This window comes from Pseudomonas sp. LP_7_YM, from assembly GCF_004364435.1.
Classification (GTDB): domain Bacteria; phylum Pseudomonadota; class Gammaproteobacteria; order Pseudomonadales; family Pseudomonadaceae; genus Aquipseudomonas.
In genome coordinates, this window is sequence record NZ_SOCT01000002.1 from 168001 (window position 1) to 283343 (window position 115343).

The following is a 115343-nucleotide window of genomic DNA, read 5'->3' on the forward strand; positions in this document are numbered from 1 at the left end:
AGCATTACCGGCGGCGCGATCATGATCGGCGATCAAGACGTCAGCGGCATGAGCCCCAAGGATCGCGACATCGCCATGGTGTTCCAGTCCTACGCGCTGTACCCGACCATGAGCGTTCGCGAGAACATCGAATTCGGCCTGAAAATTCGCAAGATGAACCAGGCAGACATCGATGCGGAAGTGGCTCGCGTGGCCAAACTGCTGCAGATCGAACACTTGCTCAATCGCAAGCCGGGTCAGCTTTCCGGTGGTCAGCAACAGCGTGTGGCGATGGGGCGTGCATTGGCTCGGCGGCCAAAGATCTATCTGTTCGACGAACCGTTGTCCAACCTCGACGCCAAGCTGCGGGTCGAGATGCGCACCGAAATGAAACTGATGCACCAACGCTTGAAGACCACCACGGTTTATGTGACCCATGACCAGATCGAAGCCATGACTCTGGGTGACAAAGTGGCGGTCATGAAAGACGGCATCATCCAGCAGTTCGGCACCCCGAAGCAGATCTACAACGATCCGGCCAATCTGTTTGTCGCCAGTTTCATCGGTTCGCCGCCGATGAACTTCATCCCGCTGCGCCTGCAACGCAAGGAGGGGCGTCTGGTTGCGCTGCTCGACAGCGGTCAGGCGCGGTGCGAACTGCCGATGAGCATGAGCGATGCAGGGCTTGAAGACCGTGAGGTGATTCTGGGTCTTCGCCCCGAACAGATCGTGCTAGCGTCCGGAGAAATGTCGGCAATGCCGACCATTCGTGCCGAAGTACAGGTTACCGAACCCACCGGTCCTGATACGCTGGTTTTCGTCACGCTGAACGAAAGCAAGGTTTGCTGCCGTCTGGCGCCGGATGTAGCGCCGGCGGTGGGTGAAACCCTGAACCTGCAATTCGATCCGGCCAAGGTGTTGCTGTTCGATGCCAAGAGCGGCGAACGCTTGGGGCATTGGTGGAGTCGCAGCCGGTTGAGAGCATCGGCAATGTGACGCGACTCAACCGAAACTGATTCCGCGCGCAGGCGACTGCGTCATGGAGCACAGCTGTCGGGGCGTTTTTTTTCTGCCGTAAAAGCGCCCTGACAGGCACACGAAGCACGTTGGTGACCACGCTGTTTAAAGCTAATAACAATAAAACGAGGATTAAAGGGATGAAGAAGGTGAAAGGCAAATCGCTTAACCAGCGGCACCTGATCGGTGGGTTGTCGGTGTTGGGCGCGTTGACAATGTCAGGGTCGGTGTTCGCGCTGGAACCTTTCAACGCCAACGAACACATGACCGGTGACTGGGGCGGACTGCGCCAGGAGCTGCATGACAAGGGTTACGATTTCAGTCTTGAATACGTAGGTGAAATGGGCGCCAACGTCAAAGGCGGATACAACCACGATAAAACGGCACGCTACAGCGATCAGTTCGCCATTGGCACCAACATCGACCTGGAAAAGGTCTTTGGCCTCAAAGATGCCGAGTTCAAGCTGGCAATCACTGAGCGTAGTGGCAACAACATCTCCAACGACCGCCTGGGTGATCCTCGTATCGGCACCTTGAGCTCCTCGCAAGAAGTCTGGGGCCGCGGCCAGACCTGGCGCCTGACGCAAATGTGGGTCAAGCAGAAGTACTTCGATGGCGCGCTGGACATCAAGCTGGGTCGGATGGGCGAAGGTGAAGACTTCGGCAGCTTCCCGTGCGACTTCCAGAACCTGACGTTCTGTGGCACACAAGCAGCCAACTACGTGAACACCTGGTACAACTGGCCGGTGAGCCAATGGGCCGTTCGCGTGAAATACAACATCACGCCTGAAGTGTTCGCTCAGGTCGGTGTTTACGAGCAGAACCCTTCTTATCTCGAAACCGGCAATGGCTTCAAACTCAGTGGCAGCGGCGCCAAGGGCACGTTGGTTCCTGTAGAGGTGGTGTGGTCTCCTACGGTCAACGACTATGCAGGCGAGTACCGTCTGGGTTGGTACTACAGCAGCCCAAGCGCGAACGACCTGAAGGACGACGTCAATGGCCAGCCCCAAGCGCTGACCGGCAATGACTTCAAATCCCATGGAAGCAAGCACGGGTGGTGGGTCGTTGCTCAGCAGCAACTGACTTCAGTGGGTGGCGACAAGTCCCGCGGCATGAGCGTGTTCTTCAACGCAACCGTGCATGACAAGGCGACCAACTTTGTCGACAACTTCCAGAACGTGGGTCTTGTGTTCAAAGGACCGTTCGATGCACGTCCAAAAGACGACATCGGTGTAGGCGTCTCGCGTATCCATGTCAACGAAGCCGTGCGCGACCGTGCCCGTCTGGTTAACGAACTCAATGGTATCGAGGACTACGATAACCCTGGCTATCTGCCCATTCAGCACACCGAGTACAACTCGGAGATCTACTACGGGGTTCACGTGACAGATTGGCTGACTGTGCGTCCTAACGTGCAATACGTCATGCACCCGGGTGGTACCGATCACGTGGACAACGCACTGGTTGCCGGTATCAAGCTGCAAACGAAGTTCTGATACATAAGCGAACGCTCCTTCGCTCCACAAACGATCAAGGGTCGTGTGTGCTTTACGGGCAGCCTGGCTGCCCGTTTTTTTTGTGTGGCATGGGCTCCGGTTTCGGAGCGTTTTATTCTTAGGGCCGCAGGCGATGCCGTTGCGCGGCGGGTGTCGAATCCGTAAGCGTGAGTCTGGTCGACGCTGCGTGAGCAAGCTCACGCCCGCCCCCAGAACTTGAAGATAAGGATCGGACGGCAATGGCCATCAGGCAGCCGAGCTCGCTTGAGCATCCTCTACAGCGATTTTTCACCTCAGCCAGACCTCAGCCCACGTTTCAGTGGGAGCGTTATCAGCAACGGGACGTGTTGGTGATCAATCACCCACAATGTAAGGCTGTGTTCAGTCGGCAGGGCGCGCAATTGCTGCACTTTCAGCCAGTGGGCGAGAAGCCCTGGCTGTGGTGCGTCGGTGCAATTCGTGGCGGCGTGCCGGTGTGCTGGCCCTGGGTCGGGCGTCACCCGGGCGAAGGCGGCTGGCCTGCCAATGGCTGGGGGCGACTGCTTGACTGGAAGCTGATCGACAGCCAGCAACAGGAGACCGGCGTCTCGCTGCGTTGGCGCTTGAGCCTGTGGGACTGGCAGGTCGATCTTCATGCCGAGTTGGGGCCGGGCATGGTGCTGCGCCTGGAGACGCAGCATCAAGACAGCCAGTCTTGTCGGTTCGGCCACGCCTTGCACGCCTACTGGCGCATCAGTGACATCGCCGATGTCGCGCTGGAAGGACTGGACGGTGCTCAAGGCTATGACGAGCTCAGCCGCAGTGTCTGCGAACAGAAAGGCCAGCTACGGCTCATGGGCAGTTGTCAGCGGGTGTTCGAGCATATGGGTCCGCTGGAATTGCATGACGACGCCTGGCAGCGCCGGTTGAATATCGATGCCCGTGACAGCCTCAGCACCGCGATCTGGCATCCGGGCAGTAGACCGCTGCTGGGTGTGGGCTGCAGTGAAGCGGCGGGGTTTGTTCGGGTCGAAGCGGTGTCAGGCGCCGATGATGTCCTGAGCCTGGCGCCGGGACAGCGGGCGCGTTTGAGCTTGCAGGCAAGTCTGGTCGACCCTGTCTGCATCAACAGGCCTTAATTCAACTCGTCGTCCACCGGATACCGGCTGGCATTGAGGCTTTCCTTGATCTTGCGCAGATGCGGCTGGAAATCCACGCCTCGGCGCAGGGTCATGCCGGTTGCGAGAACGTCGAGAACGGTTAGCTGGATGATCCGCGAGGTCATCGGCATATAGATGTCGGTGTCCTCTGGTAACGGAATATTCAGACTTAACGTGCTGGCCTTGGCCAGAGGGGAGTCGGCTGCTGTCAGACCCAGCACCGACGCGCCGTTCTCCCGGGCCAGACGGGCGACTTCCACGAGTTCGCGGGTGCGCCCGGTGTAGGAAATGATCACGAACAGCTCGCCCGTATGCGCCACCGAAGCCAGCATGCGCTGCATCAGTACATCGGCATGAGCTGTCACCGCCAGATTGAAACGGAAGAACTTGTGCTGGGCATCCAGCGCTACAGGAGCCGATGCGCCGAGGCCGAAGAAGTGAATCTGCCGCGCCTGGATCAATAGATCCACCGCCTTGCTCACCAGCGTCGGGTCCAGCACTTGGCAGACGCTGTCCAGTGACGCGATGGCGCTGGCGAAAATCTTGCGTGTGTAGGCTTCCGGGTTGTCATCGGCCTCTACCGCGCGGCTCACGTAAGCGGCGCCGCTGGCCAGGCTCTGGGCCAATTGCAGCTTGAGTTCCGGATAACCGCTGACATCGAACGAGCGGCAGAAACGATTGACTGTCGGTTCGCTGACTTTTGCGGCCTGGGCCAGCGCGGCAATGCTGAAACGGGTCGCCTGCTGGGGATTGCTCAAAATCACCTCGGCGACTTTGCGCTCGGCCTTGTTCAGTTCGGCAAGACGACTCTGGATCTGCTCCAGAAGATTGCGTACGCGGTCCATTCAGAGTCCTTCTCATAAAGCTGTAACAGGTGGCAGGCATGCATTTATGCAAAAGATGCTCAACTGCCCTTTAGCCTGTAGCAAAGGTGGCCTATCGTACTGAGGGCCTATGGTGATCACCACTGTAATGTGCTTTTTGAGGGAATGTTGTGGTTATTACTACATATGGCCTTGAGTAACGCCTTTAAAAAAGGTATTTGTAGCCTAACTTGATAAAAGAACCAACATTATGCTTTCGATTACGGTTGAACCGTGCACTTTTGCCTTGTTCGGCGCGCTGGGCGACCTGGCCGTGCGCAAGCTGTTTCCTGCGTTGTACCAGCTGGACCGTGCTGGACTGCTGCACGCCGAGACCCGAATCCTAGCCTTGGCGCGCGAGTCGGGTGCTCCCCAGGAGCATCTGGCTTATATCGACAAGAGCCTGCGCCGCTTCGTCCCTGACGCCCAGCTTGAAAGCGAACACGTGGAGCGTTTTCAGGCGCGCCTGAGCTACCTGCACGTGGATTTCCTCAAGGGCGAAGATTACGTTGCCCTGGCTGAAGCGGTGGGCGACGCGCCAACCATGATCGCCTACTTCGCCACACCTGCATCGGTGTATGGTGCGATCTGTGAAAACCTTGCGCAGGTCGGCCTGACCGAGCGCACGCGCGTGGTACTGGAAAAGCCGATCGGCCACGACCTTGCCTCCTCACGCCGGGTCAACGACGCCGTTGCCCAGTTCCTTCCGGAAAACCGGGTTTATCGCATCGACCACTATCTGGGTAAAGACACCGTCCAGAACCTTATCGCGTTGCGCTTTGCCAACAGCCTGTTCGAGACCCAGTGGAATCAGAATTACATTTCCCACGTCGAGATTACCGTGGCGGAAAAAGTGGGGATCGAGGGTCGCTGGGGTTACTTCGATCAGGCCGGCCAACTGCGCGACATGATCCAGAATCACCTCTTGCAGCTGCTGTGTTTGATTGCGATGGACCCGCCGAGCGATCTGTCTGCCGACAGCATTCGCGATGAAAAGGTCAAAGTGCTCAAGGCACTGGCGCCGTTCACGCCGGAGCGTCTTGCGACCCAGGTAGTACGTGGGCAATACATTGCCGGTTACAGCGAAGGCAAACCGGTACCCGGTTATCTGGAAGAGGAAAACTCCAATACCCAGAGCGACACTGAAACCTTTGTCGCCATTCGTGCCGACATCCGTAACTGGCGATGGGCCGGGGTTCCTTTTTATCTGCGTACCGGCAAGCGCATGCCGCAGAAGCTGTCGCAGATCGTCATCCACTTCAAGGAACCGCCGCACTACATCTTCGCACCGGAGCAGCGGATGCAGATCAGCAACCGCCTGATTATCCGCCTGCAGCCTGACGAAGGTATCTCGCTGCAAGTGATGACCAAGGATCAGGGGCTGGATAAAGGCATGCAATTGCGCAGCAACCCCTTGCAACTGAGCTTCTCCGACGCTTACCGCAGTGCCCGCATTCCGGACGCCTACGAGCGGTTGCTGTTAGAGGTCATGCGTGGCAATCAAAACCTGTTTGTCCGTAAGGATGAGATCGAGTCCGCGTGGCAATGGTGTGACCAACTGATTGCCGGCTGGAAGAAGGCGGGCGATGCGCCCAAGCCTTATGCGGCTGGCTCCTGGGGGCCGATGAGCTCCATTGCCCTTATTACTCGTGACGGGAGGTCCTGGTATGGCGATATGTGAACTTGAATTTCCGGCTGGCTTGAAAACCGCCGAATTCGATAACCCCGAACGGTTGGCCAAGGCACTGGCTGATCACGTAGCCGAGCGTCTGAGTGCGGCCATCTCCCGTAATCCGCACGGCGTAGCCACCTTGGTGGTGTCCGGTGGCAAAAGCCCGGTGGCGTTCTTTGAGGCGCTGGCGCAAAAGCCGATCGAGTGGTCGAAAGTCGCGATCAGCCTGGCCGATGAGCGCTGGGTGCCCACCGAGCATGCCGATAGCAATGCAGGCCTGCTCAAGCGCTATCTGTTGCAAGGGCCAGCGGCCAAGGCGGGTTTCTTTAGCCTGTATCGTCCGACCACCACACTGGACGAAGCTGCTGCTGCGACTGATGAGGCGCTCAAGGAGCTGCCGAAGATCGATGTGCTGGTGCTGGGCATGGGCGACGACGGTCATACTGCGTCGCTGTTCCCGGGCAGTCCGAACCTGGCCCAAGCACTGGATCTGCACAGCGAGCGTCGCTGCCTGCCGATGTTGGCGCCGACCATACCTCATCAACGCCTGACCATGACGCGCGCCCTGCTGGCGTCGGCAACCACTCCTATCCTGTCCATTTCCGGGCAGGCCAAACTGCAAACCCTGCGCAAGGCCCTGGCGGGCGATGACCTCGCCGAAATGCCGGTACGTGCATTCCTCAACCCGTCTTTAGAGATCTACTGGTGCCCATAAGTAAAGGATCAGCCGCCATGGAAAATACCCAAGCGAAACAGCCGTTGAACAACATGGCGAGCAAGATTGCCCAGATCGACGCACTCTGCGCGAAGGCGAAGATTCTGCCGGTCATCACCATTGCCCGCGAACAGGATGTGCTGCCGCTGGCTGATGCGCTGGTAGCGGGTGGCCTGAACGCGCTGGAAATCACCCTGCGTTCCGAGTTCGGTCTCAAGGCCATTCGTATTCTGCGCGATGCGCGGCCTGAACTCTGTGTGGGCGCAGGCACCATTCTCGATCGGCACATGCTCAAAGAGGCTGAAGAGGCCGGTTCACAGTTCATCGTTACGCCTGGCAGCACTCAGGATCTGCTGGAAGCCGCGGTGCAAAGCGAGTTGCCACTGCTGCCGGGTATCAGCAGCGCGTCTGAAATCATGATCGGATATGCCTTGGGCTACCGCCGCTTCAAGTTGTTTCCGGCAGAAATCAGCGGCGGCGTGGGTGCGATCAAGGCGCTGGGCGGTCCATTCCCCGAGGTGCGTTTCTGCCCGACTGGTGGTGTAAGCGCCGCCAATCTGAAAAGCTACATGGCGTTGCCTAATGTGATGTGCGTCGGCGGTACCTGGATGATTGATAACGCCTGGGTCAAGAATGGTGACTGGGGCCGCATCACTGACGCGACTGCCGAAGCGATCGCTCTGTTCGACTAAGACGTGAGCCAAAACGCTTGTCCATTGACCATCGATTGATTTTCGACAGCTGCGGTTCATGAAGAGGCTGTTTTAATCATCTCAAGGTGACGGATTCAAGCGCCTCCGCGCTGCTACGAAAGTCGTTGTTGCACGGCTGTTTAACGGTGCTCCTTTGGTCAGGAGCACCGTTTTTTTTGCGTCCTTATTACGCGCAATGGCTCAAGCCAGCGCGCGTATTGCCTCGGTCAGTCGCGCGACATCATCTGCAGAGGTCACGAAGCCTGGGGTGATGCGAATGCACGGTCCACATGCCGATCCGTTTCTGGCGACGGTAAAAATCCCGTGCTCATCCAGCAGTCGCCGGGTCATGAGTGATTGGTCGGCATGACGCGTAAAGCGCAGAGAGGTGATCCCGCAATACAGGCGCGGGTCATCCGGAGTCAGCACTTCGACACCCTGCAGGTTACGAACTTCGCGCACCCACAGGTCTCGCAGGTAGGCCAGGCGCGCACCCTTTACGATAGAACCGCCAATGGCCCTGTGCTCGCTGAAGACCTTGGTCAGCGTCATCAGCGCGGGAATGTTGGGCGTGCCGTAAGGCGCTCGGCCCAGAATATCGTCAGGCGCATAGCGGGCATCGCCCATGTCGGGATCGATAGATGACAGCCGTTGCTGCTTCACGTAAATGAAGCCCAGACTCAACGGTGCTCCCATCCATTTCTGCAGGTTGAAACCGGCGAAAGCCACTCCCAATTCACCCAGGCTGAAATCCAGCTGCCCGAGGGCGTGAGCGCCATCGAGAATCACATCGATGCCGTGGGCCTTGGCCTGGGCCGCAATGGCCTGCACAGGCATGACAAGACCGGTGCGATGGGTGACGTGGGTAAGCGCCATCAGCTTGAGACGTGGGTGGGCGGCAAATGCATCGCGATAGGCATCAAGCAGAGACTCATAACTGGCCGGGTGCGCGTGGCTGATCTCGATCACTTCAACACCTCGATTTTTCGCCAGCCAGCGCATCGCGCTCTGTACGCTGCTGTAATCCAGATCGCTGATGAGCACCTGATCTCCAGGTTGCAGCTCATTGTAGTTACGGATAAGCGTTTGCAGTGACTCCGAGGCACAGCGAGTGAGGGCAACTTCCTGTCTCGGGATACCCAGCAATTCGGCTAGATCGGCGCGGATCACCTCGCTGTCTTCGGTATCGAAGCGCTGGCGTACGTACACTGAGTTGCTGCTATTTACATACGCCAGATGCTGCTCATAAGTGCGCAACACTTCCCGAGTCATGCGCCCGAAATAGCCGTGCTCGAAGTTGAGCGGGCCAGGCTCGACCTCGTACTGGCGCGCTACGCCTCGCCAAAATGCCTCATCCTGTGCGCGTTCAAGCGCTGAATCCTTTCCTGCAGGTTGAACGTGGGTCATCGGATCGCTCGTCTCATTGAATGGGTCAGGAAAAACGAATCGGGGTTTTTATCGAGTTTTCCAGTAACGGGGCTCGAGGCTTGGTCCGCAATGGATCGAGCAGATTGGACAAGCCGTTGTGATCAATCTCGTGCATCAATGCCAGCAGGCTTCCCAGCTCCCCGGTCGGGAAGCCTTTGCGGGCAAACCAGTTCAAATAATCGCCAGGCAAGTCTGCCAGCAGGCGATCTTTGTATTTACCGTACGGCATCTCGCGAGTAACCAAAAGCTTGAGTTTTTCAGGATTCATGGGCGACCTTTGGTGCTTTTTAATGAACTTCGACAATACGTGCATTCTGCATGTACGCAAATGCATAGATCATGCAGAAAACCAGCTGCATCTGTATGGGTCGAATCATAACTTAATGAAAAATAAGGATTATTTTTATGGAAGAGATTGGCACGCAGGCTGCAACGTTAAGGCTATCAAGCGTAGATACATCAATTATTCGATTAACCTGCCAGAAAGGAACTGCAAAATGACAGATATCAATAAAGAATCGATCTCGGTACTCAACGATCTGATCGAGACCAGCATCGACGGCGAAAAAGGTTTTCACACCGCTGGTGAAGATATCAAGAACCCAGAAATCAAAGCGTATTTCCTTTCTCGTTCTACCGAGTGCAAGACTGCCGTAGCCGAGCTGCAGGCCGAAGTGCGTAAACTGGGTGGGAACCCGGATGATTCGTCCAGCGTCCTTGGTGGTGCGCATCGCCTGTGGGTAGAGCTGAAAGCAGCCGTTACTGGCAAAAGTGACGAAGCTGTGCTCGACGAAGTTGAAAGGGGTGAAGATCATGCGCTTAAAGCTTACAAAGAAGCTTCCCAGAAGGCTGCTGAGAAGAACTTGCCAGTCGATGTAACTACCCTTATTCGTCGCCAACAGGCTGGCGTTCAAGCTAACCACGACAAAGTAAAAGCGCTGCGTAACGATGTCAAAGCAGCCAACCACGCAAAATAAGTGGCTTAGCGGGTCTTATTTGATCCGCTTTAACCCATTCAAAAACGCCAAGTCCTGCTTGGCGTTTTTGTGCGTTGTAATTGGGGCCTGCACCAGGGAAGGAGAGCGAGGACAGTGCAGCGACATTAGCTCCTACTCTCCCTCATCAAACCTGTCGTTGATCAGCTTGATCAAACCCTCCAGCGCGGCCTGTTCGTTTTCGCCTTCGGTCATCAGGTAGATATCGGTGCCCTTACCGGCTGCCAGCATCATCACGGCCATAATGCTTTTGCCATCGACCATGGTGTCTGGCGTGCGACCAACTCGAATTTGACAAGGGTACTGGCCAGCGACGCCGACGAACTTTGCAGCGGCGCGGGCGTGCAGGCCCAGCTTGTTGATGATGGTGATCTGGTGAGCGGGCATCGCGGTGGGGATCCTTTCAGCTTAGGTCTCTGTGGCGGACCTGAACATTCTTGAGCGATTGTTGCAGGACCTGACCCAGGCGTTCGGTCAGGTAGACGGAGCGGTGATGGCCGCCCGTGCAGCCAATGGCAATGGTGACGTAGGCGCGGTTGCTGGCTGCAAAGCGTGGCAGCCACTTGGTCAGGTAGGAAGAAATATCCTGGAACATCTCCTCGACATCGGACTGGGCAGCCAGATAGTCCGCCACAGGTTTGTCGAGTCCGGATTGCTCCCGAAGTTCGGGCTTCCAATAGGGGTTAGGCAGGCAGCGCACGTCAAAGACAAGGTCTGCATCTACAGGCATGCCGCGTTTGAAGCCGAATGACTCGACTAGAAAGGCGGTACCGGGTTCCGGCTTGTTCAGCAGGCGCAACTTGATCGTGTCGCGCAACTGATAGAGGTTTAAATGGGTAGTATCGATGGTCAGGTCTGCCAGATCGATAATTGGCCCAAGCAACGCTTTCTCGTCACGTATGGCTTCTGCAAGAGAACGCGTGGCGTTGCTCAGCGGATGGCGCCGGCGGGTTTCGGAAAATCGCTTGAGCAGCGTGGCCTCGTCGGCGTCCAGGAACAGGACATCGCATCGGATATGCCGGGTGCGCACCTCTTCGAGCATCCGCGGAAAGCGAGTCAGGTGGCTGGGCACGTTACGCGCATCAATGGAAACTGCCAGCAGGGGCTCAGCCAGCTCGGTGTTTATGAGTGCGCGCTCGGCTAGCTCGGGAAGCAGGCCTGCGGGGAGATTGTCGACGCAGTAGAAACCGCTGTCTTCCAGCACATCCAGGGCTGTGCTCTTGCCGGAGCCCGAGCGGCCGCTGACGATGACCATGCGCATGATCAGTGACCGTTCTGAGCTTTAAGCACGACATGGTACAGCTCGTCGTTGCTGGTGGCTGCGCGCAGTTGCTCACGCACGTCAGCCCGGTCGAGCATGCTCGCGATCTGGCGCAGCAACTCAAGATGGGCATCGGTAGCCGCCTCGGGCACGAGCAGAACGAACAACAGGTCCACAGGAGCGCCATCGATGGCATCAAAGTCGACCGGGCGTTCCAGATGCAGAACGGCACTGACCGGCGAACTGCAGCCCGTGAGTCGGCAGTGGGGGATAGCGATGCCATTACCGAACCCGGTAGAACCGAGTTTTTCGCGGGCGATAAGGCTTTCGTAAACGGATTGCCAGTCGAATTCGGGCACTTGTCGCCCGATCAGCCTGGCAATCTCTTCGAGTACGGCTTTTTTACTGCCGCCTGGCACGTTCACCAGGGAACGGCCAGGGGTCAGGATATTTTCAAGTCGGATCATGAATGGGGAGTGTCAGCGAGCTACCGCACCTTAGAGGATGCGTTGCTGCTTTTCCTTATGCTTGAGCAATTGTCTGTCTAACTTGTCAGTGAGCAGGTCGATCGCCGCGTACATATCGTCATGTTCGGCATTGGCAACCACCTCTCCACCATGGATATGCAGGGTGGCCTCGATCTTCTGTTTGAGCTTCTCGACGGCCATCGTCACCTGCACGTTCGTAATTTTGTCAAAATGCCCTTCGAGCTTTTTCAGCTTCAGCTCGATGTACTCGCGCAGGGGCTTGGTCACTTCCAGCTGGTGTCCACTGATGTTGACTTGCATACAGCTTCTCCTTCGTTGCCAGTGCATTAAGAGGCAGGCTTGGGTGCCTGCCACTGGAACGCTGTGGCCGGTGACCTTTACATCAGTCGCTTGCGTTCGCTGGACGGCGCTATCCCCAAGGATTCGCGGTATTTGGCGACTGTGCGACGGGCCACTTGAATGCCTTGTGCCTCCAGTAAACCAGCGATCTTGCTGTCACTCAACGGCTTTTTCTGATTTTCCGCGGCAACCAGTTTTTTGATGATCGCACGGATGGCAGTAGACGAGCATTCACCCCCCTCGGAGGTGCTGACATGGCTGGAAAAGAAATATTTCAGTTCGTAAATGCCGCGTGGAGTGTGCATGAATTTCTGCGTGGTCACCCGCGAAATCGTCGACTCGTGCATGCCCACCGCCTCGGCGATGTCGTGCAACACCAGCGGCTTCATGGCTTCATCGCCGTACTCGAGAAAACCTCGCTGATGCTCCACGATCTGGGTCGCGACCTTCATCAGTGTTTCGTTGCGGCTCTGCAGGCTCTTGATGAACCAGCGCGCCTCCTGAAGCTGGTTGCGCATAAAGGTATTGTCGGCACTGGTGTCGGCACGGCGTACGAAGCCTGCGTACTGCGCATTGACGCGCAGGCGCGGTACGGCTTCCTGATTGAGTTCGACCAGCCAGCGCTCGTTGTCCTTGCGGACGATGACGTCCGGCACGACGTATTCGGCCTCGCTGGATTCGATCTGCGAACCTGGGCGCGGATTCAGGCTCTGCACCAACTCGATGACCTGGCGCAGGTCATCTTCCTTGATCTTCATGCGACGCATCAATTGCGAGTAGTCGCGGCTGCCGAGCAGGTCGATGTAATCGCTGACCAGCCGCTGGGCTTCGGCGAGCCATGGGGTCCTGGCTGGAAGCTGTCGCAATTGCAGGAGCAGGCATTCGCTGAGCGTGCGGGCACCCACACCGGCCGGTTCGAATTGCTGGATGCGGTGCAGCACTGCCTCGATTTCGTCCAGCTCGATGTCGAGTTCGGGGTCGAAGGCGTCGAGCATTTCTTCGAGGGATTCGTCGAGATATCCCTGGTTGTTGATGCAGTCGATGAGCGTGACGGCGATCAGACGATCAGTGTCGGACATCGGGGCCAGATTCAACTGCCAGAGCAAATGACTCTGCAGGCTCTCGCCAACTGATGTACGGGTAGTGAAGTCCCACTCGTCGTCGTCATTGCTGGGCAGACTGCTGGCGCTGGTTTGATAAACGTCTTCCCATGCGGTGTCGACTGGCAATTCATTCGGAATTCGCTCGCCCCATTCACCGTCTTCCAGGTTGTCGACGGTAGGCGCGGGTTCCTGATAGGTCGGTTCCTGAACGTCAGGATTAGGCTTTTGCTCGATGTTGTCGGCCATGGGGTCGGCATTGTCGAAATCCTCGCCTTCCTCCTGGCGCTCCAGCATGGGATTGGACTCCAGCGCCTCTTGAATTTCCTGTTGGAGATCCAGCGTCGACAATTGGAGTAAGCGGATGGCCTGTTGCAGCTGCGGTGTCATCGTCAGCTGCTGGCCCATTCTCAAGACTAGCGAAGGTTTCATGGCAGGGGCTTAATACCTTATTCGCCGGCGCACTCGCGCGCCATCCACTACTAGGGCGCCTGGGCGCCAACTTAAGCAAATTATATGCCTGAGACCAGTGGGTTTGCCTAGGGTGTGATGGCAATTAATACGAGGTTGGCGATCAGGCGCATGCAGCGTACGCCGACCAACCTCCCTTTGCCATCGCGCGCTTTACAGGCGGAACTCGTGGCCGAGATACACTTCCTTCACCAACTGGTTGGCGAGGATGGTTTCAGCGTTACCCTCTGCGATCAGCTGCCCGTCGTTGACGATGTAAGCTGTTTCACAGATGTCGAGAGTCTCGCGGACGTTGTGGTCGGTGATCAGAACACCGATGCCCTTGGCCTTGAGATGGTAGATGATCTGCTTGATGTCGCCCACCGAGATCGGGTCGACACCCGCGAATGGCTCATCTAGAAGGATGAATTTCGGCGAAGTTGCCAGCGCGCGGGCAATTTCTACACGGCGCCGTTCACCGCCCGACAGGCTCATCCCCAGGTTGTCGCGGATGTGCGTAATGTGGAATTCCTGCAGCAGGCTTTCCAGCTCCTTGCGGCGTTCGGCGCGGTCGAGTTCCTTGCGGGTCTCGAGAATAGCCATGATGTTGTCCGAGACCGACAGTTTGCGGAAAATCGATGCTTCTTGCGGCAGGTAGCCAATACCTGCACGAGCGCGACCATGCATCGGCTGGTGACTGACGTCCTGATCATCGATCAGCACGCGGCCCTGATCGGCCTGGACCAGACCCACAATCATGTAGAAACAGGTGGTTTTGCCGGCACCATTGGGGCCCAGCAGGCCGACGATCTGACCGCTGTCGATGGACAGGCTGACGTCGCGTACGACCTGCCGGCTTTTATAGGCCTTGGCCAGGTGTTGGGCTTTCAGCGTTGCCATTACTGGGCCTTCTGCTGGTCGGTTTTCTTTTTCGGTTGGATCACCATGTCGACACGAGGCCTGGCTTCAGTGACCTTGCTGCCCGTTGCGCGCCCGGCGCTGGCCAGTTTTTTCACTGTGTCATAGACGATTTTCTCGCCTTGAGTCGTGTTGTTATCCTTGTCGATGACCTTGGCCTTGTCGATCAACACGATGCGGTTTTGTGGCGCATGGTATTGAATGGTGATGCCCCAGCCCTGAACGGGTTTCGGGTCGCCGGCAGTCTGTAGCTGCTCGAAGTAGGCCAGGTTGCCTACCGAGGTCACGACGTCGATATCGCCCTGTGGCGTACGGGTCATGGTTACCGTGTTGCCGGTTACTTTCATCGAGCCCTGAGTGATGATGACATTGCCTTTGTAGGTGGCAATGCCTTGTTTGTCGTCCAGCTGAGCATCGTCGGCCTGAATGCGAATAGGCTGATCCTGATCGTTCGGCAGAGCCCAGGCGCTCACGCTTCCCAGTGCTGTGCCCAGGCCGAGCAAAATAGGGAGGGTTTTAAGGAGCCTCATACTGTCCTCTTGCGTTCGATAGCAGGTGTATCCTGCTTTCTTTTAGATAGGCTTTCATACCCGTACCGGTGCTCACGCCGTTGAAGCCGTCGATTCTAACGGGTTGCGCGGTTTCCGCATATTGCTTCTGAGGGAAGACCGTCATGCGGGTGCTGGTGATGATGGTTTCGCGCTTCTGTTCGTCGGTGCGGTTGATGCGCACCTTGTCGATCAGCTCTACGTGATCGCCGCCGGGAGAGACCTCGGCGCGCACGCTCTGGACATGCCAGGGGAACTCCGAGCCGCGAAACATCTGCAGCACAGGGGTGGTCATCAGCGTGACGTCGGTAGCCTTCAGATGCTCGACCTTGTCTGCCGTCATGTCGTACTGCATGCCCCCATCGGGCAGATATTGAATGCTGTGAGCATTCGTCGCGTAGTAGTCGATAGCGCTCTCGTCCACGGCGGCCTTTGGCTGGTCCATGAAGCTTTCCGGGCTGATATTCCAGTAGCCCGCCGCCGCAAGCAGCACTGCCAGCACGCCGAAGATCAGGAATGTACGAATTCGTTTGCTCAGCATAAATCCACTTCTATAAGTAGGCGGCGTGGGCCGCTTCGAGGTTGCCCTGAGCACTCAGGATCAGCTCGCAGAATTCTCGCGCAGCGCCTTCGCCGCCCCGCGCATGGGTGGTGCCGTGGGCGTGCTGGCGGACAAAACCGGCAGCATTGGCGACCGCCATGCCCAACCCGACTCGTCGTATGACCGGCAGGTCCGGCAGGTCGTCACCCAGATAGGCTACCTGCTCGTAGCTTAGGTTCAGTTGCTGCAAAAGCTCGTCCAGTACCGCCAGTTTGTCTTCGCGGCCTTGATAAAGATGGGCAATGCCCAGGTTTTTTGCGCGACGCTCTACCACCGGAGTCTTGCGGCCGCTGATGATAGCGGTAGCAACACCCGAGTTGACCAGCATCTTGATGCCCTGACCGTCGAGGGTATTGAAGGTCTTGAATTCGCCGCCGTCTTCAAGAAAGTAAAGCCGGCCATCGGTGAGCACGCCGTCGACGTCAAAGACCGCCAGTTTGATCTGTTTGCCGCGTTGCATCAGTTCTTTATTATCGAAGCTCATTACATCACTCCCGCGCGCAGCAAATCCTGAAGGTTGAATGCACCTATCGGGTAGTCGTTCCCGTCGACCACGACCAGTGCGCCGATCTTGTTGTCTTCCATGATTTTCAGCGCTTCGGCTGCCAGCATTTCTGAATGCACGGTCTTGCCGTGCACAGTCATGACATCATCGATGGTCGCGTGGCGAAGATCGATGTCGCGATCCAGTGTCCGGCGCAGGTCGCCGTCGGTAAAGATACCGGCCAGCCGCCCATCGGCTTCGACAATGGCCGTCATCCCCAGGCCCTTGCGGGTCATCTCCATTAGCGAGTCTCGCAGCGGCGTGCCGCGTGCTACCTGCGGCAGCTCGGCGCCGGTATGCATCACGTGCTCGACCTTGAGCAGCAGCCGACGGCCCAGCGCGCCACCGGGATGCGAGAATGCGAAATCTTCGGCAGTGAAACCTCGCGCATCCAGCAGGGCCACCGCGAGCGCATCACCCATAACCAAAGCTGCGGTGGTCGAGGAGGTCGGGGCGAGATTCAGCGGGCAGGCTTCTTTTTCGACGCGGGCATTGAGATTGATATCGGCTGCCCTGGCCAGTGTCGACTCGCCGTTGCCGGTCAGGCTGATCAGCTTGATGCCCAGGCGTTTGATCAGTGGCAGCAATGTCACGATCTCGGCGGTGCTGCCGGAGTTCGACAGCGCCAGGATGATGTCGGCACTGGTAATCATGCCCATGTCGCCATGGCTTGCTTCGGCTGGATGCACGAAAAAGGCCGGTGTGCCGGTACTGGCCAGCGTGGCTGCGATCTTTTTACCGATGTGTCCGGATTTGCCCATGCCGACCACCACGACGCGGCCTTTGCTCGCCAGGATCATTTCGCATGCGTTCACGAAGTCTGCATCGATGTGAGCAAGTACGCCTTCCACAGCCTCGATCTCAAGACGAATGGTGCGTTGTGCAGATTGAATAAGGTCGCGGGCGTCGGTCATGTCAGGAAAGGGTCGGCCGGGTGAAAAGGCCGGGATTATAGCGACAATGTTGAAAACCCTCACGCTTCATCGTCGCTCATTGTTTATGGAAGCGCTCTGTCCTTCAGTTCCCGTTCAGCAGGCAGCCAGATTCAGGGCGGGAAAATTCCGCTTGTCATGAAATATTTATCGGTTGTTACAGGTTGCCGCGTTGGAGCTTTGGCGGCGTACGACAGCGGTGTTATAGTTCGCCGCTTGTTCGGCCCCTCCAGACAGTGTGTCGTTCGTCAAGGACGCGGCATCTGAGAGACAGGCTGCATCGCAAGGAGTTTAGATGAGCGCCGATAACGCATACGCGGTCGAATTGAAGGATGTGTCCTTTAAACGCGGTACGCGCAGCATCTTCAATAATGTGGACATCCGCATTCCCCGGGGCAAGGTCACTGGCATCATGGGACCGTCGGGCAGTGGTAAAACCACGCTGCTGCGATTGATGGGAGCACAACTGCGTCCGAGCGGCGGTGAGGTCTGGGTTAATGGCCAGAACCTGCCGAAGCTGTCACGCAGCGATCTTTTCGATGCTCGCAAGCAGATGGGAGTCCTGTTTCAAAGCGGTGCGTTGTTCACCGATCTTGACGTGTTCGAAAACGTGGCGTTCCCGCTGCGCGTTCATACCAAGCTGCCTGAAGACATGATTCGCGACATTGTCCTGCTTAAATTACAGGCCGTTGGTTTGCGAGGGGCGGTCGACCTGATGCCCGATGAGCTATCGGGCGGCATGAAGCGTCGTGTCGCACTGGCGCGTGCGATTGCACTCGATCCGCAGATTCTCATGTACGACGAGCCGTTCGTAGGCCAGGACCCTATTGCCATGGGGGTATTGGTGCGTCTCATTCGCTTGCTCAATGATGCACTCGGCATCACCAGCGTTGTGGTGTCCCACGATCTTGCCGAAACAGCGAGCATTGCGGACTACCTTTATGTGGTGGGTGACGGTCAAGTGCTGGGGCAGGGAACGCCGCAGGAGCTTATGCAGTCGGATAATCCGCGTATCCGTCAATTCATGACAGGTGATCCGGACGGCCCTGTGCCTTTCCACTATCCGGCACCGGATTATCGCGAAGATCTTTTGGGGAAGCGCTGATGCGCAGAAAGTCATTGATGGATCGTGTTCGCCTGATGGGGCGCTCCGCGATCGATATTGTTGCAGTGCTTGGGCGTTCGGGCGTGTTCCTGGTCCATGCCCTTTTGGGGCGAGGCGGTATCGGCGGTGGTTTTCAGCTGCTGGTTCGCCAGCTTTATTCGGTTGGCGTGATGTCGCTGGCGATCATCGCGGTGTCCGGTGTCTTTATCGGCATGGTTCTGGCGCTACAGGGCTTCAGCATTCTTGCCAAATACGGCTCCGAACAGGCGGTCGGTCAGATGGTCGCCCTGACCCTGCTGCGCGAGCTTGGCCCGGTGGTGACGGCTTTGCTGTTCGCCGGTCGTGCGGGCTCTGCGCTGACTGCTGAAATTGGCAACATGAAGTCCACCGAGCAGTTGTCCAGTCTGGAGATGATCGGCGTGGACCCGCTGAAATATATCGTCGCGCCGCGTCTGTGGGCCGGGTTTATTTCGCTGCCGGTGCTGGCTCTCATTTTCAGCGTTGTCGGCATCTGGGGGGGCTCATGGGTCGCGGTCGACTGGCTGGGCGTCTATGAAGGGTCCTTCTGGGCGAACATGCAGAACAGCGTTTCCTTCCCCAATGATGTGCTCAACGGTGTCATCAAGAGCGTCGTTTTCGCCTTTGTGGTTACCTGGATTGCCGTGTTTCAAGGTTATGACTGCGAGCCCACCTCAGAGGGGATCAGTCGAGCCACGACCAAGACCGTGGTCTACGCCTCCTTGGCCGTACTTGGCCTGGACTTTATTTTGACCGCCTTGATGTTTGGAGACTTCTGATGCAAAACCGCACCCTCGAAACCGGTGTCGGCCTGTTCCTGCTTGCCGGGATTCTGGCTTTGCTCTTGCTCGCCCTTCGGGTCAGCGGTCTGAGCACCAGCGCGGCCAATGACGACTATAAACTTACAGCTGATTTCGACAATATCGCCGGTTTGACTGTCAGAGCCAAGGTGACCATGGCCGGTGTGACCATCGGCAAGGTCACTGCAATCGATCTGGACCACGATACCTTTATGGGTCATGTGACCATGCAGATAGACAAACGGGTGAACAATCTGCCTTCCGATTCCACTGCGTCCATTCTCACCGCTGGCTTGCTGGGCGAAAAATACATCGGCATCAGCGTCGGCGGGGATGATCAGTCGTTAAAGGATGGCGGCAAGATCCATGACACCCAGTCGTCGTTGGTACTCGAGGACCTGATCGGTAAATTCCTGCTCAATTCCGTGGGTAAAGATGCCAAATGAGGAGTTTTGAATGATCTCTATCTTGCGCCGTGGCCTTCTTGTGCTGCTAGCGGCACTGCCATTGTTCGCCAATGCTGCGCCTGCGTCCTCCGCTCATGATCTGGTCCAGGACACAACCAGCCGGTTGCTGGCCGATCTGGCCGCCAACAAAGAGAAATACAAGCAGGATCCTACTGATTTTTACGCGGCGCTCAACAGCATCGTCGGGCCCGTGGTGGATGCCGACGGCATTTCCAAGAGCATCATGACGGTCAAATATTCGCGCAATGCAACGCCTGCGCAAATGCAGAAGTTCGCGGAGAATTTCAAGCGAGGCCTGTTTCAGTTCTACGGTAACGCCTTGCTCGAGTACAACAATCAGGGGATTACCGTTGATCCTGCCAAGGACGAATCGGGCGACCGCACCGAGGTCCGCATGACCGTCAAGGGCAGTAACGGCGCCGTCTACCCGGTTTCTTACACCCTTGAGAAGATTAATGGCGAGTGGAAGTTGCGCAACGTGATCATCAATGGCATCAACATCGGCAAGCTGTTCCGTGACCAGTTCGCCGACGCCATGCAGCGCAATGGCAACAATTTGGACAAAACCATCGACGGCTGGGCTGGTGAAGTTGCCAAGGCGAAGGAATCGACCGAAAACTCCAGCGACAAGGTCGTTAAATGAGTGATGCAAGTGTCACCGCCGTCGGTGAGGGCGAGTTGAAACTGTTTGGCGTGCTGGATTATCGAACAGGTCCATTACTGCGTGAACAGGGCGCCAAGCTGATCAAGGCCAGTGACGCGCCGGCGCTAGTACTGGATTGCTCAGCAATCGAGAAGTCCAGCAGCGTGGGGCTGGCCTTGCTGCTAGCATTCATGCGCGATGCGCAGAGGGCCGGAAAAACAGTCAGCGTCCGGGCGCTTCCAGACCACATGCGTGAAATTGCACAGGTGTCGGGGCTGACCGAACTGTTCGAACAACATTGATTGCTGTCATCGCTCAAGCCCCTCGTCCGGGTCCTACAAAGTAGGGTTCGCAACGAGAGGGCTTTTTTGTATGATGGCCGACCCGCGCGCATAGGGCGCCCATTGAGGTTAAGCATGCAGGCCGTTGAAGTGAAAGGCTTCCTTGAAGGTAAGCTGCCGCAAATCCAGGTCGAAGTTGAAGGCGAAGGCTGCAACTTCCAGCTGAACGTGATCAGCGACGAACTGGCTGCATTGAGTCCCGTCAAGCGCCAGCAGCAGATCTACACGCATTTGAACCCATGGATCGCCGATGGCAGCATCCACGCGGTCACTATGAAATTTTTCAGCCGCGCTGCATGGGCCGAGCGCACCTGAGCCAAATTGGCGTCGAGATTCTAATGGACAAACTGATTATTACTGGCGGCATTCGTCTTGATGGCGAAATCCGCATTTCCGGGGCGAAAAACTCTGCCCTGCCGATTCTCGCAGCCACGCTGCTGGCTGACGGTCCTGTTACCGTTGCCAACCTGCCGCACCTGCACGACATCACCACCATGATCGAGCTGTTCGGTCGCATGGGCATCGAGCCCATCATCGACGAAAAGCTCAGTGTCGAAATCGATCCCCGCACCATCAAGACCCTGGTCGCGCCGTACGAGCTGGTGAAAACCATGCGTGCGTCAATTCTGGTGCTGGGCCCGATGGTTGCCCGTTTCGGCGAGGCAGAAGTCGCACTGCCTGGCGGTTGCGCTATCGGTTCACGTCCTGTTGACCTGCACATCCGTGGTCTGGAGGCCATGGGCGCGCTCATCGAGGTCGAAGGCGGCTACATCAAAGCCAAGGCTCCGGAAGGCGGACTGCGCGGCGCGCACTTCTTCTTCGATACCGTCAGTGTGACCGGTACCGAAAACATCATGATGGCTGCCGCGCTGGCTAACGGCCGCAGTGTGTTGCAGAACGCCGCCCGCGAGCCGGAAGTCGTCGACCTGGCAAACTTCCTGAATGCCATGGGGGCAAAGGTTACTGGCGCGGGTACTGACACGATCACCATCGATGGCGTCAAGCGTTTGGGTTCCGCGACCTATCGCGTCATGCCTGACCGCATCGAGACCGGTACCTACCTGGTGGCCGCTGCTGCCACCGGCGGCCGTGTAAAGGTTAAGGACACCGATCCAACGATTCTGGAAGCCGTTCTTGAGAAGCTGCGCGAAGCGGGGGCCGAGATCACAACCGGCACCGACTGGATCGAGCTGAACATGCATGGCAAGCGTCCGAAGGCAGTCAATGTGCGCACTGCGCCGTATCCCGCTTTTCCGACCGACATGCAGGCCCAGTTCATCTCGCTGAATGCCATTGCCGAAGGCACCGGTGCAGTGATCGAAACCATCTTCGAAAACCGCTTTATGCATGTGTACGAAATGCACCGTATGGGCGCGCAGATCCAGGTCGAAGGCAACACGGCCATCGTCACCGGTTGCACCAAACTCAAGGGCGCACCCGTCATGGCGACTGACCTGCGCGCTTCGGCCAGTCTGGTGATCTCTGCGCTGATCGCTGAGGGCGATACGTTGATCGACCGCATCTACCACATCGACCGCGGTTACGAGTGCATTGAAGAAAAACTGCAAATGCTGGGCGCCAAGATTCGTCGCGTTCCCGGCTAGCATTGTTTCGTGCTCTCTGGCTTGCATCGCATGCAGGCGAGGGAGCCGTTGAGTGAAGGTTTGACCTTTTGAATCGTTTCACTTCGAGTCTGCGTCATCGGCTCGGAGGTTGCCGGGCGCCGATTGCGACCCGGCACGCGCTTGCTGATAAGGACTGACGTTTCCCATGTTGACCATCGCACTGTCCAAGGGCCGAATCCTTGATGACACGCTTCCGCTTCTCGCTGCTGCGGGCATCGTGCCGACCGAGAATCCGGATACGAGCCGCAAGCTGATCATTCCTACGACGCAGAAAGATGTGCGCCTGCTGATCGTACGCGCTACCGATGTGCCCACTTATGTCGAGCATGGCGCGGCTGATCTTGGCATTGCCGGCAAGGACGTCTTGATGGAATACGGCGGCCAGGGTCTGTACGAGCCCCTGGATCTGCAGATTGCCCAATGCAAGCTGATGACCGCAGGTGCTGTGGGCGCGGCTGAGCCCAAAGGCCGTCTGCGCGTGGCCACAAAATTCGTCAATGTCGCCAAGCGTTACTACGCCGAGCAAGGTCGTCAGGTCGACATCATCAAGTTGTACGGCTCCATGGAGCTCGCGCCGCTGGTAGGACTGGCCGACAAGATCATCGACGTCGTCGACACCGGTAATACCCTGCGTGCCAACGGCCTGGAGCCGCAGGACCTGATCGCTCACATCAGCTCCCGGCTGGTGGTCAACAAGGCTTCGATGAAGATGCAACACGCCCGCATCCAGTCGCTGATCGATACTTTGCGCAGCGCCGTGGAGTCACGACACTGCGGTTGACTGTATAACGCACCTTTAACCAGGGTCGCGCCCAGCTATCCGTGTCATAGCCAAATTTCTCAGGTGCCTGCGCGGATGGCTTGGTAGCTTAGGCTGCCGCTGTGCAAGGCATCTGAGAAAACGCCAATCAATGAGGCTCACGCTATGACCACTTCCAACGCCATTCGCCGACTCAACGCTGCTGACCCGGATTTCGCCCGACATCTGGATCATCTGCTGAGCTGGGAAAGTGTGTCTGACGACTCGGTCAATCAGCGCGTGCTGGACATCATCAAGAACGTGCGTGAGCGCGGCGATGCTGCCTTGGTGGAGTACACCCAGCGTTTCGATGGGCTGAACGTTGCCTCGATGGCTGAACTGATCCTGCCGCGCGAGCGTCTGGAGCTGGCACTGACGCGTATCACTGCCGAGCAACGTCAAGCGCTGGAAAAAGCCGCCGACCGCGTGCGCAATTACCACGAGCGGCAGAAGCAGGACTCCTGGAGCTACACCGAAGCTGACGGCACCGTACTGGGCCAGAAGGTCACGCCACTGGACCGCGCAGGTCTTTATGTGCCTGGCGGCAAGGCGTCCTACCCGTCTTCGGTATTGATGAACGCGATCCCGGCTAAAGTGGCTGGCGTTGGCGAAGTCGTCATGGTCGTGCCGACCCCGCGCGGTGAAATCAACGAACTGGTATTGTCGGCCGCCTGCATCGCCGGGGTCGACCGGGTGTTCACCATTGGCGGGGCTCAGGCGGTCGCGGCGCTGGCGTATGGCACTCAGAGCGTTCCGCAGGTCGATAAGGTTGTCGGCCCTGGCAACATTTATGTGGCCACCGCCAAGCGCCATGTCTTCGGTCAGGTCGGTATCGACATGATCGCCGGCCCTTCGGAAATCCTCGTGGTGTGCGACGGCCAGACCGATCCTGACTGGATCGCAATGGACCTGTTCTCCCAGGCCGAGCACGACGAAGATGCGCAGGCCATTCTCGTCAGCCCGGATGCCGAGTTCCTCGACAAGGTCGCAGCCAGCATCGCCAGGCTGATGCCGACCATGGAGCGGGCACAGATCATCAACACCTCGATCAATGGCCGCGGCGCGCTGATCAAGGTGGCAGACATGGCTCAGGCCATTGAAGTTGCAAATCGTATCGCACCCGAGCACCTGGAGCTTTCGGTCGCCGATCCCGAGGCCTGGTTGCCACAGATTCGTCACGCAGGCGCTATCTTCATGGGTCGCCACACCTGCGAGGCATTGGGCGACTACTGCGCAGGCCCGAATCACGTACTGCCAACCTCCGGTACTGCGCGGTTCTCCTCGCCGCTGGGCGTTTACGATTTCCAGAAACGCTCCTCGATCATTTTCTGCTCGGAGCACGGGGCGTCGGAGCTGGGCAAGACCGCGTCAGTGCTGGCACGCGGCGAGTCGCTGACCGCGCACGCACGCAGTGCCGAATACCGGATCGTCGCTAACCCTCAAGAAGGCAAGTGAGCATGAGCAAATTCTGGAGTCCTTTTGTCCGTGACCTCGTGCCTTATGTGCCCGGCGAGCAACCCAAGCTGACCCGGCTGGTGAAGCTGAACACCAATGAAAACCCGTATGGCCCGTCGCCCAAGGCCATCGAGGCGATGCGTGCCCAGGTCAACGACGACCTACGCCTGTACCCTGATCCAAACAGCGACCTGCTCAAGCAGTCCGTGGCCCGCTACTACGGTGTCGACGCCAGCCATGTATTCCTTGGCAACGGTTCCGATGAGGTGCTGGCTCACGCCTACCACGCCTTTTTCCTGCAGGATAAGCCGCTGCTGTTCCCGGACATCAGCTACAGCTTCTACCCGGTCTACTGCGGCCTGTATGGCGTTGAGTATGAAGCGGTGCCGCTCGACGAGCAGTTTCAGATTCGCGCGCAGGATTACACGCGACCGAACGGCGGGATCATCTTTCCCAATCCCAATGCCCCCACCGGTTGCCTGATGGCGCTGGAGACGGTCGAGCAGATCTTGAAAGCGAATCCCGATTCTGTGGTCATCGTCGACGAGGCTTACATCGACTTTGGTGGCGAGACTGCTATCCGTCTGGTGGAGCGCTACTCGAACCTGCTGGTAACACAAACCCTGTCCAAGTCTCGCTCACTGGCGGGGCTGCGGGTGGGGTTGGCGGTGGGGCACTCCAATCTGATCGAGGCTCTTGAGCGGGTGAAGAACAGCTTCAATTCCTATCCGCTGGATCGCATGGCCATTGTCGGCGCGGCCGCTGCTTTCGATGATCGCGAGTACTTCGAGAGGACCTGCAGTCTGGTCATTGCCAGCCGTGAAAAGCTGGTTGAGCAGTTGCAGGGTAAAGGGTTTGAGGTGTTGCCATCGGCGGCGAACTTCATCTTCGCTCGTCATCCGAAACACGACGCTGCAGGTCTTGCGGCCAAGGTGCGGGAGCAGGGTGTGATCGTCCGTCACTTCAAGCAGGAGCGCATTGCGCAGTTCTTGCGCATCACCATTGGCACGCCTGAGCAGAATCAGGCGCTGGTCGAGGCGTTGGGGGAGCTTTAGGGCTGCTCTCCGGCCCCCTGCAATGGGAGGCCGAACGTTAATTTCTTGGTGGGAACGCGTTTATCCGCGAAAAATCTGGCAGGCGATGGAGGTCATCGCCTGTACCGACACATCGTCGAGTCGCCGCCCAGGATGAATTTGCACCCTAAGGTTCTCATCATCCCATTCATCTCAACAGCCATGATGATCCAGGATCAGTTCTCTGCCGCAGGCGCAGCCGGAGCCTGAGGCGGACGTAGGCCGACCTCGGCTGTCAGCTTCAATTCCTTGCCATTGCGCATGACCTGAATCGTGATCTTTTCCGAAGGTTTGGTTCGCGCGACCTGGTTCATCGACTTGCGCCCGTCGCCAGCAGGTTCGCCGTTGATGCTCAGGATGACATCACCCAGTTGCAAACCGGCCTTTTGAGCGGGGCCGTCGCGGAAGATACCGGCGACAACGATGCCCGGGCGATCCTTTAAACCGAACGATTCAGCCAGTTCCTGTGTCAGCGGCTGCACCTCGATGCCTAGCCAGCCACGGATCACTTGGCCGTGCTCGATGATCGACTTCATCACCTCCAGTGCCAGCTTGGTCGGAATCGCAAAGCCGATCCCCTGGGAGCCGCCGGACTTGGAGAAGATGGCAGTATTGATCCCGGTCAGGTTGCCGTTGGCATCCACCAGCGCACCGCCCGAGTTGCCCGGGTTGATTGCCGCATCGGTCTGAATGAAATCCTCGTAGGTATTGAGGCCCAACTGGTTGCGGCCCGTGGCACTGATGATGCCCATGGTAACCGTCTGGCCAACACCGAACGGGTTACCGATAGCCAGCGCGACATCGCCGATACGAATACTGTCGGAGCTGCCAAGAGTAATGGACGGCAGGTTTTTCAGATCGATCTTCAGCACGGCAAGGTCAGTTTCCGGATCGCTGCCGATGACCCTGGCCACGGTTTCACGACCGTCCTTCAACGCTACAACTATCTGGTCTGCACCGGAAGTCACGTGGTTGTTGGTCAGCAGGTAGCCCTCCGGGCTCATGATCACCGCCGAGCCCAGGCTCGATTCCATGCGGCGCTGCTTGGGCAGGTTGTCACCGAAGAAACGTCGAAACTGCGGATCTTCGAACAGTGGATGGTTCGGCTTGTTGTTGACCATCTTGGTGGTGTACAGGTTGGCCACCGCCGGCGCGGCGCTGCTGACGGCATCGGCATAGGACACCGGCCCCTGCTGGACAAAGGCCGTCTGCGGCGCCTGTTGCAGGTTGACGTCCTGACTTGGCAGACCGACCCATGCCGGATAGCGCTGAATAACCAATAAAGCGATAAGCACACCAGCAAGCAATGGCCAGCCGAGAAAACGCAGCGCTTTGAACATTTATAGAGTCCTGAGGTGAACGCGCAGGGTTTGAGGCTTGTCTGCGCCATAATGGCGGGCATTATACGAGGACCGGCACGGTCTGAAATGCCTATTTAGGAGACTTTTATGGCTGTTTCGTTGAGTACTCTGGTCGATGAGGCTGACCGCTATCTCGCCAGCGCGCGCATTCAGGACTATTGCCCCAATGGACTGCAGGTCGAGGGACGCCCACAGGTTACCCGAATCGTCTCTGGAGTGACGGCCAGTCAGGCCCTGCTGGACGCGGCAGTCGAGGCCAATGCCGACGTGGTTCTGGTGCACCACGGCTATTTCTGGAAGGGCGAAAACCCCTGTATCACCGGCATGAAGCAGCGACGCCTGAAGACGCTGCTCAAGCACGATATCAGCCTGCTGGCGTACCACCTGCCCCTGGATCTGCATCCGGAAGTGGGCAATAACGTTCAGTTGGCCCGGCAATTGGAGATCACCGTCGAAGGGCCGCTCGATCCCGATAATGCGCGCATCGTGGGATTGGTCGGATCGCTGCCTGAGCCCATGACGCCTCGTGATTTTGCCCACCGGGTGCAGAGCGCGTTAGGTCGTGAACCGCTCCTTGTCGAGGGCAGCGCAATGATCCGCCGGGTAGGCTGGTGCACAGGGGGCGGGCAGGGGTATATCGATCAGGCGGTGTTGGCGGGTGTTGATCTGTTTCTCAGTGGTGAAGCGTCCGAGCAGACTTTTCACAGCGCTCGCGAAAATGGCATCAGCTTCATCGCCGCTGGCCATCATGCCACCGAGCGCTATGGCGTGCAGGCGCTGGGTGACTATCTGGCACGGCGCTTTGCGCTTGAGCACCTGTTCATCGATTGCCCGAACCCCATCTAAGTGACGTTGAGCAACCAAATGGCGGGCTATAACGTTAGATCGTTTCGATCTATAGGCGTCACTGATTAGAATCGGGCCCCATGATAAAGTGCCTCGCTCGACAAAGCCCGCAGGCTTTCCATAAAAGTACGTTATCCCGTGAGTAACCATGGTCGACAAACTGACGCATCTGAAACAGTTGGAGGCGGAAAGCATCCACATCATCCGCGAGGTCGCCGCCGAGTTCGATAACCCGGTGATGCTGTACTCGATCGGCAAGGACTCTGCCGTGATGCTGCACCTGGCGCGCAAGGCATTCTTCCCGGGCAAGCTGCCGTTCCCGGTTATGCACGTCGACACTCAGTGGAAGTTTCAGGAGATGTACCGTTTCCGCGACAAGATGGTCGAGGAGATGGGGCTTGAGTTGATCACTCATATCAACCCGGAAGGTGCAGCGCAGGGCATTAATCCCTTCACCCACGGCAGCTCCAAGCACACCGATATCATGAAAACCCAGGGCCTCAAGCAGGCGTTGGACAAGCACGGCTTCGATGCCGCTTTCGGTGGCGCCCGACGCGACGAAGAAAAGTCCCGCGCCAAGGAGCGCGTTTACTCTTTCCGCGACAGCAAGCACCGTTGGGACCCGAAGAACCAGCGTCCCGAGCTGTGGAACGTGTACAACGGCAACGTCAACAAAGGCGAGTCGATCCGCGTGTTTCCCCTGTCCAACTGGACCGAGCTGGACATCTGGCAGTACATCTATCTGGAAGGCATCCCGATCGTTCCGCTGTACTTCGCCGCCGAGCGGGAAGTCATCGAGAAGAACGGCACCCTGATCATGATCGACGACGATCGGATCCTCGAGCACCTCAGCGATGAGGAAAAGGCTCGTATCGTCAAGAAGAAGGTGCGTTTCCGTACCCTTGGCTGCTACCCGTTGACGGGCGCTGTCGAGTCTGAGGCCGAAACCCTGACGGACATCATTCAGGAAATGCTTCTGACCCGTACGTCCGAACGCCAGGGCCGCGTCATCGACCACGATGGCGCCGGTTCCATGGAAGACAAGAAACGCCAGGGCTACTTCTAATTTCAGGGTCTCCTCATGTCGCACCAATCTGATTTGATCAGCGAGGATATCCTCGCCTATCTTGGCCAGCACGAACGCAAGGAAATGCTGCGTTTCCTGACCTGCGGTAACGTCGACGACGGCAAGAGCACACTGATCGGCCGTCTGCTGCACGACTCCAAAATGATCTACGAAGATCATCTGGAAGCCATTACCCGTGATTCCAAGAAGTCCGGTACCACGGGTGATGACGTCGACCTGGCGCTGCTGGTGGATGGCCTGCAGGCCGAGCGCGAGCAGGGCATCACCATCGACGTCGCTTACCGTTACTTCTCGACGGCCAAGCGCAAATTCATCATTGCCGATACCCCCGGCCATGAGCAGTACACCCGCAACATGGCTACCGGTGCTTCCACCTGTGACCTGGCGATCATTCTGGTCGATGCCCGTTACGGCGTGCAGACCCAGACCCGGCGCCACAGTTACATCGCATCGCTGCTGGGCATCAAGCACATCGTGGTTGCCATCAACAAGATGGACCTCAATGGCTTCGACGAGAGCATTTTCGAGCAGATCAAGGCTGACTACCTGAAGTTCGCCGATCGTATATCCATGAAGCCGAGCACCATGGAATTCGTGCCGATGTCGGCCCTCAAGGGCGACAACGTGGTGAACAGGAGCGAGCGTTCGCCTTGGTACACCGGCAAATCGCTGATGGAAATCCTCGAAACCGTCGAGATCGCCAATGACCGCAACTACGACGACCTGCGTTTCCCGGTGCAGTACGTCAACCGCCCGAACCTGAACTTCCGCGGCTTCGCCGGTACGCTGGCCAGTGGCATCGTGCGCAAGGGCGACGACATCGTGGTCCTGCCGTCGGGCAAGACCAGTCGCGTGAAATCCATCGTCACGTTCGAGGGCGAACGGGAGCATGCAGGCCCGGGCCAGGCCGTAACCTTGACCATGGAAGACGAAATCGACATCTCCCGTGGCGACCTGCTGGTGCACGCCGATAACCTGCCACAAGTGGCCGATGCCTTCGATGCCATGCTGGTGTGGATGGCCGAAGAGCCGATGCTGCCAGGCAAGAAATACGACATCAAGCGCGCCACCTCCTATGTGCCGGGCTCGATTGCCAGCATCACCCACAGGGTCGATGTGAACACGCTGGAAGAGGGGCCTGCCAGCGCGTTGCAGTTGAACGAAATTGGCCGGGTGAAAATCAGCCTCGATGCACCCATTGCTCTGGACGGTTACGACAGCAACCGGACTACCGGCGCGTTCATCGTCATCGACCGACTGACCAATGGCACCGTCGCAGCGGGCATGATCATCGCCAAACCGGTCGCTGCTGGTGCAGGCAATCATCACGGTGCGCTGGCGCACGTCTCGGTCGAAGAGCGCGCTCAGCGTTTCGGTCAGAAGCCAGCTACCGTCCTGTTCAGTGGCCTGTCCGGCGCTGGCAAGAGCACGCTGGCCTATGCCGTTGAGCGCAAGCTGTTTGACATGGGCCGCGCGGTGTTCGTGCTCGATGGCCAGAACCTGCGTCACGACCTGAACAAGGGCTTGCTGCAGGATCGTGCCGGCCGCACCGAGAACTGGCGTCGTGCTGCTCACGTTGCCCGTCAGTTCAACGAAGCGGGCCTGCTGACCCTCGCGGCGTTCGTCGCGCCGGACGCGGCTGGGCGTTCCAACGCCAAGGCGCTTATTGGTGATGATCGCCTGATCACGGTCTACGTGCAGGCTTCGCCTCAGGCATGCCGCGAACGCGACCCACAAGGGCTCTACGCGGCGGACAAGGACAACATCCCGGGCGAGTCCTTTCCGTATGACGTTCCGCTGGATGCCGATCTTGTGATCGACACCCAGACGCTGAGCGTGGAAGACAGCGTCAAGCAGGTGCTGGATATGCTGCGGGCTCGTGGCGCGATCTAAACGTTGTTTGCCTGACAAGAAACCCGCCAGTGATGGCGGGTTTTTGTTTGGTACGCCAGGCATGGCGCGTTGCGCGCAAGCGCAACCAGCTTGGCTGTGGTGGCTAAGCCGGTGACTTGGAGGTGAAAGTCCTCTACACACCCGGTAAGGGGAAGGGTTGGCCAGAGGCAAGGGTGTCGTGGGTGACTGCGAATCTGAAGCAAGCCCGAGGCAAAATGCTGGCCTGATGAACAGGAAGCGGATAGAGGCGGCGCAGCGGGGCAAGAAGGCCAATATTTTCAAAGCCCAATATTTGCACGGAACGCTGTGACGTAGATCCGACAGGCATAAGCAGGAAGGTCACGCGAATTACCCTGGGGGATCTGCACGTTTGCCGCTGTGCTACCGAGCGTCGAGAGGCGACGGGATGAATGTGCAGAAGTCAGCCGAAGCCGTAGTAAGTGACGAATAACCCCGTCACCAAGGGCCGAACAGGTTATGCCGCCAGTAAGCGTCGGAGTCTCGTCGAATGTCGAAATGCAGAAATTTCTCCGAGGGAGAACTGTGACCCCAAGCTCTGGATGGTATCCAAGGGCGACGGCTGGCAGTGCGCAGACATCGACGGCGTCTGCGACGTGGACGAACGCGGAGCCGGACATGCTGATGGCGCAGGTGCTTGCACCTGCCAACCTCAAGCGTGCGTATCACCGCGTGGTCAGCAACAAGGGCGCGCCGGGTGCCGATGGCATGACGGTCGACCAGTTGGCGGACTACGTGAAACAGTGTTGGCCGATCCTCTAGGCTCGGTTGCTGGCCGGCGAATATCACCCAAAAGGTGTACGCGCTGTCGACATCCCCAAACCCAAGGGCGGAACACGGCAATTGGGCATTCCCTGTGTTGTAGATCGCCTGATCCAACAAGCCCTGCTGCAACAGCTCACGCCAATTTTCGACCTTCTATTCTCGGACCATAGCTACGGTTTTCGTCCGGGCAGAAGTGCTCACCAAGCCATGGAAACAGCCCGCGCCCATGTGGCGGCGGGGCACCGCTGGTGCATGGAGCTCGATTTGGAGAAGTTCTTGATCGAGTCAACCACGACCTCCTGATGGCTTGTGTGCAGCGTCGCGTTGAAGACAAGCGAGTGCTCAGCCTGATCCGCCGTTACCTTGAGGCCGGGGTTATGTCGGGCGGACTCGTCAGTCAACGGCAGGAAGGGACGCCGCAAGGCGGCCCGCTCTCGCCGTTGCTGTCGAACATCCTGCTCGATGACCTCGACCGCGAACTGGAACGACGGGGCCATCGCTTCGTGCGCTGTGCCAATGATGCGAACATTTATGTGCGTAGTCGTCGGGCAGGCGAGCGAGTATTAGCTGGGCGTTGAGCGCTTCCTGAGTCGACGTCTGAAACTGACGCTGAATCGGGAAAAGAGCCGTGTGGCACGGCCCCGGGCCTGTGACTACGTGGGCTATGGGATGATCTGGCATCAACAGCCGAGGCTGAGAGTGGCGATGATGAGTCTGGGTCGTTTGCGCGACCGGCTCAGAAACCTGCTGCGCAGAGTCCGGGGACGCAAGATGGCGTACGTTATCGAGCGGATAAGTCCAGTCCTGCGCGGTTGGGCTGGCTACTTCAAGCTCAGTCAAAGTAAGCGGCCGCCTGAGGGGCTGGATGTTTGGGTGCGTCACAAGCTGCGCTGTATCGCCTGGCGGTAATGGAAGAGGCCTTCTACGAGAGCGCGAAACCTGATGCGTCTAGGGGTTGGCGAAGCACACGCATGGCCTTCAGCCTTCAACGGTCGGGGTCCATGGTGGAACTCGGGGGCGCCTCACATGAATCAGGCATTGCCGAAGAAGCTGTGGGCTGGGACTGGTCTCGATACTGGATACGATAAACCGGCTTAGTCGCCTAACCTGAACCGCCGTATACGGAACCGTACGTACGGTGGTGTGAGAGGACGGCGGCTGTAAAGCCGCCTCCTACTCGATCACGCAACTTCTCGAACCACGGGGCAGGCTTCTGTAGCAGTCCGGCTTGCCGGCGGCGGCAAACTCACTGGCGTCAACGCCAGCTACAAGAGCGGTTTCAGCCACCGAGGACGTCAATTACAGCGTCAACTGCGACGGCAACCGTCCTTCACACCGGCGATCAAACGTGTGCTTGTCGCATAACTGTTCCCACCTCGTCTCATATTCCCGCTGCTCCGTGATGTAGCAATTCCTGACGCAATCCGCTGAAACGCAACCCGTTAACGCGATACATGCCGCGACTGTCTTGATGATGTCCATGACTCCTCCTGAAAACCGGGGCAAGCTTAGGGGGTATCGCGAAACTTCGGAACCGGCTGTGTCTTGCAAACGCGTAAGGCATCTCCGAACACCCACCAAAAAGCCGCAGTGCTCATCCAGCATTACAGGGAGTGTCAGCATCTTGATCGCGCAGTTTGCTGGCTAAAAGAAAAAATTCCTACAACAACCTACGAATGTACTTACGCAAAAATACTTGTTTGTAAGAAATTTTCTAGAATTATCATTCAGTTTTATCAGAAGTCGGGGGGGTATATGCAATTCAATAAATCAGTATCGTGACAATGCATACTGTGGTTATCTTGAGGCGGTTATGTAGTAAATGCACAAGAATAAGGATTCAGCTTCATGAGTGGTGGTGCAAATAACGTATCGACTGATCGCAATATTGATACCGGGCTTGCGTGCCTTGTGATACTCGCGAATTTTCACGATGTCTCGGTATCAGTCGAACAGCTTGTACACGATATTTCCAATGGAGGCCGACCATTTTTTGATGAAGAGATACTTCTAGGCGCAAAGCAATTGGGGCTGAAGAGTCGAATAGTCAAGACCACAATCGGTCGGCTAGAAAAAATTTCGTTTCCTGCTATCGCGACCGACCGAGAGGGTGGTTATTTCATCATCGGTCGCTTGGATAACGACAAAGTCCTGATACAGGACCCGCGCTCTGTAGGCCCTGAAATTTTGACAATGGCTGAGCTGGAATCTAGATGGTCTTCATCTTTAATATTGATGCGCTCTGAAGCATCTGTGGTGGGGGAGTTGGCTCGCTTTGATTTTACATGGTTCATCCCCTCCTTAATTAAGTATCGAAAACTCCTGGGCGAGGTACTTGTTGCTTCATTGGTTTTGCAACTATTTGCTCTTATCACGCCGTTGTTTTTTCAGGTGGTGATGGATAAGGTACTCGTGCACAGGGGGCTGACGACGCTCGATGTAATTGCGTTAGGGCTTTTGGCGATTATGATCGTAGAGAGCGCGCTCAGCAGCTTAAGAACTTATCTGTTCAGCCACACGGCTAGTCGAATAGACGTGGAGCTGGGAAGTAGGCTGTTTAAGCATTTGGTCGCTCTACCGTTAGCCTATTTTCAAGCACGCCGTGTTGGAGATTCTGTTGCGAGGGTGCGGGAATTGGAAAATATCAGAAGTTTTCTGACGGGCAGCAGCATTACTGTTGTTTTAGACGTGATTTTTTCAGTAGTGTTCATAGCAGTAATGGCTGTTTATAGCGGCTGGCTGACATTGGTCGTAATCATATCTCTTCCACTTTATTTTCTAGTGTCTTTGTTTATCACACCCGTGTTGCGTGCGCGATTGAATGAAAGTTTCAGCCGAGGTGCAGTGAATCAAGCGTTCTTGGTGGAAACGGTAAATGGTATAGACACGCTGAAATCATTGGCGGCCGAGCCTCAGGCTACGCGTAGGTGGGATGATCAATTGGCAGCCTATGTGGCGGCCAGCTTTAAAACTCAAAATCTTTCGACTATAGCTAATGAAAGTGTTGGTTTGATTGGCAAGTTAGTGACTGTCGTTACGCTATGGGTGGGCGCGCGTCTCGTGGTGGAAGGTGATATGACCGTTGGTCAGTTAATTGCTTTTAACATGCTGGCTGGCAGGGTTTCGCAACCTATCATGCGGCTTGCGCAGCTTTGGACCGACTTTCAGCAAACCGGTGTAGCTATGCAGCGGCTGGGTGACATTCTCAACACCCGGACAGAGTATTTGCATCACAAGCGCAGCGCGTTGCCTCCCATTGTAGGAAAGATAGAGTTCGAACAAGTGCACTTTCGCTATCGTCCCGACGGCTCGGAAGTTCTGCGAGCATTGAGCTTGGACATTGAACCGGGGGAAATCATTGGGATCGTAGGGCGTTCCGGTTCCGGAAAAAGCACATTGACGCGATTGCTTCAAAGGCTGTATTTGCCGGAAAGAGGGCGTGTACTTATAGATGGAAGCGATCTTGCGCTATCTGATGTGGCCTCTCTGCGGAGGCAAATCGGTGCGGTGCTTCAGGAAAACATGCTATTTCAGCGGTCCGTACGGGAGAACATCGCGCTAACAGATCCAGGTGCCTCTATGGAAGTTGTAATCCATGCTGCAAAAATGGCAGGGGCTCACGAGTTCATTCTTGAGCTGCCAGAAGGTTATGACACCTTAGTCGGCGAGCATGGGGCTTCATTGTCCGGAGGCCAACGACAACGGATAGCGATTGCTCGCGCCTTGATAGGAGACCCGCGCATTCTGATATTCGATGAAGCTACCAGTGCGCTGGATTATGAATCGGAACGAATCATTCAACGAAACATGCAAACTATTTGTAAAGGCAGGACCGTGATTATTATTGCTCACAGGCTGTCGACGGTGCGTGATGCCGACCGTATTGTAGTGATGGATCGAGGGGAAATTGTTGAGCAAGGAACTCACACTGAGCTGCTTGCCATTCCAGCAGGCCACTACACTCGGCTGCACCTTCTGCAACAGGGCGCCGAAGTATGATCGAGTCCTGGCAGCGAAAAGAGCTGTGGGCTCGCTATCGTAGGATTTGGCTCCATTCCTGGCGTCGGCGCAAAGCCTTGGATACATCCCATCGTTTGAGTCATGAAATACAGTTTCTCCCGGCTGCACTTGCACTGCAGGAGCAACCCGTTCACCCCGCTCCACGTTATCTTGCGTTAGGGCTTATGGGGTTCGCGGCCTTTGCGTTCTTATGGGCATGTTTTGGAAGGATAGATGTCGTCGCCACAGCAGGTGGCAAAATAGTGCCCAGCGGCAAAACAAAAATTATCCAGCCCCATGAAGTGTCTGTAGTTAAGGCCATCCATGTCGAAGATGGTCAGCGTGTGAAGGCTAACGATCTGTTGATTGAGCTCGATACAAGCGTTACCGCTGCTGATGTCCAGCGCCTACGTAATGATATGCTGGCTGCGAATGTTGATTTGGCCCGCGCTCAGGCATTGCTGGATGCAATACGCTTATCCCAAAAGCCTGCTCTTGACATTGCGCAGATTCCTGGTGCGACCAAGCTTCAGCGAGCATCGGCTCAGCGTTGGCTGGACGGTCAATATCTTGAGTTCAGGAGTGCTGTCGATCAAGCAAGTGCAGAGATGGAACAGCGTTCTGCAGAAATCCAAGCCGCTCAGGCAGTTGCTAATTCGATCAGGAATATCCTGCCGATAACACGCGAACTCGTTGACGACTACAAAACGCTTTTGAATGACGGCAGTGTTGCGAAGCATTCATATCTGGAAAAATACCAGGTTCGACTTGATCAGGAACGGGAGCTGGCCACCAGTCAACTCAAGGTCCAAGAGCTAGTCGCGAGCAAGCGCGTTTTGTATTACAGACGGGCCAGTATCATTGATCAACACCGTAGAGCCATGCTCGATCTTCAAGGTGAGGCTGAGCTACGTTCCCTCGCATTGGCTATGGAACTGAGCAAAGCCGAGCAACGACATCGCTTCAAACGCCTTCTCGCTCCTGTGGATGGCACTGTTCAGCAACTTGCCATTCACACCAGAGGTGGTGTCGTGACGGAGGCGCAACCTCTCATGGTCATCGTTCCAGACGACCAGCCGTTGGAAGTCGAGGTGATGATCGAAAATAAAGACATCGGTTTTGTTTACCCTGGACAAAAAGTTGAAGTCAAAGTAGAAACCTTCACCTTCACTAAATATGGCGTTATTCCCGCAACGATCATCAGCATCTCCAGCGACGCGATTGAAAATGAGAAGCTCGGGCTGGTTTACAGTGCCCGGATCCAACTGAGTAAAAAATATATTCGAGTCGGTGAACGGGACGTTCCGCTGGCTCCCGGCATGGCAGTACGTGCTGAAGTAATTACCGATACACGCAGAGTGATTAGCTATTTTCTTAGCCCGTTGAAGAAATATGTGAGTGAGAGCCTAGGTGAGCGGTGACGCGCGTGTCGAATCGCAGGGGTATGCGCGTTTATATCAATGTTATGGCGGCCCTGTGAGCACTGCCAAATAATTTGTTAGTTTCAATAATCTGTGTTGATCAGAGTTATCTCAAGGAGCTGCTGTGCACGAAAACTTTGTTGTCGGGTGTAAGAGTAGTTTGACAGTCCTATTATTTTGGGGTTTGTCTGCGTGCGTAAAAAAAGAAGTGCTACCTACCCCTATCGCTGCAACTGTCACAGGCCAAACATATAAATCGACTTTTGTCTTAGGTCGAACAGGGAACTTTCGAGCTGCTCTATTTTTCGGCAAAGAGCGAGAAATCATTGTGCTCACCGCTATCAGGTTTGAGTTAGATGAACCCGGTGATTGCATAGAAAAAGGTATTCCGTACCATTTGCAAATTCAGTTAAGTAGCAGTGCGCAGACCCTTTTGAAAAAAGAGGTGATGAGCAACACTGTTTGCTTGGGCGAGGGGGTGTCTGGAGAGGAGGCATATGTATACCCAGCGGTGCAGTTCAAAAACGGACTCAGACTTGCACCTGGTAGTTATGATGTGGAAGTTTATGTTTCTGGCGGGGGCGCGCCTTAAGCAGAGATGTCATGATCCAAACGATCAGCTGCATAGGTTGATTTAACTGAGCTTGCATCGTCGCACCAGCTTGTTATCCAGTCGCTGCCCAATAAGCGAAGGGCATATTTCTCGGATCGCTCCTGCATGATGGAGTGTAGGCCAAGCCTCGTCCGTAAGGGGGGGCGATTTCATATGAGTTGTGTGTGCGGCTCAGGCGCTGTTTTAGTTGTGTTCTATATGTATTTTTTGAAGTTTGATCTAATTTGAGAGCGCGAGGGGGTGAGTTGTGAAAGCAAAACTGTTCAGGCTTTGGGGCTTTGGTTTTTTGTTTTTTCTACTGGCAGGGTGTACTGACTATATTTCTATAGTAAAACCAATAGAGATCTCAAAGCCCGGTCAGAAGGTTTCTATTAACTTCTCTGTGAATCAGTTTGGTGGTTATCGATTGGCGATATTTTTCGTTCATAGTTTAGGTCGTGACGCCACTCTTGCCGACTGGGATGCTAGGCGCATGCTTTTTGGTTCGACGAGTGAGCCAGGAGTCGTTGTCCCTGTTCACGTCAAAGTTTTCCGAGATGGCGAACTGTTCTATGAGGGTACTGTGCTTTCTGAAGGTACCGAATGGGGAGAGTCGTTTCAGGTCGGTGAAACACGAAAGAGAGCATTGGTTAGATCGGTAAATCATTTTGGTTTGGAACCGGGAGAGTATTACTTAGAGCTGACAACATTGTCAGATGTTCAGGAATTAGTCAGTATCGAAACATATATTGAGTTTGGTACTTTTGATCCAAAAATTTAATAGCCTGCCAGGTTGTTAACCAGGTATTCAGGTTTGCAGGTTTTTTTTGGTGGTGTGAGGGAGTAAGTAATGACCAATAAGTATAATGTGACATACAAGGTAGCATCGAAGGGCTCGGGATATGTATATCAGGCAAACAAGGGGCGTTTCAATGAGGGTGATTACTCTGTTTCGGCTGCCGGGCATATGTGGTACGTCCTGAGCGATGGGATAACCTCCTCTAGCTATGGCTTTGAGTCGAGGGAAGGAGAACCTATAGGCGCGGGCGTTTTGTCATGGCGGGATGACGCTGCTTATAGGCAGACAATCTATGAGGTAACACTGCAACTTACAGCAGAGCAATACCGTGATCTTAAAGCTTTTTCGAGTGAACCTTCGAAATTCGGATTCAATGATACTGTCTATAATTTCCTAACCAACAGTTGCGTGGATTTCGCCTACGCCTCTTTGAAAGCCATAGGCTACAACGACAGAGGCTTTGAGGGTGCCCCTTTACCTTCAGCCAATGTCCGACATCTCGATACGCTGTTACTAACCCACGGCGCCAATATCGTGCGTAATGATTTGGTACTCAAAAAGGATTATTACGACGCCAAAGACGCACGAATGTGCCTGTGGCTTGGTGGGGCCTATCCATTACTACCGTCGGACCAAGCATCAGGACCTCCATCCGCTGTGATGAATATTGATATCTCTCCCTCTCCGCAACCTCAACGGGGTGTTCCTGACGAAGACAAAGGACGAAGGGATGTGCGTAATGGCTTCGTGGTCAATTTACCCACCCACAGTATTTCTTTTGGCGATGGTTCCCTGAACAAAACGGATTTCACATCCACACAGATAGCGAGCATGGCCTCGGGCGGGGTTCGTCCGGGAGAAGTACAGCGGGATCCCAATGCAAGGCCGAATACGTACCTGTCGCAGTTTTATCAAGACCCAAATGCCGGGAAACGCGACTACGGACTACGCAACGCCGTGACGCTCAACGGCTTGTCTGCGATGACGACGTTTAATACGTTTGTTGATCCGTTGTTGCTTGACCTGACGGGCAACGGCGTGCGAATGACTGATCTGCAGGATGCCGTGTTGTTCGACAGCGATAACAGCGCAACCCTCAAGCGCACAGGATGGGCTGATCGCAGCACAGGCATGCTGGTGGTTGACGATGGGAGCGGGCAGATCACCAGCGTCAGTCAGATGTTCTCTGAATACTATGGCGGTAAAACCGGTGTTGATCGTGCCGCAGGCGAAGTGCGCTTCAAGGATGGGTTCCAGGCTTTAGCCAGTGAGGATGCTGACCACAGCGGAGTGATCGATCACAACGATCCTATCTGGCGCACATTACGCGTTTGGATCGATGCGAGTCATGACGCAAAAACGGGTGAAGGCGAGCTTAAGACGCCTGATGAATTGGGCATCAGCCAGATCATGGTGACCAATGTTGCAAGCAGCGATGAGGTTCGCAATGGTAGTAGAGTGCTGAGTAAGGGCTCGTTCGTGATCAATGGTGAGTCCCGTGAAATGCTCTCTGTGGATTTCCTGGGCGATCCTGTTAGTAATACTGTCGAAGCGCAGAACCACGGCGCTAGGGTTACATCGACGCTAGACGGCATCACTACCACGGCATTCGCCAGCCAAGGTAGTGGCGCGCAAACTCTGAACGCTGAAGAACTAGGTGTGTTGAACGTTTACGGTGCTGATGGAGATGACACCCTGATCGCTGCTCCGCAGGGCAGCTGGCTCGTGGGCGGAGGGGGGAGCAATGCCTATCAGGGGTCTGTAGGTAACGACGTATTTGTTGTCAGTGCTCGCGATGACCCTCGCAACATTCAGGGCAATGGCGGGCGTGACACGGCGATTATTGTGGGCGATGAAGGCGTCACGCTCAATTTGCATCAAGCCGGTTTGACTATCGCGCAGGGCGGTGCTGGGCATGATGTGCTCGTCAGTGGGGGCGCTGGAGGCGTCTTCATTAAAGGCGGGTCAGGGGATTCTGTTCTGATTGGGGGAGCTGGTAACGATGTACTGGCCGGTGGTAGTGGCAAGAACACTATTATTGGTGGTAGCGGTCAGGCCGTGATTTATGCAGGCTCACAAGGCGATCTGATTCATGCTTCGCAGGGCGGCAGCATCATCCACGCTGGTGGTGGGAATGATCGCATTTACGGCGGGCCAGGTAATGATGTCATTGAGGTGGGTGATGGCAATGCGACTGTCGATGGCGGTGGCGGCGTCAACATCGTGTCTCTTCATGGCGGTTACAGTGACTATCGCATAACGCGGAGCGCGGACGGCCATGAGGTTGTCGACAGGGTAAGTGGCAGGGATGGCAACATTTCAATCAAAAATATACAGAAGCTAAATTTCTCAGATATTTCTGCAGTCGACTTGCAATCTTCTAACGCAATGCCAGTGCCGGATTTCATATCGGTTGATCAGCAGGGTAAGACCCTGACGGGCCTTGAGCCAGTGCTGATTTCATCTGGCCAGTTGTTGAAGAATGATCAGCGCTTGAACAGTGTTGGTAATTTACGGATCTCTCAAGTTGGAGATGCAGTGGGCGGCAGCGTCAGTTTGAATGTTCAAGGCGATGTGTTGTTCACCCCGGCTTCCGACAGCTCCGGCATCTGCAATTTCTTTTATAGCCTGGTCGATGATGCAGGCAACCCTGCTCTCTGTGCGGTGGATCTTGCGACTGGCGAAACAGCCCCTATGCGAGCTCGCGTCACTTTGAGCACACCGGATAAGCCGGCTGATCCACTGGTGGCCAAACAGTGGTACTTGAATGCTATCAACGTACTGCCGGTGTGGCAGGACTACACCGGAAAAGGAGTACGAATCGGGCAGTTCGAGCCCGGCGGCGAGTTCGCGACCGCCCCCGAGGTGTTCGATATCCGTCATCCAGATCTGGCTGATAATGTTGATAGCGTTTGGCTGGCTACCGAACAACAGAATCAAACACTGCCGGAGCTGGTTTCCAATCATGCAACGATGGTCGCCGGTGTAATGGTCGCAGCGCGAAATAATGTCGGTGGTGTGGGAGTCGCATACGACGCGCGACTGGGTGGTCATTATTTGGCAAACAGTGGAGAAGATCTGACCAGCCTCGGGAAAATGGTGGGTTATGACGTAACGAACCACAGTTGGGGATTCAAAAATGACTTTGCGTTGAGCAACTTCCAAGATGGCCATATCAATACTGCCAGTGCGTTGGTGTCGAACGCTCGCTATGCCGCGCACAACGGGCGAGGCGGGCTAGGGACTATTATTGTAACCGCCGGAGGGAATAGTCGCGCGTCCGGTGGAACCGCCCAGGGATCATTGATCAACAACAATCGCTTTTCAATCCAAGTAGGGGCAATAAACGCTCAAGGCGACTTGTCCACTTTGCAGGCAGGCTCGGCGCCATTCTCCAACCCAGGTGCAAGCTTGCTGGTTTCTGCCCCGGGGAGTCGAATTTCTGCTGCGAGCCATAAGCTTGAAACTGATCGAGGGTCGAGCTTTGGTGGCGAGTACAGCACAACTCAGGGCACCAGTTTCGCCGCGCCAGTCGTTTCTGGAGTAGTGGCGCTGATGCTCCAAGCGAACCCCAATCTGGGATATCGGGATGTGCAGCAAATCCTTGCTCTGTCTGCGCGCAAGGTAGATGACCTCAACTCCCAATGGGTCGACAACGCCGCAACTCGCTGGAACGGCGGCGGCATGCATAGCAGTGAGGACTACGGGTTTGGCTCTGTTGACGCCTGCGCCGCTGTTCGTCTGGCGGAATCTTGGTCGGTTAAAAGCGTCGGTGAGAATGAGACAGTTGAATCAGTATCCAGCGGTGCACTGGGGGCGACAGTGGGTGCTGGCGAGACTCACCACGCAACGCTCACGCTACAAGGGGACGTTGATGTTGAGCATGTCGAAGTGGACTTTGACGCGGATCTCGGCCGGCTGAGTGATTTGATCGTAAGGCTCAAGGCTCCAGGCAGCACTCAAAGCGTTCTATTGGACCATGCCGGCAAGATCCCGTCGGGAGATACGAGGGCGAGTGAACCAGACAGCGGAAGCGCACAATCCGCTAATTTTAAGTACACGTTTATGTCGACTAATCATTGGGGTGAGAAATCATCAGGGAACTGGAGGCTCGAAGTTGTGAATGCATCCAATGGCTTGCCTGTCAGGGTAAATGGTTGGTCGCTGAGGGCATATGGGCAAGCGAAGGATTCGGACGACACGTACTTTTATACAAACGAATATGCAGGTGCCGTTGCCGCGCAGCCCGAACGCGCCAATCTGGATGACGCGCGCAATGGGCGAGCCGGTGGGCGTAACACGATCAATGCCGGGGCTGTATCTGCTGATGTGGTTCTCGATCTGGCCAGCGGCAATTCTCTGATTGGGGATCAGCAACTTCTGATTGGTTCGCCCGGAGGGATTCAAAATGCGGTAAGCGGTGATGGTAACGACAGGCTTATAGCGAGTAGTGCCAAGGCGTTGCTGGATGGGGGAAGAGGCCAAAACGTACTTGAGGGCGGGGCAGGTCAAGACGTCTTCGTGGTCCACCGCCGAAATCAGGGGAAAGACACGATCATAGGTTTTGATACTCAACGTGAGACCGTCAATCTCGTTGGATTTGGTGGTCAGGGTTTCAATGAGCTGAAAATGACCCAGCAAGACCAAGATGTTTCGATTGATCTAGGACGGAATCAGAGTGTATTGATCACTAATGAATCTCTACTCCAGCTAAGTCAACGCAATTTCACCTTTCAAGATACATTCGTACCACCTGTTGGCTATATGGAGTCAGTGGATGGCCCTGTCATGCCCATCTCGGAGCTTGGTGTTGTAATTCTTGAAGGCGGTGGTGGAGGCGTTAGCTACTCGAGTGACAGCCAAGGACAATTGGTGGCTTCACTTGCAGGACAGGTCTACAGCCACGATAGTGCAAGCTCAGACGTTTTCGTCGTTGCTGCTCAGTCAGGGGTGAATGATTTCCGCAATACACTTCGCGGGTTTAAACACGGCATAGACAAGATCGATCTTAGTCAAACCGGCGTGACGCAGTTTTCTCAGCTCGTGTTGAGTAAATCGAATCGCGCGATGTTGAATGGTTTGGCTCAGATCCATGGTGTGGCTGTTGAGACGCCAGCGTCCGATAAGCGCTCAATACGCTTGCTTTATCTGGACGCACTTGAGGTGTCTCAGTTGGATGAAAGCGATTTCATCTTCGCTGATGCGCCACTACATAGCTCGCAGGCCTCGCAGCAAAGCAACGCTTCGGAGATTTCACCGGCATACGTAGCTAGCTCGCTCAGTTCGATTCCAATTACCGGGCCAGAATCTGTAATGTTCGCTCCTCAGATCCCCAGCGCGCAGAGGCCAACTTTTGACTTTGAAAGCAGGCCTCGCGACATCGATGTTTTAGTCGCCCGGCGGTTCCCGGTAACCAGTGGCAGCGATGTTGGACGCGCGGCACTCGGGCCAAATGCACCGCTGAGAGATCGGTTTGCGGAAATAGCCGCATCGCAGGATAAGTTTTGGGCCGACCATGACAGGAGAATGAGCGAGTTCAGGGTGGGGCGGGATAGCGCTATCAGAGATATTGCAAGCTCCCTTGAAAGCACACGGAGCGTAACTGATGGGGCGATAGGGCAAGTGCTACCTGTATCTCACCCTGCCCGGCTTGAATCCAACAGTAAAGTAGATTCGTTCGACGAGGAAGTTAATACGCCAAGTTTCTTTCAGTACCGAGGTCGGCGAGTCGTTGATATTACTGACGCAAAAAAGATGGTGGACAGTCATTCCAAAATACCTGTGAGCTCTCCGGTTGTACTTCAAAGGGCTTATCTTCAAGAATCGAAGATTCCCGCGTCCTTTTCTTCTATTGGTGATTTAGGCGCTAAACCGATAAAAACTGATACACCATTGCCATCCGATGTGAACTCAATGGGCCCCAATCAAAAGTACGGTGCTGAGCGTTTGGCTCAGGCCTTAGCGAGTTGTGCTCCTGCTGATCCCTTGTCGCATCGGTTCGGATCCCTGTCGACAATGCACCAGCAACCGCTTTTGGCCGTTGACAGTTATTAAGGAGGGAAATTCAGATGTAAAAAAGCCCGCCGCTGATCACTTCAGGGGCGGGCTTTTTCACAAATCTTCTTACCTTTTCAAACCGTACTGCTCATCCAGCATGCCCGGCGAGTCGGGCGCCTTTGGAGCGTAGTCACGAGGCGGTTCGGCGACGGTGCGCGGCGGGGTTAGGCGGTCACGAGGTGCTTGCAGGGCGTCAGGGTGCAGCGCGGCGAGCAGACGTTGACGAGTGATCTCGTCGGTAGCCAGACGATCCGCGCCTTCGGCGAGATGCTCCTGTACATCCTGATAGCTCTGGGACAGTTTCTGCACCAGGTTGGCCGTGCTGTTGAAGTGGGTGACCACCTCGTTCTGATACGTGTCGAAACGCTCCTGAATGTTATCCAGCTGGCGCTGAGTGCTGTTAGGCGCGGCGTGGGGCAGCGCACGCGCCGCGAAGAAACCGATGGCAACGCCAACGATCAGGGCAATAGTCGGTAGCAACCAAACTAAGAGCGAGTAATCCACGAGTCCTTCCTCTATAAACGGCTTTGCTTTACGTTAACGGCTCGAACCTGCGCTGTATAGCGGCGACGCGTCGTCGATATGACAGCCACAGACAATCAGCTAGACGAGTCGACCCATTTGAAGGTCACGGAGTTCATTCTTGCTCATGCGTGAAACCCTTGTATTCATCGACGGCCCGGTGGGCCAACTCGAAGCCCTGTACCTTGATCTGGAGGCGGCCAAGGGCGTGGCGCTGATCTGCCATCCTAACCCGGTTCAGGGCGGCACGATGCTCAATAAAGTCATTTCCACCTTGCAACGCACAGCGCGCGACGCCGGATACATCACCCTGCGTTTCAATTATCGTGGCGTGGGTGCAAGCACTGGCAGCTCGGACATGGGGCAGGGAGAAGTCGACGATGCAGAGGCTGCCGCGAACTGGCTGCGCGAAAAACGTCCCGATCTGCCGTTGACGCTGTTGGGGTTTTCCTTTGGCGGTTTTGTCGCTGCCACCTTGGGCGGACGTCTCGAGGCCAAGGGCGAAACTCTCAGTCATCTGTTCATGGTCGCGCCTGCAGTCATGCGTATCGCCGACCCCAGCGCGCTGCCGCAAAAAGGGCCATTGACCCTGATACAACCGGAAACCGACGAAGTGGTCGACCCACAACTTGTGTATGCCTGGTCTGACGCACTCTCGCGCCCCCATGAGCTGTTGAAAGTGGCAGAATGCGGACACTTTTTTCACGGCAAGCTGACCGACCTCAAGGATCTGATCCTGCCGCGTCTTTCGAACTGATTGCAGCACCCAGAATAAGCGACCCGCCATGACCACTCGTATCCTGACCGGTATCACCACCACCGGTACGCCCCATTTGGGCAATTACGCCGGTGCCATTCGCCCGGCCATCGTCGCCAGCCGCCAGAGCGATGCCGATTCGTTCTACTTCCTGGCCGATTACCACGCTTTGATCAAGTGCGATGACCCGCTGCGCATTCAGCGCTCGCGACTGGAAATCGCCGCCACCTGGCTGGCTGCCGGTCTGGACGTCGAGCGCGTTACTTTCTATCGCCAATCGGACATTCCGGAAATTCCCGAGCTGACCTGGCTGCTGACCTGCGTCGCCGGTAAAGGCTTGCTCAACCGCGCCCACGCCTACAAGGCGTCGGTGGACAAGAACGTCGAAGCGGGTGAAGACCCGGACGCCGGCATCACCATGGGGCTTTTCAGCTACCCGGTGCTGATGGCCGCTGACATTCTGATGTTCAACGCGCATCAGGTGCCTGTGGGTCGTGATCAGATTCAGCACGTCGAAATGGCCCGCGACATCGGCCAGCGGTTCAACCATCTGTTCGGCAATGGCAAGGAATTCTTCGTCATGCCCGAAGCGTTGATTGAAGAGAGCGTCGCGACGTTGCCGGGCCTGGATGGCCGCAAAATGTCGAAGAGCTACGACAACACGATTCCGCTGTTCAGCGGCGCCAAGGAGATGAAAGACGCGATCTCGCGCATCGTCACCGACTCGCGTTTGCCAGGCGAAGCCAAGGATCCGGACAACTCGCACCTGTTCACCCTGTATCAGGCTTTCGCCAGCAAGGCGCGGAGCGAGCAATTGCGTGCCGACCTGCTGCAAGGCCTGGGTTGGGGCGACGCCAAGCAGCGGCTGTTCCAGCTGCTTGATGGCGAATTGGGCGAAGCCCGCGAGCGTTACCATCGTCTGATCGAACGCCCGACCGATCTGGAAGACATCCTACAGACCGGCGCGCAAAAAGCCCGCCGCATCGCCACGCCGTTTTTGGGCGAGTTGCGTGAGGCGGTTGGCTTGCGTTCATTGCGCACGATCGCTCAAGCCGTTACCGCAACGAAGAAGAAAGCCAGCAAGGCTGCGCGCTTCGTCAGTTTCCGCGAAGACGATGGCAGCTTCCGTTTCCGTCTGTTGGCAGCCGACGGCGAGCAACTGCTGTTGTCGCGCAACTTTGCCGACGGCAAAGCAGCTGGCGCAGTGACCAGGCAACTGCAGCAAGGGGGTGAACTGGACATACGGACGCAAGGCGAATCCTTCAGCGTATGGCTGGAAGACGTATGCGTCGCCGACAGCCCTGCCTTCGCCGACACCGCTGCGCGCGATGCTGCGGTGCAGAGCCTGAAACTGGCCTTGACGCCACAACAGGATTAATTGCCATTCCAACGGGCCGTCGCTACAGTGACGGCCCGTTTTTGCTCCTTAGCCAGCGAATATGACCCCCTTAGAAAGCTACCAGAACGACCTGAAAAAACCCGAGTTCTTCCATGATGCTGCCCAGGAAAACGCGGTCCGTCACCTGCAGCGTCTGTACAACGATCTGGTCGCTGCCCACGAGAGCAAGCCGGGCCTGTTCGGCAAGCTGTTCGGTAAGAAAGATGTCACGGTAATCAAGGGCCTTTATTTCTGGGGCGGCGTAGGCCGTGGCAAAACCTACCTGGTCGACACCTTCTTCGAAGCGTTGCCATTCGAAGACAAGATGCGCACGCACTTTCACCGTTTCATGAAGCGTGTGCATGAAGAAATGAAGAAACTCAAAGGCGAAAAGAACCCGCTGACGCTGATTGCCAAGCAGTTCGCCGGGGAAGCCCGAGTAATCTGCTTCGACGAATTCTTCGTGTCGGACATCACCGACGCCATGATCCTCGGCACGCTGATGGAAGAGCTGTTCAAGAACGGCGTGACACTGGTGGCTACGTCGAACATCGTGCCGGACGGCCTTTATAAGGACGGCCTGCAACGTGCGCGTTTCCTGCCAGCCATTGCGCTGATCAAGCAGAACACCGATATCGTCAACGTCGACAGCGGCGTGGATTACCGCCTACGCCACCTGGAGCAGGCTGAGCTGTTCCATTTCCCGCTGAACGAGGTTGCGCAAGAAAGCATGCGCAAGAGCTTCCGCGCCCTGACGCCTGAGTGCACCAAAGCGGTTGAAAATGACGTATTAATGATCGAGAACCGCCAGATAAAAGCGCTGCGTACCTGTGATGACGTGGCCTGGTTCGATTTTCGCGAGTTATGCGACGGCCCCCGCAGCCAGAATGACTACATCGAACTCGGCAAGATTTTCCACGCCGTGCTGCTCAGCGGCGTCGAGCAGATGAGTGTCACCACTGATGACATTGCCCGCCGCTTTATCAACATGGTCGACGAATTCTACGATCGTAACGTCAAGCTGATCATCTCGGCCGAGGTCGAGCTGAAGGATCTGTACACTGGAGGTCGTCTGAATTTCGAATTCCAGCGTACGTTGAGTCGTTTGCTGGAGATGCAATCCCACGAATTCCTGTCGCGCGCGCACAAGCCTTGAAGTAGCTGCGAGTTTCAATCTATACGCTCCCAGGACGCAATCCGTGCCTTGGGAGCTTGACGATTCAGGCTGCTTCAAGCCGCCTGCTGGAATTGCTGGCGATACTGATTGGGCGAGAGTTCGGTGTGTTGTCGGAACAGTCGGGCGAAGAAGCTGGCATCGTCGTAGCCCACTTCGTAGCTGATGGTTTTGATGCTCTTTCGCGAGCCTGACAGCAATCCTTTGGCGGTCTCGATACGCAGGCGTTGCAGGTAATGCAGCGGCTTATCACCGGTAGCGGTCTGAAAGCGGCGCATGAAATTGCGAATGCTCATGCCATGCTCTCGCGCCACATCTTCGAAGCGGAATTTGTCGGCGAAATGCTCTTCGAGCCAGTGCTGGATCTGCAGGATGATCACGTCCTGATGCAGCTTCTGGCCACCAAACCCCATGCGTCCGGGCGCGTAGCTGCGCTGTACCTCGTAGAGAATATCGCGCGCAACAGTCTGCGCGACGTTGGCCCCGCAAAAGCGCTCGATCAAATAGATGTACAGATCGCACGCCGAAATGGTGCCGCCTGCGCAGTACAGGTTGTCGGCGTCGGTCAGGTGCTTTTCCTGATTGAGCAGCACGTTGGGGAAGCGTTCGGCGAATTCATTGAAGAAGCGCCAGTAGGTGGTCGCTTCCTTGCCATTGAGCAATCCGGCTTCGGCCAGCCAGAACACCCCGCTGGCCTCACCGCACAACACCGCACCGCGGGCATGTTGCTCGCGCAGCCATGGCAGGATCTGTGGATAACGCGCACGCAACGTGTCGAAGTTGTCGACGAAGGCGGGCAGGATGATGATGTCGGCATTTTCCAGTGCGCCATCGACCGGAAGCACCACCTCACTGAAGCTGCGCACCTGTTTCCCGTCGGGGCTGACCAGGCGGGTCTCGAATGCGGCTTTCAGGCCCTGGCCCAGTTGTTTGCCGTAGCGCAGGCTGGCCAGATGGAAGAAGTCCTTGGCCTGGGTAAGAGTAGAGGCGAAGATCCCGTCGATCGCGAGGATGCTCACACGCCGCAACAGCGTGGTTTGTTGAATAGACATAATCTGTTGTTCTTATATGGGAAAGTGGTCAAGCGACGGCCTGATCGTCTTATTTTTTGTGGAGTGTGTCCAGTGCCGTGGCCAATCGCATTTGTGATGGCCGGGCGTTTGGTCGCCCGGCGCGAAGTCTCTATAAAGCACGCATCAGGGCGCGGGGTTGGGTTGATCCTTGTGGATGGCCTCGATCGCTGCCAGCACCTCTTCGCAAAGCACCTGTTGCGCGCCGGCGATGTTGCTGTCCAGTTGCTCCAGCGTCGTTGCGCCGATGATGTTACTGGTCACGAATGGACGGCCCGTGACGAATGCCAGCGCCATCTGTGCCGGGTCCAGGCCGTGTTCGCGGGCCAGGGCGACGTAACGCGCGCAGGCAGCTTCCGATTGCGGGTTGAAGTAGCGGGTAAAACGGCTGTAAAGGCTCAGACGGCCTTTCGCCGGGCGTGCGCCGTTGGCGTACTTGCCGGAAAGCAGGCCGAAGGCCAGCGGCGAGTACGCCAGCAGACCGCATTGCTCGCGGAGGGCGACTTCCGCCAGACCCACTTCAAAGCTGCGATTGAGCAAGTTGTACGGGTTCTGGATTGAAACCGGACGCCCCAGGCCGTGGGCATCGGATTCGGCCAGGTATTTCATGGTGCCCCAAGGCGTTTCATTGGACAGACCGACGTGGCGGATCTTGCCCGCCTTGACCTGTTCGTCCAGCACCTGGAGGGTTTCGCGCAGTGGCGTGAACTGCTCATCGCTGTGGGTATAGCCCAGCTTGCCGAAAAAGTTGGTGCTGCGTTCAGGCCAGTGCAACTGGTAAAGGTCAAGGTAGTCGGTCTGCAGACGCTTCAGGCTGGCGTCCAGAGCGGCAACGATATGGTCGCGGTTGAATTTCAGCAGGCCGTCGCGAATGTAATCTATCCCGTTGCCGGGGCCGGCGATCTTGCTGGCCAGAATCCAGTCGGCACGATCACCACGCTTCCTGAACCAGTTGCCGATGATGATTTCGGTGCTGGCGTAGGTTTCTTTCTTCGGCGGCACCGGATACATCTCGGCTGTATCCAGGAAATTGATGCCTGCCGCTTTTGCCCGCTCGATCTGCGCGAAGGCCTCGGACTCGCTGTTTTGCTCGCCCCAGGTCATCGTGCCGAGGCAGATTGCGCTGACATTAAGGTCGGTTCTACCCAGTTTGCGATAGTCCATCTGGCGCTCCTTTTGAAAAGAGCCATAAAAGCAGGTTGAAATTTTTTTCGCAATCTGCATAATTCCGCGTCTCTTTGTCATGGGAGTGATGCCCCGCGACACAAGACACCGCTGCGATCGAGCGCGCTGACCCGAGCCCCCTATAGCGTTCGTGCCCGGCGGCCTTTGACTTGTCAAAGACCGTACTAATGAGTATGCTCCGCCGTCTATTTTTCAGGGCGGCCTTTGAGGCTTTAAAGAATGAAAACTTTTACCGCTAAACCGGAAACAGTAAAGCGCGATTGGTATGTCGTCGACGCTGCTGGCCAGACTCTGGGTCGTCTGGCCACTGAGATCGCGAGCCGTCTGCGTGGCAAGCACAAACCGGAATACACTCCGCACGTCGACACTGGCGACTACATCGTCGTGATCAACGCTGAGCAGATCCGTGTTACTGGCGCCAAGACAACCGACAAGATCTACTACTCTCACTCCGGTTTCCCGGGCGGGATCAAGTCGATCAACTTTGAAAAGCTGATCGCCAAAGCTCCTGAGCGCGTGATCGAGACCGCGGTCAAAGGCATGCTGCCCAAGAACCCGCTGGGTCGCGACATGTATCGTAAGCTGAAAGTCTATGCGGGCGCTGCACACCCTCATACTGCTCAGCAGCCCCAAGAACTGAAGTTTTAACGGAATAGTTCATTATGTCGGCGACTCAAAATTACGGCACTGGCCGTCGCAAGACCGCAACCGCACGCGTTTTCCTGCGTCCAGGTACCGGTAACATCTCCATCAACAATCGCTCGCTGGATTCGTTCTTCGGTCGCGAAACTGCCCGCATGGTAGTTCGTCAGCCGCTCGAACTGACCGACACTGTTGAAAAGTTCGACATCTACATTACCGTCATCGGCGGTGGTGTGAGTGGGCAAGCTGGCGCAATCCGCCACGGCATCACTCGTGCTCTGATGTCCTACGACGAAACCCTGCGTGGCGCGCTTCGCAAAGCTGGCTTCGTTACTCGCGATGCTCGCGAAGTTGAACGTAAGAAAGTCGGTCTGCGTAAAGCGCGTAAGCGTCCGCAGTACTCGAAGCGTTAATTCGCTTTCGTTCAAAAGAACGCTCAGTTTCCTTGCGGAACTGGGCGTTTTTTTATGGATGTCTTTCATTGCCTCGGATCGCACGTATCATCCGTGGCCGCGCCTTTTCAAAGGTCTTCCGGTTGGAGCAAATGCCCCGTCGAACAGGCCAGGGTGAGTTTGACTGCCATGGGCAGGCTCGGCCAGCCAACCAATCGTCACAAGCGCGCTTGATTAAGCAGGCTTCTAAGTCTGGTGAAGAGGGTCGAATGAGTAAGGACCGGGTGAATGCAGGTCGACGTCGCTTCCTCGTCGCGGCCACCTCTGTGGTGGGAGCGGTAGGCGTGGCGGGCGCTGCGGTCCCGTTCGTGGGGTCATGGTTTCCCGGTGCAAAAGCCAAAGCGGCGGGAGCACCTGTAAAGGTCAATATCAGCAAAATCGAACCAGGTCAGCAGATGGTTGCCCAATGGCGCGGGCAACCGGTCTTTATCGTCCGTCGCACGCCCGAAATTCTGGACAACCTGGGCAGGCTCACCGCGCAGCTTTCTGATCCCGAATCGAGAAACTCCATTCAACCGGATTACGTTGACCCTGTCGTTCGCTCGATCAGGCCTGAAATATTGCTGGTGGTTGGAATCTGTACGCATCTGGGCTGCTCTCCCGCATTTCGCCCTGAAGTCGCACCCGCCGACCTAGGCAAAGACTGGGTGGGTGGATACTTCTGCCCCTGCCACGGCTCGCATTACGATCTGGCTGGGCGTGTCTACAAGGCGCAGCCTGCGCCCCTGAATCTGGCTGTGCCGCCGCATTCCTACGAGTCGGATTCAATCATCGTCATCGGTGTCGATCAGAAGGAAAGGGCATGAGCAAACTCAGAGAATGGATCGATGCGCGTTTCCCGCTGACGTCGATGTGGCAAACACACCTGAGCCAGTACTACGTCCCCAAGAACCTTAATTTCTTTTATCACTTCGGCTCACTGGCGCTGCTGGTACTGGTTAATCAAATCGTCACCGGCATCTGGCTGGCGATGAGCTACACCCCTTCGGCAGAGGAGGCGTTTGCGTCCATCGAATACATCATGCGTGACGTCGCGTATGGCTCGATCCTGCGTCTGCTGCATTCCACTGGTGCCTCAGCATTCTTTGTCGTGATTTATCTGCATATGTTTCGCGGATTGCTTTATGGGTCCTATCAGAAGCCGCGGGAGCTGGTGTGGGCGTTTGGCATGCTCATCTACCTCACACTGATGGCAGAGGCTTTCACGGGTTACTTGCTGCCTTGGGGGCAGATGTCGTACTGGGGTGCTCAGGTGATCATCTCTCTGTTCGGCGCAGTCCCGGTGGTCGGCGCTGACCTCGCTCAGTGGATTCGCGGTGACTATGTGGTCTCGGGCATCACGTTGAACCGCTTCTTTGCCTTGCATGTGATAGCGCTGCCGCTTGTGATCTTTGGCTTGGTGGTGTTGCACCTGCTGGCGCTTCATGAAGTCGGATCGAACAACCCTGATGGCGTGGACATCAATAAGCATGTGGACGAAAACGGCAAACCGCTGGACGGCGTTGCGTTCCATCCTTACTACACCGTCAAGGATCTCGTTGGCGTCGTAGTGTTTCTCGCGGTCTTCTGTTCGATCGTGTTCTTCTTCCCCGACATGGGCGGGTATGTCCTGGAGAAGGCTAACTTTGAGCAGGCCAACCCCCTGAAGACGCCGGAACACATAGCGCCAGTGTGGTACTTCACGCCGTTCTACGCGATCTTGCGCGCCATTCCGGACAAATTTATGGGTGTCATGGCGATGGGGGCGGCGGTTGCGGTGCTGTTCGTATTGCCTTGGCTGGACCGAAGTCCGGTCAAATCCATGCGATACAAGGGCTGGCCCAGCCGGATCGGGCTGCTGCTGTTCTGTGCGGTCTTCGTGATTCTGGGCATTCTCGGCGTGCAGCCGCTTGATCCTTTGCGTCTGGTGTTGTCCAGAGTGTGTACGTTCCTGTATTTCGCCTGCTTCCTTCTGATGCCGTTTTACACCCTGATGGAGAGGACAAAACCGGTTCCGGAAAGAGTGACGGGCTGATGAAAACGCTATTGAGCATTTTCATACTCGCCGCGCTGCCGGTCTTGTCTCTCGCGGCCGGGCACGCTGATTCGGAATCGGCGAGAGTCAATATCGACGTGTCTGACAAGGCCGCGATGCAAGATGGCGTGCAGACGTTCGTCACCTATTGCATGGGGTGCCACAGCGCCAGATTTCAACGTTATGAGCGCGTTGCTGACGACCTCGGCATTCCCCATGACGTAATGCTGGGCAAGCTGATGCTCACCGGCGCCAAGCTCGGCGACCATATGGTCTCGGCGATGCAGCCGGTAGATGCAAGGCTCTGGCTCGGCGTTGCACCGCCCGATCTGACGCTCGTGGCACGGGTGCGCGGCACTGATTGGCTCTACGACTACCTGCGTTCGTTCTACGAGGACCCTGCGCGCCCCTGGGGGGTGAATAACACAGTGTTCCCGAACGTTGCCATGCCCAACGTACTTGCGGGGCTGCAAGGGCGTCAGGTGATTGATTGCGAAAAGTCTCACGCGCCGATGCCCGGTTCGTCAGTGCCTCGCGACGGCTGTGATCGGTTGACCATCCTGCCGGGGACCGGGAGCCTGAGCGAAGGACAGTTCGATGACAAAGTGAAGAATCTGGTGACCTTCCTTGCCTACTCGGCAAATCCGGACAAGCTGCAGCATCAGCGCATTGGCACTTACGTGTTGCTGTATCTGGCGATTCTGTTCGCCTTCGCCTACCTGCTCAAGCGCGAATACTGGAAGGATATGCGCTGAACCGAGGTTGTTCAGGCCATGGTCACCATGCGCTCTGCACAGGCCCGTTCGGGGAATGGCTGCGGAGCGCGTATAGTGACGGGCGAAAGATTGCAGAATTTACTTCGGGTAAATGAGCTATCTTGTCGCCCCGCGACGTGTACCTGCTTCGTGTGGCTGTTGCCGGATGCGCCTTTGAGGCGCGTTTATTTTTTTGTGCTTTCGAAATTCAACAAGCGAGGAGGACCGCCATGGGCGTGACCAATCGGTTGGCCTGTTACTCCGACCCCGCCGACCACTATTCCCATCGCGTGCGTATTGTGCTCGCCGAGAAAGGTGTCAGCGCCGAGATCATTGATGTGGTGGACGGTCGTCATCCGCCCAGGCTGATCGAGGTGAATCCGTACGGCAGCGTGCCTACGCTGGTTGATCGTGACCTGGCGTTGTACGAGTCGACGGTGGTGATGGAATACCTGGATGAGCGTTATCCGCATCCGCCTCTGCTCCCGGTGTATCCGGTGGCCCGGGCCAACAGCCGGCTGCTGATCCATCGGATTCAGCGTGACTGGTGTGCCTCAGTGGATGTCATCCTGGATCCGCGCAGCAAAGAAGCTGCCCGTGTTCAGGCGCGCAAGGAGTTGCGCGAAAGTCTGACCGGCGTTTCGCCATTGTTCGCGGAAAAGCCTTTTTTCCTCAGTGACGAGCAAAGTCTGGTCGACTGCTGTCTATTGCCCATACTCTGGCGCCTGCCGATTCTGGGTATCGAGTTGCCGCGGCCTGCCAAGCCGCTGCTTGATTATATGGAGCGCCAGTTTGCGCGTGAGGCATTCCAGGCAAGTCTGTCTGCTGCCGAACGCGACATGCGCTAAGGCCTAAGGAACCGTTCGATGAACTCCAGTCGCCCCTATCTGATCCGCGCGCTTTATGAGTGGATCGTGGATAACGATTGCACACCGCACATTCTGGTGAACGCCGAATATCCGGCCGTGCAAGTCCCGCAAGGTTTCGCCAACGATGGCCAGATCGTCCTTAACTTCTCGCCCAGCGCCGTGCGCCATTTGCACATGGACAATGACGCGGTGAGCTTCGAAGGCCGCTTCGGCGGTGTTCCACACAGCCTCTATGTGCCCGTGGCCGCAGTCATGGGCATCTATGCCCGTGAGAACGGCCAGGGCATGGTCTTTGATCTGGAGCCCACAGTGGATGAGGACGAGGATCTGGGCGTGGACGACGATTTGCCGCCAGACGACGAGCCGCCACGCCCAAGCGGTCGTCCGAGTCTGAAAGTGGTCAAGTAAGCCGGCTGCGCAAAGACGAAAAAGGCGATCCCTCGGGATCGCCTTTTTTTGTGTCTGCGTGGTCAGCGCGGGAATTGATTCTGGCCGAAGACCGTAGGAGCAAGCTGGCTCGCGATCCCACTCCTGCGCCCTTCAGGCAGCAGTGGAGCCGTGTACGGCCCCGAACATCAAGCGCGCGTTGGTTTAATCAATGTACTCAAACAGCTTCACGATCTTCTGCACGCCTGCCACGCCCTGAACCAGATTGGTCGCGCGGCTGGCTTCTGCCTGGGTCAGCAGCCCCAGCAAGTAGACGATGCCGTTTTCGGTCACGACCTTGATGCGTGAGCCTGGAATGGCGCTGTCAGTCAGCATTTCGGTCTTGATCTTGCTGGTCAGCCAGGCATCGTTGCTGCGCGCCAGCAGCGAGGAGGGCTCCATGACCTGCAGCTCGTTGTTGACCTTCTTGACCTTCTGCACCTGGCTCGCGGTCTGCTCTGCCAGTTGCTTGAGGTCGGCGCGCGGGGTCTGGCCAGCCAGCAGCACCACGCCATTGAAGCTGGTGACGACGATGTGCGAGGCACTGTCCAGATCCGGACTGGCCTTGGCCACGTTAACGGAGACTTTGGTTTCGATCAGCGAGTCATCGATCTTGCTGCCAAAGGTGCGGGTACCGCGATCGTCGTCGATCGGCGCTTCGCGACTGGCATTGATCACCGAGCTGCATCCGCTGATGCCCAGGCAGAGCGTCAGGGTCAGCAGGCTGAGACGTTTGGATATCATTCTTCACTCCCGAACAATTGGCTGTCGATCAAGTCGCAAAGACAGTGGATCGACAGCAGGTGGACTTCCTGGATACGTGCCGTGACCTTGGCCGGTACACGGATTTCCACGTCCTCCGGCAACAGCAGAGAGGCCACGTCACCGCCGTCGCGACCGGTCAGGGCCACGACAATCATTTCCCGGTCGTGGGCGGCCTGGATGGCCTGGATGATGTTGGCAGAATTACCACTGGTGGAGATCGCCAGCAGCACGTCTCCCGGTTGACCCAGCGCGCGGATCTGTTTGGAAAAGATTTCGTTGTAACTGTAATCGTTGGCAATCGAGGTGATGGTCGAGGTGTCGGTGGTCAGCGCAATAGCTGGCAGGCTCGGTCGCTCGCGCTCGAAACGGTTGAGCAGCTCGGAGGAAAAGTGCTGCGCGTCGCCGGCCGACCCCCCATTGCCGCACGCAAGCATTTTGCCTTCGTTGAGCAGGGCGTTGACCATCACCTGGCTGGCTTGCTCGATGTAAGGTGCAAGAACGTCCATCGCCTGTTGCTTGGTATCGATGCTGGCCTGAAAAAGCTGTCGAATTCGGGATTGCATGTCCATCTATGAAAACCTTAATAAGGGCGGCTGGTCGGGCAATGTGTGACTCAGGTCATCGGCTTCCCGGCACAAAACTGTGCAGCCCGCAAAGCAAAGAGCGAAAAACAGTCTGGGTTATAGATTCCGGAGAGCGTATCAGCACAGTCTTGTGATCGAAGCGGTCAGCTGTCGAACGCGTTCTGCAACCAGTTCAGCGCAGGTGCCACGCCGGGATCACCATTGATTGCCACGACATCGAAGCGGCAAGGGGAGTTTGCCCATTTCGACTCGCTTTGCAGAAAACATTGTGCGGCCAGGGTGAGCTTTGCCTGCTTGCGAAGATCGACGCTTTCCATTGCGCCACCCCATCCAGCGTGGCGTCGATAGCGAACTTCGACGAATACTACTGTATCGCCGTCGAGCATGACCAGATCAAGCTCGCCGCGTTTGCATGACCAATTTCGTGTAATGAGCTGCAAACCGTGTTGCAGCAAGTGTCGCAGGGCGTAGGCTTCGGCCTCGCGCCCTGCGGTCTGTCGGGTATTGCTTGAGGTCAAGGAGCGGTGTCCGGCAGGCGTTGAACCTTGCCATCGACGAACTGTGCCCAAGGCAACTGACGCTCGATGCGCTGGCCCTGGCCGATTGCCAGGCTGCCGGAAAGGCCATCAATTCGACTGTCCGGCAGTGCTTTGAGCTGGCTCAGGCGCGGCGCCAGGCGATAGGCGTCGATGCCCATGGCGTAGAGACGGCCCAGACTTCCCGATGCCTGCGGCCACTGGGCGGTGACTTGCTGGCGCAACGGATCGGTAGCGTTCAGCAACCACGGGGTTTCGCAGAAGCGCACACCGCTCAGGTCGTTGTACATCGCCTGATCGTTGCTGTTGGTGAACAGGTGCGAGGTCGCATAGACCGGAACGTCGCCAGCGTACTGGAAGACCATGGTTGGCTTGATCTGTTGAGCCTGTTGTGGCGTGGCAGCCAGGAACATGAAGTCGACGTCCTGACGACGGTTAGGCTGGGCAGCCATCTGAGCGCCAGTGGTGCTCTGCAGACGCTGGGCGCGGCCTTCGCTGTTACGCAGTTGAAACAGATCGGCGACTTGCTGGGCCAGGGCAACGGGCTGGTCGATGCGCTCGACACCCAGGAAGGTGCCGCCCTTGGCTTGCCAGCTCTGACGGAAAGCCTCAAGCACACGGTCGCCCCATTCGCCTTTCGGCACCATTGCCACGGCGCTGCGTTTGCCATCTGCCCAGGCGCGACGGGCCACTTCACGGGCTTCGTCTTCTGCGGCGAGACCGAACTGAAACAGCTCGGCAGGGCCTTGAGCGGTGGAGTCGCTGTAATTAAGGGCCAGAGTTGTAATTGGCAGTTGCTGATGGGTGCTCAACTGTTTGACCAGTGGTTTTTCCAGCGGCCCGACAACCAGTTGAACCCCGGCGGCCTTGGCCTGAGCGTAGAAGGCGTCCATGGAGGTAACGCGTGAGCTGTCGAACACCTCGACGGCGGGTGGATTCTGCCCTGCCTGTTGTGCCTGATAGTGAGCAGCCATGAACCCGTCACGCAGCGCGCGCGATACCGAAGCCAGCTGGCCCTCCTGGGGCAGCAACAGAGCAATCTTGGTCAGCGGCTCGCTTTTCAGGTCACGCAATTGCGCGAGTGTGGTCGGCAGTTGGCGTGCCGCTGGGTGTTGTGGGTTCTGTGCTTTCCAGTTGTCGATGGCGGCCTGTTGCTGTTCCAGGGTACCAGCACCTTTGACTGCTCGAGCCAGGCTCAGCCAGCCGCCCATGTCGTCGTTGGCGGTGCTTTGCAGTTGCTCGGGAGGCAGGGCTGCGACCAGGGTCCAGATGGCGTCATTGTTGGCGCTCAAGGCGTCGCCTTGCAGCAGCGGCCCCATGAACACACGTTCGCTGGCTGCGGCGAGGGTCTGGCCATCTGTCTCAAGAGCGCGGGCGCGGGCGGTGTGGGCTCGGGTCTGCAGGTCGACCGGCATTTCACCCAGATGCTGCATGCTGGGGTGATTGAGTGAGGTCAGCGCTGCTTTTGGCTGGCTGCGGCCCAGAGCCAGTTCGGCGGACAGCGTATTGGCGTAGATCTGCTTGTCGGTCTTGAGCTGGTCCATCTGGACCTGCTCGAGAATGCTGGCAGCGCGACCGGGGTTGTTCTGACGTGCGGCCAGATCGGCAGCGGTCAGACGCAACAGGGCAGCCTGGTCAGGTGACTTGGCAGCGGCGGCTTGTTCGAGCAATTGCTCGATGCTGGCGTCGGGTGTGCGTGGCAGTTCCCCAAGGCCGGAGGAGGGCGAACCGGCACAAGCGGCCAACAAGGCAGCCAGGCAGAGGGCAGATAACAGCCGCAGGCAAGCGATCATGTCTATGTTCCTGATACTTGAGCAAATTAGCGTGGAATTGTACCCAAGCACTGGCCGGGGCGCGATGTTGTAAGCGTTACGGCATCAATAATAGTGGACGCTTGAAGCACCACCGAGCGTTTCAAACCAGGGTTTGCGAAGTGGGGGTCATGCCGTGGGTGTGTAGCGCGTATGCCCGCCACTTCTCAATCTCCCTGTCTGCATCGCCTTAACCTGTACAATGCGGGCTTTAATCGAACATGAGGTGTGCGCTTTGACTGCTCCGGGTGCTTTGAATTCCACTACAGGCTCGCTTTATGTGGTGGCCACGCCGATAGGCAACCTGGATGACATGAGTGTGCGTGCCTTGAAGGTATTGCGCGAGGTGTCGTTGATTGCTGCGGAAGATACCAGGCATTCGTTGCGTCTCATGCAGCACTTTGGCATCACAACCCCATTGGCCGCTTGCCACGAGCACAACGAGCGGGAAGAGGGCAGCCGTTTCATTGCGCGGTTGCAGGCTGGCGATGACGTGGCTTTGATCTCTGACGCCGGAACCCCGCTGATTTCGGATCCTGGCTATCACCTTGTTCGTCAGGCGCGTGCTGCCGGGATTCAGGTAGTGCCGGTTCCAGGCGCATGTGCGTTGATCGCCGCCCTGTCCGCAGCAGGTTTGCCATCCGATCGTTTTATCTTCGAGGGTTTTCTCCCGGCCAAGTCAGTGGGGCGTAAGGCGCGCCTGGAATTGCTCAAGGAAGAACCTCGCACGGTGATCTTCTATGAAGCACCGCACCGGATTCTGGAATGCCTGCAGGATCTCGAAGAAATCTTCGGTGCTCAGCGTGCGGCAGTCCTTGGCCGTGAACTGACTAAAACTTTCGAAACCCTCAAAGGTCTGCCATTGGGTGAGCTCCGGGCATTTGTCGAAGGCGACAGTAACCAGCAGCGCGGCGAATGCGTGGTGTTGGTGGCGGGCTGGAGCGAGCCTGAAGGAGAAGACGCCATTGGCGCGGAAGCCCGCCGGGTGCTGGATTTGCTATTGCGGGAAATGCCACTCAAACGCGCGGCAGCTGTGGCGGCCGAGATCACGGGCGTGCGCAAGAACCTGCTGTATCAAGTCGCTTTGGAGAAGCAGAAAGGAGAGTGACCGTGGGTCGCGCGCGCTTTGCGTAAAGGTGCGAGGGTGGATTAAAGCTTGTTCTTCTATCGCCCTGCCATTACCCTTGGCGGCGGAGAGTCGATTGGACAGTCGCTGCCTTTCATTGTTCCGCAATGAGGGGGGGAGGAAAGTCCGGGCTCCATAGGGCAGAGTGCCAGGTAACGCCTGGGAGGCGCGAGCCTACGGAAAGTGCCACAGAAAATAACCGCCTAAGCACTTCGGTGCCGGTAAGGGTGAAAAGGTGCGGTAAGAGCGCACCGCACGTCTGGCAACAGTTCGTGGCTAGGTAAACCCCACTCGGAGCAAGACCAAATAGGGTTCCTAGGCGTGGCCCGCGCTGGAACCGGGTAGGTTGCTAAAGGTGTCCAGTGATGGCCATCGTAGAGGAATGACTGTCCTCGACAGAACCCGGCTTACAGATCGACTCTCCACCTCTTTTTCTCCCCTCGTTTGTACCATTTCCCCCTCTTTGTAATGCCAAAAAAATCTTAAACCTCATAAAGCACTTTAAGTTCAGTGCTCATCTTTTTGAGTTCTCTCAGGTTTATTCCTTAGAGCCTCCCGAATTTCCCCAAATCCCTTCTCTTACCCGTCGTAAATCTCCGTCCTGTAAGGCTTTTCCTTAAGAAGTTGCCTTGACGGTGTGGTGGGCGCATTCCTATAGTGTGCGCAAGTGGCGGAAAGTGGCGTGAAGTGGGTTTTTCAACCGCAAAACGATAATGTTCGGAGAAAGCGCCTGTGTTCCGTGGTGCAAACGCAATCAATCTCGACGCAAAGGGTCGTCTCGCTATGCCGAGCCGGTACCGTGACGAGTTGGATTCGCGTAGCTCCGGCCAGTTGATTGTGACCATAGATACCGTCGACCCCTGCTTGTGCATCTATCCGCTCCCGGAGTGGGAATTGATCGAAGCCAAATTGCGGGAGCTCGCTACTTTTCGCGAAGAGAATCGCCGTTTGCAGCGACTGCTGATCGGTAATGCGGTTGATCTGGAGCTTGATGGCAGTGGGCGCTTTCTAGTGCCGCCGCGTTTACGTGATTACGCCAAGCTCGACAAGCGGGTAATGCTGGTAGGCCAGCTGAACAAGTTTCAACTGTGGGATGAAGACGCCTGGAACGCACTTGCTGATGCTGACCTTGCGGCCATACAAAAACCGGGCGCGATGCCTGATGAACTGCGTGATTTGATCCTGTGACTACGAATAGCGGCTTTACCCACATCACCGTACTGCTTGAAGAAGCCGTCGAGGCTCTCGCGGTGCGCAGCGATGGCTGCTATCTGGATGGTACGTTTGGACGCGGAGGGCACAGTCGGCTCATCCTGCAGCAGCTCGGGCCGGATGGCCGACTCCTCGGATTTGATAAGGATCCTCAAGCGATTGCCACAGGGCAAGCGCTGGCGGCCGAAGACGGCCGCTTTGTCATTGTGCAGCGCAGTTTTGCCGAAATGGGCGCGGAGGCTCTGGAACGCGGCATCACGGGAAAAGTCAGCGGCATCCTGCTTGATCTTGGAGTTTCGTCGCCGCAATTGGACGACCCTGAGCGTGGCTTCAGTTTCATGAACGATGGCCCGTTGGACATGCGCATGGACCCTTCTCGGGGGATCAGTGCTGCCGATTTCGTCAATAGCGCAACTGTCGAGGAGATTGCCCGCGTCTTCAAGGAATACGGCGAAGAGCGTTTCGCCAAGCGCATGGCCGGTGCCGTCGTCAATCGTCGCGACACCCAACCTTTTGAACGCACCGCCGATCTGGCCGAGGTGCTGAAAGTGGCCAATCCTGCCTGGGAAAAGGGCAAGAACCCTGCAACGCGCGCCTTTCAGGGCTTGCGCATTCACCTCAACAACGAACTCGGCGATCTTGAAGCTGGCCTCGAAGCCGCGCTGGAAGTCCTCGAAGTGGGCGGCCGTCTGGCTGTCATCAGCTTCCACTCGCTGGAAGACCGCATCGTCAAGCAGTTCATGCGCAAGCTGGTAAAGGGGGAGGCAGACAACATGCCTCGCAACCTGCCGATCCGGCACCAGGCGTTCGAACCGCGCATCAAGCTGATCGGCAAGGCACAGTTTGCCTCTGACGACGAAACCCGTGCCAATTCACGTTCGCGCAGTGCAGTGATGCGTGTTGCGGAGAAACTACGGTGAGTCGCGGTTTCTTCAAGCCGTTGCCCGGCGGCAGTTTTTTCATGCTGCTGCTGTTCATTGCCGTCCTCGTTTCAGCGATTGCCGTTTCCTATAGCGCTCACTGGAACCGCCAGTTGCTCAACTCGCTGTACGCCGAGCTCAGTGTCCGCGACAAGGCGCAAGCTGAGTGGGGGCGCCTGATTCTTGAGCAAAGCACCTGGACGGCCCACAGTCGCATTGAAGCGCTGGCGACTGACCAGCTGAAAATGCGTATCCCGAACGCCGCCGATATCCGGATGGTCTCGCCATGATGAAACTGGAAGGGGCACTTTACCCTTGGCGGTTCCGCGTCGTGGTCGGGCTACTGTCTGTGCTGGTGGCGGCGATTGCCTACCGCATCGTTGACCTGCAGGTCATCGATCACCGCTTCCTGATCGAACAGGGCGACGCGCGCAGCCTGCGCAACGTTTCCATTCCCGCGCACCGTGGTCTGATTACCGACCGTAACGGTGAGCCTCTGGCTGTCAGTACCCCGGTCACTACCATTTGGGCCAACCCGTCTGAAATGCAGGCGGACAAGAGCAAGTGGTCGCAACTGGCGCAGACGTTGGGTCAGGATCCGAAGGCTCTGGCCGAGCGCTTGAACGAGCAGGCCAGTAAAGAGTTCATCTATCTGGTTCGCGGGCTGACGCCGGAGCAGGGCCAGTCGGTGCTCGATCTCAAAGTGCCGGGCGTCTACGGCAAGGAAGAGTTTCGCCGCTTCTATCCTGCCGGCGACGTGACGGCTCATATGGTTGGCTTTACCGACCTTGACGACCACGGTCGCGAAGGTGTTGAGCTCGCCTATGATGACTGGCTGGCGGGCGTGCCCGGCAGAAGGCAAGTGATCAAGGATCGGCGAGGCAGGCTGATCAAGGACCTGCAAGTCAAGAAAAACGCCAAGGCCGGCAAGACCTTGGCTTTGTCTATTGATCTGCGCCTGCAATACCTGGCGACCCGCGAGCTGCGCAACGCGATTCAGGAAAACGACGCCAAGGCGGGCAGCCTGGTGATCATGGACGTGAAAACCGGCGAGGTGCTGGCGATGGTCAACCAGCCGACTTATAACCCGAATAACCGCCGCACCATGGTTCCGGCCGCAATGCGTAACCGGGCGATCATCGACGTGTTCGAGCCAGGCTCGACCATGAAGCCGATTTCCATGACAGCAGCGCTGGACAGTGGCCGCTGGAAACCCAGCGACAAGGTCGAGGTGTATCCCGGCACGCTGCAGATTGGCAAATACACCATCCGTGACGTGACCAAGACCGAGGGACCGATCCTCGACCTGACCGGCATCCTGATCAACTCCAGTAACGTTGGCATGAGTAAAGTCGCGTTCGACGTCGGCGGCGAAGCGATCTTCCGCGCCATGCAGCGTGTGGGGCTGGGGCAGTACACAGGCTTGGGCTTCCCTGGCGAGCGCGTCGGCAACCTGCCGAACTATCGCGAGTGGCGCAAGGCAGAAACTGCAACCCTTTCCTATGGCTATGGCCTTTCGGTGACGGCGCTGCAACTGGTGCACGCCTACTCGGCGCTGGCCAACAACGGCAAGATCGTCCCGCTGACCATCCTGAAGACCGACAAGCCTTCGGAGTCGGTTCAGGCAATTCCTGAAGCGACCGCTAAAACCCTGCAGGGCATGCTGCAACAGGTAATCGAAGACCCGCGCGGCGTTTATCGTGCGCGAGTGCCGTCGTATCACGTGGCGGGCAAGTCAGGTACTGCGCGCAAGACTTCGGTGGGCACCAAAGGCTACGCCGAGAACTCCTATCGCTCGCTGTTCGCCGGGTTTGGCCCGATGAGCAATCCGCGTTACGCCATCGTGGTAGTGATCGACGAACCTAGCAAAGGCGGCTACTTCGGCGGTCTGGTTTCCGCACCCGTGTTCAGCAAGGTGATGTCTGGGACATTGCGGTTGATGAACATACGCCCGGACAACCTCGCGCCGGTTCCGCCGGAGCAGCAAGCCAACGCTGCTCCGCTGGTTGTGCCGATCAAGGGAGGGCACGGCTGATGCCTTTCAACTTGAGCAAGATTTTCGCCCAGAGCGACCGGGACCTGCTGATCCGTGAACTGACGCTGGACAGCCGCAAGGTCCGTCCAGGCGATCTATTCCTGGCGATCCCGGGTCTGAAAGTCGACGGCCGCGCCCACATCACTGACGCCATTGCTCACGGCGCGGCCGCCGTGGCCTATGAAGTCGAAGGCGCCAAGGTGCTGCCGATTACGGATATCCCGATGATTCCGGTCAAGCGCCTGGCCGCGCAGCTGTCGGATATTGCCGGCCGTTTTTATGGCGATCCGAGCCGCAGCCTGAATCTGGTAGGCGTGACCGGCACCAACGGCAAGACCAGTGTCACCCAGTTGATCGCGCAAGCGCTCGACAAGCTGGGTCAGCACTGCGGTCTGATCGGCACGTTGGGCACCGGTTTTTACAGTGAATTGAAAGGCGGGGTTCACACCACGCCCGATCCGATCTCCGTGCAGTCGACCCTCTACGATCTTAAAAAGGCCGGAGCCAAGGCTATCGCCATGGAAGTCTCGTCCCATGGTCTGGACCAAGGGCGCGTCACAGCGCTGGCGTTCGACGTTGCCGTGATGACCAACCTGTCCCGGGACCATCTGGATTACCACGGCACGATGCAAGCTTATGGCTCCGCCAAGGCCAAGCTGTTTGCCTGGGAGGACCTGAGTTGCCGCGTGATCAACCTTGACGATGAATTCGGTTGCCAACTGGCCGCCAAACCCGACGCGTCGCGCCTGATCACTTACAGCCTGGAAAACAGTGGCGCGTCTCTGTTCTGCCGCGATGCGCATTTTGACGACGACGGTGTGCGCGCCACCCTGGTTACGTCACAGGGTGATCATGTCCTGCGCAGCAGTCTGCTGGGCCGTTTCAACCTGAGCAACGTGCTGGCGGCTGTGGGCGCCTTGCTGGGTCTGGATTATCCGCTGGACGACATCCTCAAGGTGCTGCCGATCCTCGAAGGTCCGGTTGGACGCATGCAACGTTTGGGCGGCGGCGCGCGGCCTCTGGTAGTGGTCGATTACGCCCACACCCCGGACGCGCTGGAAAAAGTCCTTGGCGCTTTGCGTCCGCACGCCAAAGGTCAACTGACCTGCCTGTTCGGTTGTGGCGGTGATCGCGATCGCGGCAAGCGTCCACTGATGGCCGAAGTGGTTGAGCGTCTGGCCGACAAGGTACTGGTCACCGATGACAACCCGCGCACCGAAGACCCTGCGCGTATTTTTGATGACATTCGCGCAGGTTTCACTGCAGTGAATGGCGTTGAGTTCGTTGCCGGGCGTGGCCAGGCTATCGCGCAAATTATCGCCAATGCACAGGCCGAAGACGTCATCGTGCTGGCAGGCAAGGGGCACGAGGATTACCAGGAAGTCGATGGTCAGCGCCATCCGTTCTCCGACCTGGAAGAAGCCGCCAAGGCACTGGACGCATGGGAGGCTGCACATGCATAAGCCGCTTTCGTTCAGTGAGCTGCTGGTGCCGCTCGATGCGCGGCGTGTTGGCGATGACGCGAGTTTCGATGGCGTCAGTATCGATAGCCGGGCGATCAATCCGGGGCAGTTGTTCGTAGCACTGACCGGTCCGAATTTCGACGGTCATGATTATATGGATCAGGTCGCTGCTAAAGGTGCAGTTGGCGCGCTGGTGGAGCGTGAGATGCCAGGCAGCGCTCTGCCGCAACTGATCGTTGGCGATACCCGTAAGGCGCTGGCGCAGTTGGGAGCCATGAATCGCAATGCTTTCATCAACAAGCCAATGGCTGCAATCACCGGCTCCAGCGGCAAGACGACGGTCAAGGAGATGCTCGCAAGCATCCTGCGTACGCGTGGCTCGGTGCTGGCGACTCGCGGCAATCTGAATAATGAACTGGGTGTGCCGCTGACGCTGTTGGAGCTGGAACCGGAGTTTGACGCCGCGGTCATCGAGTTGGGCGCGTCGCGGATCGGCGAAATCGCTTTCACTGTCAGTCTGACCAAGCCGCACGTCACTGTCATCACCAATGCCGGGACCGCTCACGTGGGCGAGTTCGGCGGTCCCGACAAAATTGTCGAGGCCAAGGGCGAGATTCTGGAAGGCCTCGATGCGCGTGGCATTGCAGTGCTGAATCGCGATGACAAGGCATTCGACATCTGGTTTGCTCGCGCCGGTGCACGCAAAGTGCTGAGCTTCTCAAGCAACAGCAGCGAAGCGGACCTGTATGCCAGCGACGTGGGCATCGACGCCCGAGGCTGTCCCGCTTTCACACTGCACAGCCCGAGCGGTTCGGCACAGGTGCAGTTGAACCTGCTGGGTGCGCACAACGTAGCCAATGCATTGGCTGCAGCGGCGGCTGCGCACGCGCTGAACGTATCGATGCCGGATATCGTCGCCGGGCTCAACGGTGTTCAGCCGGTCAAGGGGCGCACGGTTGCGCAGCTGGCAAAAAACGGGCTCCGGGTAATTGACGACACTTACAACGCCAACCCGACTTCCGTGGCCGCAGCTACCGACATTCTGGCCGGTTTCAAGGGCCGCCGGGTGCTGGTGCTGGGCGACATCGGCGAGCTTGGTAACTGGGCAGAGCAGGGCCATCGCGACGTCGGTGCTTATGCAGCCGCAAAGGTCGACGCATTGTATGCCGTCGGTCCGTTGATGGCCCATGCCGTCAAGGCTTTCGGGCAGGATGCGCGACATTTTGCGACTCAGGCCGACCTGATCGAGGCGCTGGGCGCCGAGCAAGAAAAAAACACAACCATTTTGATCAAAGGTTCTCGCAGTGCCGCGATGGAAAACGTCGTGGCGGCCCTGTGCGCTATTAGTTTGGAGAAACATTAATGCTGCTGCTGCTGGCCGAGTATCTGCAACAGTTCTACAAAGGCTTCGCGGTCTTCCAGTACCTGACCCTGCGCGGGATCCTTGGCGTGCTCACTGCATTGTCACTCTCTTTGTGCTTGGGCCCATGGATGATCCGTGCCCTGCAGAATAAGCAGATCGGCCAATCGGTCCGTAATGACGGCCCTCAGTCCCATCTGTCCAAATCCGGCACCCCGACCATGGGCGGTGCGCTGATTCTGTCCGCTATCGGCATCGCAACCCTGTTGTGGGCCGACCTCTCCAACCGCTATGTGTGGGTAGTGCTGATCGTCACGCTGCTGTTCGGCGGCATCGGCTGGGTCGACGACTATCGCAAGGTCATCGAGAAGAATTCCAAGGGCCTGCCAAGCCGCTGGAAGTATTTCTGGCAATCGGTGTTCGGTCTGGGCGCTGCGATCTTCCTTTATGTGAGTGCGCAATCGCCTGTGGAAACCACGCTGCTGATCCCGATGCTCAAGGACTTCACTATTCCTTTGGGCATTGGCTTCGTAGTGCTTACCTACTTCGTGATCGTCGGCTCCAGCAATGCGGTCAACCTCACCGATGGCCTGGACGGTCTGGCAATCATGCCAACGGTCATGGTCGGCGGTGCCTTGGGTATCTTCTGCTATCTGTCCGGTAACGTGAAGTTTGCCGAATACCTGTTGATTCCCTATGTGCCGGGGGCGGGCGAGCTGATTGTGTTCTGCGGTGCGCTGATTGGCGCCGGGCTGGGCTTTCTCTGGTTCAACACTTATCCGGCCCAGGTCTTCATGGGCGATGTCGGCGCGCTGGCGCTGGGCGCTGCGCTGGGCACCATCGCGGTCATCGTGCGTCAGGAAATCGTCCTGTTCATCATGGGCGGTGTGTTCGTGATGGAGACCCTGTCAGTAGTCATTCAGGTCGCTTCCTTTAAATTGACCGGCCGCCGCGTTTTCCGTATGGCGCCGATCCACCACCACTTTGAACTCAAGGGCTGGCCCGAGCCGCGCGTGATCGTCCGTTTCTGGATCATCACCGTGATTCTCGTGCTGATCGGCCTTGCCACGTTGAAACTGAGGTAAGACAGAGTGTCACTGATCGCTTCCGACCACTTCCGCATCATTGTCGGCCTCGGCAAGAGCGGCATGTCCCTGGTTCGCTTCCTGGCGAACCGGGGTGTGTCGTTTGCTGTGGCCGATACGCGGGAAAGTCCTCCGGAGCTGGCATCCTTGCGCCGTGACTACCCTCAGGTGGAAGTGCGTTGTGGCGAGCTGGATGTCGAATTCCTTTGCCGCGCCGACGAGTTGTACGTGAGCCCCGGTCTTGCATTGGCAACCCCTGCACTGCAACAGGCCGCGGCCCGTGGCGTGAAACTGTCCGGCGATCTGGAGTTGTTCGCGCGTCACGCGAAGGCGCCCATCATTGCCATCAGCGGTTCGAACGCGAAAAGCACCGTGACCACGCTGGTTGGCGAAATGGCTGCGGCGGCTGGCAAGCGCGTTGCGGTGGGCGGCAATCTCGGGACGCCTGCGCTGGATCTGCTCAGCGATGACATCGAGCTGTATGTGATGGAGCTGTCGAGCTTCCAGTTGGAAACCACCGATCAACTGGGCGCTGAAGTCGCTACCGTACTCAACGTCAGTGAAGACCACATGGACCGCTACAGCGGCCTGCCGGCGTATCACCTGGCCAAGCACCGGATTTTTCGTGGCGCTCGTCAGGTGGTGGTTAATCGGCAGGACGCCCTGTCGCGTCCGTTGATTGGCGAAGGCGTACCGTGCTGGACCTTCGGCCTGAACAAACCTGATATCAATGGCTTCGGTCTGCGGGAAGAGAACGGCGAAAAATACCTGGCGTTTCAGTTCGAAAACCTGATGCCGGTCAGTGAATTGAAGATCCGTGGCGCACACAACCAGGCCAATGCTCTGGCGGCGCTGGCCCTGGGTCATGCCGCCGGTCTGCCATGGGAGCCAATGCTTGTGGCGCTGCGTGGTTTTGCCGGGCTGCCTCATCGTTGCCAGTGGGTCCGCGAGTTGGCTGACGTCAGTTATTACGATGATTCCAAAGCCACCAATGTCGGCGCTGCATTGGCAGCCGTCGAAGGCTTGGGTGCGGACATCACCGGCAAGCTGGTCCTGATTGCAGGCGGCGATGGCAAGGGCGCAGATTTCAACGCACTCAAAGCTCCTGTCACCGTCCATTGTCGCGCCGTCGTCCTGCTGGGACGCGACGCTGAACTGCTCGCCGCGACGTTCGGCGACTCAGTACCCAAGATACGCGTCAACACATTGGAAGAAGCTGTGCAACGTGCCGCCCAATTGGCTCAGAAAGGGGATGCCGTGTTGCTGTCCCCGGCCTGCGCAAGCCTGGATATGTTCAAGAATTTCGAAGAGCGTGGACGTCTGTTCGCTCAGGCAGTGGAGAACTTGTCATGATTTTTGGCGTGATCAAGCCCTATCCATCGCCGATCATCAGCGGTCGCGGCGTCGACGTTGATTTCCCGATGCTCGCCGGTTGCCTGGCCCTGCTCGGTCTGGGCTTGGTCATGATTACCTCTGCCTCGTCGGAAGTGGCTGCCGTGCAGTCGGGCAACGCGCTGTACATGATGACCCGCCACCTGATTTATCTGGTGCTGGGCTTGGGCGCGTGCATTACCACCATGATGATCCCGGTCGCGACCTGGCAGCGTCTGGGCTGGCTGATGCTGATCGGCGCCTTCGGCCTGCTGTTTATGGTGATCGTGCCCGGCATCGGGCGCGAGGTGAACGGTTCGATGCGCTGGATTGGCTTTGGCATGTTCAACGTACAGCCTTCGGAAATTGCCAAGGTATTCGTGGTGATCTTCCTTGCCGGTTATCTGATTCGTCGTCAGCAGGAAGTGCGTGAAAGCTGGATGGGGTTCTTCAAACCCTTCATCGTGCTGCTGCCGATGGCCGGTCTGTTACTGATGGAGCCTGACTTCGGCGCCACCGTGGTAATGATGGGTTCAGCGGCCGCGATGCTGTTTCTCGGCGGGGTTGGCCTGTTCCGTTTTTCCTTGATGGTTGCGCTGGCTGTGGGTGCGGTATTCGTGCTGGTCCAGGCGCAGCCTTACCGGATGGCCCGTCTGATTACCTTTACCGACCCGTGGTCGGATCAGTTCGGTTCGGGTTACCAGTTGACTCAGGCGCTGATTGCCTTCGGTCGCGGTGAATGGTTCGGTGTCGGTCTGGGTAACAGCGTGCAGAAGCAGTTCTATCTCCCAGAGGCGCACACTGACTTCGTGTTCTCGGTCCTGGCCGAAGAGCTGGGCGTTGTGGGCTCACTGGCGACCGTCGCCTTGTTCGTGTTCGTCAGTATCCGCGCCATGTACATCGGTATGTGGGCAGAGCGCGCCAAGCAGTTTTTCGCTGCTTACACCGCTTACGGCCTGGCTTTCCTGTGGATCGGTCAGTTTTTGATCAACATCGGCGTGAACGTCGGCCTGTTGCCGACCAAAGGGCTGACCCTGCCATTTCTCAGCTACGGCGGCAGCTCGCTGATCATCTGCTGCGCGAGTCTGGGTTTGTTGCTGCGTATCGAGTGGGAGTCGCGCAACAACATGGGCAGCGAAGAGGCCGAGTTCAACGAGAGTGATTTTGCCGAGGAGCCGACTCATGGCCGTCGGTAATGTATTGATCATGGCGGGTGGCACCGGCGGACATGTGTTCCCGGCACTGGCTTGCGCCCACGAGTTTCAAGCGCGCGGCTACACCGTGCATTGGCTGGGTACGCCGCGCGGAATCGAAAACGATCTGGTGCCTGCGGCGGGTCTGCAATTGCATCTGATCAACGTCACGGGACTGCGCGGCAAGGGCCGTCTTTCGTTGCTCAAAGCGCCATTCATGCTGTTCAAAGCGTTATTGCAGGCGCGCCAAGTCGTCCGCGAGCTCAAACCGGTATGTGTCGTTGGTTTCGGCGGCTATGTGACCGGCCCCGGCGGTCTGGCAGCCAGGCTTGCTGGAGTGCCGTTGATCATCCATGAGCAAAACGCTGTCGCCGGTACCGCTAATCGCAGCCTGGCCTCGTTCGCTGCCCGTGTGTGTGAAGCCTTCCCGCAGACGTTCGCTGCGTCGGCCAAGCGTCGCACCACCGGCAACCCGGTACGTGCCGAGCTGTTTTTTGAGACACCACGCCAGGCTCTGGCTGGGCGCAAACCCCGCTTGCTTGTGCTGGGTGGAAGCCTGGGTGCCGAGCCACTGAACAAATTGCTGCCTGAAGCACTGGCCCAAGTGCCAGTGGAGCTACGGCCTGAAGTGTTTCATCAGGCCGGCAGGAATCACGATGAGGTCACCACCGAGCGCTATCGCGCCGCCGGTGTCGAGGCGCAGATTGCCCCCTTCATCAAAGACATGGCCCAGGCCTATGGCTGGGCGGATCTGGTGGTTTGCCGCGCAGGCGCGCTGACCATCAGCGAACTGGCTGCCGCTGGTCTGCCGTCATTGCTGGTGCCGCTGCCCCATGCAATCGACGACCACCAATCGCGCAATGCCGAATATCTGGCTCGTGAAGGCGCCGCCTTCGTGATGCCGCAAGCGACAACTGGCGCTGCCGAAATGGCGGCTCGCCTGAAAGAGGTTTTGATGCAACCCGAACAATTGAAGCGCATGGCTACCACGGCCCGCCAACTGGCCAAGCCGGATGCTACCAACACTGTCGTTGATGTCTGCCTGGAGGTGGTCCATGGTTGAGAGTCAACGTGCGATGCCACAACCGGAAATGCGTCGTATCCGACGCATCCACTTCGTCGGTATCGGCGGCGTGGGCATGTGCGGTATTGCCGAAGTGTTGTTGAACCTGGGCTACGAAGTCTCCGGTTCCGACCTCAAGGCTTCGCCTGTGACCGAACGTCTTGAATCGTTCGGCGCGCACATCTTCATTGGCCACCGGGCAGAGAACGCCTCTGCGGCTGACGTGCTGGTCGTTTCCAGCGCTGTCAATACCGCCAACCCAGAAGTGGCGACTGCTCTGGAACGTCGGATTCCGGTAGTACCACGCGCCGAAATGTTGGCGGAACTGATGCGTTACCGCCACGGCATTGCCGTTGCCGGGACTCATGGCAAGACCACCACCACCAGCCTCATCGCTTCTGTGTTTGCAGCCGGCGGACTTGACCCGACGTTCGTGATCGGCGGTCGTCTGAACGCCGCAGGCACCAACGCTCAGCTCGGCACCAGCCGTTACCTGATCGCCGAAGCGGACGAAAGCGATGCCAGTTTCCTGCACCTGCAACCGCTGGTGGCGGTCGTCACCAATATCGACGCCGACCACATGGCGACCTACGAAGGCGACTTCAACAAACTAAAGAAAACCTTCGTCGAGTTTTTGCACAACCTGCCGTTCTACGGTCTGGCCGTAGTGTGCACCGACGACCCGGTGGTGTGCGACATCCTGCCAGCGGTGAAGCGTCCTGTGGTGACGTACGGCTTCAACGAAGATGCGGACGTGCGTGCAATCAATGTCCGGCAGGACGGCATGCATACTCATTTCACCGTCTTGCGTCGTGATCGTGCGCCGCTGGACGTGTCGGTGAACATGCCTGGCAACCACAACGTGCTCAACTCGCTGGCTACCATCGCCATCGCGACCGACGAAGGCATCAGCGACGAGGCCATTGTTCAAGGTCTTTCCGGCTTCCAGGGCGTGGGGCGTCGCTTCCAGGTCTACGGCGAGCTGCCGGTGGAAGGCGGCAATGTGATGCTGGTGGACGATTACGGTCATCACCCTCGCGAGGTCGCTGCGGTCATCAATGCAGTGCGCGGTGGCTGGCCGGATCGCCGCTTGGTCATGGTTTACCAGCCGCACCGTTACAGCCGCACTCGCGACCTGTATGACGATTTCGTGCAGGTGCTCAATGACGCCAACGTCTTGCTGTTGATGGAAGTCTACCCGGCAGGCGAAGAGCCGATTCCGGGTGCCGATAGCCGTCAATTGGCGCACAGCATTCGTCAGCGCGGACAACTGGACCCGATCTACATCGAGCGTGGCGTTGAACTCGCTCCGCTGGTCAAGCCGCTGCTGCGCGCTGGCGACATTCTGCTGTGTCAGGGCGCTGGCGACATCGGTGGTCTGGCTCCGCAGTTGCTCAAGAGCCCGTTGTTCACGGGCGCCATCGTTGCCTCAACCGAAGGTAAGCTGAAATGACAGCCGCCGCGCAAGTCTCCCTGTTCCCGACGCTGGAGCCCAAAAGCTTCGGTCGGGTAGCCGTACTCTTCGGTGGCAAGAGTGCGGAGCGGGAGGTTTCCCTGAAATCTGGAAAAGCAGTGCTTGAAGCGTTGCAGAGCGCGGATGTCGATGCGTTTGCCATCGACGTGGGCGACGATTTTCTTCAGCGTCTGGTAAGCGAAAAGATCGATCGCGCGTTCATCGTGTTGCACGGTCGTGGCGGCGAAGATGGCACCATGCAGGGGCTGCTGGAGTGCCTGCAAATCCCGTACACCGGCAGCGGCGTACTGGCTTCGGCACTGGCAATGGACAAGTTGCGCACCAAGCAGGTCTGGCAGAGCCTGGGACTCCCGACCCCACGTCACGCGGTACCGGGCAGCGAAGCGGATTGTATTTCTGCGGCGACGGAACTGGGCTTTCCTTTGATCGTCAAACCCGCCCATGAAGGCTCCAGTATCGGTATGGCCAAGGTGACCTGCGTCGACGAATTGATCGCCGCATGGAAAGCTGCCAGCACCTACGATTCACAAGTGTTGGTCGAACAATGGATTCAAGGTCCGGAGTTCACCGTCGCCTCGCTGCGTGGGCAGGTATTGCCGCCCATCGGCCTGGGCACCCCTCACAGTTTCTACGACTACGACGCCAAGTACCTGGCTTCCGACACCCAGTACCGGATCCCATGCGGCCTGGACGCAGCCAAAGAACAGGAACTCAAGGCATTGACCGCTCGTGCCTGCGAAGCCGTGGGCATCGCCGGATGGGCGCGTACTGACGTCATGCAGGACGCCGAAGGCAAATTTTGGCTGCTGGAAGTCAATACGGTGCCTGGCATGACAGATCACAGTCTGGTGCCCATGGCTGCGGATGCTGCGGGTCTGGATTTCAAACAGTTGGTGTTGGCGATTCTGGCCGACAGTGTCCAGGTGCGGGGGTAAATCATGCTCGGCGCGACGGTACGTCATCAGCAATCCACGCCAAACCGCAAACCGGTGCCTCGTGGCGCCAGCCGGATGGTGGCTAAGGAGCCGTTGTCGGCGCGCATGCCCAAGCCGAACTTCGGTTTCCTGCGCAGCCTGATGTGGCCCGTGCTGCTGGTGGTATTCGGTTTTGGCACTTACGAAGCCGCACAGCGCCTGTTGCCTTACGCCGATCGACCGATCTCACGGATCAACGTTCAGGGCGACTTGAGCTACATCAGCCAGCAGGCCGTTCAGCAGCGCATTGCGCCGTTCGTGGCGACCAGCTTCTTCAACATCGATCTGGCCGGGATGCGAACCGAGCTTGAGCAGATGCCGTGGATCGCCCATGCCGAAGTCCGCCGCGTATGGCCGGATCAGGTGGTGATTCGTCTTGAAGAACAGTTGCCGGTTGCACGATGGGGCGATGAAGCCCTGTTGAACAACCAGGGGCAGGCGTTCACTCCGCGCGAGCTGGCGAACTACGAACACCTTCCGCAGTTGTTCGGGCCTCAACGGGCTCAACAGCAGGTGATGCAGCAGTACCAGGTATTGAGCCAGATGTTGCGCCCGCTGGGCTTCTCCATCGCTCGCCTGGAATTGCGCGAGCGAGGCAGTTGGTTCCTGACCACCGGCGCAGGCAATGCAGGCCCTGGCCTGGAACTGCTGCTGGGGCGTGACCATCTGGTGGAGAAGATGCGCCGCTTTATCGCCATCTACGAAAAAACGCTTAAAGAACAGATCACGAACATTGCGCGCGTCGACCTGCGCTACAGCAACGGCCTTGCCGTCGGTTGGCGTGAGCAGGCGTCAGCTACAACGACGGAAAAACCCGCCGTCGCGAAGAATTGATAAGAGGCAGGACCCATGGCAAACGTGCAAAGCGGCAAAATGATCGTCGGATTGGATATCGGCACCTCCAAGGTGGTGGCGCTGGTAGGCGAAGTCGCGGCTGATGGCACGCTGGAAATCGTCGGTATCGGCACCCATCCCTCACGTGGCCTGAAGAAGGGCGTGGTGGTGAATATCGAGTCGACCGTGCAGTCGATCCAGCGCGCGGTCGAAGAAGCGCAGCTGATGGCCGGCTGCCGCATTCACTCGGCGTTCGTCGGTGTCGCCGGCAATCATATTCGAAGCCTGAACTCCCACGGTATCGTGGCGATTCGTGATCGCGAAGTGAGCTCGGCTGACCTTGAGCGTGTACTCGATGCTGCTCAGGCCGTAGCAATCCCGGCTGACCAGCGCGTCTTGCACACGCTGCCGCAGGACTACGTCATCGACAATCAGGAAGGCGTTCGCGAGCCATTGGGTATGTCGGGCGTGCGTCTGGAAGCCAAGGTTCACGTAGTGACCTGCGCCGTGAATGCTGCACAGAACATCGAGAAATGCGTGCGCCGGTGCGGTCTGGAAGTGGATGACATCATTCTGGAGCAACTGGCTTCGGCATACTCGGTGCTGACCGATGATGAAAAAGAACTGGGTGTGTGCCTGGTCGACATCGGTGGCGGCACCACCGACATCGCGATCTTCACCGAAGGCGCTATTCGTCACACCGCCGTGATCCCGATTGCCGGTGACCAGGTCACTAACGACATCGCCATGGCCCTACGTACCCCTACGCAGTACGCCGAAGAGATCAAGATCCGTTACGCCTGCGCTTTGGCAAAACTGGCCGGTGCCGGCGAAACCATCAAGGTCCCGAGCGTCGGCGACCGTCCGCCGCGTGAGCTGTCGCGTCAGGCCTTGGCCGAAGTGGTCGAGCCACGCTACGACGAACTGTTCACGCTTATTCAGGCCGAACTGCGTCGCAGTGGCTACGAAGACCTGATCCCGGCCGGCATCGTGCTGACCGGTGGTACGGCGAAAATGGAAGGCGCGGTGGAACTTGCCGAGGAAATCTTCCATATGCCGGTGCGCCTGGGCGTGCCGCACAGCATCAAGGGTTTGGCGGACGTGGTTCGCAACCCGATTTACTCCACCGGCGTCGGCCTGTTGCTGTATGGGCTGCAAAAGCAGTCTGACGGCATCTCGCTGTCCGGCCTTTCCGGCTCCGGTAGCAGTTATAGCGATGAACCGAAGGCTTCAGTGTTTGAGCGTCTCAAACGCTGGGTCCAGGGGAATTTCTAAGATTCAAAAAGTGGTAGGCAGGCAACAGGCGACATAAAACTAGAGAACTGAAGGAGAGGGAACATGTTCGAGCTCGTAGACAACATCCCACAAAGCCCGGTAATTAAAGTAATCGGCGTCGGTGGTGGCGGCGGCAACGCAGTCAACCACATGGTCAAGAGCAACATCGAAGGCGTCGAGTTCATCTGCGCCAACACCGATGCTCAAGCCCTGAAAAACATTGGCGCGCGCACCATTCTGCAACTGGGTACCGGTGTGACCAAGGGCCTGGGTGCAGGTGCCAACCCTGAAGTCGGTCGTCAGGCCGCGCTGGAAGATCGTGAGCGCATTGCAGAAGTCCTGCAGGGCACCAACATGGTCTTCATCACCACCGGCATGGGTGGCGGTACCGGTACCGGTGCGGCGCCGATCATTGCCGAAGTGGCCAAGGAAATGGGCATCTTGACCGTTGCGGTCGTGACGCGTCCATTCCCGTTCGAAGGTCGCAAGCGCATGCAGATCGCCGATGAAGGCATCCGCGCGCTGTCTGAAAGCGTCGACTCGTTGATCACCATTCCCAACGAGAAGCTGCTGACCATCCTGGGCAAGGACGCGAGCCTGCTGTCGGCTTTCGCCAAGGCTGACGACGTTTTGGCAGGTGCCGTCCGCGGTATTTCCGACATCATCAAGCGTCCAGGCATGATCAACGTCGACTTCGCCGACGTACGCACCGTGATGTCCGAAATGGGCATGGCGATGATGGGCACTGGCTGCGCCAGCGGTCCGAACCGTGCGCGTGAAGCCACTGAGGCTGCGATTCGCAATCCGCTGCTTGAAGACGTCAACCTGCAGGGTGCCCGCGGCATTCTGGTTAACATCACTGCCGGTCCTGACCTGTCGCTGGGTGAGTACTCGGACGTGGGTAGCATCATCGAAGCGTTCGCCTCCGAACACGCCATGGTCAAGGTCGGCACGGTTATCGATCCAGACATGCGTGACGAGTTGCACGTGACTGTGGTTGCCACCGGCCTGGGTGCAAAAATCGAGAAGCCTGTGAAGGTCATCGACAACACCATGCAGACCGCTCAGTCCGCACCAGCGCAGCAGCAAACAGTTCGTCAGGAGCAGCCATCGGTGAATTACCGTGATCTGGACCGTCCTACCGTGATGCGCAATCAGGCACACGCTGGCGCGACAGCAGCGGCGAAGATGAACCCGCAAGATGATCTGGATTACCTGGATATTCCAGCGTTCCTGCGTCGTCAGGCTGATTGATGGGTTCTATCAGGGGTATAAGGGTGATTGGTGTTCAGCAAAGGCGAGGTCTGCTATCATCGCCGGCCTTTGTTGATACTAATTCGCGATATGCGCTGAAGCGGCCAATGCCATGATTAAACAACGCACCCTGAAGAATATTATCCGTGCCACAGGTATCGGTTTGCACTCGGGGGAGAAGGTATACCTGACCCTCAAACCTGCACCTGTGAACGCTGGCATTGTGTTTTTCCGTACCGACCTCGAGCCGGTTGTCCAGATCAACGCACACGCGCTGAATGTAGGCGACACCACGCTCTCCACGACGCTGTTCAATGGTGACGTGAAGGTCGATACGGTTGAACACTTGCTGTCGGCCATGGCTGGCCTTGGCATCGATAACGCCTACGTTGAACTCTCTGCCTCCGAAGTTCCAATCATGGACGGCAGCGCAGGTCCCTTCGTATTCCTGATTCAATCAGCGGGCCTGGAAGAGCAGGACGCACCGAAGAAATTCATACGCATTCTGAAAGAAGTCTGCGTTGAAGAAGACGGCAAGTCCGCCAAGTTCGTACCGTTCGAAGGTTTCAAGGTGGGTTTCGAGATCGATTTCGACCACCCGTACCTGAAGAACCGCACGCAAACGGCAAGCGTCGACTTCTCCAGCACTTCGTTCGTTAAAGAAGTGAGCCGTGCGCGTACTTTCGGTTTCATGAAAGATATCGAGTACCTGCGCAAGCACAACCTTGCACTGGGCGGCAGCGTGGAAAACGCTATCGTCGTGGACAAGGACGGCGTGTTGAACGAAGACGGCCTGCGTTACGAGGACGAATTCGTCAAGCACAAGATTCTGGATGCTATCGGTGACCTGTATCTGCTGGGCAACAGCCTGATCGGCGAGTATCAAGGCTTCAAGTCGGGACACGGTTTGAACAATCGTCTGCTGCGTGCATTGATTGCACAGGAAGATGCTTGGGAAGTTGTGACCTTCGAAGATGCCAGTACCGCACCGATCTCGTACATGCGCCCTGTAGCGGCGGTGTAAATACTCTCTTCTTCTAGTTTGATTATTTAAGGCCACCTTCGGGTGGCCTTTTTTCATTGTGGGCTTGGGCGCTGTGTTTGGGGGTGAGCCGCTTGTTTGGGATGCACCCACCCCAAACGCCAAAACCTAGCCGTTAGGCTGCCTGTGCTTGCCATGCGCCGCCAATCGCTCCAGCGCCGCGCGCAGTTTGGGATCACTGATCCCCTCAGCCGTCTCACTGATCGTCTCCGCCGCCGCCACCGAAAGATCCCGCGAATGACCCGCGGCACTCTGATGGACCGTTGCTGGTTGTACCTTGAGCTGCAAACGTGTCAGGTTGGAAAATTCTTTGAAAGCCACCAGTTGCCTTTGCAGGCGTTTCTGCTGATAGCGCAGGCGCGTGGCCCAATGCCCGTCGGTGACAATCAGCAATAAAGTGCCCTCGCGCCAAGACGCGACGTGGCAGTGCGCGCGCGCAGCCGGTTGCAGCTGGCTTTCCAGCAAGCGCTGCAAGTGCGCCAGTCGCTGGGCATGATTGTAGATGGCTTTGAGTGGCCGAGCCTCACGCAACAACACGGCTGGTGCGCGGGCGTGCAAGGGACGAAATGCCATAAGAGTTGCCCTTCGATACAAGCCTGCGATGGTAGCAGAAATCACCGGCCGGCCTCGCAGGCATTGGACCCGGCTGGCGATATGGCGCTCTGTTTGTGAACAAATTTTAATCAAACTTCTTTCGGTGACGGGTTGAAGTCCAAGCAAACGCCCCTATTTTACTGCTGCCCCGTAACACTGCTGTGCCAGCATCGTGGAATAACGCCACTTTCCTCACCACCATTTCCGGGTAGAATGCTCGTTCGCATGCGGCCATGAGGGCTGCACGGGCGACTCACGGGGCCGCCCTCCATCCCTATGTGTGGAAGATCCTGTCGATATGTTTGCACCTTTGTTAAAAAAACTTTTCGGAAGCAAGAACGAGCGCGAAGTGAAGCGCATGCTCAAGACGGTTCAATTCGTCAACAGCTTCGAAGAGCAAATGGTGGCCCTTTCGGACGAGCAACTGCGCGCCAAGACCGAAGAGTTCAAGGCCCGCATAGCCAAAGGTGAGACCCTCGATCAGCTCCTGCCCGAAGCGTTCGCGGTCTGCCGCGAGGCGGGCAAGCGCATCATGGGGATGCGCCACTTCGACGTTCAATTGATCGGCGGCATGACGCTGCACGAAGGCATGATCGCCGAGATGCGTACCGGTGAAGGCAAGACCCTGGTCGCGACATTGGCGGTCTATCTCAATGCGCTGTCCGGCAAGGGCGTGCACGTTGTCACCGTGAACGATTACCTGGCTCGTCGTGACGCCAACTGGATGCGTCCACTGTACGAATTCCTCGGCTTGAGCGTAGGCGTCGTTACGCCGTTCGCGCCGCCGGAAGAGAAGCGTGCTGCTTATGCCTCGGACATCACCTACGGCACCAACAACGAATTCGGCTTCGACTATCTGCGCGACAACATGGCGTTCAGCATGGAAGAGAAATTCCAGCGCGAGCTGAATTTCGCCGTGATCGACGAAGTGGACTCGATCCTTATCGACGAAGCCCGTACGCCGCTGATCATTTCCGGCCAGGCCGAAGACAGCTCCAAGCTGTACACCGAAATCAACAAGTTGATCCCGCGACTCGAGCAGCACATCGAGGAAGTGGAAGGCGTGGTGACCAAACAAGGCCACTTCTCCATTGACGAGAAATCCCGTCAGGTGGAGCTGAACGAGTCCGGTCACCAGTTCATCGAAGAAATGCTCACCGAAGTCGGCCTGCTGGCCGAAGGCGAGAGCTTGTATTCGGCGCACAATCTTGGCCTGCTGACTCACGTCTATGCCGGTCTGCGCGCTCACAAGCTGTTCCATCGCAACGTCGAATACATCGTTCAGGACGGCCAGATTCTGCTGGTCGACGAGCATACTGGTCGTACCATGCCGGGCCGTCGTCTGTCCGAAGGCCTGCACCAGGCGATCGAAGCCAAGGAAAACCTGAACATTCAGGCCGAGAGCCAGACCCTGGCCTCGACCACGTTCCAGAACTACTTCCGTCTGTACAACAAGCTGTCCGGCATGACCGGTACCGCCGACACCGAAGCGTTCGAATTCCACCAGATCTACACCCTGGCCGTGATGGTCATTCCGCCGAACAAGCCGTTGGCGCGTAAAGACTTCAACGACCTTGTGTACCTGACCGCTGAAGAGAAGTACCAGGCGATCATCACCGACATCAAGGCCTGTCTGGCCGAGCAGCGTCCGGTGCTGGTAGGTACAGCGACCATCGAAACCTCCGAGCACATGTCCGACTTGCTGCGCAAGGAAGGCATCGATCACAAGGTTCTGAACGCCAAGTTCCACGAAAAAGAAGCGGAAATCATTGCCCAGGCCGGTCGTCCGGGCGCGCTGACCATCGCCACCAACATGGCCGGTCGTGGTACCGACATCCTGTTGGGCGGCAACTGGGAAGTCGAAGTCGCCAGTCTCGAAGACCCGACGCCGGAGCAGACCGCGCAGATCAAGGCTGACTGGCAGAAGCGCCATCAGCAGGTCATCGAGGCCGGTGGTCTGCATGTGATTGCGTCCGAGCGTCATGAATCGCGTCGTATCGACAACCAGTTGCGCGGTCGCGCCGGTCGTCAGGGCGACACCGGTTCCAGCCGTTTCTACCTGTCGCTGGAAGACAGTCTGATGCGCATCTTCGCCTCTGACCGGGTGAAGAACTTCATGAAAGCGCTGGGCATGCAATCCGGCGAGGCGATCGAGCACCGCATGGTGACCAACGCCATCGAGAAGGCGCAACGCAAGGTCGAAGGCCGCAACTTCGACATTCGTAAACAACTGCTTGAGTTCGACGACGTTTCCAACGAACAGCGTAAAGTGATCTACCACATGCGTAACAGCCTGCTGGCTGCGACCAATATCGGTGACACCATTGCTGAATTTCGTGAAGAAGTGCTGGACGCCACCATCACCTCGCACATTCCGCCGCAATCCCTGCCTGAGCAGTGGGACGTGGCCGGTCTGGAAGCCGCCTTGAACAGCGACTTCGGTGTGAAATTGCCGATTCAGCAGTGGCTGGACGAAGACGATCACCTGCACGAAGAAAGCCTGCGTTCGAAACTTCTGCAAGCCATCATGTCGGCTTACATCGAGAAGGAAGACCAGGCCAGCGCCGAAGCGCTGCGTACCTTCGAGAAACAGATTCTGCTACGCGTTCTGGACGATCTGTGGAAAGACCACCTGTCGACCATGGACCACCTGCGTCACGGTATCCATTTGCGCGGCTACGCTCAGAAGAACCCGAAACAGGAATACAAGCGCGAGTCCTTCACGCTGTTCCAGGAGCTTCTGGATTCGATCAAGCGCGACGCCATTCGTGTGTTGTCTCACGTTCAGGTTCGTCGGGAAGACCAGGCCGAAGAGGAAGCGCGTCTGCGGCGCGATGCCGAAGAACTGGCTCAGCGCATGCAGTTCCAGCACGCCGAAGCGCCGGGTCTTGATCAGCCGGATATATTGGCCGAAGAGGGTGAAGACTTGACCGTTGCTGCGGCCAGCGCCCTGTCGCCGGTGCGCAACGATCAGAAGCTGGGTCGCAACGAACTGTGCTGGTGTGGTTCGGGCAAGAAGTTCAAGCACTGTCACGGTCAGATCAACTAAGCCGAAAACGGTCCGTTGCATCTGAACCGCTACACCACGCCGCGACAGGCTCAGCCGTCGCGGCGTTTTTCAATCGAACGCGCCGCACCGGTTACACCGCGCGGGGCATGACTTTTTTCAAGGAGCGTATTTCATGGCTGTTGGTCTTGGTCCTCTGCCGACGCTGCACCCGGTTCCCGGTTTCGAGCTGGGCATCGCCTCTGCCGGCATCAAGCGTCCGGGGCGCAAAGACGTCGTGGTCATGCGCTGCGCCGAAGGCTCCAGTGTTGCCGGCGTATTCACCCTCAATGCGTTTTGTGCAGCCCCGGTGATTTTGGCCAAACAGCGCGTGCAAGGCACCGTGCGTTATCTGCTGACCAACACGGGTAATGCCAATGCCGGCACCGGCGAGCCAGGCCTGGCGGCCGCCGAACGTACTTGCGCAAAGCTCGCCGAGATTACTGGGGTCCAGGCCAGCGCTGTGTTGCCGTTCTCCACGGGTGTGATCGGCGAGCCGCTGCCGGTGGAAAAGATCGAAAGCGCATTGCAGACCGCGCTGGACGACCTGTCTGTGGATAACTGGGCTGCGGCTGCAACCGGCATCATGACCACTGACACTCTGCCCAAGGGTGCCAGCCGCCAGTTCCAGGTCGATGGCGTAACCGTCACCGTGACCGGCATCAGCAAAGGCGCCGGCATGATCCGGCCGAACATGGCGACCATGCTTGGCTACATTGCCACCGACGCCAAGGTTGCCCAAAGCGTGTTGCAGGATTTGATCCGCGACGGTGCCAACAAGTCGTTCAACCGGATCACCATCGATGGCGACACCTCGACCAACGATTGCTGCATGCTGATCGCAACCGGCCAGGCCAATCTGCCGGAAGTCACCGAAGCCAGGGGGCCGCTGTTCGAGGCGCTGAAAAAAGCCGTATTGGAGGTCTGCATGGATGTCGCTCAGGCCATCGTGCGTGACGGTGAAGGCGCGACCAAGTTTGTCACTGTCGAAGTCAACGGCGGCGGCAATCATCAGGAGTGCCTGGACGTCGGCTACACCGTGGCTCATTCGCCGCTGATCAAGACTGCCTTGTTCGCCTCCGACCCGAACTGGGGCCGCATCCTGGCCGCAGTGGGCCGCGCGGGTGTGCCAGATCTGGACGTGAGCAAGATCGACGTGTTCCTGAGCGGTGTATGCATCGCCAGCAAGGGCGCACGTGCCTCCACCTACACTGAAGAGCAGGGTTCTGCGGTGATGGCCGAAGAGGAAATCACCATCCGCATTGAGTTGGGTCGCGGCGATTGCAGCGAAACCATCTGGACCACCGACCTGTCCCACGAATACGTGAAGATCAACGCGGAATACCGTACCTGATTCAGACCCGCTGATGAGCGAGGGGTCATTCAGGGTATCCCTGCCTGGCCCGTTTCCCTGGGTGAAAGCATTCATCTGCGAAGTGAGAGGACAGCCGATACATCTCCATGTTAAGCACTGTTTTTCGCAAGTGAATCCGCGCCCACAATGAGCATTCAGCGCACGGCACAAAGTGATCGGTTTGCCTCCGTATGCCTTGTTCAAGAGGACGATTGAAATTGAAACGAATCCATGTAGCCGCCGCGGTCATTCGGGGCACTGACGGCAAGATTCTGATTGCCCGGCGCGCCGACAAGCAGCACCAGGGTGGCTTGTGGGAGTTTCCCGGCGGCAAGGTCGAACCAGGCGAAACGGTCGAAGCGGCCCTGTCTCGCGAGTTGAAGGAAGAATTGGGGATCATGGTCGGGGCCGCGCGCCCGCTGATCAAGATCAGGCATGACTACCCGGACAAGCAGGTGTTGCTGGATGTCTGGGAAGTCTCGTCATTCACGGGCGAGCCACACGGTGCCGAGGGACAGCCCTTGTCCTGGGCATCCAATCGGGAGCTGGACGGGTACGCGTTTCCCGCAGCGAATCAGCCTATCGTGGCCGCTGCCCGCTTGCCGGGCGAGTACCTGATCACCCCGGATGCGCTTGAAACCCCGCAGTTGCTGCAGGGTATTCAAAAAGCGATTGCCAGCGGCATCAAGCTGGTGCAACTGCGCGCGCCCAATGGCTACGACCCTAAATATCGCGACGTTGCGGTAGATGCGGTCGGGCTCTGCGCGGGCAAGGCGCAGTTGATGCTCAAAGGTCCGCTGGAATGGCTGGGCGATTTTCCGGCCGCAGGCTGGCACCTCACCAGCGCCCAGTTGCGCAAATACGCCAGCAAGGGCCGTCCATTCCCTGAGGATCGATGGTTGGCCGCCTCATGCCATAACGCTGAAGAGCTGTCCCTGGCCGAGCAGATGGGCGTGGACTTCGTCACCCTGTCGCCAGTACAGGCGACACAAAGCCACCCGGACGCCGAACCATTGGGATGGGAGCAGGCTCGGGCACTGATCGACGGCTTCAACAGGCCGGTCTATCTGCTCGGTGGAGTAGGGCCGGCAGAACGACAGCGCGCCTGGGAAAACGGCGCGCAGGGCGTAGCAGGAATTCGGGCGTTTTGGCCGCATGGATTTGACTAACGCGGCCTGTCTTCTGATGCCGAGGTGCCGGCGAACGACGTTGATCAGTCAGCGTCTTCGCCACTGATCCACCGGATTCGCCAGCAATCCGGCTCTCACAGGGGACTGCCTGAAAGCGCAGATCCGGCTCACTCCGGTTTCTTCGCCGCTTGCCACAAGATCTCTGCAATGCCCTGTCGACGCGCAATGATCCGAGCGGCGACGAACAACAGATCCGACAGCCGATTGATATACGCCAGACCGACTCCGGCCAGTGGTTCGATGGCATTCAGGTGCTGGCAACGGCGCTCGGCACTGCGCGCAAGGCTACGACACACATGGGCTTGCGCGATCAGCGCAGAACCGCCCGGCAGAATGAAGTTCTCCAGTGGTCCGACTTCCTCGTTCCAGGCGTCGATGGCCGCCTCCAGCCGTTCGATTTCCGTGATATTGAGCGCTTGGTATTTCGGCATCGCCAGTTCGCCACCCAGATCGAACAGCCTGTGCTGGCAAGGCGCGAGTACATCGATGACTTGCTGCACCGAAGGCGTCGAACCGATCAGGTCGCTCAGCCCGGCCAGCAGCACTCCCAACTGGCTGTTCAGGGTATCGACCTCGCCGATAGCCTCCACTCGCGGATGATCCTTGGGCACCCGGCGGCCGTCACCCAGGCCGGTTTCGCCTTTGTCGCCGGTGCGTGTGTATATCTTCGACAAGCGAAATCCCATGGTGCTACTCCCGGTCGTTCTGACCAATGATCTGAGGGGCGGGCACCTCCACCGGATTGCCTGCCAGAGGCAATCGCAGGGTGAAGCAGGTGCCCTGGCCGAGGGTGGAATGCACCTCCATTTGGCCCTTGTGATTGTTGGTGATGATGAAGTACGAGACTGACAGCCCGAGTCCTGTACCCTGACCAACTTCCTTGGTGGTGAAGAAGGGTTCGAAGGTGCGCTTGCGCACGGCTTCGGACATGCCGATGCCGTTATCCTCGACCTGAATTTCCGCCCACGGCGGATTAAGCCGGGTACGCAGAAAGATGCGGCCTGGCTCGGTGTGGTGCTCGCGATGATGAATCGCCTGCGCTGCGTTCTTCAGCAGGTTGAGCAGCACCTGCTCCAACTCGTTGGCGGTGCCCGGGACCGGGCCGAGATTGGGGTCGAACTGGCGAATGATGTTCTGGCCCTTGAAATCGAAACCGATCGTCAGGTCGAAGTCGTTGCTGGCGATCTCGACGGCCTGATCAATCAATGCAGGGAGATCGCACGGCGCCATTTGCCGGTTGCTGCGGCGGCTGAAACTGAGCATGTGGCTGACGATCTTCGCCGCCCGGGCGCCGGCCTGCTGGATGCCGTCGAGCAGTTGTGGCACTTCGCGGGCACTCAGGTACTGATTCACGGCGTTCAGCTCGATGCCTTCCTGCTCGGCCTGCTGCATGTTTTTTGGCAGTTCGGGAGACAGGCGCCGGCGGATGTTCTGCACGTTGTGCATGATGGCGCCCAAGGGGTTGTTGATTTCATGCGCCATGCCGGCCGCCAGACCGCCCACCGAGTGCATCTTTTCCGACTGCACCATCATGTCTTCCAGTGACAGCCGCTGAGTGATGTCGTCGATCCGGATGACCGCACCACGCCCGGCCCCACCGGTCAGTGGATAAAACGTCAGGGCGAAGTGACGGGTCAGGTCGCCCTTGACCCAGGTCACACGCTCGATCTTGGTCACCGTATGGCGCTCGACGGTCAGCTTGATCTGCGGCAGAAACGCTTTCATTGGCGGGAAGGCCAGAAAAATCGGCTGATTGAGCGCTTCGTCCAAGGGCGTACCGGAGAGGGCGCCTGCTTCCTGGTTCCATTGCGTGACATAGAGTTGCTCATCGAGCGCTATCAGCGCTGAAGGCATGGAGTCGATGATGCTGTTCAGGTAATTCTGAAAGCCGGTGAGCTTCTTCTCGATCTTGCTACGGACCTGGACTTCCAGTTCCAGCTTGCGATTGGTGTGACGGGTTTCTTCGGCAAGCCCCTGGGCTTGATCGTAGGCCTCCTGAGAGTCGTCCCGCGCGCGCTTGAGCTGCTGCTCCCGGGCTTCCATGCGCGACAGCATGGTGTTGAACGCTTCGGCAAGCGAACCGATTTCGTCCTGATTGCCGGGGCTGGCGCGCAGGGCGTAATTCTCTTCACGTGTGACGCGACGTGACAAGTCCTCCAACAGGTAAATCGGCTCGGTAATGAACCTGCGTATTTGCCGCGCCACGCCTGTCCACAGCAATACGCTGAAAATCAGGATGCCCAGGCTTGCCGTCAGCGTGCCGGTGTAAAACGCAGTCGGCAACTCGCTGCTCGCCACCAGCAACAAATGCCCCGGCGCCTGGCCTTGTTTAGGGATCGCAATCACCTGGGTGTTGCGAAATTCGGTGATACGCCAGCTTTCCAGATTGCGGTAGAGGTCGGGAAGACGCAGTTTTTCGCCCTGTTGCACTTGCGCCAGCCGGTTGCCGTTGGTGTCGTAGACGGCAGCCGCGCGCAGCGGTCCATAGTTTTTCAGTTCCTTGAGCAGCGCTTGTGCGTTATAGGGCGACGACAGCGCCTGCTCGGCCAGCCCGGGGTTTCCGATCAATCGGCCGATGGTCTGCAAGGCTTGGGGGGCCATGGCTTCTTGAGAGATGTAATAGGCGGCGCTGATGAAGGTCAGGTTGGCGACCAGCAGGACGGTGGTCAGCAGAACCAGCAGGGCGGCCAACAGTTTTTGACCCACCGGCAGGTTTTCGAGGCGCTGGCGCAATGGCATTGGACGGGGTCACTGGCAGATGAGGAGCAGGCAGGTTAGCGCTGTTCCGGTTCAGAGCAAACCCGCGATGCACGATTGATGAGCTAGTCGCTTGGCAGGCCTTGCGCTTTCAGGTGATCGATCAGTCGCTCGCGGAGTTGGTCCAGAAGAGGCGCCTGGCAGCCATGACGCGCAGCAGCGGCGCAAAGATACCCCAATAAGTAGCTGATTTCGGTCCTGCGGCCTTGCGCCACGTCCTGGTGCATCGACGAATAATTGGCCGCTGTGGCCCTGATCACCTGGTCGACTTGCTGATGCAGCCCGACAGCCGCCTTTGGCTGGCCACAACACTCCAGCACTGCAACCAGCTCGTCGCACAGAGCAGTGACCTCAGCTGCACGCTTCTGTAATTCGCCATTTCGGCAGCCGTGCAGAACCGTCAGCGGATTGATCGCGCAATTGAGCGCAAGCTTGCGCCACAGGCGTTCGAGGATGTCGGGGCCCCACTGGTGAGGGATATCGGCCGCCACGAGCTCATCAAGCCAGACCGGAGCGAGGCCCTGGTGGGCTTCTCCAAGCCAGTTGGCACCTTGCCCGGCGAAAACCACGCTGAAATCGTCATCCCGAAATGCCCCTTCAGTGCTCGACACGAAGATGCAGCGCGGCGGTGGAAACAGGTCGGGAAGCGAGGCAGCAACGGCCTCCTGACTGCCCAGGCCATTCTGCAGCAGAAGCACATCGGCTCCGGGCGTCAGACGTGAGGCGACACTGGCCACTGCGCTTTGCGCGTCATAGGCCTTGCAGGCCACCAGAAGGCGCTGGATGGGCTGCGGATCATCGAGGGTTTGTGCCGTTATGTCGAAGGTCTGACGCTGACCTTGTTCGCTCAACGTCAGCCCGCCCTTGGCTGCATAAGCCTTGAGGCGTGCTGAGTCGCGCAAGATCAGCCGCACCGGCACACCTGCGCGCGCCAGCCTTGTTGCCCAAAGACTGCCGAGGCTGCCCGCACCGAGGACGTGCCAGAAGGGCAATTTCAAAGGTGACTGCACCGCAGGTCATTGGATTGCGATGAAAAGGAAAACGAAAACGACATCGCAGGCTCACATGAACAGGGGAAAAGTCTCGTTATAATGACCGGGCTTTCATACCGTCAAGTCAGGCGTGCTCCATTTACATGTCGAGCCGCGCCGTATCAATTGGAGAATCTACATGCCCTCGTTCGACGTAGTGTCCGAACTGGATAAACACGAAGTCACGAATGCCGTCGACAACGCGATCAAGGAGTTGGACCGCCGCTACGACCTCAAAGGCAAAGGCAGCTTCGAGTTCAAGGAAAAGGACCTTGCCATCAACCTGACGGCCGAAGCCGACTTCCAGCTTGAAGCGATGATCGAAATCCTCAAACTGGCGCTGGTCAAGCGCAAGATCGATGTGCAGTGCCTGGAAGTCAAGGAAGCCTACGCTTCGGGCAAGCTGATGAAGCAGGAGGCCACGCTCAAGCAAGGTATCGACAAGGAGCTGGCGAAGAAAATCGTCGGCCATATCAAGGAGGCCAAACTCAAGGTTCAGGCCGCCATCCAGGGCGAGCAGGTGCGCGTGACCGGCAAGAAACGTGACGATCTGCAAGAGGCTATCGCGGCTCTGCGTGGTCATGAATTCGGCATGCCGCTGCAGTTCAACAACTTCCGCGACTGATCCCCCTTCGTGAAGGGTCCGCATTTTTTGCGGACCGATTCGGGGCTGCACCGGAACCTGAGCGTGTTGTGAGCGTCCGAGTGCAGGTCCCGTTGAAGCGGTGGCACGCTGAAGGGCCATCGTTTCTGTCTTTCGTTTCGCGACCCCAAGGAGCAATCAATGGATCTGGATTTGAACGGCCAGGTGGATCATCTGGTCAAGGCTTCCCAAGCCTGGATTCCCATGGTGATGCAATACGGCAGCCGCGTGTTGCTGGCCGTTGTCGTATTGCTGGTGGGTTGGTGGCTGATCAACAAGCTGACGTCCAAGATTGGCGCGCTGCTGGCATACCGTCATGTGGATCTGGCACTGCAAGGTTTCATCAGCAGCCTGGCCAACATCATTCTGAAAATCCTGCTGATCGTCAGTGTCGCTTCGATGATCGGCGTCGAGACCACGTCCTTCGTTGCAGCCATCGGTGCAGCAGGTCTGGCCATCGGTCTGGCATTGCAGGGCAGTCTCGCCAACTTCGCAGGCGGCGTGCTGATTCTGCTGTTTCGCCCGTTCCGTATCGGTGACTGGATCGAGGCGCAGGGTGTTTCCGGCACAGTGGACGGCATTCAGATTTTCCACACCGTGCTGCGCACTGGCGACAACAAGACGGTGATCTTGCCCAACGGTAATCTGTCCAACGGCATCATCACCAACACCAACCGTCAGCCGACCCGCAAGATCACTTTCGACGTGGGCATCGACTACGATGCAGACCTCAAGCAGGCACTGGCTGTGTTGATGGAAATGGCCGACGATCCGCGCGTGCTGCAAGACCCGGCACCTCAGGCCGTGGTGTCGGCATTGGGCGACAGCTCGATCACGGTCTCGTTGCGCGTCTGGACCAACACCGGTGATCTCGGAAACGTCTCCAACCGTTTCAATGAAGAGATCCGCGATCGTTTGCGTGCTGCCAACATCGACATTCCATTCCCGCAACGGGTGGTTCGTGTGGTGCAGGAACAGCAGGAACCGGCACCTCAGCGTTAAGCCCGTTATTGATACGACAAAGCCCCGACTCGCGACAGATCGGGGCTTTTTGTCTCTGTCGTGCGTTGCTGACCTGTGGGAACAGGCGTGCGGCGGGCTCCGCACTTGACGCTTGCTCTCAGACGATCAAGGCTGCTCAGTTACCGGTGCTTCGGCAGGCTTTTGATCCGCCCCCGGCTTTTCCTTGCGCAGCTCCTGGGCCCAGTGCAGGGCGATCATGAACAAGGTCGGAATGCCCATCACAGCGGTGGCCAGGAAGAAGTTGTGGTAACCCAGCTTCTCTACCATCACCCCTGAATATCCGCCGATCAGGCGCGGCAACAACAGCATGATCGAGCTGAGCAGTGCGTACTGGGTGGCCGAGAACTTGAGGTTGGTCAAGCTGGACAGGTAGGCGACGAAGGCTGATGTCGCAAGCCCCGAGCTGAAGTTGTCCAGCGAGATTGTGACGATGAGCATCTTCAGATTCGGACCCATGTCAGCCAGCATCAGGAACAGCAAGTTGGTTGCCGCCGAGGTGACGCCGCCTATGAACAGGATCGGCATGATGCCAAAGCGCACGATCGCAAGGCCCCCGAACGCTGCGCCCAACAGCGTCATTACCAGGCCGAAGATCTTGCTGACGCTGGCGATCTGGTCCTTGGTGAAGCCCTGGTCAATGTAAAACACGTTGGCCATCACACCCATCACCGTGTCGGACATGCGGTAAGTGGCGATCAGGCCCAGCAGCAGGAACGCCTGCCAGCGGTAGCGCAGAATGAAGTCGTTGATCGGGGTCAGCACCGGTGCCAGCCCGCGGCGTCCGATGGACGACAGGCAGGCTGCAGTGAGCAGGGTATAAAGGATCGCGCGCAGGAAGGCGCGGTCCTCCATCAGCAGGCTTTTCCATGTGGAGCCCTGGAAGAGCACGCTGGCGAAGTCTGTGTTGTACAGCTGGGTGAACATGGCCGGAAGGGACACCAGCAGGATGATCAGCACGAACACCGATGCCAACTGATGCGCGAAGCCGTAGCGCGCCGCCGACAGCTGAGTGCGCAGTGGAACTGCGGGCTCGCGCATGATCAGCGTCGTTACCAGCGCGGGCAGCATCAACAGTCCGAACAGCACATAAGTGCCGGTCCAGGCCGAGTGCTTGTACGCGAAACCGGTCGACCCGAAGCCCTCGGCGAAATACAGCGCACCTGCGGTGGCCAGCAGGGCCGCTACGCGGTAGCCCGCCATGTAACTGGCGGCCAGGGTGGCTTGCTGGCTTTCTGAGGCGATCTCCAGTCGGTAAGCGTCGATGGCGATGTCCTGCGTGGCGGAGGAGAACGCCACGAGCACGGCCATTGCGATCAGCCATGACAAATGCTGTTGCGGGTCGCAGAAGCCCATGCCGATCAGGCCCAGCGTCACCAGCGACTGGGCAAGCACGAGCCAGGAGCGACGGCGTCCCAGTTTTCCGAGCAATGGCAGGCGCCATTGATCGAGCAGCGGCGACCAGACCCATTTAAAGGCATAGGCCAGGCCGATCAGGCTCGCGTAGCCGATGGTCTCACGGGCGACACCTGCTTCACGCAGCCATACCGAGAGGGTAGAGAACACCAGCATGTAGGGCATGCCCGCAGCGAAGCCGAGCAACAACAGCACAAACGTAGAGGGGCTGGCATATGCGGCGAGCGCGGCGCGCCAGGTTTTGCGGGGCATGGGCTGGAATCTGCCTCAGTTTACGTGGACAAAGCGCGCACTCTAACCGTTGTGCTCTGTCGGACGCCAGCCATGACGCTGCATATCCACACGATTGTTACGGATGGTCACGCCCTCGGCCCGCAAACGCGCACGCTGCTCCTCTCCCGAAACGGTGCCGGCGGCCAGGCTGATGCGCCCGCCAGCGCCGAGAACCCTATGCCAGGGCAGTGCGCTGCCATCGGGCAACTGGCTCAGCGTGCGGCCTACAAAACGTGCCGCTCGTCCTAAACCTGCCAGTTCTGCCAGCTGACCGTAGCTGACGACCTTGCCATCAGGCACCTGATGCAGCGTCAGGTAAAGCGCCGCCCGCCGGGCCTCTGCAGGGGATACACCCATTATGTCAGTGGTGATCGGAGAGTGTTCAGCCACGCATTCGTTCCTGTATAAAAGGGGCCGCATGAATGCTCACCAAGGAACTACGGGTATTTCCTACGGTCAGTGATTCCTGTGTCGGCGGTCCCTGGATTGCCTTGACGTTGTCCTCCCGGATAATGCCCGATTTACCGCCAATCAGAGCCCTGTCGTTGCTTATGTTGTCCAGAACCCTGTTGTGCCTCGCCATTACTAGCGCTTCTACTCCCTTGCTCGCCGATACCGTCTGGTTGAAGAATGGTGACAAGCTGACAGGGACCATCAAGGTCTTCGACGGCGGGAAGCTGCTGCTCAACACTAAATATGCAGGCGATATTCCGCTGGACTGGAAAGAAGTCAAGACGCTGGAAAGCGACCAGCACCTGTTGGTCAAGGAAGACGCTCATACCGGCGAGATTTCCAAGTCACTGCAGCCTGCCGATGACGGTAAGGTCACTCTGGCCAACGGCGATGCGCCGAAAACCGTGGAGCTGGCCAGCATCCGGCAGATCATGAAGCCCAAGCCTGTGGTCACCGACCTGGTCTGGAAGGGTAATATCGACGCCGCCCTGGATTTTCAGCGTGCGGAAAACGATACCGATGACTACAACATCGCCTTCAAGACCACGGCCACTCATGGCCAGTGGCGGCATAACGCGAAGGGCGAGTACAACCGCGAATCGCAAGATGACCTGACCACCACCAATAACTGGAGCATGGAGTACTCGGTCGACCGTTTCCTCACGGACAAATGGTTCTGGGACGGCCGCCTGACGTACAAGCGTGACACCATCGAAGACCTGGATCGCCAGCGCACCGTCGGTACCGGTCCGGGTTACCAGTTCTGGGATGATGAGCTGGGTGCCTTCAAGGTTGGCGCGCTGCTCAACCGCACTGATTTCGAATATTCCAATGATGAAAAGGAACACTTCTATTCCGTTTCCGGCACTTGGGATTACAACCGTTTCCTGATTGGCAAAAAGGTTGAGTTCTTCACCAACGGTGAGCTGGGCAAACCCCTCAGCGGCGTTGCCGATTACAGCCTCGATACCGAAATCGGTCTGCGCTACAAGGTCACCGAATGGGCCTCGCTCAACGTCAAGGCTGAAAAGGACATCATCAGTGGCTCTGCTAATGGCGACCTGGACAAAACGCGCTACACCGCTGGTTTCGGCGTGTCCTGGTAGGTTCTTCCTTATATAGATGGCTGCGCAGGTGAATGCCGGGTCCTCCGGCATGCACCGTCCCTGTGGGCGGATGTACCTCGGTCGGCATTCAGGCAAAAACATTTCAAGAAATTCGCAAGTGACTGTTGTGCCGCCGCCTCGTGAATGAGTTCGCTCATGCATAGACCCTTTCTGCTGCCCGACGGCGCGGCGAGTAAACGCCGGGACGTTCCTGCAGGGGCTGCGTTTAGGCAGCCACCGTGCAGAACATTTACGTTAACCCCGTGCAAAATCGTCACGCCGCCTCAATCTGGCACCCATTGGCGATAACGATTATCGTGTGCCCTTCCACGCCACACACTGCTGCGCGTGTCTCGCCTTTGTCGATTTCATCTGTTCAGGAGTTTCACCATGAGCGCCAACGCCACCCGGCAAGCCCGAGCACTCTTACTCAAGGAGTATCGCGGTGTGCTGTCGACCCATTCCAGGTCGATGCCCGGTTACCCCTTTGGCTCCGTGGTGCCCTACTGCCTGGATAATCAAGGTCATCCGCTGATCCTGATCAGCCGTATCGCCCAGCACACCCACAACCTGCAACTTGACCCCAAGTGTTCGATGATCGTCGGCGAGCGTGCAGCCGAAGATATTCAGTCGGTCGGTCGAGTCACGGTGATGGCCCAAGCGCAAAAAGTCACCGACGCTGCCGCGATCCAAGCCGCTGCACAACGCTATTACCGCTATTTCCCGGAATCGGAGAGCTATCACAGCGCCCACGATTTCGACTTCTGGGTGTTGGTGCCAGTGCGTTACCGATACATCGGTGGCTTCGGCGCGATCCACTGGCTCGACGACGCGGCATTGGCCAGCCCGTTCGCCGGTGCCGCCGAAACCGGTATGATCGAACACATGAACGAAGATCACACCCAAGCCATCGCGCACTATGTCGAACTCGCAGGACTGCCAAACACCGAGCCTGCGGTTCTTGTCGGTATCGACAGCGAGGGCATGCACCTGCGCGTTGGGCAAGGCATTCACTGGCTGGCCTTTGCCGAGTCTTGTAATACGCCGACACAAGTGCGTCAGGCCTTGGTGCAGCTGGCCCACGCTGAAAAATGGCCGACTTGTGAAGTGATTGAAGCTTGAATTAACGACTTTGCGACTTCACCTAGTGTCTACTGGAAGCCTTCTTCCATTGAGGAAACTACTTGATGCGCGTTTTTCTACTGCTTTTATTGCTTTTTCCGGTACTTGAGCTGTTCGTGCTGGTGAAAGTCGGAATGTCGATCGGCTTTCTGCCGACTTTCCTGCTGGTTGTCGCAGGCTCGATGCTCGGGGTGGTCGTGGTACGGGTCGCCGGGCTTGCGACCGCCATCAGTGCCCGTGCCAGTCTTGCGCGTGGCGAGCTGCCTGCGCAGCAGATGATGAATGGCCTGATGATGACCGTTGGCGGCGGTTTGCTGGTGCTGCCTGGTTTCATCAGTGACGTGCTGGGCCTGATCTGCCTGATGCCGTTTACCCGTCGTTTGCTGGTGAGCAAGGTGCGTCAGCGCGCCGAAGCGGCAGCCAGCCGTCAACGTGCGTTCGCTGACGATCTGCGTTCTTCAGGGGCGACCGGTCCCGGCGCGGCTCGTCCTGGGGCCCGCCAGCCTGAAGTGATTGAAGGTGACGTGATCGAAGGCGAGTACGAGCCTGTCGATAAAAAGTGATCTGTACGCCACGTCCAGCACGGCACCTGAGGGTGCCGTGCGCGTTTTCGCGACCTCATCGCGCTTAAAAAATTTCTTCGTCGAGCCTTGTAATCAGCTTGCTCGCCCTTATGTATGGGTCACCGCAAGGTTTCTGGCGCATTTCGCCAGACCGTATTCTGCGGTTCGCTCGCGAACCGTAACCGGCAAGCCCGGATGTTTAACCCGCCGGTGCCAAAACCGGGCGTTCAAAAACCATAATTAGGAGATCGACAATGAAGCTTCGTCCTCTGCATGATCGCGTCGTAATCCGTCGCAGCGAAGAAGAAACCAAAACTGCTGGCGGTATCGTGCTCCCAGGTTCGGCTGCTGAAAAACCAAACCGTGGCGAAATCATCGCCGTGGGTACCGGTCGCGTCCTGGACAACGGTGAAGTTCGTGCGCTGGCCGTCAAAGTAGGTGACAAAGTGGTGTTCGGCCCTTACTCCGGCAGCAACACTGTGAAAGTAGACGGCGAAGACCTGCTGGTGATGAGCGAGAACGAAATCCTCGCGGTCGTCGAAGGCTGAGTTGATACCCCTCATTTTCCCTTTACTACAAAGTATTTAAGGAATATCGATCATGGCTGCTAAAGAAGTTAAATTCGGCGACGTTGGCCGTAAAAAAATGCTCGCCGGTGTAAACGTCCTGGCTGACGCGGTAAAAGCGACTCTGGGCCCGAAAGGCCGTAACGTCATCATCGAGAAAAGCTTCGGCGCTCCGCTGATCACCAAAGACGGTGTCTCGGTCGCCAAAGAAATCGAACTCAAAGACCGTTTCGAGAACATGGGCGCGCAGCTGGTTAAAGACGTTGCCTCCCGTGCTAACGACGACGCAGGTGACGGTACCACCACCGCTACCGTTCTGGCTCAGGCCATCGTCAACGAAGGCCTGAAAGCCGTCGCTGCCGGCATGAACCCGATGGACCTCAAGCGTGGCATCGACAAGGCAACCATCGCCATCGTTGCCGAGCTCAAGAAACTGTCCAAGCCTTGCACCGACACCAAAGCCATTGCTCAGGTCGGCACCATCTCGGCCAACTCCGACAGCTCCATCGGCGACATCATTGCCGAAGCCATGGAGAAAGTGACCAAAGACGGCGTTATCACCGTTGAAGAAGGTTCGGGTCTGGAAAACGAACTGTCGGTCGTTGAAGGCATGCAGTTCGACCGCGGCTACCTGTCTCCGTACTTCATCAACAAGCCGGACACCATGGTTGCCGAACTGGACAGCCCTCTGCTGCTGCTGGTTGACAAGAAGATCTCCAACATCCGCGAAATGCTGCCAGTGCTGGAAGCCGTTGCCAAAGCCGGTCGTCCGCTGCTGATCGTTGCTGAAGACGTTGAAGGTGAGGCTTTGGCGACTCTGGTCGTGAACAACATGCGTGGCATCGTCAAAGTCGCCGCCGTCAAGGCGCCAGGCTTCGGTGACCGCCGCAAGGCCATGCTGCAGGACATCGCTGTCCTGACCGGCGGTACCGTTATCTCCGAAGAGATTGGTCTGAGCCTGGAAAGCACCACCCTGGAACACCTGGGTAATGCCAAGCGCGTTGTGCTGAACAAAGAAAACACCACCATCATCGACGGTGCTGGCGTTAGAACCGATATCGACGGTCGTATCGCTCAGATCCGTCAGCAGATCGGCGACACTTCGTCCGACTACGACAAAGAAAAACTGCAAGAGCGCCTGGCCAAGCTGTCCGGCGGCGTTGCAGTGATCAAGGTCGGTGCCGGTTCCGAAGTTGAGATGAAAGAGAAGAAAGCCCGCGTTGAAGACGCCCTGCACGCAACCCGCGCAGCTGTTGAAGAAGGCGTGGTACCTGGTGGTGGCGTGGCACTGGTGCGCTCGCTGCAAGCTATCTCCGAGCTCAAAGGCGACAACGCTGACCAGAACGTCGGTATTGCTCTGCTGCGCCGTGCGGTTGAAGCACCTCTGCGTCAGATCGTTGCCAACTCGGGCGACGAGCCAAGCGTAGTAGTTGACAAGGTCAAGCAGGGTTCGGGTAACTTCGGTTACAACGCTGCTACCGGCGAGTACGGCGACATGATCGAGATGGGTATTCTGGACCCGGCGAAAGTGACTCGTTCTGCGCTGCAGGCGGCTTCGTCGATTGCCAGTCTGATGATCACCACTGAGGCGATGATCGCTGAGATCAAAGAAGATGCTCCAGCGGGCGGTGGCGGTATGCCTGACATGGGCGGCATGGGTGGTATGGGCGGCATGATGTAAGCCAACCTTACCCCAGGTGCATAAAGAACCCCGCTTCGGCGGGGTTTTTTTATGGGGTTGTTTCGGGGGATATGTGTAGATCCGTTTCCTGGTGTAGCGCTGATTCAGCGCTGTGCCCGGGGGAGCTTCTGAAGGTTACGACAGTGCGGGTCTTAATCGGACGAGCGCGGATGTCAGGCAACTTACCTGTAACACCCCACCGCGCTCGTTGCCGTCGTAACCACCGACTTCTCCCACGAGGTTATGTGGCGTAGTTCGGGTTGTCAGCGGCAGGGAGCCGAATCGCACACTTGCGCTTACTCCGAAACCGGATCTCCAGCAACGGTTTTGTGCTGCTTACCCGCCGGGCGATAAAGCACAGCGTAATACGCCCCCAGACAAATCAGCCAGCAGAACACTGCCGTCCAGATGTTGTGCGAGAAAAAATGCGCGCCCTGCAACATGCGCCCCACCGAAAACACCGTGCCCAGTCCGAACGCGAAGATCAGTCCCGTTTTGGCCAGGCGCGGGCGGCGATCACGAAAGACGAAGAACAACGCAAACAGCGTGAAGCCCGTCGCCGCGTGACCACCCGGCCAGCAACGACCCGGCTTGTCGGTTTCAGGGCGCGGGCTGAGCAGTTCGCTGTAGGTTTCCTGGCCGCCGAACGCGGTCAGGCTCCACGGGCACTGAACCGATGTCACCACTTTGACCGGCGTGACAAAACTCGTAGACAGCGCCATCGACAGCACAAGGCACCCGAGCTCACGCTTCCAGGGTTTGAGTCGCTCAATGAAAAATGCTGCGAAGAAGCCTGCGAAGGACAGCACGCCCAAGGCAATCACCACCTGTTTGGCGCGGTCGTGCAATACGTTTTCCAGGAAATAGCTATGCCTGCCCACGAACTGCCCGGCGCCTGGGTCATAGGCCAACCTGGCGATGTCCATGTCCAGCGAAGTCAGCTCCAGCAACACCAAGACGATGGCCGTTAGTGCCGGTATGCCGAGGTAAATCCACAGATTGATCGGCCGCGACGCAGCCCGTTCGATGATTTCAGACATGGTGCATTCCGTGTAATGGCAAGCTGGGCCGACAAGGACAGTCCCAAGCGTTCGGGAGTCTGCGCGTCGGGCTGTCCCCGGGCTGTGAACCGGGAGTGAAAAAAACGTTATGTCTGGCGGTGCTGGCCCTTGGGCGCGCTTGGCCTTAAGCTGCCGCCAACTCTGACCTGTCGAGCGGGTATATCCATACCCCGCATACGCCGACAAACGCATTAGGAGACAGTTACCCATGAGAATTCTGCTCGTCGAAGACAACCGCGACATCCTGGCCAACCTTGCGGATTATCTGGGTCTGAAAGGCTACACCGTGGACTGCGCGCAGGATGGGCTGTCCGGGCTGCACCTGGCGGCGACCGAGCATTACGACCTGATCGTGCTCGATATCATGCTGCCGGGCATCGACGGCTACACCCTGTGCAAGCGCTTGCGTGAAGATGCGCGCCGCGACACGCCGGTGATTATGCTCACCGCGCGTGACCAGCTCGACGATCGCTTGCAGGGGTTCCGCTCCGGCGCTGACGATTACCTGCTCAAGCCCTTCGCACTGTCGGAGCTGGCAGCCCGCATCGAAGCGGTGCTGCGCCGTGCGCAAGGTGGAGGCCGTCGCACCTTGCAGGTCGCTGACCTGATCTACGACCTCGATACCCTGGAAGTCACTCGCGAAGGGCGCATGCTCAAGCTCAACCCGGTCGGCCTGAAACTGCTGGCGGTATTGATGCAGAAGAGCCCGCATGTGCTGCGCCGGGAAATCCTCGAAGAAGCGCTGTGGGGCGACGACTGCCCGGACAGCGACAGCCTGCGCAGCCATGTCCACCAACTGCGTCAGGTGATCGACAAGCCGTTCGCCAAGCCGCTGATGCAAACCGTACATGGCGTGGGATATCGCTTGGCCGAGGGCCGCGATGGAGTTTAAGCAAAGCCTTGCCCAGCGGATCATCATTGCCTTTGCCTTGATGAGCGCGTTGGTGGCCGGGTCTTTCGCCATGGGTATCGTTGCGACGGTCCATCTGGTCGAAGAAAAACTGATTTCCGCCGGCCTGGGCGGTGACCTGACGCGCCTGCTGCTGATGGACAGCGTCGAGGACTGGAACCACCGGCCCGAGCCCGATCAGTTGTTCTATTTCACTGGCGGGCCGGGTGACTTCGAGCTGCCCAAGGACTTGCGTCACCTGGAACCCGGCTTCCACGAAGTGTTCAGGGGGCCGCTGTCCTACCACGCCATGGTCGAAGTGGTTGATGGCCGGCATTACGTCCTGTTGCAGGATCAAAGCGATTTCGAGGAGCGCGAGCGCGTGCTGTTCGCTGTCGTGCTGGTCGGCTTCGTACTGGCCCTGGCCCTGGCGATATTCCTCGGCTGGGTACTGGCACGTCGCGTAATGGCGCCGGTGGTGAGGCTGGCCCGGCAGGTACGCCATCGGGATCAGTTGCTGGGCCTGGCACCGCCTCTGGCACCCGATTACGCCGCCGATGAAGTGGGCGAGCTTGCCGTGGCATTCGACGCCACGCTGGGACGCCTGCGGGATGCCCTGACCCGCGAGCGGATGTTCACCAGCGACGTTAGCCACGAACTGCGAACCCCACTGATGGTGCTCGCCAGTTCCTGTGAACTGCTGTTGGAAAACCCTGCGCTCGACCAGCGCGCTCGGGCGCAAGTCGAGCGGGTAGGGCGCGCGTGCGAAGAAATGCGCGACCTGGTGCAGACTTTTCTGATGCTGGCCCGGACTCAGCGGGATGATGCCGGAATGAATCCGCAGTTGCCGCTGCAGGGGGCGGCTCAACAGTTGCTGGCCCTCTGGCGTGAGCCGATCGAAGTCAAGGGTTTGCAATTGGAGTATTACCCGGACCGCGCTTCTCAAACCGCGTACAACGCTACGTTTCTTTACGCGGTGATGGGTAACCTGCTGCGTAACGCCTTGCACTACACCGATCACGGCTTCATCCGCCTCACGCTGTTGCCCAACGGCTTCACGGTTGAGGATTCTGGTGTCGGCATCCCGGAAGAAAAACGCGAAGCGATGTTTCAGCCCTTCGTGCGCGGTAACGAAAAACGAGGCGAAGGGCTGGGCTTGGGGCTGTCCTTGGTGCAGCGTATCTGCGAGAACCAGGGCTGGACTGTCAGCCTGGACACGATGGAGCCCAACGGCTGCCGTTTCAGTGTTACGTTCGAAAAATCAGTTGGCTCGGTGGGCTAACGGATATTTGCGATGGAATGTACAGACACTGTAAATGTTGCTGCCGTTCGGGAGGCGATAGCCATATGCTAGCCCCATCTTCCTGAAAATCCTCGTAACATTTGCCCCGGCCATGGGACGTTTTTTTCACACCAGCGTGACCTGAGGACGACGTAAACCCGCTTAGTTTTGTCTGTATCACCATCAGGAGATACAGGCATGAGCAAGCGCATCGAGCTTGATTTTTCTCGTAAGTACGACGACCTGCATGCTAAAAAATATTTACGTAAGCACCGCGATGGATTGGCTCGGCGGTTGTCTGATCGTCGCGATAAACAGTTGGCCAGGCAGGCCTTGGCGCTCGCTGGCGATCCGGGTCTGGTGCTTGACCTGCCCTGTGGCGCCGGTCGCTTCTGGCCAGTGCTGGCAGAGAAGGCTAACCGAGTGATCATCGGCGCCGATAATTCGGCCTCGATGGTCAGGACCGCTTGCCAGTCGCAGCCGGCCAACGTGGTGAAACGGGTACAACCCTTGCAGACATCTGCATTCGCTATCGACATGCCCGATAACGCAGTGGACAGCATCTTTTGCATGCGTTTGCTGCACCATGTCGGAAAGGCCTGTGACAGAGCCGTTTTGTTGAGGGAATTTCACCGGGTCACGCGGGACAGCGTGATTGTTTCCCTTTGGGTGGATGGGAATTTCAAGGCCTGGAAACGTAGACGTGCCGAAAGTACCCGCCAGCAGCAGGGTTACCAGAACCGCTTTGTGTTACCTGTGACCACAGCAGAAGCCGAATTTGAGGAGGCAGGATTTCGTATCCAGGAGCGCCTGGATTTCCTGCCGCTGTACGCCATGTGGCGTGTATATCTATTACGTAAGAGGTAACAGGATGGCCGTGGATTTCACAGCAGAGTTGACCGTTCCCGCCGAGGACCGTTTCGCCTATTTCTGGAATACCAAGGGCGACTGGGTAGAAGAACCCAACGTACGCCGTGGTGGTGAAAGTGGCGTACAGCGCGTCGTTTCGGAGAACGGGCGGCTGCTGTACGTTAAACGGCAGGTGGGTCACATCTATCGCAGCTGGCTGCACCCGTTCGGTCGACCGACAGTCCTGCGTGAGCGTGATGCACTGGAGGGTTTGCGCCAACTCAACGTCAATGTGCCGCGCATGGTGTTCTGCGGGGCCGAACGCGATGAGAAAAAGGAGTGGCGCGCGCTGCTGGTCACCGCGTCGCTGGATGGTTTCGACGAGTTTGAGAACTGGCTGAAGGCTGGCGGGCGAGAGCTGCATGGCGAAGCCGTCTACGAACAGATGCTCAAGGAGCTGGCCCTCAACCTGGCGCGCATGCACAAAGGGCGCTGGCAGCACAGTTGCATCTATATCAAGCACGTTTTCGTGCGTGTAGTGGGTGAAGGTGCAAACGCCAAACCCGAAGTTGTACTGCTGGATCTGGAGAAGTGCCGTCAGCGCCTGACCGCCTATGGCGCCGCTCAACATGACATGAAACAACTGCGCCGCCATTCGTCGTTTCAACCCGCGGATTGGAAGAAACTCGTCTACTTTTACGAGACGGCGTTTGGCAGCTCCATCAAGGGGTTAGATCGATGAAGTTAGAAGTCGCTCGAGGTTTGTTTTTAGTCGGGGCGTTGGGTGTTGCATCCATCGCCATGGCGGCCTGGGAACAGCCCAAGGCCCAGATTCTCAGCGCGGCGCACGGTGAGGGATACTGTCCCTTGCCGCGGGTGGCGAAGGCTGCTTCGCCCGTACGCCCGGATAGCGACCTGTTGTTGTTGATGTTCGGTCTTGCGCAGGGGACAGGGCCACAGCATTGAACTCACTTAAGGACTGAAAGGCCTCGATATTTCGGGGCCTTTTTTGTTCATGGATTTTATGTTCAGTTCTTATGGGGGCATTGAAAGCGATACTTTGAAGCCCTTGGGGCCTCAGAGGATACCCTTCGAGTCAACCTTCCTCGCCAGCAACGTGTACACACACACAGCAGCACAAACAGGGTAAACAGCGTCCCCACCGATATCCCTTTCGCGATCACCAGACCGATATCGAAACGGCTGACCGCTCCCGCGCCGGTCGCCAGAATCAGCGGCACCATGCCAAAGACCATCGCTGCCGTCGTCATCAGTACGGGACGCAGACGAATGGCTGCTGCTTCTACTGCCTCCTGGGAAAAGGGATGAATCAGGCGAGCACGTTAGCTGTGTTGCGTTTTACTTGCCAGTGCTGCATCTGTCAGCGCCACACGTTTGCCAGCGCTGGCAGGTGTTGTGTCCTGAACCACCTGCAAATGGTTGTCCCACAGCCCCGCTGGCAACTCCAGTGGCTGCGCAACCAGTGTGCTCTGGCGGCAATCGTAGAAGCGGCAGCGGCCTTGTCCCGAGGTTACGATAAAACCATCGGCCACCGCCCCGACACCCGCGCAGTCTGGCAGAGGGGCGTCGAGCCGGAGTACGCCGCTGTCCAGCTCCCAGATGAAGAAACGATTACCGCGCGGCGCTGTTAACCCCACCAGCCGCAGCTCGTCATGCACGGCAACACTGGCGGTGTAGTGCGCCATGGCCTGCAATTGCTGTTCAGCCACTGGAAACGCCTGAAAGGGCTGCCCCGGACGCTTGATCGCCAACAGCTCGGCGGACTCATGGGACGCCCCCATGAACTGCTGACCGGCGATGATGGTGCCGTCACTGGCAATCGCCATATGGCGCACGCTATTCATCTGTTGCGCCAGGGTTTCCTTGGTCAACAGCGTGCCGTCCCGCTGCATCAGCACCAGACTGGGCTGCATGGCATCGAGGTTCATCTCAACGCGGCTCTCCGCCTCGGTACGAATGCCGCCGTTGGCCACCGCCAGGGTTTCGCCATCCGGCAGCCAGGACACTTGATGCGGGCCGATACCGTGGGTGGGAATTTCGCCTGTGTGTTCCAGACGCTCGCCGACGAATCGATACACCCCCAGCAAGCCGCGGCCGGGATCAGAGGTGTCATTCTCGGTGGCGTACAGCCACTCACCGCCCTTGTGGATCACCGCGTGGCCGTAAAAGTGCCGATCAGGCCGGGAGACCAGGGTCTGCAACAGACGACCATCGCGTAAATCGATGAGATAACTCTGCGTTCCGGGCCTTCTGGCGACAAATAACGCGATGGGCAGATGAGGATGATTGACGATGTCGTGGCAGCGTTGGGCGACACGGGTGGCGAACACCTGAGTGCCGTCCACCCGGTAGCCCACGGCGTAGTGCTGGCCATTGCCACCGTCACGTGCGGAAAGCAGCAGCGGGCTTTCGCCTGTTTTCCTGAACAGCGTCCAGCCACCCAGCGTGCAAGCGCTGAGGACCAGCCTGCCGAGGGTGATCGCCTGACGTCGCAACATATCAGTCACCATCGTTAGCGTTGAATCCCAACTGAACACCCAATGCCCTCGCCAGTTCGCCTTCGTGCAGACGGTGGACCATGTTGAGGCTGTCGTAGAACGCATTCAGTTGCTGGCGGCCCTGCTCGGTGGGCAACAGCGCGACCAACGGCGGCTTCAACGCTGCCAGTTGTCTGCGACTTTCCGCATAAGCCGCGTCGATCTTGTCTGCCAGGGGTTTCTGCTCGGCGGGCAACAGGCCACGCAGGCCTTTGTTGTCCACACCTGACCACAGGGTTTCGGCACTTTCCAGGCTCGCCTGCAAGCTGCTCAAGGACGCCTTGCTGCGCCAGGCTTCGGCCTGAAACGGCTGAGGAACACCTTTGGACTGGCGGCCCAGCGGGGTGCCGAGTTTTTTCTTCAACGTGTCCAGCGCCGTGACCTGCACGCGCAGCAATTCGGCGATGGCTTCGTGGGCGTCTGCATAGCGCGGGTTGGGAAATTTGCTCAGTTGCGCGAGCATGCCGTCCGTGCTGTTCCAGCGGTTGAGGATATCCTCGGCCAGGGTTTTCTGGCGCTGGCCAATGGCAGTCAGCAGCGGACAATAGCGAGCTTTTTGCTCGGCGCTGGCCATGTCGATGTCGGCGTCGAACAGGATGTATTCATAGGCAGACAGGCCCTGCACCACGACGCTGGAGTTGGCCAGTGCGTCGGCGCTGATCTCAGGGGTCGCGGTGAGCAGTTGCTCGACCTGACGACCGACGAGGTTCTTCTTATCCGGCCAGAACTGGATCTGCCAGGCGCGGTTGCCCTCCGCCAGCGGCCCGATCAGCAGCGGCTGCAATTGAGCCCAGGCCCTTTGAGCATGCAGGAAGTCGGCACGCGCAGTGCGCAGGTCGCTCTTGCCCTCACAGAAGGCCAGGGCGCTCACCGCCAGTTGCCGGTCGGCGTCTACCCAGCGGCTGTAGGTCGGCAGGATCACTTGACTGGCAATCGCGGCAGATGTCACTGCCTGCGGGTCCGAAGGCGCGCAGGCCCCCAGCGCGAGCGCGGCGAGGCTGGTGAACAACAGCTTGGGACGGAACATGTCCGGCTCCTTATCTTTCAGAAATGACGTTTATAAAGAGTTCAGGAAGGCGAGCAGCGCTGCCCGCTGCTGTGCATCGAATGCCAGCACCTGACGCTGCGCAGGCAAGGCCTCCCCGCCATGCCAGAGCACCGCTTCCATCAGGTTGCGGGCGCGCCCGTCGTGCAGAAACTGGGTATGGCCGCTGACCGTTTGAGTCAGCCCGATGCCCCACAGCGGCGCGGTTCGCCACTGTCGGCCGCTGGCCTGAAATTCGCTGAGGTTGTCTGCCAGCCCTTCGCCCATGTCGTGCAGCAACAGGTCGGTATAAGGGCGGATGATCTGGTTCGCCAGTTCCGGTTCCGCAGCGTTGGCGGAGGTGGTGAACTGTGGCATATGGCACTGCTGGCAACCGGCTTTGAAAAACAGATTCTTGCCTTGCAGCACCTGCGGGTCAGCCACATCGCGACGCGCCGGAACCGCAAGATTGCGTGTGTAGAAGGTGATCAGTCGCAGAATGTTGTCGCTGACTTCCGGCTCTGCGTCAGGCCCCTGACCGCGGGGCGCCTCGCGGCAGGCGGTCTGCGCAGGGGTGCAATCGTCGACCGCTTTCAGCCTTGTGGTCAGGCCCATGTCGTTGGACAGTGCATGGGCATTCTGCTGATTGATGCCCGGCTGCGAAGCTTTCCAGCCAAAGCGTCCAAGGACCGTTTTCTGTTGCGCGTCATCCCAGACCCAGTTAGGTGTGCCGGTGATGCCGCTGCCGTTGCTGTCATCGGGATTAGCGTTGGCCAGGATCGCAGCCTGCGGGATTGCCTCCAGCAGACCCAGGCCGATCATCGGGGGCGCGATGCGTGCCGAGGTGCGGGTCTGCGGGTGCATCGGGCCGTAGCCGGGCTGGGTAATACGCAGCGTAGGACGACGCAAATGAGCGGGCGTACCGTCGCGCAAATGCACGGTCATCGAGTCATATTCGACACGCACCCTGGCTTCCGGCGTGACCCCGGGAATGGCCATGTCTTGCAGCTGCAGGCCATAGACCGGCTCTGGAGTCAGGCCCAATTGCCTAATGTTTTCGGCGTACGCCGGGTCATCGGGAATGGACAGACGCACCAGCATCGACACGGCGTTATTGGCGTCAGGTTCCGGCGGATGACCGCGACCATCCTTGATGTGGCAGTTCTGACAGGCATTGGTGTTGAACAGTGGCCCGAGGCCGTCCCGCGCAGTGGTCGTCGAGGGCGCGATCACCCACGGGTTGCGGAAGAAACTGTTGCCCACGCTGAAGTCCAGACGCCGCGTAGGCGAGAGGTTGGCCGACGGCAGGGAAAATGCGTTGCGGTCGCTGCGATTGACGGTAGTGGCGCCGCCCGATTGTGCTTCCCCGGGCTCCGCTGTAGTGAAAAGCGGGGCGTCATCGCACCCGCCAAGGGCCGTGGCCATCAGCAGGAAAAACGAAAGACGAAACCGCGCAGTCATACACAACCTGCAAAGGGGTGGAAATCGGGGCGAGCAAGCTTACCAGCCCCTTGTTTGGCGAATAAGAGGGATTTGCGTTTGTAAGTGCCTCTCGAAACGTGTTGTTACCAATTTGCCGGAAAGGGGAAAAGCCTCACTTGAGAGGACGTTCAGACGCCGGTAATTTCCAGTGCAGGGTTCTCCACCAGTAGTTGCATCAAACGGTGCTCGCCCTCGATCACTTTGAACGACCGGTAGTCGCCGATGCTGTCGAGCTGGCGTTCGCGCTCTCGTATCGCCAATTCCTTGGCCCGCTCATAGCCGTGATGCTCGACCCGGAACGACTTGGTCACGCTGCTGCCATTGCGCAATGTGGTACGCGCAACCCAATAGGCGATTCCGGTGTAACAGCGGTAGTGCACGCCGGGATGGCCGCTGGTGTTGGTGGCGATGATGCGCTGACGGATATCCCGGCTGAGCTTGGGCAGGTGCATCAGCAGTAGCTCATCACGGCAAGCGTCGGCTGCTTTGCGAGCCGCGTCACGACCACCGTGGCGAGAGAATGAGAAGAGTCTGTTAAAGGTCCTGCCATCGCGATAGATCGTCACTTTCCAGGCACGCGGTCCCTTGATGCCGACCAGCAGATGGATTCCGTAATTGTTGGCTTTGAGCTTGCTGACGCGGCGCCTTTTATTGTTTCTCTTGGGCACTGTCTGTCTCCTCCTGGATGGGATGGGGTCAAGGAAGTGCGCATCATCGACGGCGAATTGGGAGGGGTTCAATCCGACAGAGAGGGAACAGGAAACGTCCTACAGAACTTACGGATGGATCTTCAAGTACGCTTTCTTCAGGAAGGATTTCAGGTTGCGCGCAGGCAAAAACAGCCAATCCGTGCAGGCGTTGGCTGTGCTTTCAGACCCTGTCTGCACGCGCCTGACGCGTGCAGCAGCGTCGATCAGAAGTCGTGGTCGGCGTTATCCGGGTTCAGGTCGGTAATGCCCAGCTTGCCAGCGGCTTGCTCGATGGCACCGGTCTGTTTGACCAGTGCGGCGATGGCGTCTCGTATTACCTGATTGCCTGCCGTGTTGCCTGCGGCGATCAACTGGTCAAAGTGCTCGCCTTTGTTGGCGTGATCGACGATGACTTGCAGTTTGGCCTGAGTGGCGTTCAGATCAGCACGTACAGTGCTGTCGGTGGCCGGGTCTATCGCGGCAACCAGCGAGGACAGACTAGGACCGCTGACCTTGCTGCCGTCTACACGGGTGTACTCGCCCAGATAGACGTTGCGTATACCCAGGCCGTTGTAGAAGTGGGAGTTGTGAGTGTTGTCGCTGAAACAGTCGTGTTCGTCTTCGCTGGAGTTGGCTTCCAGTGCCACCTTCATGCGTTCGCCCGCCAGTTCGCCCAGCGACAGGCTGCCCATGCCGAACAGCATTTTGCGCAGACCGCTTTCGCCCGACTCAGCTTCCAGTGTCGCGCGGTAATTGTCAGCGACGCCCGGTTTCCAGTTGCCGACCATCTCTTGCAGGTCGCTCACCAGCAGGTCGGTCGCGGCTTTCAGGTAAGCGCGACGGCGATCATTGTGGCCTCCGGTGGCGCCAGCGCCTTCGAGGTAATCGCTGGCGGGACGCTCGCCGGCGCCCGGGCCGGTGCCATGCAGGTCCTGGCCCCAGAGCAGGAATTCGATGGCGTGATAGCCCGTGGCAACGTTGGCTTCTGAACCGCCCAGTTCATTGAGGCTCGCCAGCTTTTGCGGCGTGATTTCGCTGACGTCGACCTTGTCTTCACCGACCTGAATCCAGGTGTTGGCGATGATGTTGGCCGTAGCGCCAGGATTGCCCAGCGCATGCTGATAATCCTTGGCGACGTAGTCGATCAGGCCTTCATCCAGCGGCCAGGCGTTCACCTGGCCTTCCCAGTCATCAATGATGCTGTTGCCGAAGCGAAACACTTCGGTCTGCATGTAGGGAACACGCGCGGCAAGCCAGGCATCGCGGGCGGCTTTCAGAGTCAGGTCATTGGGGGTTGCGAGGAACGTATCAACGGCGGTGTTGAGGGTCTTGGCTGTGGCTTGGGCGTCGCTGAATGCGGCGAGCACGATGTCCGCGTAGTTCGCCACTACCGCCTTGGCAGCAGCGTCGCGGGTCTGCGCAGGAGCGGCGTCCGCTGTCGACGCAGAGGCTGCAGCCGTCGGAGTGGGCGTTGGCGCAGCGGCGACGGGCGTGTCCTTGTCTTGGTCACAACCAGCCAAAGCGATAGCGATGGCCAGAAGACTGGCAGTAGCCAGGGGCGTACGAATCATGACGGAATCCTGCGTCGAAGAGGGGGGGACATTGGCGAACGCCATAAAAATCCGCGCCATAATGCGAAGTATTTGCATTAGGTGTAAAGGCAAAAAGCCGTGATTCGGCAGGGGAGGTATTGCAAGCTGTTACAAGAAGATCGAGGCAGGAGCCGACATGAAAGCCATGATTTGAGACATTCTCTTCAGGTCAGTGCGAGTACAGCGAGGGAAGGGGGATGCGCGTTACAACACCCCCACGCGTGTCCGTTGCGCCTGCTTCAGATAAGCCAGCAACTCCCGTGCTGGCAACGGTTTGCTGTAGAAATAGCCTTGGCCTTCGTGGCAGCCCTCGGAAATGACGTACGCCTCTTGTTCTCGGGTTTCGACGCCTTCAGCGATGACCTGCATGCCCAGGCTTTTACCCAACTGAATGATGGCACGCACGATGGTGGCGTCGTCGTCATCGTCGATCAGGTCCTGCACGAAGCTCTTGTCGATCTTGATCTTGTCCAGCGGCAGACTCTTCAGGTAGCTGAGCGACGAATAGCCGGTGCCGAAGTCATCGATGGCGATCAGCGCGCCGGAGCGGCGCAGGCTTAGCAGGTGCTGAGCGGCAGTGCTGATGTCTTCCATCAGGCCGGTTTCGGTGACTTCCAGTTCCAGGCTGCGCGGGGGCAGGCGGTAGATCTGCAGGAGGTTATTCACCACTCGCGGCAGCTCGGCGTGGTGCAGTTGCACGGTGGAAAGGTTGACCGCCATGCGCAGATCGATGAAGCCCTGATCGTGCCATTCGCGCAGTTGCCTGCACGCTTGGTCCAGCACCCATTCACCAATGGTGATGATGCTGCCGTTCTGTTCGGCCAGCGGAATAAATTGATCCGGAGGCACTAAACCGTGTTCGGGGTGGTTCCATCGAATCAGTGCTTCGATACCGACCACGCGCTGATCGCGGTAGCTGATTTGCGGCTGGTAGACGAGATGAAACTGGTCGCGCACCAACGCTTCGCGCAGGTCTTTTTCCAGCTCGCGACGGCGACGCATTTCGCTGTCGACGCTGGCAATGTAGAACTGATAGCGGTTGCGTGAACGGGTTTTGGCCAGGGTCATGGTCTGTTCGGCTTTCTGCAGCAGCTTCTCGGTGCTGTCGCCATCTTCCGGGAACAGGGTGATGCCGATGGTGGCACGCAGGCGAATCTCCTCGCCGTCTACCGCAAACGGCGCTTCCAGATCATCGAGGATGTTTTGCGCCAGTTCCGCGGCCTCGTAAGGCTGCTCGATATCGGCCTGGACCAGCGCGAACTGATCGCCGCCCAGCCGCGCCAGAGAGCCCAGCCGGCCGCTGTGCGCGCGCAGACGATCAGCCAAAGCCAGCAGCAACTGATCGCCGGCCTGATAGCTAAATTGCTCGTTGATGCCTTTGAAATCGTCCAGGCCCACGCAGAGCACGGCGACGCGATGCTGCACGCGACCGGAGTCCATTAGAATCTTGTCCAGTTGGCGCTGCAATTGCTGGCGATTGGGCAGACCGGTGAGGAAGTCGTATTGAGCCATGCGCAACAGGCTGGACTCCGCCTCATGACGCAGGTGGGTATTGCGCTCGATCGAGGCAAGCAGCTGATTGGCCGTATTGACCCAGAGGCCCAGTTCGTTCTTTTCGTGACCCTTTAGCAGCGGCAGCTGATGTTCGCTGGGACGGTCGGGATTAATGTTGGTCAGGTGTTCGATAATTCGCGACAGCGGTTTGGTCAACAGCCAGTGATAAACCAGGTACAAGACCATACCCATTGCCAGCGCCCGCAGAACGCCGGAGATGAAAATGATCATTGAGTTGATCAGAAAGCCTTCGCCATAGGTGGCCGTGTCCAGCGTGATACGGAGATCACCGTAGTATTCGCTATAGGGGCTGCGGCCAACCAGCTGGGTGGTGAAGCTGCGTTCCTGACCGAGAATCGGATCGGTCAGCCAGCGAGTGGGCGTAGCTTCCAGGTCGCGGGATTTTTCTGCCAGCAGGGTTTCGTTGGGGTGCCCGATCGAAGCCATGCGTACAGCCTGATCCTGAAACAGGCCCTCGATGACCTGCATGCCCATTTCCCGGTCCAGGCTATAGACTGCCTGGGTCGACGGGTCCCGAAACATATCGAGAATCCGCTCGGCGTCAGTGGCGACGGCTTGTCGGGTCTTGTAAGCGTCGTAAACAATCTGTGCACAGCTGAGTACGACGCCCACCACCAGGGCCGACAAGAGCACCACGCGCAGCAGTTTCACCGACAGGCTATTTTTGAGTTCCAGCTTCAAATGGGTATTCCTTCATCCATGCTGGCTTGCAAGCATTGGTACTGCAGACCTTTCTGGCCAAGGCGTTGAAGCAGCCTGACCGGGTTTATTCTCATACCACTCACATGCGTGCACGCAAGGCTATCGAAGTGTGTCGGTAATCGGTAGACGGAACTTGAGCGCCGTTGCGTTGAATCATGTCGAAACCGCGATAGGGCCGGCTAGCCTTGTCTGACAATACCTAAAGGACGAACAGAAGGCGAAAAAAAACCCGGCCATGCCGGGTTTTTCATATGACGCAGTAATCAGGCGGTGAAAACCTTGCCTTCGAACTGCTCAGCGACGAACTTCCAGTTCACCAGGTTCCAGAACGCCTCGACGTATTTCGGACGCAGGTTACGGTAGTCGATGTAGTAGGCGTGTTCCCACACATCGCAGGTCAGCAGCGGGGTGTCGCCGCTGGTCAGCGGGTTGCCGGCGCCGATGGTGCTGGCCAGCGCCAGGGAGCCGTCAGCCTTCTTCACCAGCCAGCCCCAGCCAGAGCCGAAGGTGCCGATGGAGGTCTTGCTGAACTCTTCCTTGAACTTGTCGAACGAACCGAATGCCGCGTTGATGGCGTCAGCCAGCGCGCCGGTGGGCTGACCGCCAGCGTTCGGGGCCAGGCAGTTCCAGTAGAACGTGTGGTTCCATACCTGGGCTGCGTTGTTGAAGATACCGCCCGAGGAAGATTTGACGATTTCTTCCAGAGTCTTGCCTTCGAACTCGGTGCCAGGCACCAGGTTGTTCAGGTTCACGACATAGGTGTTGTGGTGCTTGTCGTGGTGATATTCCAGTGTTTCCTTGGAGATGTGCGGTGCCAGAGCATCGTGTGCATACGGCAGCGGCGGCAATTCGAAAGCCATGGTAATTCTCCTAATCAGGTCAGTTGCGGTGAGCGCAAGGCCGATCACGGGCGGCCAGACATAACATACGCCGGCGAGTTTTTACTCTTTGCGACGCAGGGGCTGGATCATAGCACCGGGTCCTGCCCATAACCACGCAACAACTGTGTGGGATAGAGGTTCCAGTGCTGTGGGCGAGAAATTGGATTTCTGCTGCGATCACAGCCACATTCGGTGATAGCCGGTGTTGCAGCGCCGATGCAGTCAGCGTGAGAAACCTGGGCGTTAATTCGCGACAGACCGGCGAATTCAAGATACAGGTATCGCCTGACGCAGCGTCATCGCGAATGAGTTCGCCGCCTTGAGAGATTGTCGACAGAGAGCGTTCAGGCGGTTCTGATCAGCTGCACGGCCACGCTGAACATCATCACCGCTACCATAAAATCCAGCAGGCGCCAGGTGGTGGGACGTGCCAGCCAAGGGGCGAGCCAGGCGGCGCCAATCGCCAGCGTCGAGAACCACAACAAGGAAGCACTGGCGGCGCCCGCTACGTAGGCCCCAGGCTCTGTCTGCTGGGCGCCGAGCGAGCCGATCAGCAGCACGGTATCCAGATAGACGTGCGGGTTGAGCAGTGTCACGGCCAGTGCCGTCAGCAGCACGGCCCGCCGCGAGCGCTGGCCGGTGGCGTCGCCTTTCTCCAGGCGGTGTGGCGACAGCGCGCGGCGCAACGCTTTGACGCCATACCACAGCAAAAACGCCACGCCGCCCCAGCGCGCCAACGCGAGCAGGGTCGGGTTGTGCGCCAGCACATTGGCCAGACCGAACACCCCCGCCGCCACCAGCACCACATCGCAGAGGATGCACAGCACCGCTACGGACAGGTGATGTTCACGTCGCAGGCTTTGCGTCAGAACGTAGGTGTTCTGTGAACCGATCGCCATGATCAGGCCCAAGGCGACCAGCAGGCCGTTGAGGTAGCTTTGCCACATCGTGTCGTGCTCCAAAATGCGTTAACGCAAGAAATCGATGTAGCAATTATTCAGCGTTCAGGTATATAAGGAAAAGCAATAATGCTGATCGCTCATTAGGAAAATTGATGTTCGATTACAAGTTGCTCTCAGCGCTCGCGGCCGTGATCGAGCAGGCAGGCTTTGAGCGTGCAGCTCAGGTTCTAGGGTTGTCGCAGTCGGCGGTGTCGCAGCGTATCAAGTTGCTTGAAGCGCGCATCGGCCAGCCGGTGCTGGTGCGGGCGACGCCACCGAGTCCAACCGACATCGGACGCCGTCTGCTCAATCATGTGCAGCAAGTGCGCTTGCTCGAGCGTGACCTGCAAAGTCAGGTGCCCGCGCTGGACGAAGGTGGTATTCCGGAACGCCTGCGTATCGCGCTCAACGCTGACAGCCTGGCGACATGGTGGGCGCAGGCGGTAGGCGATTTCTGCGTTGAGCACCATCTGCTGATCGATCTGGTGGTAGAGGATCAGGATGTCGGCCTCAAGCGCATGCGCGCCGGCGAGGTGGCCGCATGCCTGTGTGGCAGCGAACGCCCGGTGGCCGGGGCGCGAAGTCTGCTGCTGGGCGCCATGCGCTATCGGGCGCTGGCCAGCCCGGATTTTATCGCCCGACATTTTCCTGCCGGCTTTACCCCGCAGATGCTGGCCCATGTACCTGCGCTGGTGTTCGGGCCGGATGATTTCCTGCAGCACCGCTACCTGCAGTCGTTGGGGATAGAGGGCGGTTTTCAGCATCATTTGTGCCCGTCCTCGGAAGGTTTCATTCGCATGACGGAGGCCGGAATGGGCTGGGGGCTGGTGCCCGAGCTGCAGGTTCGCGAACAACTGGCGAGCGGAAAACTGGTGGAAATATTGAGCGAGCGCTGCATCGATGTCCCGTTGTACTGGCATCATTGGCGCAATGGCGGCCAGCTGCTGACGCAGTTGACCGATCACCTGGCAAAAAAAGCCGGACAATGGCTGGTGGCGCTTGAGGCGCAGTGAGCGTCAGTAACCGTCTTTAACATGACGGATTGTGGGGGTGCGCTTGCCTGCGATGGGGGCTGCCTGTCACTTTGTTCGTCGCAGACGCATCACCTTCGTGGTTAGCGAGCGGTTGCAATTGATCGCTCGGCGTCATCACAACGGCGGGCGATGCGAAATGTATGGATTAAACGGAGCGGTAAATGAAGATTCTGGTCACCGGCGCAAGCGGCTTCATCGGCGGACGCTTTGCGCGTTTTGCTTTGGAGCAGGGATTAAGCGTACGGGTCAATGGCCGTCGCGCGCAGGGCGTCGAGCATCTGGTGCGACGCGGTGCCGAATTCATTCAAGGCGACCTGAATGATCCGGAACTGGTGCAGGCTTTGTGTCACGACGTTGAAGCGGTGGTGCATTGCGCCGGCGCCGTGGGGACCTGGGGACGGCGTCAGGACTTCCACCAAGGCAACGTTCAGGTCACCGAAAACGTGGTCGAGGCCTGCCTCAAGCAACAGGTGCGCCGATTGGTGCACCTGTCTTCGCCGTCCATTTATTTCGATGGGCATTCGCACCTGTCTCTTCGTGAAGAACAGGTGCCCAAGCGCTTTCACAACCACTACGCTGCGAGCAAATACCTGGCCGAGCAGAAAGTCTTCGGTGCCGAGGAATTCGGGCTTGAGGTCATCGCCCTGCGCCCGCGTTTCGTGACCGGAGCGGGTGACACCAGCATCTTTCCGCGACTGCTGCACATGCAGCATAAAAAGCGTCTGGCGATCATCGGCAATGGTTTGAACAAGGTCGATTTCACCAGCATCCATAATCTTAACGAAGCGCTGCTCAGCAGCCTTCTGGCCGCAGGGTCGGCGCTGGGCAAGGCTTACAACATCAGCAACGGTGCGCCGGTTCCGGTCTGGGACGTGGTCAATTATGTGATGCGCCAGATGCAGCTGGCGCCTGTCACTCGTTATCGTTCATATGGGCTGGCCTACAGCGCAGCGGCGCTGAACGAGGCCGCGTGCATGCTGTGGCCCGGTCGTCCTGAACCTGGGCTG

Annotated in this window: 104 protein-coding genes, 1 other RNA gene and 3 pseudogenes (2 of these 108 only partly in view); 71 read left to right on the forward strand and 37 right to left on the reverse strand. The window is 58.0% G+C overall.

Translation table 11 applies throughout. The annotated features are described in order from the left end of the window. From EC915_RS05790 to EC915_RS05800, 3 genes are all read left to right on the forward strand, one after another. Positions 1-975 carry the 3' portion of an ABC transporter ATP-binding protein gene (locus EC915_RS05790; RefSeq protein ID WP_133749581.1) on the forward strand. Its footprint begins 165 nt before the window's first position, so the window shows 975 of its 1140 coding nt (coding positions 166-1140); its start codon lies beyond the left edge, outside the window; it ends in the stop codon at positions 973-975. A 161-nt stretch (positions 976-1136) separates the two neighbouring features. After that, positions 1137-2492: a carbohydrate porin gene (locus tag EC915_RS05795; RefSeq protein ID WP_133749582.1), complete on the forward strand. Its 1356-nt coding sequence runs from the start codon at positions 1137-1139 to the stop codon at positions 2490-2492. 239 nt (positions 2493-2731) lie between these two features. Continuing rightward, entirely contained in the window at positions 2732-3610 is an 879-nt protein-coding gene (locus EC915_RS05800; RefSeq protein ID WP_133749583.1) for a D-hexose-6-phosphate mutarotase, read from the forward strand. Here EC915_RS05800 and EC915_RS05805 read toward each other — a convergent pair. Then, complete coding sequence (locus tag EC915_RS05805) at positions 3607-4476, reverse strand: MurR/RpiR family transcriptional regulator (RefSeq protein WP_133749584.1); 870 nt, start codon at positions 4474-4476, stop codon at positions 3607-3609. The genes EC915_RS05800 and EC915_RS05805 overlap by 4 nt on opposite strands. Positions 4477-4705: 229 nt before the next feature. Here EC915_RS05805 and zwf point away from each other — a divergent pair, with 229 nt between their 5' ends. Genes zwf through EC915_RS05820 form a run of 3 tightly spaced genes read left to right on the forward strand, consistent with a single transcriptional unit; the run spans position 4706 to position 7573 of the window. Next, positions 4706-6175, forward strand: a complete 1470-nt coding sequence (gene zwf / locus EC915_RS05810) for a glucose-6-phosphate dehydrogenase (RefSeq protein WP_133749585.1) — start codon at positions 4706-4708, stop codon at positions 6173-6175. Continuing rightward, positions 6162-6881: a 6-phosphogluconolactonase gene (gene pgl / locus EC915_RS05815; RefSeq protein ID WP_133749586.1), complete on the forward strand. Its 720-nt coding sequence runs from the start codon at positions 6162-6164 to the stop codon at positions 6879-6881. The genes zwf and pgl overlap by 14 nt, the downstream gene beginning before the upstream one ends. Before the next feature lie 17 nt (positions 6882-6898). Further along, entirely contained in the window at positions 6899-7573 is a 675-nt protein-coding gene (locus EC915_RS05820) for a bifunctional 4-hydroxy-2-oxoglutarate aldolase/2-dehydro-3-deoxy-phosphogluconate aldolase (protein WP_133749587.1), read from the forward strand. A 201-nt stretch (positions 7574-7774) separates the two neighbouring features. Here EC915_RS05820 and EC915_RS05825 read toward each other — a convergent pair whose 3' ends face one another. Together EC915_RS05825 and EC915_RS05830 are read right to left on the reverse strand one after the other, a co-directional pair. Further along, complete coding sequence (locus tag EC915_RS05825; protein ID WP_133749588.1) at positions 7775-8980, reverse strand: aminotransferase class V-fold PLP-dependent enzyme; 1206 nt, start codon at positions 8978-8980, stop codon at positions 7775-7777. A 25-nt stretch (positions 8981-9005) separates the two neighbouring features. Further along, positions 9006-9269 (reverse strand): DUF3820 family protein, encoded by a 264-nt coding sequence (locus EC915_RS05830; RefSeq protein ID WP_133749589.1) that lies wholly within the window; start codon positions 9267-9269, stop codon positions 9006-9008. A 229-nt stretch (positions 9270-9498) separates the two neighbouring features. Here EC915_RS05830 and EC915_RS05835 point away from each other — a divergent pair, with 229 nt between their 5' ends. After that, positions 9499-9978, forward strand: coding sequence for a PA2169 family four-helix-bundle protein (locus EC915_RS05835; RefSeq protein WP_133750151.1), 480 nt, complete (start codon positions 9499-9501; stop codon positions 9976-9978). A gap of 132 nt (positions 9979-10110) precedes the next feature. On the opposite strand, the gene EC915_RS05840 is transcribed toward EC915_RS05835, so the two are convergent. The 10 genes from EC915_RS05840 to EC915_RS05885 form a co-directional block, all read right to left on the reverse strand. Then, positions 10111-10383, reverse strand: a complete 273-nt coding sequence (locus EC915_RS05840) for an HPr family phosphocarrier protein (protein WP_133749590.1) — start codon at positions 10381-10383, stop codon at positions 10111-10113. A gap of 16 nt (positions 10384-10399) precedes the next feature. Beyond that, the gene (gene rapZ, locus EC915_RS05845) at positions 10400-11257 is read right to left on the reverse strand and encodes an RNase adapter RapZ (protein WP_133749591.1); all 858 of its coding nucleotides are present in this window, start codon (positions 11255-11257) and stop codon (positions 10400-10402) included. 2 nt (positions 11258-11259) lie between these two features. Next, complete coding sequence (gene ptsN, locus EC915_RS05850) at positions 11260-11724, reverse strand: PTS IIA-like nitrogen regulatory protein PtsN (RefSeq protein ID WP_133749592.1); 465 nt, start codon at positions 11722-11724, stop codon at positions 11260-11262. A gap of 30 nt (positions 11725-11754) precedes the next feature. Then, on the reverse strand, positions 11755-12045 hold the full coding sequence (gene hpf / locus EC915_RS05855; protein ID WP_133749593.1) for a ribosome hibernation-promoting factor, HPF/YfiA family: 291 nt from the start codon (positions 12043-12045) through the stop codon (positions 11755-11757). A gap of 77 nt (positions 12046-12122) precedes the next feature. Next, positions 12123-13616, reverse strand: coding sequence for an RNA polymerase factor sigma-54 (locus EC915_RS05860; protein WP_133749594.1), 1494 nt, complete (start codon positions 13614-13616; stop codon positions 12123-12125). A 192-nt stretch (positions 13617-13808) separates the two neighbouring features. Continuing rightward, a complete protein-coding gene (lptB, locus tag EC915_RS05865) occupies positions 13809-14534 on the reverse strand; it encodes an LPS export ABC transporter ATP-binding protein (protein WP_133749595.1) in 726 nt (241 codons plus the stop codon). Next, positions 14534-15082: a lipopolysaccharide transport periplasmic protein LptA gene (gene lptA, locus EC915_RS05870; protein WP_133749596.1), complete on the reverse strand. Its 549-nt coding sequence runs from the start codon at positions 15080-15082 to the stop codon at positions 14534-14536. The genes lptB and lptA overlap by 1 nt, the downstream gene beginning before the upstream one ends. After that, a complete protein-coding gene (lptC, locus tag EC915_RS05875; protein ID WP_133749597.1) occupies positions 15069-15641 on the reverse strand; it encodes an LPS export ABC transporter periplasmic protein LptC in 573 nt (190 codons plus the stop codon). Before lptC ends, lptA begins: the two co-directional genes overlap by 14 nt. Before the next feature lie 10 nt (positions 15642-15651). After that, entirely contained in the window at positions 15652-16185 is a 534-nt protein-coding gene (locus EC915_RS05880) for an HAD family hydrolase (RefSeq protein ID WP_133749598.1), read from the reverse strand. Further along, positions 16185-17159 carry a KpsF/GutQ family sugar-phosphate isomerase gene (locus EC915_RS05885; RefSeq protein ID WP_133749599.1) on the reverse strand — a complete coding sequence of 325 codons (975 nt, stop codon included), beginning with the start codon at positions 17157-17159 and terminating at the stop codon, positions 16185-16187. Before EC915_RS05885 ends, EC915_RS05880 begins: the two co-directional genes overlap by 1 nt. A 313-nt stretch (positions 17160-17472) precedes the next feature. On the opposite strand from EC915_RS05885, the gene EC915_RS05890 reads away from it, so the two are divergent. The 10 genes from EC915_RS05890 to hisC all read left to right on the forward strand — a co-directional run bounded on the left by EC915_RS05890 (position 17473) and on the right by hisC (position 25485). After that, positions 17473-18282 carry an ATP-binding cassette domain-containing protein gene (locus EC915_RS05890; RefSeq protein WP_133749600.1) on the forward strand — a complete coding sequence of 270 codons (810 nt, stop codon included), beginning with the start codon at positions 17473-17475 and terminating at the stop codon, positions 18280-18282. Further along, positions 18282-19079 carry a lipid asymmetry maintenance ABC transporter permease subunit MlaE gene (mlaE, locus tag EC915_RS05895; protein WP_133749601.1) on the forward strand — a complete coding sequence of 266 codons (798 nt, stop codon included), beginning with the start codon at positions 18282-18284 and terminating at the stop codon, positions 19077-19079. Before EC915_RS05890 ends, mlaE begins: the two co-directional genes overlap by 1 nt. Beyond that, a complete protein-coding gene (mlaD, locus tag EC915_RS05900; RefSeq protein ID WP_133749602.1) occupies positions 19079-19546 on the forward strand; it encodes an outer membrane lipid asymmetry maintenance protein MlaD in 468 nt (155 codons plus the stop codon). The genes mlaE and mlaD overlap by 1 nt, the downstream gene beginning before the upstream one ends. Before the next feature lie 10 nt (positions 19547-19556). After that, positions 19557-20210, forward strand: a complete 654-nt coding sequence (locus EC915_RS05905) for a phospholipid-binding protein MlaC (protein WP_133749603.1) — start codon at positions 19557-19559, stop codon at positions 20208-20210. Next, on the forward strand, positions 20207-20512 hold the full coding sequence (locus EC915_RS05910) for a lipid asymmetry maintenance protein MlaB (RefSeq protein ID WP_133749604.1): 306 nt from the start codon (positions 20207-20209) through the stop codon (positions 20510-20512). The genes EC915_RS05905 and EC915_RS05910 overlap by 4 nt, the downstream gene beginning before the upstream one ends. 114 nt (positions 20513-20626) lie before the next feature. Continuing rightward, positions 20627-20866: a BolA family protein gene (locus tag EC915_RS05915; protein ID WP_133749605.1), complete on the forward strand. Its 240-nt coding sequence runs from the start codon at positions 20627-20629 to the stop codon at positions 20864-20866. Positions 20867-20889: 23 nt separating this feature from the next. Then, positions 20890-22155 (forward strand): UDP-N-acetylglucosamine 1-carboxyvinyltransferase, encoded by a 1266-nt coding sequence (gene murA, locus EC915_RS05920; RefSeq protein ID WP_133749606.1) that lies wholly within the window; start codon positions 20890-20892, stop codon positions 22153-22155. Between the two features lie 166 nt (positions 22156-22321). Beyond that, the gene (gene hisG, locus EC915_RS05925) at positions 22322-22957 is read left to right on the forward strand and encodes an ATP phosphoribosyltransferase (RefSeq protein ID WP_133749607.1); all 636 of its coding nucleotides are present in this window, start codon (positions 22322-22324) and stop codon (positions 22955-22957) included. Between the two features lie 144 nt (positions 22958-23101). After that, positions 23102-24430: a histidinol dehydrogenase gene (gene hisD, locus EC915_RS05930; RefSeq protein WP_133749608.1), complete on the forward strand. Its 1329-nt coding sequence runs from the start codon at positions 23102-23104 to the stop codon at positions 24428-24430. Positions 24431-24432: 2 nt separating this feature from the next. After that, positions 24433-25485, forward strand: a complete 1053-nt coding sequence (hisC, locus tag EC915_RS05935) for a histidinol-phosphate transaminase (RefSeq protein ID WP_133749609.1) — start codon at positions 24433-24435, stop codon at positions 25483-25485. Between the two features lie 194 nt (positions 25486-25679). On the opposite strand, the gene algW is transcribed toward hisC, so the two are convergent. Continuing rightward, a complete protein-coding gene (algW, locus tag EC915_RS05940; protein ID WP_133749610.1) occupies positions 25680-26843 on the reverse strand; it encodes a Do family serine endopeptidase AlgW in 1164 nt (387 codons plus the stop codon). A gap of 108 nt (positions 26844-26951) precedes the next feature. On the opposite strand from algW, the gene EC915_RS05945 reads away from it, so the two are divergent. The 9 genes and pseudogenes from EC915_RS05945 (at position 26952) to EC915_RS05985 (ending at position 44338) form a co-directional block, all read left to right on the forward strand. Next, positions 26952-27710, forward strand: coding sequence for a Nif3-like dinuclear metal center hexameric protein (locus tag EC915_RS05945; protein WP_133749611.1), 759 nt, complete (start codon positions 26952-26954; stop codon positions 27708-27710). A gap of 148 nt (positions 27711-27858) precedes the next feature. After that, positions 27859-28776 carry a sulfate adenylyltransferase subunit CysD gene (gene cysD / locus EC915_RS05950; protein ID WP_133749612.1) on the forward strand — a complete coding sequence of 306 codons (918 nt, stop codon included), beginning with the start codon at positions 27859-27861 and terminating at the stop codon, positions 28774-28776. Between the two features lie 15 nt (positions 28777-28791). Next, complete coding sequence (gene cysN / locus EC915_RS05955) at positions 28792-30690, forward strand: sulfate adenylyltransferase subunit CysN (RefSeq protein ID WP_133749613.1); 1899 nt, start codon at positions 28792-28794, stop codon at positions 30688-30690. 477 nt (positions 30691-31167) lie between these two features. Next, positions 31168-32584: pseudogene (gene ltrA, locus EC915_RS05960) on the forward strand (group II intron reverse transcriptase/maturase). A gap of 737 nt (positions 32585-33321) precedes the next feature. Further along, on the forward strand, positions 33322-35472 hold the full coding sequence (locus EC915_RS05965) for a type I secretion system permease/ATPase (protein ID WP_133749614.1): 2151 nt from the start codon (positions 33322-33324) through the stop codon (positions 35470-35472). Further along, positions 35469-36893: an HlyD family type I secretion periplasmic adaptor subunit gene (locus tag EC915_RS05970; protein WP_133749615.1), complete on the forward strand. Its 1425-nt coding sequence runs from the start codon at positions 35469-35471 to the stop codon at positions 36891-36893. The genes EC915_RS05965 and EC915_RS05970 overlap by 4 nt, the downstream gene beginning before the upstream one ends. A gap of 124 nt (positions 36894-37017) precedes the next feature. After that, entirely contained in the window at positions 37018-37485 is a 468-nt protein-coding gene (locus tag EC915_RS05975; protein ID WP_133749616.1) for a hypothetical protein, read from the forward strand. 268 nt (positions 37486-37753) lie between these two features. Beyond that, on the forward strand, positions 37754-38266 hold the full coding sequence (locus EC915_RS05980; RefSeq protein ID WP_133749617.1) for a DUF5625 family protein: 513 nt from the start codon (positions 37754-37756) through the stop codon (positions 38264-38266). Between the two features lie 69 nt (positions 38267-38335). Beyond that, positions 38336-44338 (forward strand): S8 family serine peptidase, encoded by a 6003-nt coding sequence (locus tag EC915_RS05985; RefSeq protein WP_133749618.1) that lies wholly within the window; start codon positions 38336-38338, stop codon positions 44336-44338. 69 nt (positions 44339-44407) lie between these two features. Here the strand turns inward: EC915_RS05985 and EC915_RS05990 are convergent, their stop codons facing one another. Beyond that, positions 44408-44845: a YhcB family protein gene (locus EC915_RS05990; protein WP_133749619.1), complete on the reverse strand. Its 438-nt coding sequence runs from the start codon at positions 44843-44845 to the stop codon at positions 44408-44410. Positions 44846-44990: 145 nt separating this feature from the next. Here EC915_RS05990 and EC915_RS05995 point away from each other — a divergent pair, with 145 nt between their 5' ends. The 3 genes from EC915_RS05995 to zapE all read left to right on the forward strand — a co-directional run bounded on the left by EC915_RS05995 (position 44991) and on the right by zapE (position 48154). Beyond that, positions 44991-45620 carry an alpha/beta hydrolase gene (locus EC915_RS05995; RefSeq protein ID WP_133750152.1) on the forward strand — a complete coding sequence of 210 codons (630 nt, stop codon included), beginning with the start codon at positions 44991-44993 and terminating at the stop codon, positions 45618-45620. Positions 45621-45648: 28 nt separating this feature from the next. Then, the gene (locus EC915_RS06000) at positions 45649-46998 is read left to right on the forward strand and encodes a tryptophan--tRNA ligase (protein ID WP_133749620.1); all 1350 of its coding nucleotides are present in this window, start codon (positions 45649-45651) and stop codon (positions 46996-46998) included. Positions 46999-47059: 61 nt separating this feature from the next. Further along, on the forward strand, positions 47060-48154 hold the full coding sequence (gene zapE / locus EC915_RS06005) for a cell division protein ZapE (RefSeq protein ID WP_133749621.1): 1095 nt from the start codon (positions 47060-47062) through the stop codon (positions 48152-48154). A 74-nt stretch (positions 48155-48228) separates the two neighbouring features. Here the strand turns inward: zapE and EC915_RS06010 are convergent, their stop codons facing one another. Continuing rightward, entirely contained in the window at positions 48229-49125 is an 897-nt protein-coding gene (locus EC915_RS06010) for a GlxA family transcriptional regulator (RefSeq protein ID WP_177413357.1), read from the reverse strand. 243 nt (positions 49126-49368) lie between these two features. Next, positions 49369-50406 carry an NADP(H)-dependent aldo-keto reductase gene (locus EC915_RS06015; RefSeq protein WP_133749623.1) on the reverse strand — a complete coding sequence of 346 codons (1038 nt, stop codon included), beginning with the start codon at positions 50404-50406 and terminating at the stop codon, positions 49369-49371. Positions 50407-50646: 240 nt separating this feature from the next. Here EC915_RS06015 and rplM point away from each other — a divergent pair, with 240 nt between their 5' ends. The 7 genes from rplM to EC915_RS06050 all read left to right on the forward strand — a co-directional run bounded on the left by rplM (position 50647) and on the right by EC915_RS06050 (position 55567). Further along, a complete protein-coding gene (rplM, locus tag EC915_RS06020) occupies positions 50647-51075 on the forward strand; it encodes a 50S ribosomal protein L13 (protein WP_133749624.1) in 429 nt (142 codons plus the stop codon). A 14-nt stretch (positions 51076-51089) separates the two neighbouring features. Beyond that, positions 51090-51482 carry a 30S ribosomal protein S9 gene (gene rpsI, locus EC915_RS06025; protein ID WP_133749625.1) on the forward strand — a complete coding sequence of 131 codons (393 nt, stop codon included), beginning with the start codon at positions 51090-51092 and terminating at the stop codon, positions 51480-51482. Between the two features lie 248 nt (positions 51483-51730). Continuing rightward, complete coding sequence (gene petA / locus EC915_RS06030; RefSeq protein WP_133749626.1) at positions 51731-52327, forward strand: ubiquinol-cytochrome c reductase iron-sulfur subunit; 597 nt, start codon at positions 51731-51733, stop codon at positions 52325-52327. Further along, complete coding sequence (locus tag EC915_RS06035) at positions 52324-53535, forward strand: cytochrome b N-terminal domain-containing protein (protein ID WP_133749627.1); 1212 nt, start codon at positions 52324-52326, stop codon at positions 53533-53535. The genes petA and EC915_RS06035 overlap by 4 nt, the downstream gene beginning before the upstream one ends. Beyond that, positions 53535-54290 (forward strand): cytochrome c1, encoded by a 756-nt coding sequence (locus EC915_RS06040; RefSeq protein WP_133749628.1) that lies wholly within the window; start codon positions 53535-53537, stop codon positions 54288-54290. Before EC915_RS06035 ends, EC915_RS06040 begins: the two co-directional genes overlap by 1 nt. Positions 54291-54520: 230 nt before the next feature. Further along, positions 54521-55138: a glutathione S-transferase N-terminal domain-containing protein gene (locus tag EC915_RS06045; protein ID WP_133749629.1), complete on the forward strand. Its 618-nt coding sequence runs from the start codon at positions 54521-54523 to the stop codon at positions 55136-55138. 18 nt (positions 55139-55156) lie between these two features. Beyond that, positions 55157-55567, forward strand: a complete 411-nt coding sequence (locus EC915_RS06050; RefSeq protein ID WP_133749630.1) for a ClpXP protease specificity-enhancing factor — start codon at positions 55157-55159, stop codon at positions 55565-55567. Positions 55568-55750: 183 nt separating this feature from the next. On the opposite strand, the gene EC915_RS06055 is transcribed toward EC915_RS06050, so the two are convergent. The 4 genes from EC915_RS06055 to EC915_RS06070 all read right to left on the reverse strand — a co-directional run bounded on the left by EC915_RS06055 (position 55751) and on the right by EC915_RS06070 (position 59263). Further along, positions 55751-56329, reverse strand: coding sequence for a BON domain-containing protein (locus EC915_RS06055; RefSeq protein WP_133749631.1), 579 nt, complete (start codon positions 56327-56329; stop codon positions 55751-55753). Next, positions 56326-56919 carry a phosphoheptose isomerase gene (locus tag EC915_RS06060; RefSeq protein WP_133749632.1) on the reverse strand — a complete coding sequence of 198 codons (594 nt, stop codon included), beginning with the start codon at positions 56917-56919 and terminating at the stop codon, positions 56326-56328. Before EC915_RS06060 ends, EC915_RS06055 begins: the two co-directional genes overlap by 4 nt. A gap of 158 nt (positions 56920-57077) precedes the next feature. Continuing rightward, positions 57078-57452, reverse strand: a complete 375-nt coding sequence (locus EC915_RS06065) for a YraN family protein (protein ID WP_133749633.1) — start codon at positions 57450-57452, stop codon at positions 57078-57080. Further along, the gene (locus EC915_RS06070; protein WP_133749634.1) at positions 57449-59263 is read right to left on the reverse strand and encodes a penicillin-binding protein activator; all 1815 of its coding nucleotides are present in this window, start codon (positions 59261-59263) and stop codon (positions 57449-57451) included. Before EC915_RS06070 ends, EC915_RS06065 begins: the two co-directional genes overlap by 4 nt. A 220-nt stretch (positions 59264-59483) precedes the next feature. On the opposite strand from EC915_RS06070, the gene rsmI reads away from it, so the two are divergent. The 18 genes from rsmI (at position 59484) to lpxC (ending at position 78944) form a co-directional block, all read left to right on the forward strand. Next, complete coding sequence (rsmI, locus tag EC915_RS06075; protein WP_133749635.1) at positions 59484-60389, forward strand: 16S rRNA (cytidine(1402)-2'-O)-methyltransferase; 906 nt, start codon at positions 59484-59486, stop codon at positions 60387-60389. An 86-nt stretch (positions 60390-60475) separates the two neighbouring features. After that, an RNA gene (gene rnpB / locus EC915_RS06080) (RNase P RNA component class A) lies at positions 60476-60833 on the forward strand. 306 nt (positions 60834-61139) lie between these two features. Next, complete coding sequence (mraZ, locus tag EC915_RS06085; RefSeq protein WP_110948512.1) at positions 61140-61595, forward strand: division/cell wall cluster transcriptional repressor MraZ; 456 nt, start codon at positions 61140-61142, stop codon at positions 61593-61595. Further along, a complete protein-coding gene (rsmH, locus tag EC915_RS06090; protein ID WP_133749636.1) occupies positions 61592-62539 on the forward strand; it encodes a 16S rRNA (cytosine(1402)-N(4))-methyltransferase RsmH in 948 nt (315 codons plus the stop codon). Before mraZ ends, rsmH begins: the two co-directional genes overlap by 4 nt. After that, positions 62536-62829, forward strand: coding sequence for a cell division protein FtsL (gene ftsL / locus EC915_RS06095; protein ID WP_110948514.1), 294 nt, complete (start codon positions 62536-62538; stop codon positions 62827-62829). The genes rsmH and ftsL overlap by 4 nt, the downstream gene beginning before the upstream one ends. After that, positions 62826-64574: a penicillin-binding protein 2 gene (locus EC915_RS06100; protein ID WP_133749637.1), complete on the forward strand. Its 1749-nt coding sequence runs from the start codon at positions 62826-62828 to the stop codon at positions 64572-64574. The genes ftsL and EC915_RS06100 overlap by 4 nt, the downstream gene beginning before the upstream one ends. Next, positions 64574-66037 (forward strand): UDP-N-acetylmuramoyl-L-alanyl-D-glutamate--2,6-diaminopimelate ligase, encoded by a 1464-nt coding sequence (locus EC915_RS06105; RefSeq protein ID WP_133749638.1) that lies wholly within the window; start codon positions 64574-64576, stop codon positions 66035-66037. Before EC915_RS06100 ends, EC915_RS06105 begins: the two co-directional genes overlap by 1 nt. Then, positions 66030-67400, forward strand: a complete 1371-nt coding sequence (murF, locus tag EC915_RS06110) for a UDP-N-acetylmuramoyl-tripeptide--D-alanyl-D-alanine ligase (RefSeq protein WP_133749639.1) — start codon at positions 66030-66032, stop codon at positions 67398-67400. The genes EC915_RS06105 and murF overlap by 8 nt, the downstream gene beginning before the upstream one ends. After that, positions 67400-68482, forward strand: coding sequence for a phospho-N-acetylmuramoyl-pentapeptide-transferase (gene mraY, locus EC915_RS06115; protein WP_133749640.1), 1083 nt, complete (start codon positions 67400-67402; stop codon positions 68480-68482). Before murF ends, mraY begins: the two co-directional genes overlap by 1 nt. A 6-nt stretch (positions 68483-68488) precedes the next feature. Then, positions 68489-69835 carry a UDP-N-acetylmuramoyl-L-alanine--D-glutamate ligase gene (gene murD, locus EC915_RS06120; RefSeq protein WP_133749641.1) on the forward strand — a complete coding sequence of 449 codons (1347 nt, stop codon included), beginning with the start codon at positions 68489-68491 and terminating at the stop codon, positions 69833-69835. Further along, positions 69832-71049 carry a putative lipid II flippase FtsW gene (ftsW, locus tag EC915_RS06125; protein WP_133749642.1) on the forward strand — a complete coding sequence of 406 codons (1218 nt, stop codon included), beginning with the start codon at positions 69832-69834 and terminating at the stop codon, positions 71047-71049. Before murD ends, ftsW begins: the two co-directional genes overlap by 4 nt. Beyond that, entirely contained in the window at positions 71036-72109 is a 1074-nt protein-coding gene (murG, locus tag EC915_RS06130; protein ID WP_133749643.1) for an undecaprenyldiphospho-muramoylpentapeptide beta-N-acetylglucosaminyltransferase, read from the forward strand. Before ftsW ends, murG begins: the two co-directional genes overlap by 14 nt. Then, positions 72102-73562, forward strand: coding sequence for a UDP-N-acetylmuramate--L-alanine ligase (gene murC / locus EC915_RS06135; protein WP_133749644.1), 1461 nt, complete (start codon positions 72102-72104; stop codon positions 73560-73562). Before murG ends, murC begins: the two co-directional genes overlap by 8 nt. Further along, a complete protein-coding gene (locus EC915_RS06140) occupies positions 73559-74518 on the forward strand; it encodes a D-alanine--D-alanine ligase (protein WP_133749645.1) in 960 nt (319 codons plus the stop codon). The genes murC and EC915_RS06140 overlap by 4 nt, the downstream gene beginning before the upstream one ends. A 3-nt stretch (positions 74519-74521) precedes the next feature. After that, entirely contained in the window at positions 74522-75391 is an 870-nt protein-coding gene (locus tag EC915_RS06145; RefSeq protein ID WP_133749646.1) for a cell division protein FtsQ/DivIB, read from the forward strand. 15 nt (positions 75392-75406) lie between these two features. Further along, complete coding sequence (ftsA, locus tag EC915_RS06150) at positions 75407-76666, forward strand: cell division protein FtsA (RefSeq protein ID WP_133749647.1); 1260 nt, start codon at positions 75407-75409, stop codon at positions 76664-76666. 63 nt (positions 76667-76729) lie between these two features. Continuing rightward, positions 76730-77920 carry a cell division protein FtsZ gene (ftsZ, locus tag EC915_RS06155; RefSeq protein WP_133749648.1) on the forward strand — a complete coding sequence of 397 codons (1191 nt, stop codon included), beginning with the start codon at positions 76730-76732 and terminating at the stop codon, positions 77918-77920. A 112-nt stretch (positions 77921-78032) separates the two neighbouring features. Further along, a complete protein-coding gene (lpxC, locus tag EC915_RS06160) occupies positions 78033-78944 on the forward strand; it encodes a UDP-3-O-acyl-N-acetylglucosamine deacetylase (RefSeq protein WP_133749649.1) in 912 nt (303 codons plus the stop codon). Between the two features lie 126 nt (positions 78945-79070). On the opposite strand, the gene EC915_RS06165 is transcribed toward lpxC, so the two are convergent. Continuing rightward, positions 79071-79535: a DUF721 domain-containing protein gene (locus EC915_RS06165; protein ID WP_133749650.1), complete on the reverse strand. Its 465-nt coding sequence runs from the start codon at positions 79533-79535 to the stop codon at positions 79071-79073. 319 nt (positions 79536-79854) lie between these two features. On the opposite strand from EC915_RS06165, the gene secA reads away from it, so the two are divergent. From secA to EC915_RS06180, 3 genes are all read left to right on the forward strand, one after another. Then, a complete protein-coding gene (secA, locus tag EC915_RS06170) occupies positions 79855-82605 on the forward strand; it encodes a preprotein translocase subunit SecA (protein ID WP_133749651.1) in 2751 nt (916 codons plus the stop codon). A gap of 133 nt (positions 82606-82738) precedes the next feature. Then, positions 82739-83956, forward strand: coding sequence for a bifunctional glutamate N-acetyltransferase/amino-acid acetyltransferase ArgJ (argJ, locus tag EC915_RS06175; RefSeq protein WP_133749652.1), 1218 nt, complete (start codon positions 82739-82741; stop codon positions 83954-83956). Between the two features lie 218 nt (positions 83957-84174). After that, entirely contained in the window at positions 84175-85125 is a 951-nt protein-coding gene (locus EC915_RS06180; RefSeq protein ID WP_133749653.1) for a Nudix family hydrolase, read from the forward strand. Between the two features lie 128 nt (positions 85126-85253). Here EC915_RS06180 and EC915_RS06185 read toward each other — a convergent pair whose 3' ends face one another. From EC915_RS06185 to EC915_RS06195, 3 genes are all read right to left on the reverse strand, one after another. Then, on the reverse strand, positions 85254-85832 hold the full coding sequence (locus EC915_RS06185; RefSeq protein WP_133749654.1) for a cob(I)yrinic acid a,c-diamide adenosyltransferase: 579 nt from the start codon (positions 85830-85832) through the stop codon (positions 85254-85256). A 4-nt stretch (positions 85833-85836) separates the two neighbouring features. Continuing rightward, entirely contained in the window at positions 85837-87885 is a 2049-nt protein-coding gene (locus tag EC915_RS06190) for an ATP-binding protein (protein ID WP_133749655.1), read from the reverse strand. Positions 87886-87968: 83 nt separating this feature from the next. Then, the gene (locus EC915_RS06195; protein WP_256658682.1) at positions 87969-88895 is read right to left on the reverse strand and encodes a putative 2-dehydropantoate 2-reductase; all 927 of its coding nucleotides are present in this window, start codon (positions 88893-88895) and stop codon (positions 87969-87971) included. Between the two features lie 178 nt (positions 88896-89073). Here EC915_RS06195 and EC915_RS06200 point away from each other — a divergent pair, with 178 nt between their 5' ends. Both EC915_RS06200 and EC915_RS06205 read left to right on the forward strand, forming a co-directional pair. Further along, positions 89074-89559, forward strand: coding sequence for a YajQ family cyclic di-GMP-binding protein (locus tag EC915_RS06200; RefSeq protein WP_133749657.1), 486 nt, complete (start codon positions 89074-89076; stop codon positions 89557-89559). Between the two features lie 165 nt (positions 89560-89724). Then, positions 89725-90579 carry a mechanosensitive ion channel family protein gene (locus tag EC915_RS06205; protein ID WP_133750153.1) on the forward strand — a complete coding sequence of 285 codons (855 nt, stop codon included), beginning with the start codon at positions 89725-89727 and terminating at the stop codon, positions 90577-90579. Between the two features lie 126 nt (positions 90580-90705). Here EC915_RS06205 and EC915_RS06210 read toward each other — a convergent pair whose 3' ends face one another. Together EC915_RS06210 and EC915_RS06215 are read right to left on the reverse strand one after the other, a co-directional pair. Beyond that, positions 90706-92265, reverse strand: a complete 1560-nt coding sequence (locus tag EC915_RS06210) for an AmpG family muropeptide MFS transporter (protein WP_133749658.1) — start codon at positions 92263-92265, stop codon at positions 90706-90708. Between the two features lie 42 nt (positions 92266-92307). Further along, on the reverse strand, positions 92308-92643 hold the full coding sequence (locus EC915_RS06215; RefSeq protein WP_133750154.1) for an MGMT family protein: 336 nt from the start codon (positions 92641-92643) through the stop codon (positions 92308-92310). A gap of 194 nt (positions 92644-92837) precedes the next feature. Between EC915_RS06215 and EC915_RS06220 the strand changes: the two genes are divergently transcribed. The 5 genes from EC915_RS06220 (at position 92838) to groL (ending at position 97777) form a co-directional block, all read left to right on the forward strand. Next, entirely contained in the window at positions 92838-93845 is a 1008-nt protein-coding gene (locus EC915_RS06220; RefSeq protein ID WP_133750155.1) for a DUF481 domain-containing protein, read from the forward strand. Between the two features lie 390 nt (positions 93846-94235). Then, positions 94236-94967 carry a HugZ family protein gene (locus EC915_RS06225; RefSeq protein ID WP_133749659.1) on the forward strand — a complete coding sequence of 244 codons (732 nt, stop codon included), beginning with the start codon at positions 94236-94238 and terminating at the stop codon, positions 94965-94967. Between the two features lie 65 nt (positions 94968-95032). Further along, positions 95033-95530 carry an FxsA family protein gene (locus EC915_RS06230; RefSeq protein WP_133749660.1) on the forward strand — a complete coding sequence of 166 codons (498 nt, stop codon included), beginning with the start codon at positions 95033-95035 and terminating at the stop codon, positions 95528-95530. A 254-nt stretch (positions 95531-95784) separates the two neighbouring features. Next, complete coding sequence (locus tag EC915_RS06240) at positions 95785-96078, forward strand: co-chaperone GroES (RefSeq protein WP_133749662.1); 294 nt, start codon at positions 95785-95787, stop codon at positions 96076-96078. A gap of 52 nt (positions 96079-96130) precedes the next feature. Next, positions 96131-97777: a chaperonin GroEL gene (gene groL / locus EC915_RS06245; RefSeq protein WP_133749663.1), complete on the forward strand. Its 1647-nt coding sequence runs from the start codon at positions 96131-96133 to the stop codon at positions 97775-97777. Between the two features lie 296 nt (positions 97778-98073). Here groL and EC915_RS06250 read toward each other — a convergent pair whose 3' ends face one another. Next, positions 98074-98817, reverse strand: coding sequence for a phosphatase PAP2 family protein (locus EC915_RS06250; protein WP_133749664.1), 744 nt, complete (start codon positions 98815-98817; stop codon positions 98074-98076). Positions 98818-99046: 229 nt separating this feature from the next. Between EC915_RS06250 and colR the strand changes: the two genes are divergently transcribed. The 5 genes from colR to EC915_RS06275 all read left to right on the forward strand — a co-directional run bounded on the left by colR (position 99047) and on the right by EC915_RS06275 (position 102824). Further along, positions 99047-99730 carry a two-component system response regulator ColR gene (gene colR / locus EC915_RS06255; RefSeq protein ID WP_133749665.1) on the forward strand — a complete coding sequence of 228 codons (684 nt, stop codon included), beginning with the start codon at positions 99047-99049 and terminating at the stop codon, positions 99728-99730. After that, the gene (locus tag EC915_RS06260; RefSeq protein ID WP_133749666.1) at positions 99720-101009 is read left to right on the forward strand and encodes a HAMP domain-containing sensor histidine kinase; all 1290 of its coding nucleotides are present in this window, start codon (positions 99720-99722) and stop codon (positions 101007-101009) included. Before colR ends, EC915_RS06260 begins: the two co-directional genes overlap by 11 nt. Before the next feature lie 198 nt (positions 101010-101207). Then, positions 101208-101876, forward strand: a complete 669-nt coding sequence (locus EC915_RS06265) for a class I SAM-dependent methyltransferase (protein WP_133749667.1) — start codon at positions 101208-101210, stop codon at positions 101874-101876. A gap of 4 nt (positions 101877-101880) precedes the next feature. Continuing rightward, entirely contained in the window at positions 101881-102600 is a 720-nt protein-coding gene (locus EC915_RS06270) for a lipopolysaccharide kinase InaA family protein (protein WP_133749668.1), read from the forward strand. Next, entirely contained in the window at positions 102597-102824 is a 228-nt protein-coding gene (locus EC915_RS06275; RefSeq protein WP_133749669.1) for a hypothetical protein, read from the forward strand. The genes EC915_RS06270 and EC915_RS06275 overlap by 4 nt, the downstream gene beginning before the upstream one ends. Positions 102825-102935: 111 nt before the next feature. On the opposite strand, the pseudogene EC915_RS06280 reads toward EC915_RS06275, so the two are convergent. The 9 genes and pseudogenes from EC915_RS06280 to EC915_RS06320 form a co-directional block, all read right to left on the reverse strand. Next, positions 102936-103174 (reverse strand): annotated as a pseudogene (locus EC915_RS06280) (efflux RND transporter permease subunit); the annotation flags it as partial. 111 nt (positions 103175-103285) lie between these two features. Beyond that, a pseudogene (locus EC915_RS06285) lies at positions 103286-104377 on the reverse strand (DUF1513 domain-containing protein); the annotation flags it as partial. A 1-nt stretch (position 104378) separates the two neighbouring features. Next, positions 104379-105443 (reverse strand): imelysin family protein, encoded by a 1065-nt coding sequence (locus EC915_RS06290; protein ID WP_133749671.1) that lies wholly within the window; start codon positions 105441-105443, stop codon positions 104379-104381. A gap of 30 nt (positions 105444-105473) precedes the next feature. Next, positions 105474-106901: a di-heme oxidoredictase family protein gene (locus EC915_RS06295; RefSeq protein WP_133749672.1), complete on the reverse strand. Its 1428-nt coding sequence runs from the start codon at positions 106899-106901 to the stop codon at positions 105474-105476. 149 nt (positions 106902-107050) lie between these two features. Beyond that, the gene (locus EC915_RS06300) at positions 107051-107590 is read right to left on the reverse strand and encodes an AP2/ERF family transcription factor (protein WP_133749673.1); all 540 of its coding nucleotides are present in this window, start codon (positions 107588-107590) and stop codon (positions 107051-107053) included. A gap of 245 nt (positions 107591-107835) precedes the next feature. After that, positions 107836-109182 carry an imelysin family protein gene (locus EC915_RS06305; RefSeq protein ID WP_133749674.1) on the reverse strand — a complete coding sequence of 449 codons (1347 nt, stop codon included), beginning with the start codon at positions 109180-109182 and terminating at the stop codon, positions 107836-107838. Between the two features lie 225 nt (positions 109183-109407). Then, entirely contained in the window at positions 109408-111459 is a 2052-nt protein-coding gene (locus EC915_RS06310; protein ID WP_133749675.1) for a bifunctional diguanylate cyclase/phosphodiesterase, read from the reverse strand. A gap of 284 nt (positions 111460-111743) precedes the next feature. After that, on the reverse strand, positions 111744-112340 hold the full coding sequence (locus EC915_RS06315) for a superoxide dismutase (RefSeq protein WP_133749676.1): 597 nt from the start codon (positions 112338-112340) through the stop codon (positions 111744-111746). A 365-nt stretch (positions 112341-112705) separates the two neighbouring features. Next, entirely contained in the window at positions 112706-113308 is a 603-nt protein-coding gene (locus EC915_RS06320) for a LysE/ArgO family amino acid transporter (protein ID WP_133749677.1), read from the reverse strand. A gap of 107 nt (positions 113309-113415) precedes the next feature. On the opposite strand from EC915_RS06320, the gene EC915_RS06325 reads away from it, so the two are divergent. Together EC915_RS06325 and EC915_RS06330 are read left to right on the forward strand one after the other, a co-directional pair. Further along, on the forward strand, positions 113416-114315 hold the full coding sequence (locus tag EC915_RS06325; protein WP_133749678.1) for a LysR family transcriptional regulator ArgP: 900 nt from the start codon (positions 113416-113418) through the stop codon (positions 114313-114315). Between the two features lie 182 nt (positions 114316-114497). Continuing rightward, positions 114498-115343: the 5' portion of an NAD(P)-dependent oxidoreductase gene (locus EC915_RS06330; protein ID WP_133749679.1), read on the forward strand. Its footprint extends 153 nt past the window's final position; the window shows 846 of its 999 coding nt (coding positions 1-846); its start codon is at positions 114498-114500; the stop codon falls past the right edge of the window.

Excerpts from the sequence above, each read along its gene's own strand:
- EC915_RS06325 (WP_133749678.1), top strand. The coding sequence starts at position 113,416 with ATGTTCGATTACAAGTTGCTCTCAGCGCTCGCGGCCGTGATCGAGCAG.
- mraY (WP_133749640.1), top strand. The coding sequence starts at position 67,400 with ATGCTGCTGCTGCTGGCCGAGTATCTGCAACAGTTCTACAAAGGCTTC.
- colR (WP_133749665.1), top strand. The coding sequence starts at position 99,047 with ATGAGAATTCTGCTCGTCGAAGACAACCGCGACATCCTGGCCAACCTT.
- EC915_RS06165 (WP_133749650.1), bottom strand. The coding sequence starts at position 79,535 with ATGGCATTTCGTCCCTTGCACGCCCGCGCACCAGCCGTGTTGTTGCGT.
- EC915_RS05910 (WP_133749604.1), top strand. The coding sequence starts at position 20,207 with ATGAGTGATGCAAGTGTCACCGCCGTCGGTGAGGGCGAGTTGAAACTG.
- EC915_RS06275 (WP_133749669.1), top strand. The coding sequence starts at position 102,597 with ATGAAGTTAGAAGTCGCTCGAGGTTTGTTTTTAGTCGGGGCGTTGGGT.
- EC915_RS06200 (WP_133749657.1), top strand. The coding sequence starts at position 89,074 with ATGCCCTCGTTCGACGTAGTGTCCGAACTGGATAAACACGAAGTCACG.
- zapE (WP_133749621.1), top strand. The coding sequence starts at position 47,060 with ATGACCCCCTTAGAAAGCTACCAGAACGACCTGAAAAAACCCGAGTTC.
- rplM (WP_133749624.1), top strand. The coding sequence starts at position 50,647 with ATGAAAACTTTTACCGCTAAACCGGAAACAGTAAAGCGCGATTGGTAT.
- EC915_RS05905 (WP_133749603.1), top strand. The coding sequence starts at position 19,557 with ATGATCTCTATCTTGCGCCGTGGCCTTCTTGTGCTGCTAGCGGCACTG.
- EC915_RS05805 (WP_133749584.1), bottom strand. The coding sequence starts at position 4,476 with ATGGACCGCGTACGCAATCTTCTGGAGCAGATCCAGAGTCGTCTTGCC.
- argJ (WP_133749652.1), top strand. The coding sequence starts at position 82,739 with ATGGCTGTTGGTCTTGGTCCTCTGCCGACGCTGCACCCGGTTCCCGGT.
- pgl (WP_133749586.1), top strand. The coding sequence starts at position 6,162 with ATGGCGATATGTGAACTTGAATTTCCGGCTGGCTTGAAAACCGCCGAA.
- EC915_RS05820 (WP_133749587.1), top strand. The coding sequence starts at position 6,899 with ATGGAAAATACCCAAGCGAAACAGCCGTTGAACAACATGGCGAGCAAG.
- cysD (WP_133749612.1), top strand. The coding sequence starts at position 27,859 with ATGGTCGACAAACTGACGCATCTGAAACAGTTGGAGGCGGAAAGCATC.
- EC915_RS06315 (WP_133749676.1), bottom strand. The coding sequence starts at position 112,340 with ATGGCTTTCGAATTGCCGCCGCTGCCGTATGCACACGATGCTCTGGCA.
- EC915_RS05985 (WP_133749618.1), top strand. The coding sequence starts at position 38,336 with ATGACCAATAAGTATAATGTGACATACAAGGTAGCATCGAAGGGCTCG.
- EC915_RS06140 (WP_133749645.1), top strand. The coding sequence starts at position 73,559 with ATGACAGCCGCCGCGCAAGTCTCCCTGTTCCCGACGCTGGAGCCCAAA.
- EC915_RS05830 (WP_133749589.1), bottom strand. The coding sequence starts at position 9,269 with ATGAATCCTGAAAAACTCAAGCTTTTGGTTACTCGCGAGATGCCGTAC.
- petA (WP_133749626.1), top strand. The coding sequence starts at position 51,731 with ATGAGTAAGGACCGGGTGAATGCAGGTCGACGTCGCTTCCTCGTCGCG.
- hisC (WP_133749609.1), top strand. The coding sequence starts at position 24,433 with ATGAGCAAATTCTGGAGTCCTTTTGTCCGTGACCTCGTGCCTTATGTG.
- EC915_RS06215 (WP_133750154.1), bottom strand. The coding sequence starts at position 92,643 with ATGGGTGTATCCCCTGCAGAGGCCCGGCGGGCGGCGCTTTACCTGACG.
- EC915_RS06265 (WP_133749667.1), top strand. The coding sequence starts at position 101,208 with ATGAGCAAGCGCATCGAGCTTGATTTTTCTCGTAAGTACGACGACCTG.
- EC915_RS06190 (WP_133749655.1), bottom strand. The coding sequence starts at position 87,885 with ATGCCATTGCGCCAGCGCCTCGAAAACCTGCCGGTGGGTCAAAAACTG.
- EC915_RS06070 (WP_133749634.1), bottom strand. The coding sequence starts at position 59,263 with ATGATCGCTTGCCTGCGGCTGTTATCTGCCCTCTGCCTGGCTGCCTTG.
- murA (WP_133749606.1), top strand. The coding sequence starts at position 20,890 with ATGGACAAACTGATTATTACTGGCGGCATTCGTCTTGATGGCGAAATC.
- ptsN (WP_133749592.1), bottom strand. The coding sequence starts at position 11,724 with ATGATCCGACTTGAAAATATCCTGACCCCTGGCCGTTCCCTGGTGAAC.
- EC915_RS05835 (WP_133750151.1), top strand. The coding sequence starts at position 9,499 with ATGACAGATATCAATAAAGAATCGATCTCGGTACTCAACGATCTGATC.
- EC915_RS05825 (WP_133749588.1), bottom strand. The coding sequence starts at position 8,980 with ATGACCCACGTTCAACCTGCAGGAAAGGATTCAGCGCTTGAACGCGCA.
- EC915_RS06045 (WP_133749629.1), top strand. The coding sequence starts at position 54,521 with ATGGGCGTGACCAATCGGTTGGCCTGTTACTCCGACCCCGCCGACCAC.
- EC915_RS06240 (WP_133749662.1), top strand. The coding sequence starts at position 95,785 with ATGAAGCTTCGTCCTCTGCATGATCGCGTCGTAATCCGTCGCAGCGAA.
- EC915_RS06185 (WP_133749654.1), bottom strand. The coding sequence starts at position 85,832 with ATGGGATTTCGCTTGTCGAAGATATACACACGCACCGGCGACAAAGGC.
- ftsA (WP_133749647.1), top strand. The coding sequence starts at position 75,407 with ATGGCAAACGTGCAAAGCGGCAAAATGATCGTCGGATTGGATATCGGC.
- EC915_RS06050 (WP_133749630.1), top strand. The coding sequence starts at position 55,157 with ATGAACTCCAGTCGCCCCTATCTGATCCGCGCGCTTTATGAGTGGATC.
- EC915_RS06320 (WP_133749677.1), bottom strand. The coding sequence starts at position 113,308 with ATGTGGCAAAGCTACCTCAACGGCCTGCTGGTCGCCTTGGGCCTGATC.
- secA (WP_133749651.1), top strand. The coding sequence starts at position 79,855 with ATGTTTGCACCTTTGTTAAAAAAACTTTTCGGAAGCAAGAACGAGCGC.
- rsmI (WP_133749635.1), top strand. The coding sequence starts at position 59,484 with ATGCGGGCTTTAATCGAACATGAGGTGTGCGCTTTGACTGCTCCGGGT.
- groL (WP_133749663.1), top strand. The coding sequence starts at position 96,131 with ATGGCTGCTAAAGAAGTTAAATTCGGCGACGTTGGCCGTAAAAAAATG.
- EC915_RS05965 (WP_133749614.1), top strand. The coding sequence starts at position 33,322 with ATGAGTGGTGGTGCAAATAACGTATCGACTGATCGCAATATTGATACC.
- EC915_RS06145 (WP_133749646.1), top strand. The coding sequence starts at position 74,522 with ATGCTCGGCGCGACGGTACGTCATCAGCAATCCACGCCAAACCGCAAA.
- EC915_RS06305 (WP_133749674.1), bottom strand. The coding sequence starts at position 109,182 with ATGATTCGTACGCCCCTGGCTACTGCCAGTCTTCTGGCCATCGCTATC.
- EC915_RS06055 (WP_133749631.1), bottom strand. The coding sequence starts at position 56,329 with ATGATATCCAAACGTCTCAGCCTGCTGACCCTGACGCTCTGCCTGGGC.
- EC915_RS06250 (WP_133749664.1), bottom strand. The coding sequence starts at position 98,817 with ATGTCTGAAATCATCGAACGGGCTGCGTCGCGGCCGATCAATCTGTGG.
- EC915_RS05915 (WP_133749605.1), top strand. The coding sequence starts at position 20,627 with ATGCAGGCCGTTGAAGTGAAAGGCTTCCTTGAAGGTAAGCTGCCGCAA.
- cysN (WP_133749613.1), top strand. The coding sequence starts at position 28,792 with ATGTCGCACCAATCTGATTTGATCAGCGAGGATATCCTCGCCTATCTT.
- EC915_RS05945 (WP_133749611.1), top strand. The coding sequence starts at position 26,952 with ATGGCTGTTTCGTTGAGTACTCTGGTCGATGAGGCTGACCGCTATCTC.
- lptA (WP_133749596.1), bottom strand. The coding sequence starts at position 15,082 with ATGAGGCTCCTTAAAACCCTCCCTATTTTGCTCGGCCTGGGCACAGCA.
- EC915_RS06105 (WP_133749638.1), top strand. The coding sequence starts at position 64,574 with ATGCCTTTCAACTTGAGCAAGATTTTCGCCCAGAGCGACCGGGACCTG.
- EC915_RS05880 (WP_133749598.1), bottom strand. The coding sequence starts at position 16,185 with ATGAGCTTCGATAATAAAGAACTGATGCAACGCGGCAAACAGATCAAA.
- zwf (WP_133749585.1), top strand. The coding sequence starts at position 4,706 with ATGCTTTCGATTACGGTTGAACCGTGCACTTTTGCCTTGTTCGGCGCG.
- EC915_RS06210 (WP_133749658.1), bottom strand. The coding sequence starts at position 92,265 with ATGCCCCGCAAAACCTGGCGCGCCGCGCTCGCCGCATATGCCAGCCCC.
- EC915_RS06000 (WP_133749620.1), top strand. The coding sequence starts at position 45,649 with ATGACCACTCGTATCCTGACCGGTATCACCACCACCGGTACGCCCCAT.
- mlaD (WP_133749602.1), top strand. The coding sequence starts at position 19,079 with ATGCAAAACCGCACCCTCGAAACCGGTGTCGGCCTGTTCCTGCTTGCC.
- hisD (WP_133749608.1), top strand. The coding sequence starts at position 23,102 with ATGACCACTTCCAACGCCATTCGCCGACTCAACGCTGCTGACCCGGAT.
- EC915_RS05890 (WP_133749600.1), top strand. The coding sequence starts at position 17,473 with ATGAGCGCCGATAACGCATACGCGGTCGAATTGAAGGATGTGTCCTTT.
- hpf (WP_133749593.1), bottom strand. The coding sequence starts at position 12,045 with ATGCAAGTCAACATCAGTGGACACCAGCTGGAAGTGACCAAGCCCCTG.
- EC915_RS05800 (WP_133749583.1), top strand. The coding sequence starts at position 2,732 with ATGGCCATCAGGCAGCCGAGCTCGCTTGAGCATCCTCTACAGCGATTT.
- murG (WP_133749643.1), top strand. The coding sequence starts at position 71,036 with ATGGCCGTCGGTAATGTATTGATCATGGCGGGTGGCACCGGCGGACAT.
- EC915_RS05860 (WP_133749594.1), bottom strand. The coding sequence starts at position 13,616 with ATGAAACCTTCGCTAGTCTTGAGAATGGGCCAGCAGCTGACGATGACA.
- murC (WP_133749644.1), top strand. The coding sequence starts at position 72,102 with ATGGTTGAGAGTCAACGTGCGATGCCACAACCGGAAATGCGTCGTATC.
- murF (WP_133749639.1), top strand. The coding sequence starts at position 66,030 with ATGCATAAGCCGCTTTCGTTCAGTGAGCTGCTGGTGCCGCTCGATGCG.
- lptB (WP_133749595.1), bottom strand. The coding sequence starts at position 14,534 with ATGGCAACGCTGAAAGCCCAACACCTGGCCAAGGCCTATAAAAGCCGG.
- EC915_RS05995 (WP_133750152.1), top strand. The coding sequence starts at position 44,991 with ATGCGTGAAACCCTTGTATTCATCGACGGCCCGGTGGGCCAACTCGAA.
- hisG (WP_133749607.1), top strand. The coding sequence starts at position 22,322 with ATGTTGACCATCGCACTGTCCAAGGGCCGAATCCTTGATGACACGCTT.
- EC915_RS05795 (WP_133749582.1), top strand. The coding sequence starts at position 1,137 with ATGAAGAAGGTGAAAGGCAAATCGCTTAACCAGCGGCACCTGATCGGT.
- EC915_RS06230 (WP_133749660.1), top strand. The coding sequence starts at position 95,033 with ATGCGCGTTTTTCTACTGCTTTTATTGCTTTTTCCGGTACTTGAGCTG.
- EC915_RS05885 (WP_133749599.1), bottom strand. The coding sequence starts at position 17,159 with ATGACCGACGCCCGCGACCTTATTCAATCTGCACAACGCACCATTCGT.
- EC915_RS06100 (WP_133749637.1), top strand. The coding sequence starts at position 62,826 with ATGATGAAACTGGAAGGGGCACTTTACCCTTGGCGGTTCCGCGTCGTG.
- EC915_RS06040 (WP_133749628.1), top strand. The coding sequence starts at position 53,535 with ATGAAAACGCTATTGAGCATTTTCATACTCGCCGCGCTGCCGGTCTTG.
- EC915_RS06290 (WP_133749671.1), bottom strand. The coding sequence starts at position 105,443 with ATGTTCCGTCCCAAGCTGTTGTTCACCAGCCTCGCCGCGCTCGCGCTG.
- EC915_RS06220 (WP_133750155.1), top strand. The coding sequence starts at position 92,838 with ATGTTGTCCAGAACCCTGTTGTGCCTCGCCATTACTAGCGCTTCTACT.
- EC915_RS06295 (WP_133749672.1), bottom strand. The coding sequence starts at position 106,901 with ATGACTGCGCGGTTTCGTCTTTCGTTTTTCCTGCTGATGGCCACGGCC.
- lpxC (WP_133749649.1), top strand. The coding sequence starts at position 78,033 with ATGATTAAACAACGCACCCTGAAGAATATTATCCGTGCCACAGGTATC.
- EC915_RS05970 (WP_133749615.1), top strand. The coding sequence starts at position 35,469 with ATGATCGAGTCCTGGCAGCGAAAAGAGCTGTGGGCTCGCTATCGTAGG.
- ftsZ (WP_133749648.1), top strand. The coding sequence starts at position 76,730 with ATGTTCGAGCTCGTAGACAACATCCCACAAAGCCCGGTAATTAAAGTA.
- EC915_RS06060 (WP_133749632.1), bottom strand. The coding sequence starts at position 56,919 with ATGGACATGCAATCCCGAATTCGACAGCTTTTTCAGGCCAGCATCGAT.
- rpsI (WP_133749625.1), top strand. The coding sequence starts at position 51,090 with ATGTCGGCGACTCAAAATTACGGCACTGGCCGTCGCAAGACCGCAACC.
- EC915_RS06035 (WP_133749627.1), top strand. The coding sequence starts at position 52,324 with ATGAGCAAACTCAGAGAATGGATCGATGCGCGTTTCCCGCTGACGTCG.
- EC915_RS06225 (WP_133749659.1), top strand. The coding sequence starts at position 94,236 with ATGAGCGCCAACGCCACCCGGCAAGCCCGAGCACTCTTACTCAAGGAG.
- EC915_RS06260 (WP_133749666.1), top strand. The coding sequence starts at position 99,720 with ATGGAGTTTAAGCAAAGCCTTGCCCAGCGGATCATCATTGCCTTTGCC.
- rapZ (WP_133749591.1), bottom strand. The coding sequence starts at position 11,257 with ATGCGCATGGTCATCGTCAGCGGCCGCTCGGGCTCCGGCAAGAGCACA.
- ftsW (WP_133749642.1), top strand. The coding sequence starts at position 69,832 with ATGATTTTTGGCGTGATCAAGCCCTATCCATCGCCGATCATCAGCGGT.
- EC915_RS06270 (WP_133749668.1), top strand. The coding sequence starts at position 101,881 with ATGGCCGTGGATTTCACAGCAGAGTTGACCGTTCCCGCCGAGGACCGT.
- algW (WP_133749610.1), bottom strand. The coding sequence starts at position 26,843 with ATGTTCAAAGCGCTGCGTTTTCTCGGCTGGCCATTGCTTGCTGGTGTG.
- mlaE (WP_133749601.1), top strand. The coding sequence starts at position 18,282 with ATGCGCAGAAAGTCATTGATGGATCGTGTTCGCCTGATGGGGCGCTCC.
- lptC (WP_133749597.1), bottom strand. The coding sequence starts at position 15,641 with ATGCTGAGCAAACGAATTCGTACATTCCTGATCTTCGGCGTGCTGGCA.
- EC915_RS05840 (WP_133749590.1), bottom strand. The coding sequence starts at position 10,383 with ATGCCCGCTCACCAGATCACCATCATCAACAAGCTGGGCCTGCACGCC.
- EC915_RS06015 (WP_133749623.1), bottom strand. The coding sequence starts at position 50,406 with ATGGACTATCGCAAACTGGGTAGAACCGACCTTAATGTCAGCGCAATC.